Below are 89,679 nucleotides of genomic sequence, written 5' to 3'. Positions count from 1 at the left end.
TTTTTCGGCCCGTGAATCACGCAACCAAACGGAAATCAATGGGTCCTGAGCCTAGGGTCTGCTGTGCAGTTTAATTGCAGATAGGTAACTCCAATGGCGGCTGTTTGCGCAAGGATGCTCTCCAATTATTTATAATCGGTTGGAGGCTGCTTTTGGGCCAAAACTTCGGGGCGCCAATTGCTTGTAGGCAAACTGCGTTCCAATAAACTCCAGCTCGAGACAGTGACTTGCCTTTTTTTACCGCCTTAGCGACAGCGTTTATGTCTTTGGATTCTGGGTAGATGTAGAGCGTCGTCGGGTTCCCCTCAACAAGTGCCAAAATCTCTTTTGAGGCGGACTGAGACCAGGTTGTGCAACCATTGCTACGACCACCCGTATAGTTCACAAGTTTTCCGTAGGGGACATAGCCGTCGTTGTCAGCATGTGTGCTTCTAGGATTCTTGAATCTACATTGCCACTTAAGGAAGACAGCTGGATGGCCTCCGATGGCGCGCTCCCGAGCATTGCTCGTTTCTCCTTCCCCATCGAACAAAAGAAAAGTGCGGTAGAACGGCTGCGTTTTGCCGGAGTGACTGTAATAACCTTTGAACGACGTGCGGGTTTCAGCCGTCACATAGGCACCGCCGGCGGTAAGTTTAGATCCTTCTGCATTGCTGAAGTTCTTCGCGCATTGCCGACCATTCGAAAAATTGGCGTTCTTTAGTTTTCTGCCATTGCCATAGCCGGACGAAACCGCTCGGAAGGACTTTTGTGACTCGCAAATGACGTAAAACCGCTTGCCCGGATTGCCGTTTCTTGCAGTGCTGGGGCGGGTTGCATCCTTGGCAAGGTAGCAGGGGTTCTTTACTTCACCTCGTCGTACTTTCTCGATGTAAAGCGCACGCGCCCTGTTCAGAACAATTGGTGCGATTTGCCCATCACCTGTTCCCACGTGTTTTTGTAACCACGCTGGTATATCTTGCGAAAATGCTTCGACGCGGTCCGGCAAGAAGCCTACCGAGATGGCAATTGCCGCGGCAGAGAGTGTGAGACGGAGTGAATTCTGTAGCAACGGGAGATCTCCTGCTAGAATGTCCTCAAGGTCAGCCTACCACAGTTCTTACGCCCGAGAATGCCGGCCAAGTGTGTGACGAAGCTTTCTGTTGCCTGAAATCCCGGTGTTCGTTTTGGGAGGCATTTTGAGCATCTTCGACAAAAAAGCTTTGATGTTGCTTTAGTAACTGGACATTCGGATATTTGCTTCCAAATGACTGCCATGATCACACGTCGAAAGTTCCTGTTGGTAACGACAACCGCAATTTGTGCGCCGTATATTGGACGTGGACAAACGGTGGCGCTGAATGATGCAATCAGCGATCTTCAGCAGTTGCATTCACTTCAAATTCAACGCGGAGACGACGTCATTTTTGCTCAGGCTCGACAGGGTGCAGGCCTGGATAAACCAGCGAATATAAAGTCTTGTTCGAAAAGCATTGTGGCTTTGTTGCTTGGGACGGCGATCGACCGGCAGGAAATCCCGTCTGTGAATGCCACCTTGCAGGAGGTCGCTCCGCAACTCTTGCCCGCCAATGCCACACCCGGTTCTGAGAGCATTACAATGGAAGATCTGGTGACACTGCGGGCAGGGCTCGAAAGAACCTCTGGCAGCAACTACGGAGAATGGGTCAACTCTCCCAACTGGATAGCGGATGCTTTGACACGACCCATGGTTGCAGAGCCAGGACAACAGATGCTCTATTCTACCGGATCGACCCATCTGCTTGGCGCAGCATTGACTGTGGCGACCGGCCTAAGTCTTTTGAGATTGACGCGTGAGAGGCTGGGTGCACCGCTTGGTATCGAGATACCTGCTTGGACGAAGGATCCACAGGGTTACTACTTGGGTGGGAATGAGATGGCGATTACGCCGAGGTCGATGTTGAAGATCGCGGTGTTGCTTCGGGACCGCGGGGCTTTTGCCAACAGGCAGATCATTCCTGAGCGTTGGGTCTTGGAATCGACCAAGCCACACGGCCGTTCGCCTTTCTCTGGATTGGATTACGGCTATGGCTGGTTTCTGTCCCCTTCAGGATATGAGTTGGCGCGTGGGTATGGGGGCCAAATAATAGCGGCCCATCCTGATCGAAACCTTGCTGTCGCAATTACATCTGATCCTACGCATCCGGCGCGTTCTGGAGGGTATTTTGGAGAATTGGTCAGGTTGTTGGATGGTCCGATCCTGAACGCCAATTAGATAAAGCACTTTTTGAAAAACCTAGAGTGCGCTGTAACGGTCAATGTCCGAAGCGGGCGCGTAAAGCATTCAAGTCGTCGAAATACCTTGATCCAGACTCATCTGGTTGAGGACATTGACGCCGAATTTACTGGCCACGTCGACAACAAAGTCATTCCCAGTTTGGATAGGGCTCGCCGGACTGTCTCCTCCAACTCGGGCTTGCTATTAAAAATTCTTTCCAGAAAATCTATTACCGATTGGCCTTTGCGGCCAATTTTGACCAAGACTGTAAGAACTCAATGAATAGTCTGCTCAGCCCTGCAAAGTGGGCATCCGCCCCGATTATGCGAACGCCTGCATTGAACCCAATTCGGTCATTTTTCTACTCAGCACAACCGCAAGTGGCGGTTCAAAATGAAATTGAGCTTAATTGTTATTGTCAGGCAAGAGCAGCCTCGACTTAGAACCGTAGACCGAAGCCTATCGAAAAACCGGAAAATTCTTCGGCAACTATACCGTTTAACATTAAGCGTCCCGCTCGAACGGCCGGTAGGCCGGTCAAGCGAGTATCAATCTCAAGTCCGAAACCAGCCGTTGCTAGCCAATCGGTATCAAGAACGGTTGCGCTGTCACCGTGATACAGCACGACACCGGCATCCAGAACAAGTTGCGTTGGGAGTTCGAAAAGTCTGACGTTGTTCAGCGGATAGCGATGACGTGAGAACAAGGTTGTTTGATTGGAACTCGCACTTGCGTTCCCAGCCTGCGGCTCATTGATCGGGTTAAATTCCAAGAATGTTTGACGGAAACGGTATTCCACTTGCCACGGCCCAAATTGCGCCTCTCGGAAAATGCCAAGCGAAGCACCGATCCCGAATGCGTTTAAATTACCATCGATCAGTTCGTTGGAGTTAGATCTCGGGCCCAGCAGTGGAAAGTCGGCAAAAATGGCATCTGCAGTCACTTGGCCAAGTGAGAAATGTCCGACCGGCCGAATCTTCCACTCGTTTATCAAGGGAAACTCCCAGCCGACGCCAACCGTTGCTGCCACGCTTGACCAAGTTACATCCAACTCAGTGCCGGTAGCGATCCCCGGGAAGAAGATTACCGGGTTGTACTTTTGGTAGGCAACAAGACCCTCTAAATAAAGCCCGTTTTCAAATGGCTTGTACCCTCCTCGCAGCTGGGTCGAGCGTAGACTTTTGGTACCTCCGGAAGCATCAAGAAAAGAAAACGAGGATAAAGTCTCATTTGGGGTGGCGGCGATACTCAAGACAGACAAAGCCGCTTGTGCAGCGGCCTCGGAGGCATCAGGGTTTATACTTTGAGCAAAGGTTGGACTGGTCGTATTTGCAGCCGACAGTGCGGCGAAAGCAAGAATTCGTCTCAAGGTATCGGCTCATTTACCAGAAAAAAGAAGACCAAGCGATATCTCTTCATCTTAGCACTACAAGAACAAGAATACCGCGCCTTTTGCTGTAAATATTTTGTTGTTAGTCAATTTTGCCTGGTTTGTGACGCCTTAAGAAAACCCGCTCGAGTTCTTTCTGGGTTGATGGGTTGATCTCCCCGATTGATCGTTGCCGAAGCAAACGACAGCTTTGTCCGCAATTCAGTCGCAGCACATATTTTGTCGAACGACCGCAGATTCGTGTGAAACTGCAGTTGAAAATGCTTGTTTCTAGGTCTTGCCCCCAGAGTGCACTAAAATTGCTCCGTAAACGAACCGAGCCGCCACCGATCTAACCGCGAAGCTGCACGACCTTTGCCTCAGTCTGGGTCGCATAATCGGCCCACTACTGCATGAGGATGCGCCGCTTGGCTGTTCTCCGTTTCAAGCCGCTGACGCTAACGTTCCGAAATTGGATCTGCCCCCAGCGCTAGAACACCAGCCCAATACACACGTTGCTTTCTTGTGTCGGCCAAAGATACCTCTGGGATGTCTGACATCAGCACCTGTAGGCCTGATTGAAGGATTTGCATAACGGAAGGTTTCTGGCTCATCTGAACCGTTAAGGAGTGAAGATGAGACGGAAAGCTGGAACAGACAAACCGACGGCTGAACGGGTCGTCAAGGACATTCGCCGCAAGACGCGCAAGCATCATTCTGCGGAGGAGAAGATCCGCATTGTGCTGGAGGGTTTGCGTGGCGAGGAGAGCATCGCTGACGCTCTGCCAAAGGAACCGACGATGTTCTTCCTCAAGCCATTGCTGCCACCAGGGTACTCCGACCTACTGGATGCGCTTGCCCCAACAGAAGGCTTTTAGTCGCGAGGAAAAGTAGCCAGGTAGCCGTCATTTGTCTGTCTCAAACTTTTGTCGGGCTGGTTGGCGGCGTGTTTACTCGTTTCTATACAATCTGGAGTGGAAAAATGTTCAGATACGGTGGTTTACAAGTTTAATCAGTTCGTGAAAATATCAACGCAGTGCTTGCCACACATACCACGCAAATTTCATTTTTTATTGTTATAGTTCGATCGTTGCTCTGAAACCGATCATACCTGTCTGATCTAGACCGGATACCCAAGATCCTGGATTAACTTCCAAATGTCTCTGTTTGCCGCAGACAACTGATCAACAACCCCTTCGATCTCGCGCAGGGCTTTATCGTCTACTGTGTCTTCGCGGCCGAGTTTGATGTCGGTTTTGCGATCCGCGATGCGCATCAGGATGGTCTTTGGATTACCGCTTTCGGGGTCGAAGGAATAGATACAATGATTGTATTTGTTGCGGATGCCCGACAGCTTTGTCAGACGCTGCGTATGCGCAAGGATCGGGTCGCGGATTTGTGGCGGACGCCCCTCCATCTTGGCCAAGCGTTCGACCAAATCAATTCGGGCACGGGTGGTGTTCAGAGTTAGAAAGATGATGACGGAGACGTCTTTGGATGCCCCTGTTAGGCCAGCTATCAGATGGATCAACAGGCTTTCGGTGTTGGTCCACATATAGTTCAACCTACCAACCAATAAGATCAGGCGGTCGAACCGGGTTTCGAACGTGTCAGTCAAGGGCGGGCTGCTGCACCGCATGAGGTGCGACCTCGAAATAGAAATGAGCTGCTGCAGTTCGGTTATTGACGCCAATCTTGCCTACAACATTGTGCATGTGCAGCTTGACCGTATGTTCGGTGATGCCCAGCTTGGCTGCGATCAGCTTGTTGCTTTTGCCTTGCGAGACCAATTGCAGTACCTGTTTCTCGCGACGCGTCAGCTTGGCGTAACGTGAATTCAAATCGGTGCCATTTGGCGTGACTGAGGGCGAATGTGCAGCCGCCGGGGTCGGGTTCTGGGGGGGGACTTGTACGCAATCGGCCAGAAAGCTGGGCAAGTACAATTCTTCATGCATCAGCAGTCTGAGGATCGCGCGCCAGGCATCCGGTGCAACATTCATAGGTAGAAAACCGATCTCACCCAACCGGGCCCGATCCCACTGCTGAAACAGGCGACGCGCCAAACCTTCCTTACGATAGGCAAATGCAATACAGCCCGAGCCTGTACAATTGGTGTAGACGTCGGGACGCGACAGCAGATCTTCGATCATCATCTGGTCGACAACTATGATCTTGTTGCTGTTTTGCGCATTCGCGCTCATCGCTTCGAGGGATTCAAAGCGTTCGGCGCGGACGCCAAATTCGGTTTGAACGCTTCTGAGTGTTTGGTTGGAATAGAACAATTCTTTTCCGACAAAGACGATCGACAAATCTTCGGAATAATTGCCCTGAGTGGCAGTTTCATTCTGCAAAGACTTACTCATTATTGCCCCCTACAAAACAGGCGTAACTGGAATTTGATTCTTAAAAAATGGAACGAGTAAAAAACGTTAACTAATCAATAAATTATAGTCCTTTTATTATAACTCGAATCTTGAATGCCTACAACCTGATGGCGCAAGCCCACACTGGGATTCATAGAACTTTCGTTTAGGATTTTGCGGTCTCTTTTGTGTAACCGGCGGAAACAATTGTGTTTATTTTTTGTCAGTATCTCCGTCTAGAACTTTTGCCCCGGCTATGTGCTGGCTGAGATTGTTTTGTAAAAAATACAATAAAAACAATAAAATAAACTTGTCAGAACTTTTCACTAGCTAGGCGCGAATCGGGGTCGCTGCAAACATGGGCGGGCTTCAATTTCAGAAGTGACTATCCCTGACGTGATCGCCCTCAGCGTATTTTTGCTTTGATTTGGAGGGTCACGTTTTCGGCTTAGCCGGGAAAGGAGGTGGCCCAGAGTAAGAAAACGAATACCGCATTCAGCGTCTTTTTCGCTGTGTGTGCTTTTTTGTTTCAACCGCGCCTGATACCGCTTTGTAGATGAATGGCGGTCTGGCGTTCCAGAAATGGGAATTTGTCATGAGACGTAATGTAAATAATACAAACGTAACGACCGTCGATGAAATTAACGTCGAAAATCTGGATGCACCGGTCAATGTTGAGATCCCTGTAGAAGAAGCCTTTGTCGAGGCCGATCTGACAGCGCAACAACAGCAGCAAGACCAGAATGTCGACAACTCGAATGATCAAGGTCAGGGTCAAGACCAAGGTCAAGGCCAGGATCAAGGTCAGGGACAAGACCAAGGCCAGGATCAGGGTCAGGACCAAGGCCAAGGTCAGGATCAGGGTCAGGGACAAGACCAGTCTCAGTCGCTGGATGCCGGTGACGACAGCAACGACAACTCCAACAACAACGCCATCAATATCGATTTTGGTGGTGGCGAGTGGATTCCGCGCGACGATGATCAAGTTGATCTGGATCTTGGGGATTCCGCGACAGTTGGCGATGTGATCACCGCAGGCCGTAATCTGAACTATGATCCCGGCGATGACATGAATCTGGACATCTCAATGGATGGTGCGGGCACCGCGATGTCATCAGTCAACAACCAGGTTGCCAGCCTGAGCGATGACGACACGCTGGAGTCAGCGAGCGTTGCGAACAATTCAGGTTTCTACCAGAACGGCGACGCCAATGGCGGCACAGCCACGGCTGCAGAAGGTATCCGGGCGAATGCAGATGGCGGAACATCGGGTGACGGTGGAACCACAGTAGGCGGTTCGGCAAACTCGTCAACGCTTGGCAGCCACGCGTGGGCCGCAGGTGGAGACACCGGCAGCGCCGATGCGGATTCGGCAGGCGGTGACGGTGGGTCTTCGGGTGACGCGTCCAACGCAAGTATGGGTATGGGTACATCCGATGCCAGCTCGACCGGCGATAGCTCGGGTGGCAATGGCGGAGATGCTGACGGCTCGGCCTCGTCGGACAACGACGGCAGCACAAGCGTAGACGGTGATGGAACCGGTGGCGCTGGTGGTAGCGCGGATTCGTTTGGTCTGGGTCTGGGTCTGGGTCTGTCCGGTGCAAGCTCTTCAGGTAACGCCGACGGTGGAGACAGCGATTCCGATTCCACCGGCACCGGTACCGGTACAGCGGATAACGCAACGGATGCGTCCGGAGCTGATGGTGGTGACGGCAGTGCTGCGACAGAAGGTTCAGCTTCGAACAGCAGCGACAGCGACACTGAAGCCAATGACGCCTCGGCAGGCGACAACACGGCGGATGGCACTGCAGACAGTGGTGCGGACAGTTCTGCTGATGGTGACGGCGGTGATGGCACAGGCGGTGACGGAACCGGCGGTGATGGCACTGGTGGTGACGGAACCGGTGGTGACGGAACCGGCGGTGATGGCGAAGGTGGCTTTGCCGCGATGCTTGAAGCTGCGATCATGGAGTTGCAGGAACAGCTGGGCATGATTGATGCCGAACCTGGCGAAGGCGGTGACGGAACCGGCGGCGACGGAACCGGAGGAGACGGCTCTGGTGGTGACGGAACGGCTGGCGATGGCTCGGGCGGCGATGGTTCGGGTGGCACTGCAGATGCAGATTCCGACGCCCAGGGTGTTGGCGATCAATCGGCAAGTGGTCCGGATATTGATCAAAGTCCAGGCGATGTGAACGGTTCAGCCAGCAATTCGCAAGCAACGGATGGCAGCGGTGGTGACGGCGGTTCAAATGCGGCTGACGGCGCTGCAGATGCGATGGGTTCCGGAACATCAGCTGCAGATGGTGACGGCGGTGCAGGTGGCAGCACCACTCCGACGTCTACTTCCAGCGGCAACGGAGCTGGATCTGCCGATGCAGCCAATACTGCAGGCGGCGGCGGTGCAGCGGATGTCTTCGGAGACGCGGACACAAACGGTGCGGCGGACAGCTTGGCCGAAGCCATTGCCGGTTACGGTGGCGCGGGTAGTTCCGACAACGACTCGACCTCGACCGGATCCGGTGACGCAACGGGTTCGGCTGATTCAGGCAATGCTGGTGCCGGTGGCGCGTCTGCTGCAAACGGCGGAACCAGCGGAGCCTCGATGGGCAGCGCAACCTCGGGTGACACCATGGGTGGCACCATTACGGGCGGCAGCGCAGCCGGAGCCTATTCGGGTGACGGTGGCGCAGGCGGCTCGGGCGGCAACTGGGGCGCAAACAATGGTGGCGATGGCATCGTGACCGGCGAATCCTACGCCTCGGCTGCGGCGGTTGTCGACACCTCGGCCTTCAACCAGTCGATCGTCATGGGTGCCAATGTACTTGGCAACTCGGTTGATACGACCATGGTTGGCGGTTCGATGACGTCCTCGTACGCAAGCGACGACACCGACACCTAAGTCACAAAAGCGGGGCCCGCATTTCCGGGCCTTGTATGTCTTTTGAAACCTGCCGAGGCCGTTTATCGCGGCCTCGGCCCAACTGAACCCAAAACGGAAATTTTGGCCGGTGCGGGTGTAAAGGAAAACCGACATGGCCCTTGACAGTATTTCCGAGACGATAGCGCATTTTGTTGGAACATTTGAGCTTACGATCGAACAGTCCCGGTTGCGGGATCAGTACGAGGAATTCACAGCGCTGAGGCGCAAAGCCGAAGTCGAAGGGCTGGACGATCCGGCCTCGATCCATATCAAGGCAGACTTGGATATTCCGGCAGGCGAGTACAAAGCTCTGCCCTACAGTTTTCAACCCTCTGAACCCGAAATGCCGCTGCCGGCTGCACCTCTTGGGCCGGTGTCAGAGGCGGTGATTGTTTTGGACGGTCCCGGAGAGCCTGTGCGTTATGTGCCGGAAAACGAAATAAGCGATACAGGCCCGTCTTCCTTTGTCCAACTGATCATTCTGCAACCGGAAACCGTGCCGCTGGGATCGGCCGTGACCGTTACCGTGCAGACGGTTTACATGCGCGACAATGACGTTGTGGGCGACGGAGATTTTCGAGACCCCGAAGCGCTAATGGTGCAGGGCGAGCAGATGCTAGACATGGCTCTGTCGCTTCACGCCATTGCCGCGCCATCATTTTCACTCGCGGACTACCAATCGACCGAAATGCTCGCGGCACTCGCCGATCAGATGGCGAACCCGATGATCTCGGACATTGAAGGCGTAACAGTGCATCAATTCCACGGCGACGATGCGATGGGTGTGATCGTCAACGGCGAATACGTCACGGACGCTCCGGAATGGAAAGATCTGCTTCCCGAATATCATCAGCCCGATGACACGGAAAACACGGCTGAGCTGCCGTATCCTGAAGAATGGGATCAGTCAAAGGACCCAGAATTTGATGACGGGCACCTGGTTGTGACCGGTGGCAACGTTGCGATCAATGCAATGGCGGCCACTGTGGCTTGGGTGGATGCCCCAATTATCGCGGTCGGAGGGCAGGCGGTCAGCCTGACGGCCATTAGTCAGGTCGCAGTTGTTTCCGACTGGGATCAAGGTGAGCCGGGAACGGGCAGTGGCACAAACATCGTGCAGACCTCGCAAATCGAGGTCGAATCCAAAACGGCACCTTGGCTGGGTGCATCATCTGGCGCTGCGTCTGCGGCACCGATTGTTATCGTGGACCATGTTCAGGGTGATCTGGTCGTCGCGAATTTCATCAAGCAGGATATCGATGCCACGGATATCGACCAAATCGAGACCGAAATTTCTGCTTCGTCAACCATGTATGCGCTGGGCGACAACGAGATGTACAACGTCTCGGACCTTATTCAGCTGGGCAATTATTATGATGTGATCATCATCGACGGAAACATGATCTCTGTGGACGTTGTAAACCAGACACTCGTGTTGGTTGACGACGATGTCATTAGCGGCGGCATGGACCCGGCAATGGACGAAGACGAAGCGGGTGGCGACGAAAACCTCGTGATGAACGAAGCCTCTGTCAAAACGGTAGGGGATGACACCTATCAGGACATGTCCCAAGAAATGTCGGACACTATGGCGCTGGCTGATGACGACATAGCCGCGCTTGAGGATGCCTTGATGAATAATCCTGATTTCGCCGGGATGGAGCAAATACGCGTTCTCAAGATCGACGGCGATTTGGTGCAGGTCAATGTCGTGGAACAGACAACCGTGGTGCAGGATCAGGACGACATAGAGCTATCCGGCCCCGATGCATCCCAGACAGAAGTGGTTGCTGGCAGCAACGCCCTGTTGAACAGCGCAAGCGTGACCAAGATGGGTGTGGATTCGACAATCATGGCCGCAAACGGAGCGTACTCGGATCTGCTTCTGCATCAGGCCAGTCTGCTCGACATGCCCACCAATGAAGACATAACGGCAATGACCAATGAAGCCATCGCCGCAATCATGAGCGATATGAGTGTCGCACAGCCTGATGCAGCGTTGGCTTTGACCGCTCCAACAACTGATACCACGACCAACGACGATGGCCTGCAAACCGTGCTGGCTTGATTTTTTCGTTTTTTACCGAGTGACCAGAAAGTTAGTAGATGTCGATCGTATTTACGTCGCGCCGCCCGTACTTATCCAGCCCCTTGGACAGGCAGGGCGGAGGAAGGCCGCAAAGCCAAAATCTTGGTGAAAAGGTGAAACCCACGCCCGAAGGGCCCAAAATTGCGCCGCGTCTGCATCTGACAAAGCAGATGCGCGTGTCGGACCCGAAAGCAAAACAGTCAGTGAAACCTGAGAAACTGAAGCAATCCGAAGATCACGACCACTCACGCGAACAACTGCGCGCTGATCCTCCCCATCAGTGTGCAAAGCCGCAACCCGTGCAAGACAAAGACCCAACGGGTGGCGGCAATGGGGTGGCTGATGCTGATGGCCCCGGTCAGGTAACCGCCGAGGAAACGACTGCGCGCAAGACCCCCTCTGCGCGCGCGGCCGGCGAAAACCGCATGGGCACCACGATCGAGGCCAAGGCAAACCAACCTCTGCCGCAAAATCAGACTGGTGGCGGAGACGGCAAAGGGCCACCCCAAGCCTTTCACAAGCGCACCCCGCCCGAGGACTTTCAGCGCACCCTGCGGGTGTCGATCCGCGCGATCTGGCGCAACCTAGCTTTTGTGCTGGTTCTGACTTGCGCCACGAACATTTTGATCCTGGCGATCCCGATATACCTGTTTCAGATCAGTGACCGCGTTCTGACCAGCCGGTCTCTGGATACATTGATCATGCTGACCGCAATTGTTGCGGGCGCGGTGATCTTTCAGTCAGCCTTCGACGCGGTACGCCGTTTCATGCTGATGCGCACCGGGGTCGAAGTGGCAGCCCGTTTGGGCGCGCCGGTTCTCAGCGCGGCGGCCCATGCGTCGCTGCATGGCAACGGGCGCGAATACCAGACGTTAGGCGATTTGCAGCAACTACGTGGCTTTCTGGTTTCGGGCACTCTTATCTCGTTCCTGGACGTCCCCTTCGCGCCCTTGTTCATCCTGATGATTTTCCTGGTGCATCCGCAGTTGGGCATGATCGTTGTCGTAACCGCGCTGCTCTTGATGACGATTGCCCTGATCAACCAGAAAATGACGGCCAAACCCTTTGCCGAAGCCAACAAGGCGCAGTCGCTGGCGAACCAGCATCTGGATTCGATGTCACGCAACAGCCAGATCATCAACGCGCTGGCCATGATCCCCGAAGCTGTGCGGATCTGGGGCAGGGACACCGCTCAGTCTTTGACTTGGCAGGTGCGCGCTCAGGACCGCAACGTGATCTTCGCAGCGGTTTCACGCGCTGTCAGGCTGCTAACCCAAATCGGTATTCTGGGGTGGGGTGCCTATCTGGCGTTGCAAGGAGAGATCACCGGCGGGATGGTGATTGCCGCTTCGATCATTGCGGGGCGCGCCTTTGCGCCCATCGAAGGCTCGATCGAGGGTTGGAACAGCTATCTGCTGACACGCGGCGCATATGGGCGGATCAAGGCTTTGCTGTCGACCTCTGCCCTGCAATACGAAAAGCTGCGCCTGCCGCGTCCCGAAGGCCGCTTGGATGTTGAACGCTTGCTGTATGTGCCCGGTGGGACCAAACGGGTGGTTTTGAACGGGATCACATTCTCGCTGACACCCGGAGAAACGTTGGCCATTATCGGCAATTCCGGTGCGGGGAAGACGACGCTGGGGAAAACACTGGTCGGGTCTATCCTGCCCACTTCGGGCAGTGTGCGGCTGGACCTGATGGATATTCGCAACTGGGATCCGCGCCAGTTTGGGGAAAGCATCGGCTACCTTCCGCAGGATGTCCAACTGTTCCCCGGCACGATCAAGGACAACATTGGTCGGATGCGGGCAGATGCGACCGACGAACAGATCCACGATGCTGCCGTTTTAGCCGATGTTCACAACATGATCGCGACCCTGCCGCAAGGGTATGAGACGGTGGTGGCCGCAGATGGCGCGCCTTTGTCTGGTGGGCAAAAGCAACGTATAGCGCTGGCGCGGGCGTTCTTCGGCAACCCGAGAATGGTTGTGCTGGATGAGCCGAACTCGAACCTCGATGTTGCCGGTGACAAAGCGCTGGCCCGGGCGATTGAGCAGGCGCGCGAAAGCAAGATCACCGTAGTTGTCATCACGCAGAAACCGACGCTGTTGAACGTAGTCGACAAGATCATGTTGCTGACCGATGGGCGCGTGGCCTTGTTCGGTCAACGCGATCAGGTTCTGCAACAAATCAACGCGCCGCGCAAACAAACCCGAATTGAAGGCCAGCAGGGGGGCTGAGCATGAACGACCTCGTACCTGTGAAGAATTCTGCCGACGAACCTCAACTTTGGTATGCCGAGGTTCCGCGCTCGATCAACCGGCTGATTGCCATCGGACTGGTCATGCTGCTGGTGTGCTTTGGCGGTTTCGGGGTCTGGTCCTTCAGCGCCCCTCTGGCGGCTGCGGTGATTGCGCAGGGCAGTTTTGTTGCAACCGGTCGCAACAAGATCGTTCAACATCTCGAGGGCGGGATCATCGAAGAAATTAAAGTAGTCGAGGGGCAGTCGGTTCAGGCCGGGCAAGTGCTGATGACGTTGGACCAAACCTCGGCGCAGGCCAACGAGCGTGAACTGTTCATCCGCAAGATACGCCTGCAAGCCATGACCCAACGGTTGCTGGCGGAATATGGTGAACGCGAACGCCTTGTCTTTTCTACGGACCTTCTTGAAGCTTCCCAGGATGTCGAAGTCATGGCCATTCTGGACGGGCAAAGGCTCAGCTTTGATGTATCGCGCAAGACGCTTCTGAACGATGTCGCCTTGCTTGAGAGGAACATGGAGGCGCTGAAGATCCGGTCAAGTGGGTTTGAGGCTCAGCTGGACAGCATGGTGCGGCGCGCCGAGATTTTGCATGAGGAATATGAGGCCAAAAGCCAGCTTTACGAAAAAGGTCTTGTTCGCAAAGGAGAGCTCAACGCGATCCGACGCGTTCAGGCCGAAGCTGAAGGGCAACAAGCACGGTTGCAGGCTGAGGCAGCCGAGATCAACCAGATGCTACTGAAATACGAAGAACAGATCACGCGCACCCGGTCTGCTTATCGCGAGGCTGCGCTGGATGAACTGGGCGTGATCGAGGCCGATCTGGAAAGTGTGCGCGAAAAGTCTCGTCAAGCGCGCAACGTTCTAGAGCGAGCCGTAGTTCGGGCCCCTGTGACCGGTACGGTGGTGCGATTGCACTATCACACGCCGGGTGGTGTTATTGAAACCGGCGAACCCATTGCCGAAATTTTGCCCGCCGATGCGCCCCTGATCATCGAGGCACAGATTCCCCGCACGGAAATCGACAGCGTAATAACCGGGCAGACTGCCTCGGTCCGTCTGATTGCTTTGAACCAACGCACGACTCCAGTGTTATATGGCGAGGTTTTCTATATTTCTGCTGACGCTTTGCCCGAACAGACCTCGGGCAGTCCGCAGGAAGTGTATCTGGCGCGCATTTCTCTGACACCGGATGAGTTGCAACGGGTCAGTGGCTTTATTCCTACGCCTGGGATGCCGGCCGAAATTATGATCCAGACCGAAGAACGAACTTTTGCCGCTTATATCGCCAAGCCCGTGTCAGACAGTATGTCACGCGCGTTTCGCGAGCATTAGGGTAGGGCTTTCAGGTCACCTCTACACCTTCCAAATTCCGCATGTTACCCTTTGCCGGTGAGGTGAAGGAGAAGATACATGCCGGTGACGGTCAAAGACATGATGGAGGCCGCTAATGCGGTGGTCGCGCGGATCGATACCGCGCAGGCAAAGACTATTCTTGAGCAGGGCGGGCTGCTGCTGGACATTCGAGACGCGGCAGAGCTGCAAGCCACGGGTCGCGCCGCAGGCGCGCACCATATCTCACGGGGAATGCTGGAATTCCGGGCTGATGACACGTTGCAATCCCATGACCCGGAACTGCGTAAAGATCGCCCTATCGTTCTATATTGCGCCTCGGGGGGCCGAGCGGCGTTGGCTGGCAAGCTGCTGAAAGACATGGGATATCGACAGGTCTACAACCTTGGCGGCTTGGCGGACTGGGTAAACGGGGGCGGTGAACTTGTGGGGGCTTGATACAAAACCGTTCTGCATCTGACACAAATCAAGGCAAAACACATTCGAATTGCATGATATATGGCCGGAAGTTACCTAAAGGAAATCCGGACATGTTTCGTCTTGCCGCAATGCTGTATTCACTGATTGCAACTGCCCTGTCGGGTTCGGCTGTGATCGCAGTTTTGACTGCTGGGATGGTTTCGGTCAGCGCAATTGTTGGGGCAGCAGCAGGGGCCGTGATTGCCGCGCCCGCGTCTTGGATGGTAGCCAAGCGGCTGTATCAGGGCGCTTGATCAAGCATTCAGAAACGTTCTGACGGCCGCTTCGAACTCGCGCGGTTTCTCGGCGTGCAGCCAATGCCCAGCGCCTGGGATTTTGGCAAACCGTGCGCTGGGAAACAGCGCGCGGATTTTGTCGCGATGCTCTGGCAGGACGTAATCAGATGCACCACCGGACAGGAACAATGCAGGCCCGGTCCATGATGCAGTTAGCTCGGGAAAGCCCATGATATTGGGCATTTGGTCCGCCAATACATCCAGGTTCAGCAACCAACGTTTGCCATTGATGTCCAGGGATTGCGTAAAGAAGCTTTGCAACGCTTTTTCAACACCCTGTTCGGCCAGTTGTTGTTCTGCGTCCGAACGGCGTTCGATGCGTGAAAAATCAACCGCCCGCATGGCCTGGATGAACTGGATTTGACTGTGCGTGTATTTCACCGGCGCGATGTCGGCGACCACCAGTTTGTTCACCAAGGCCCCATGGTGCAGCGCTAGGGTCATCGCAGCTTTGCCGCCCATGGAATGCCCAAGCACATCGGCCTTACCGCCGACCTGTGTGATCACTTCGGCGATGTCCTGCGCCAGGTGAGGATAGTCGTGCTCGGGGTCCCACGCGCTGCGGGCGTGGTTGCGCATATCCACGGCTACAACTTGCCGTTCGTCCGATAGCCGTTTGGCTATCACACCCCAGTTGCGGGCAGAACCATACAGGCCATGTGCAATGATGAGTGGGGGAAGGGCGGTTGGTGCGCCATGTACAATCGTATTTAGCATAACCCGAGTGATACTCGCGCACATCGCGGACGACCACCCCCATTGTAGGTCTACGAACCAGTCGCTAGATTGCGCGGCAGGAGGCCACCCATGTCGCAAGACCCAGACATTCAGACCCGGATTGCCGATACCGTGGCCTTGTTGCGTGCCAAGCTGGGCGTGCGAGACAAAACCCTTGAGGCATCAATCCGAAAGGCCAAGCGGCGCTTACCGCGTCGTGTCTACAAACAGGCTATGGTGCTGGCCCGAGCCGAGGCGATGGCGGCACATCCGAAACTGAGGCAGGTTCTCGACACACCCAAGCTGATCCGGGCAGCAGATGTGGTGCAGGGGCATCTCAGCGCGATCAACCTGGCCGACCGCAGATGGGGGTGGTTTCTGGGGATGCTTGGTGGCTTGGCTTTTAACCTGCTGGCCCTGACGACACTGCTGCTGGTCTTTCTGTGGTGGCGCGGCTTGATCTGATCTTGGGTTTTAAGCTGCGTACTGTAGCCCAGCGGGAAGAAAAGACTTGAAAAGGCCCTCAAGTGAACCAGCGACGCGCACAGTAGTTCTGCGGATAATCACAAAAAAAACGGCGCCTCGGGGGCGCCGTTTTCTGATATGCTGAACTTCTTACAAGTTCGTATAGATCGGGAAGCGTGCGCAGAGTTCTGCGACTTCGGCTTTGACCTTTGCTTCGACGGCAGCGTTTCCGTCTTCGCCATTGGCAGCCAGGCCGTCGACCACTTCGATGATCCAGTCGGCGATCTGGCGGAACTCGGTCTCGCCAAAGCCGCGGGTGGTGCCGGCGGGTGAGCCCAGACGGATGCCCGATGTCACGGTCGGCTTTTCAGGGTCAAACGGCACGCCGTTCTTGTTACAGGTGATATGCGCCCGGCCCAGGGCTTTTTCGGTCGCGTTGCCCTTCACGCCTTTGGGACGCAGGTCGACCAGCACCACATGGGTGTCGGTGCCGTGGGTCACGGTGTCCAGACCGCCCTTGATCAGTTGATCCGACAGCGCCTGCGCGTTGGTGATGACCTGCTGGATATAGGTCTCGAACTCGGGGCGCAGCGCCTCACCAAAGGCCACGGCCTTGGCCGCGATCACATGCATCAGCGGGCCGCCCTGAATGCCGGGGAAGATGGCCGAGTTCACTTTCTTGGCGATCGCCTCGTCATTGGTCAGGATCATGCCGCCGCGCGGGCCGCGCAGGGTCTTGTGCGTGGTCGTTGTGGCCACATGCGCGTGCGGGAAGGGGCTGGGATGCTCGCCTGCCGCGATCAGACCGGCGATATGGGCCATGTCCACGTGCAGATAGGCGCCGACCATATCGGCGATCTCGCGCATGCGGGCAAAGTCGATGGTGCGCGGGATGGCCGAGCCGCCGGCGATGATCAGCTTAGGCTGGTGCTCTTTCGCCAGCGCCTCGATCTGGTCATAGTCGATCAGGTTGTCCTGCTTGCGCACGCCGTAATGCACCGCGTTGAACCACTTGCCCGATTGGTTCGGGGCCGCGCCGTGGGTCAGGTGGCCGCCCGCATCCAGGCTCATGCCTAAAATGGTGTCTCCGGGCTTGATCAGCGCCTGGAACACACCCTGGTTGGCCTGGCTGCCCGAGTTGGGCTGCACGTTGGCAAATTCACAGCCAAAGAGCTGCTTGGCGCGGTCGATGGCCAGGTTTTCGGCGATGTCGACGAACTGGCAACCGCCATAATAGCGCCGACCGGGATAGCCTTCGGCATATTTGTTGGTCATCACCGAACCCTGCGCTTCCATTACGGCGGCAGAGACGATGTTCTCGGAGGCAATCAACTCGATCTCGTCGCGCTGACGGCCCAGTTCCGACGTGATCGAGCCAAAAAGCTCAGGGTCGCGGTCAGACAGGGATTGGGTGAAAAATCCGGTGTCACGAAGATTGGCGTTCATGGGCGCTCCACATGGCTGGGTGAAATCTTGCGGATTTCCTATCGGAAACGTTGCTTCTCCAAAAGGCTTAAAGCGACGAATTTCTAAGCTGGCGCGTCAAGACTGGCCTATTGGGGAAAGGTATGTTTGTTTCGGAACCAAATGCGTAGGACCGGAAACCGTAAAATATGAAAAAGAGAATCGCCTTTCTTGCCAGTGAGGTCAAAGTGGCGCAGACGGCCCGGGATGCTCTGGTGGCTAAACACGGAAACGCTGCACCGCGCGACGCAGATGTTGTGGTTGCTCTCGGCGGGGATGGCTTCATGTTGCACACCCTGCACAACATGCAGCATCTCGACACACCGGTATACGGTATGAACCGGGGCACGATCGGCTTTTTGATGAACGAATACCACGAAGACGACCTGATCGCGCGTCTCGAGGATGCCGAAGAAGAGGTTATCAATCCGCTGGCGATGCGCGCAATGGATCAATCAGGCAAGTTGCACGAGGCGCTGGCCATCAACGAAGTGTCGCTGTTGCGGGCTGGCCCACAGGCTGCAAGGCTGAAGATCAGCGTTGACGGTCGCGTGCGGATGTCGGAACTGGTGTGCGATGGAGCCCTGCTGTCGACACCCGCCGGATCGACGGCCTACAACTATTCGGCACACGGGCCGATCCTGCCAATTGGTTCGGACGTTTTGGCGTTGACTGCGATTGCCGCGTTCCGTCCCCGCCGTTGGCGTGGCGCGCTGCTGCCCAAGATCGCAAAGGTTCGATTCGACGTTCTTGATGCCGAAAAGCGCCCGGTCATGGCGGATGCCGATTCCATTTCTTTCCCGGACATCGACTGGGTCGAGATCAGGTCGGAGCCGGCAATAGCCCACCGCATTCTATTTGATCCGGGCCACGGGCTCGAAGAACGCCTGATTTCTGAGCAATTCACATAAAAGCTGGCCGCCGTGCACTTTTTTTCGGTTTATGTGAACCAGTTCACATGGAATTGATTGCCGTTTTAGTAATCTCAACTTGCCTGGAGAACACGCCAAGGTGGGAGTGAGTGGCCACCTGAACGGCGTTTTCGAATGATTGTGCAAATTTTGCGCTGGCGAGGGTGGGTGGTGCTACGCTCGTCATCAGATTTCCGGGCTTATTTTAGCAGTTGGACCTCGGGCACAATGACCCGGGGTCTATTTCTTTTTGGAGCCAATTATTCGCTTTTCATTTGATCCCAAAGCGCGGTGCACATTTGACCCACGCGGGTTTCGATTGCCGCAGCGGCGTCTACCGCCAGATCTTCGCGCCATCGCTGCGCTGCAATTTGAACATTAATCGGTTGTGGTCCCTTCGGCAGATCGGCCAAGTGCGCGGGTACGCAGGCTGCCGGAAGCCCCAGGAAGTTCATCGCGTAAGAATACACCGCGCAGCCCAGAACCTCATGCACGCCTTCAGCCCCTTCCGTATCGCGGTCGGGCTTGAAGAAGGGCTGCGGCAAGAAGGGTGACAAAACCAGCGGATAATCTTGCATGAACAGCGACCATTCGCGCGCGTAGTGGCTGCGTTTGGCCAGCATTTTTACCAGCTCGGTTTCGACGATCGGCGGGAATTCCTGAAAGTAGACGTTGAAAATCTCTTGGATGGTTTGCGAACCGGCCGCTTCGATATCCGATTTCATCAGGGTCAGCACTTCGCCCATAAGTGCGCGATAACCGACCCGCCCACATTCGAAAACGTCCGGCGGATCGACCTCATCTACGGCATAGCCAGCATCAACCAACGCGTCGCGCGCCGTATCAAGGGCCTTTTCGACTTCGGGATGCAGAGCATAGCCAAAAGTGTTTTTCGTGAATGCCACCTTGATCGGACCAGCCGGGGATTCACCGCGCCAAGGCATTGGCACATGGAATGGGTCGCGCGCGTCTGCCGAGATCAGGCTGGGCATCGAAAGGTGCAAATCTGCTGCAGTCCGGGTAATCAGGCCCTGAACAGACATTGACTGGGCCAACAAGCCGCGCTCGACCTTTTGGCTTGGGTTCCAGGCGGGAACACGCCCCAGCCCTGGTTTCACTGTGACCGCCCCGTTGGCAGCTGCGGGAAAGCGCAGGCTGCCGCCGATATCATTGCCATGGGCCAGCGCCCCGATACCTGCCATCACGGCCGCGCCCGCTCCGCCCGATGATCCGCCGGGTGAGATATGGCTGCCCCATGGGTTATGTGTGCGCCCGTAAAGCGCGTTGTCCGTATCGGCCCGAAACGAGAACTCCGGCGTGTTGGTTCGCCCGATTACAATGGCCCCAGCCTTTTGCAGATTGCTGACAACCGGTGCGTCATCCGGCGCGATGACGTCTTTCAATGCCACGACGCCGTTGGTGGTAGCGTGACCTTTCTGATCCACATTCACTTTTATCGTGACCGGTACACCATGCAGTGCTCCGCTCGGTTGCCCGCTTGCACGCGCGTTATCCAAGAAATGTGCACGTTCCAACGCCTCTGCGCGCAGATCTTCGACCACGGCATTCAGGTCGGGGTTGACTGCATTCATCCGGTCAATCGAAGCCTGTACAACCTCAGTCGCACTTAGATCACCGCGTCGCGTCAGGGTGGTCAAGTCTGTGGCGCTGAGACGCCAGATGTCGGAATCTGTCATGGGCCCTCACTGTGTTACAGCGACAGTAGGGGGCTTTGTTCCGGTTGCAAGGGCAGACGTGAAAAGGGCGGCCTGCGCCGCCCCAAGATCACTTTGCGTAACCGATTGTTTGTAAGGCGTCCTTGATTTCATCAAGGATGGCAGGATCGTCGATGGTAGCAGGCATTTTATAGTCCTGACCGTCAGCAATCGAAACCATCGTGCCGCGCAGGATCTTGCCCGAACGGGTCTTGGGCAGCCTGTCGACGATCACTGCCAGTTTGAAGGCTGCAACGGGGCCGATCTTTTCGCGCACCATCTTGATGACCTCCTGAACCACATCACCGTGGTCCCGGTCGGCGCCGGCATTCAGGCATAGGAACCCGACAGGCATCTGACCCTTCAACTGATCCGATACACCGATCACAGCACATTCGGCCACGTCCGGGTGGGCGGCCAGAACCTCTTCCATCCCGCCGGTCGAAAGGCGATGACCCGCCACGTTGATGACATCATCAGTTCGCGCCATGATATAGAGGTATCCGTCCTCGTCGATCATGCCTGCATCGCCCGTTTCATAGTAACCGGGGAAGTGCTCCAGATAGGATTTCTTGAACCGTTCCTCTGCGTTCCAGAGGGTCGGCAGCGTGCCCGGAGGCAACGGCAGCTTGACCGCAATGGCGCCCAGTTCTCCCGCTTTCATCGGGTGGCCGCCTTCGTCCAGAATTTGCACGTCATAGCCCGGCATCGGTTTGGCGGGTGAGCCCAGCTTGATCGGCAGTTCTTCGATGCCCAGGGGATTGCCAGCGATGGCCCAACCGGTTTCGGTTTGCCACCAATGGTCGATCACAGGAACGTTCAGCGCATTTTGCGCCCAAATAATCGTATCGGGATCGGCACGTTCGCCTGCCAGATACAGGGCGCGCAAATGCGACAGGTCGTATTTGGCGATCAGTTCACCCTTTGGGTCTTCTCGTTTTACGGCGCGGATCGCCGTGGGTGCGGTGAAAAAGCTTTTGACCTTATGCTCTGATATCACGCGCCAGAAGGTGCCAGCGTCGGGGGTGCCAACCGGTTTTCCTTCGAAAACGATGGTTGTGTTCCCATGGATGAGCGGTGCGTAGCAGATATACGAATGTCCTACGACCCAGCCCACATCGGATGCCGCCCAGAACACATCGCCTGGATCGACGTTGTAGATGTTCTTCATCGACCAGTTCAGCGCCACCAGATGTCCGGCAGTGGGGCGCACAACACCCTTGGGCGCACCCGTGGTGCCAGAGGTGTAAAGGATATAGGCCGGATCGTTACCATCGACCGGTACGCATTCTGCAGGTTCAACGCCGTATTGAAAACCGTGCCAGTTGAAGTCGCGTCCTTCAATCAGTTGAGCAACCTCTTGTTCACGCTGGAATATTACGCAGAATTCTGGCTTGTGATCAGCCAGGTCGATCGCGCCGTCCAGCAGAGGTTTATAGTGCACCACGCGACCGGGCTCCATCCCGCACGACGCGGCGATGATCGCTTTGGGTTTGGCGTCATCAATACGAACGGCCAATTCGTTACTTGCAAACCCGCCGAACACAACCGAATGCACCGCGCCCAGTCGTGCACAGGCCAACATTGCCTCAAGCGCCTCGGGGATCATCGGCATATAGATGATGACGCGATCACCTTTCTCGACACCTTTGGCTCGCAGCGCACCGGCAAGGTTGGCCACACGGTTGCGTAGCTCAACATACGAAATCTCGCGCTTGGTATGAGTGATGGGGCTGTCATAGATGATGGCCGTTTGCTCTCCGCGACCGTTTTCCACGTGACGGTCTACCGCGTTCCAGCACGTATTTACCCGCGCGTCGCTGAACCATTCATACAGTGGGGCATTGTCGTCGAACAACGCTTTGCTGGGTTCTTTTACCCAGTCGATCCCTTTGGCGGCGTCCATCCAGAACGCTTCGGGGTCAGTTTTCCAGCTGTCATAAACGTCCTGATACGCCATCTCGTTCTCCTCACAACGACTTGAATATTGTGTTAGGACCCAGAAAACTTTCGGGCAAGCGTGTCAAATGGCGACGCGTCAGTTTATCGCAAAATATTTGCAGGAAACCGCTGAAGAGGCTGCAAAGTTTTGCAAACCTCTTTTCTGCCAGCGGGAAACAAAGATCTCAAGGTCGAGTTTGCAAATCTGCAAACCCTGCGCTGCAAAAACAGGAACGGGCTACGACTCAACAAAACTCGAAGTGTTAAGCGCGTTTGACTACTGCCGACAGAACAACCTTTAGACGGCCACAAGTTATCGGCCATTCGTAAATTGCTGGTAAACCGCACCCCATTCCAGAGTGCGGTCCGGGTTATCATTGCGATTGCTCAGCCGTAATGCGCAACCGGAGTGCCAGCGATGGCAGCCATATTCAGCAAGCCGCGCGCGGTGATCGACGGCGTTACAATATGAGCTTTGTTGCCCATGCCCATCAGAATGGGGCCAACTTCGATTCCATCAGCTTTCATCTTAAGGATATTGCGCACCCCGCTGGCAGCGTCCGCATGAGCGAAGATCAGCACATTTGCTGCGCCTTCAAGACGCGAAGCCGGGAAAATGCGCGCCCGAAGGTCTCCGTCCAAAGCGGCATCCAGGTTCATTTCACCCTCGTACACGAAATCACGCGGCTGTTGATCCAGAATGTTCAGCGCCGCACGCAGCCGTTTGCCGGACCCTTCGGCTTGATTGCCGAATTGGGATTGCGAACAGAATGCAATTTTGGGCTCGATCCCGAACCGGCGCACGTGCCGTGCCGCACCAATGGTGGTTTCGGCCAGCTCTTCAGGGGTGGGCAATTGACGAACATGGGTGTCGGCAATGAACAGGGGCCCGTCTTCCAAAATCATCAGGGACAACGCACCATGCGGACGCAGGTCGCCATCGTCCAAAACCTGTTCGACATAATTCAGGTGCCAGCGATACTCGCCGAATGTACCGCAGATCAGACTGTCCGCTTCACCGCGATGCACCATAATGGCGCCGATCGCGGTGGTGTTGGTGCGCATGATTGCCTTGGCCAGATCCGGTGTCACGCCGCGGCGCTGCATGATCTGATGGTACGAGTTCCAGTAATCGTAATAGCGCGGATCGTTTTCCGGGTTTACGATCTGGCAATCCGTTCCAGGGCGTATTGTCAGGCCCAGCTTTTCACAGCGCGCTTCGATCACTTCCGGGCGTCCGATCAGGATTGGTGTCTCTGTTGTCTCTTCCAGGATGGCTTGTGAGGCGCGCAGCACGCGTTCATCCTCGCCTTCGGCAAAAACGATCCGGCGGGATGCGACCGCAGCGGCCTCGAACACAGGGCGCATCAGTAGGGCGGATTTGAAAACGGTCTGGTTCAGCTTTTCTTTGTATGCCTCAAAATCTTCGATTGGTCGTTTGGCGACACCGCTTTCCATGGCGGCCTTGGCTACGGATGATGAAACGACCCCAACCAAACGAGGGTCGAAAGGTTTGGGGATCAGGTAATCCGGGCCAAAAGTCAGTTGTTCACCTTTATAAGCGGCCGCGGCTTCTGCGCTTGTTGTCGCGCGTGCCATTTCCGCGATGCCGTCAACGCAGGCGATCTGCATCTCATCATTGATCTCGGTCGCGCCCACATCCAGCGCGCCTCGGAAGATAAAGGGAAAACACAGTACATTGTTGACTTGATTTGGAAAATCGCTGCGACCCGTGGCTATGATCGCGTCTGGGGCAACGTCGCGCGCGGCCTGTGGCAGGATTTCCGGCGTCGGGTTGGCCAACGCAAAAATTATCGGACGGCTGGCCATTTTTGCAACCATCTCGGGTTTAAGGACATTCGGACCGCTGAGGCCGAGAAACAGGTCTGCTTCTCCGATGACCTCATCCAATGTCCGCAGATCCGAGTTCTGGGCGAACTGGGATTTCTGCGGGTTCATATCCTCGGCGCGGCCTTCATAGACAAGCCCATGAATGTCGCATAACCAGATGTTCTCGCGCTTGACACCCAGTTTCACCAGCATGTTCAGGCAGGCAATCCCCGCAGCTCCACCTCCGGTCGAGACAACCTTAATGGTGTCAAAGGACTTTCCGGCCACGTGCAGGGCGTTTTTGGCAGCGGCCCCAACGACAATGGCGGTCCCATGCTGGTCGTCATGGAACACAGGAATGTTCATGCGCTCACGGCAGAGCTTTTCGACGATGAAACAATCGGGGGCCTTGATGTCTTCCAGGTTGATTGCGCCAAATGTTGGTTCAAGCGCGCAGACGATATCCGCCAGTTTTTCAGGGTCTGGTTGGTCGACTTCGATATCAAAGCAATCGATGCCTGCGAATTTTTTGAACAGGACGGCCTTGCCCTCCATCACCGGCTTGGACGCAAGCGCCCCGATATTGCCCAGCCCCAGAACCGCTGTGCCATTGGACACCACCGCGACCAGATTGCCGCGCGCAGTGTACCGTTCTGCATTTGCTGCATCTGCCTTGATCTCAAGGCTGGCCTCGGCCACGCCGGGCGAGTAGGCGCGGGCCAGATCGCGCCCGTTGGCCATCGGCTTGGTCGCCTTGATCTCAAGCTTTCCGGGTTTGGGATGGGCATGATAATCAAGCGAAGCCTGTCGCAGGCTAGGGGTGTCGGACATCGGCGTTTCTTCTCCCTGAAAAATTTAATTTAACCTTAAACTATTTCTTTTGGCTTGGCTACGTTGCGTCACTTCGGCGAGTTGTCGCAACCGTGAAGTGTATAAAGCTTGATTTTTGTCACAAAACATTTACGTCTAGGCAACTTTGCAACCCATAACACCACTCAGGCAAGAACAAGCAGTTATGACAATCAAGTTTAATGAGCAGGTCGGTGGCCTGTCCTACGGCTTTATGTCGCGTGCCCAGTATGCTCGGCTGGCGCTGTGGGGTTCAGCGTTGTTGGCGGGTGCTCTGGTCAGCGTTATTCTTGTGTGGCCCGAGTTCGCGGCGAAGTTCAACCACGAAGGCGGCCCGATAGAAACAGTCTCGGCCGCAGGTTTGTTTGTCGCGGGTCTTGCGGCGCTGTGGGGGTACCGGGGCGTGACCCGTGCCTATATCGGCCTCACATGCCTTTTGCTTGCTGAGCGAGAGTTAGAGGCTGACATCTATTCCGAAGGAAGTCTGCCATTTGCGATCCTTCATGGGTTGGACGTGTTTCTGGATATCGTATGGGTCAGGGTTGCGCTGATCCTGTTGGTGCTGGGCGGTGCGATCTGGCACGGCATTCCAACAGGGTGGCGTGCGTTCAAGCAACGCAACCTGTCATTGATTGTGTTCGTTGCGGCGGGATGCGCGGCCGTGATTGCTCAGCTGTTGGAAGAATTTGTCGGGCTGTACAGCGGTGCCTTGTCTGACCTCATGCAAGTGCGGCTTTTTGTTCTGGAAGAAACGCTCGAGATGTTCTTTTCGATTGGCCTTTTGGCCTCTGTTCTGATCGGATGGCCGAAAACACAATCCAACGGAACGCCCCATGACCAAGACAGCCGAGCCATCGCAGACATACGCTGAATTTCGCCTGCCCACGCAAGAGCTGCGTGACGACATCCCCTTTTACACAAAGACGTTGGGGATGAAGATGGACATGATCTATCCCGCAGACGATCCGCGCATTGCGGTGTTCTCAGGGCATGGTTTGCGGTTGCGCATCGAAAAGGATGCACCTGAAAGCGCCGGAACGCTGCGTATTCTGACCGATGACCCAGAAGGTTTCGCCAACGGTGAACGGGTTCTTGTTGCGCCAAACGGGACCCGTGTCGAAATCGAAGAGCGTAACCCGCCGCTTGTGATGCCTGAAACGGTTCATTCCTTTGTGGTGCGCAGGCTAAAGGATCAGGCTCCTTGGATTATCGGGCGCGCCGGAATGCATTACCGCGATCTGGTGCCGGATCGGCTCGGCGGTTCAATCATCGCAAGCCATATTCGTATTCCAGACGGCGGCCCCGTGCCTGACATGGTGCATTTTCACAAGGTTGGGTTTCAACTGATCTTTTGCATCCACGGTTGGGTCGATGTGGTCTATGAAGACCAGGGCGAAAAGATGCGGCTGACGGCTGGCGATTGCTTTATCCAACCACCGGAAATTCGCCATCGCGTGCTGGAAGCATCCGACAATGTTCAGGTCATCGAGATCGGTGTGCCGGCAGAACATGTCACGGAAATCGACCATGACATGCAGCTCCCAACCCCGCATTTTCGTCCCGATCGGGAATGGCAGGGGCAACGCTTTGTCTACAATCAGGCGAAGGATGCCGAATGGGTGCCGTTCCGTTTGCCAGGTTACATCTGCCGCGACACAACGATTGCCGAAAACACTAAGGGGGTCGCCGGGGTTCAGGTCGTGCGCAAAGGGCAGGGTGAACCGGAATGGGCCAGCCATGACACCGATATCCATTTCACCTTCGTGATGGACGGCCAAGTTGCGCTGGAAGGCGAAGGTCGCGAACCCTACCGGCTGGAACAAGGGGATGCTTTTGTCATTCCACCGGGCATGCGTACGCGTTTGTCCGCACCATCGGATGATATGGAATTGCTGGAAGTCACCTTGCCCGGTACCTTCAACACAACACTGGGGTGACTGAAAAACAAGGTAAGGGGGCTTCTATTCCCCCGCCTTTTTCCGGTAGGGTCCAATTTTCTGACCAGATGATCAAAAATGAGGAATCGCCATGTCGCTGAAAGACGCTGCCTTGTCCGTCCGGGAAAACGCCTATGCGCCTTATTCGAACTTCAAGGTAGGCGCGGCGCTGCGGTCTTCCTCGGGTCAGATTTATTCTGGTTGCAATGTCGAGAACGTCGCATACCCTGAAGGCACCTGTGCCGAGGCCGGTGCGATTGCCGCGATGGTTGCCGCAGGCGAACAGCACCTCACTGAGGTCTATGTGGTCGCCTCGAGCCCGCAACCCGTGCCGCCTTGCGGTGGTTGCCGACAGAAACTGGCCGAGTTCGGCAAGCGTGATGTGAAAGTCACTTTGGCAACCGTGGATGGTGCCGAGTTCGAAACCACCATCGGAGAATTGCTGCCTGGCGCGTTTGATGCCTCTCATATGGAAGATGTCTGACGCATGGATGCCCGTTCGATCATTGCAAAGCTGCGCAGGCTTGAGGTGCCGGGGCGCGAAGAATTGATCTGGTTTGCACAGGGGCTGGCCGATGGCAGTGTCAGCGACGCGCAGGCCGGGGCCTTTGCCATGGCCGTCTGCATGGGCGGTTTGGGCCCGCAGGGGCGCGCGGATTTGACAGTCGCGATGCGCGACAGCGGTGATGTGCTTACTTGGGATGTCGACGGGCCGGTGATCGATAAACACTCGACCGGCGGAGTCGGGGATAGCGTTAGCCTTGTACTTGCTCCGGCGCTGGCGGAATGCGGGGCATATGTTCCAATGATCTCGGGCCGTGGGTTGGGACACACTGGAGGCACGCTGGACAAGCTTGAGGCGATACCAGGTGTCAGCACACAGATCGGGCGGGATCGCCTTGCGCAGATCTTGCGCGATACCGGTGCGGCCATTGTGGGTGCAACGGGGCAGATCGCACCGGCGGACAAGCGCCTATATGCGGTGCGTGATGTAACCGCGACTGTCGAAAGTTTGGACCTGATCACGGCTTCGATCCTTTCCAAAAAATTGGCGGCCAGCCCGGACGCACTGGTTCTTGACGTCAAGGTCGGCAGCGGTGCCTTCATGAAAACGATGGAAGATGCTCAAAAGCTTGCCACAGCATTGACCGAGACTGCAAACGCGGCGGGGTGCCGGACGTCGGCGGTGATTACGGATATGAACCAGCCACTGGCCCCCGCGTTGGGCAATGCCTTGGAAATTGCAGAAGTTATGAAGGTCCTGACCGGATCGCAATCTTCACCGTTGGCAGACATCTCTGCCGAGCTCGGAGGGGTATTGTTGACGGATGCCGGAATGTGCGGGTCGGTCGCGGAAGGACGCGAACAGATCGCCGCAGTCATCCGGGACGGGCGCGCCGCAGAACGGTTTGGTCGCATGATGGCTGCGGTCGGCGGCCCCGTACAGTTTGTCGAAACCTGGGCCCGGTTCCTGCCAGAGGCCAACGTCATCCAAGAGGTTCCCGCCCCCAGGGATGGTTACGTCTCGGCCATCGACGGAGAAGCGCTGGGTCTTGCCGTGGTGGCGCTGGGCGGTGGTCGTCAGGTCGAAAGCGACCAGATCGATCCAGCGGTTGGGATCTCTGGTATTCTCCGGCTGGGGGATCGTGTATCCAAAGGGGCACCCATCGCTGTAATCCATTCAGCACGGGAGGACGCCGCGCTTCGGGCTGCAAAAAGCGTTCTCAGCGCTATTACGATCAGCGATACACCTCCATCGGTTCCTGATCTGGTTCGCGAAAGGATCAGCGTATGACCCGCGCGTTCCTTGTTGTCATGGATTCCGTCGGTATAGGCGGGGCACCTGATGCCAGTCAGTTCTTCAATGGCAGTATTCCGGACACAGGGGCTAATACTCTGGCCCACATCGCACAGGCTTGTGCCGAGGGGCGGGCAGAAGGCGGGCGATCAGGCAATTTGACCTTGCCGCATCTTGACGCATTGGGTCTGGGTGCGGCTGTGCGCTTGGCGTCCGGGGACGAAATTCCGGGGTTGGGCGCAGAACCCACCGGCCTGTGGGGCTGCGCGCGCGAGCATTCGCCCGGCAAGGACACGCCCTCGGGCCATTGGGAACTGGCAGGCCTGCCAGTGCCGTGGGACTGGCATTATTTTCCAGACACGGTTCCAGCCTTTCCAGCGGACCTGAGCCGTGCCGCGGCTGAAGCGGCAGGGACCGAAGGCGTCCTTGGGGATTGTCACGCTTCGGGCACTGCGATCATCGCCGAGTTGGGTGCCGAGCACATGCGGACCGGTTGGCCGATCTGCTACACCTCTGCCGACAGCGTGTTTCAAATCGCTACCCACGAAGAAAGCTTCGGGCTAGACCGGCTGCTGGACATGTGCCGCACGCTCGCGCCGCGATTGCATGAGATGAAAGTGGGTCGTGTTATTGCGCGCCCCTTTATCGGCACGCCAGAGACTGGCTTTGAACGCACGACCAATCGCAGGGATTTCGCTATTTTGCCGCCCGCACCAGTGCTGACCAATTGGGCACAGGATGCGGGACGGAAGGTGCACGCCGTGGGCAAGATCGGCGACATCTTTTCGATGCAGGGCATCGACACGCTGCGCAAAGGATCTGATGCCGAATTGATGCAGCACCTGTCTGATCTCGTGGACGAGGCGGAAGACGGCAGTCTGACCTTCGCCAATTTCGTAGAATTCGACAGTTTGTATGGCCATCGCCGCGACATCAGCGGTTATGCCCGCGCGCTTGAATGGTTCGACCGGGAAATCGGGAAGATTCTGGCGAAACTCCGCCCTGGAGACCTGTTGCTGCTGACCGCCGATCATGGCAATGACCCCAGCTGGACCGGAACGGATCACACGCGTGAACAGGTGCCGGTTCTGATTGCAGGGCAGGGCGCGGGGAAGATCGGACAAGTGGATTTTGCCGATGTCGCCGCCAGCATTGCTCATCACCTGAACATTCCGGCGCAAGGGCCGGGTAGGAACTTTTTATGAACGTCGCCGACCTTCCAAAAATCGAACTGCACCTGCATCACGAAGGCGCAGCGCCTCCGGCATTCATCCGTCAACTCGCGCATGAAAAGCGCGTGGACCTGGGCGGTATCTTCAAGTCGGACGGATCTTATGATTTCCGCGACTTCGCGCATTTCCTGAGCGTGTACGAGGCCGCTTGCGAAGTTTTGAAAACGCCCGAAGATTTTCGACGGCTCACTTTGGCCATTCTGGAAGAAAGCGCCGAGAATGGTGTGGTTTATTCCGAGACTTTTCTCAGCCCGGATTTCTGCGGTGGCGGCGATCTGCACGCGTGGTGCGATTATCTGAACGCCATCCAGGATGCCGCAGACGAGGCCGAGCGCAAGTTTGACATTACGCTGAGGGGCGTGATCACCTGCGTGCGCCATTTCGGCCCCGAACAGGCCAAGCGCAGCGCCCAATGTGCAGCTGAGACCGCTGGCGACTGGATCACCGGGTTCGGTATGGGCGGGAACGAATCCATCGGTGCGCAAGGTGATTTCAAATGGGCCTTCGATTGTGCGCGCGAAGCCGGTCTGCGTCTGACCACACATGCGGGTGAGTTCGGTGGCCCTGACAGCGTGCGCGATGCCATCCGTGATCTGGGGGTCGAACGCATCGGTCACGGCGTTCGCGCCATCGAAGACCCCGACCTTGTTCGCGAATTGGTGGATCGGGACATCACTCTTGAAGTCTGCCCAGGGTCGAATGTGGTTCTGGGCCTTTTCCCGGATTTTGCAGCGCATCCGATCGCACGCTTACGCGACGCAGGCGTAAAGGTCACGGTGTCCACAGACGACCCTCCGTTCTTTCACACGACCATGCGGCGGGAGTATGAGATGTTGAACGCAGCTTTCGGCTGGGAGGCCAAGGATTTTGCGACACTGAATGAGATGGCCCTGAACGCGGCCTTCTGCGATGAAGATACCCGTACGCGGGTCAAGAAAAGACTGGAGACATCATGAGCGAACACCTGACCGTCGTCGATCACCCGTTGGTTCAACACAAACTGACGCTCATGCGAGACAAGGGCACCTCAACGGCTGAGTTTCGGCAGTTGCTGCGCGAAATTACGCTTTTGCTGGCTTACGAGGTCACGCGCGAAATCCCGTTGACCACGCGCCATATCGAAACGCCGATGGAAGAGATGGACGCCCCGATCCTAGCGGGCAAGAAGATGGCTTTGGTGTCAATCCTGCGCGCAGGAAATGGGATGTTGGATGGGGTTTTGGAACTTGTGCCCTCCGCGCGCGTTGGCTTTGTCGGGCTGTATCGCGACGAAGAAACCCTGAAGCCCGTACAGTACTATTTCAAGGCACCCGAAGGCCTGAAAGACCGTTTGGTCATTGCCGTGGATCCGATGTTGGCCACCGGCAACAGTTCGGCCGCTGCCATTGATCTGCTGAAAGAGGCGGGCGCAACGGATATCCGCTTCCTTTGCCTGCTGGCGGCACCCGAAGGTGTGGCGCGAATGAAAGAAGCGCACCCGGATGTGCATATTGTCACCGCTGCACTGGACCGCGAGTTGAACTCGAAAGGCTATATCATGCCGGGCCTGGGCGATGCGGGCGACCGCATGTTCGGCACCAAATAAGCCTGATTATTCGCCGCAAATGTTCTGAAGTCGGACCCAGTCGCGGTCCGGCAAAACTTGTTCAAGGGTGCGACCCGCCATCGGGTCCGCCTCGATCAGTCCCAAGACAGTTTCACCTGATATATCTCGGGCATATGCATAAGGCGTCGAGGGCAGGGCGGCTTGTGCAAAGACCGCCAAAAGCTGGTCATCCAAAAGCGAAGGCCGAGGGTCTGATACAACTTGTTCGGTGTAGTTGTCGATGATGGCAGGCGTCAGTCCGCCGGTTGTCAGCAAACGGAAGGCCGAAGATGCACCGGTTCGATCCAGAAGATCATCAAGCGGGTCCGTCTGTTCCATGCGGGCGCGTTCCGCGATGACATAACCCGCGGCGACGGCAGGGTCTTCATAGTCTTCCACCAACGATTTGTTCAACACAACCGTGCCGCCGGGAAGGCTCAGACTGTCCTGTACGCCTGCAGGCAGGATAATGATCTGGCGTACACCAGTCCGCTTGGCCAGCCGATCCAGCGTCCCCTGCGCATCCACCGAAGAACAGGCGCGCCCTGAGACACGTTCGATCCTGTGCAGTATGGTCTCACCGATTTCCTGCCGTTTTACCTGAGGAACGACGGAAACGACGTGGCTCTGCAATGCGCCGGGCAACCAAAACAGCAGCAGGGCCAATACAGCGACAACAACGCCCCCGACACTCAACCACCGCAGACGACCGGGGTGCGGGCGCGCGCGATCAATGGCGCGTTGCAAGCGGTCAATGGCGTCCAGCATAGTGGTTTCGGTTTCCGCCAGTTCCAGCGTTTCGTCCGGGTCGCCGTCGGGGTTGAAAACGGCCGGAAAAGACCCTGGGTTCTGTCGTTCCAGTGCAGCCAAAGACCAATGGGTCAAGGCCCTGTCATTGAAGTCGGAAATCGTCAGAGTGGCTTCACCGATCGATACCACAACCTCTCGCCGCTGTTCATCGGGCGAAGGGCGCCACAGACCGGTGGCTTCGATCCGCTGGTACTTTTTCAGGGCCGTCATCTTGATGGGGTCTGCTCAGAATTGTTTTGCTACAGCTTAGCATGGTGCATTCGTTAGGCGCAAACCTGTTGCGCAGCTAAAGCAAAATGTGCTGGATACCCGACAAGAAAAAGTCCCAGAACTTTGATCGCAATCGAGGCACTTACATGCAGGATCATTCAACAACTTCGCCGGTTTTGGCTTCGGGTTTGATGATTGGCTCCATGGCGATCATTGGCGTGATCGACAATGTGGTGGTGCTGTTGGCCGAAACGGTTGGCTTGTGGCAGTTCCACCTGACCCGTGCCTTGCTGATGTTTCCATTGATCGTCGGTCTTTCTGTTGTGGGTTTGGGTCGGCTGCGCCCACGCCGTTGGAGACCCGTCATTTTACGTAGTGTTTTGATGACGGTCGCCATGCTGTGCTATTTTGCATCTTTGGCGATGATGCCCATTGCGCAAGCGTTGGCAGGATTGTTCACGTCGCCGATCTTCGTGCTGTTGATTTCATCTCTGGCGCTCAGGCAGACGATTGGCCCCTGGCGCATTCTGGCCGTTCTGATGGGCTTCACCGGTATTTTGTTGGTGCTGCAGCCAAACCCGAGCGACTTTGATACGCGGACGCTGTTGCCGGTTGTGGCCGGTTTTTTCTATGCGTTGGGCTCGATCCTGACACGCACACATTGCTCGTCAGAAAGCACGGTGGCCATGTTGGCGGCCATGGTTATCACATTGGGCACAGCCGGAGCGATCGGCGCCATGGCTTTCACGCTTTCCCCTTTTGACACTCCTGACGGACCGGAAGGCTTTGTCACGCGGGGCTGGGTTTGGGCATTCGGACCTGCGATGCTTTGGATCGGTATCCAGGCCGTTGGTTCGACGGTCGCGGTCTTCATGTTGATCAAGGCGTATCAGGTGGGTGAGCCATCTTATGTGGCTGTCTTCGAGTATTCAGTCATGATCTTTGGCCCGCTTTTTGCTTTTGTAGCACTTGGGCAGTCCATCGGCGTCATGCAAGTTTCGGGCATTGCCTTGATCGCATTGGCGGGCGCATTGTTGGGATGGCGGGCTAAACGCTCTTCCTCCTTGCAAGAGATGGCCTAACGCTCACAAAGGGCCGAATGGCGAGGATTCGCCACAGCCCGCACGGGTCTTTCGTTTCAGAAATGGCAAAAAAGCTCGAATTTACGGAGTGAATGTTTACAAAAATACAAGGGGATGGGGCAAATATTGCTCAAATCAGGCGCAATTATGTCTGAAATAAGACAGCCTTCATTTTTTGGTGCTAGCTATTGGGCATAACCAATTTGTGCCAAAGGGGGTTCGGCACGTGTCTGAAGTTACGAGTATTTCTGTTTATCTAAATCAATCGCCCGAGTTTGAGCCAATCAATCCAAGTCACGCGATGAACGCGCGCCGTGGCGGATTTTTACAGGGCACGAAGATTGCCACCACCAGTGGCTGGAAGCCAGTCGAACGGATCGCTGTAGGTGATCTGGTTCGAACACTCGACCACGGTTTCAAAGAGGTGCGCCGCATCTCGACCAGTACCGTGGTCATTCCAGCAGATGAGCGGCGCGCTGAATATCTGCCGATCTTTGTACCGGCCCGTGCTGCCTTTAACGGGCGACCAGTTTGGTTGATGCCTGAACAAGGTATGGCACTTAGCTTGTCCAAGATTGATGAAGGGGCCGAAGGAATTTCGGTGGTGCCCGCACGTGTTCTGAATGGGGCTGGGCGCATGATGTCTCAAGCTCCGGGATCATCTTTTGAAGTCAGTTCGCTGTTCTTTGACGAGGATCAGGTGATCTTTGTCGAAGGGGGCTTGCAAGCGTTTTGCCCTTCGGGTCGCTTTTCGATGCGGGGGACAGCCCAAGTACAAGCATACAAGGTCGTGGACGAGACTGCCGCAGAAGACCTTGTCAATTCGATTGCTATCAAGGGCGACATGTCGGCCCTAGCAAACCCATTGGGTGCACTGCCTGCGCCCATTCCGCAGGACCCGATATTTCCGATCCGCCCGCCATCTGGGGTCAGGCGGCCTGGTCGACCGGGGCGCCCGAACGCGCCGGTTCTGTTCCTGCGGCCCGAATGGCAGATCTAACCAAACACTGACAAGAACGATGCAGGCGCGTGGTTTCACGCGCCTGCATCATTGTTTCAAGCGGCTTTTGCTTCGGGATTGAAGCGGCCATAGAAGCTCTGACCTTTTTCGGCCATTTCACGCAGCAGCGGCGGGCAGGTGAAGCGCTCGCCGTAGGTTGCGGCCAGTTGATCGCACCGCTCGGCCGCATAGGGTGTGCCGATGATGTCCAGCCAGCTGAGCGGGCCACCGGACCAAGGCGCAAAACCCCAGCCTAGAATAGCACCCACGTCACCTTCACGGATGTCTTCCAGAACGCCTTCTTCCAGCGCGCGCACCGCTTCTAGCACCTGCGCGAACATCAGGCGTTCCTGGACTTCGATCAGGTCAGGCTGCTCGGCGGCCAGCGGGTACTTGTCTTGCAGACCCTTCCAATATTCGACGCGCTTGCCCTTGTCGTCATAGTCGAAGAAACCCGCATTGGCCTTGCGACCCAGTCGGCCCTGTTCCTCCATCCAGAAGATCAGATCGTCCGAGGGGCTTTCGGGATAGGCATCGCCCATGGCCGTCTTGGTGGCGCGGGCAATCTTGGCGCCCAGATCAATCGAAGTTTCATCAGTCAGTTGGATCGGCCCAACTGGGAAGCCAAGCTGACGCGCGGCGTTGTCGATCAGAATCGGGCTGACGCCCTCGGTGATCATGCGCGCACCTTCGTTGATATAGGGGATGATGCAGCGGTTGGCATAGAAGAAGCGCGCATCGTTGACCACGATCGGCGTCTTGCGAATCTGGCGCACATAGTCCAGCGCCTTCGCTACCGCGCGATCACCGGTTTCCTTGCCCTTAATGATTTCGACCAGGAACATCTTCTCAACCGGCGAGAAGAAGTGGATGCCGATGAACTGTTCGGGCCGCACCGAGGCTTTCGCCAGATCTGTGATCGGCAGCGTCGAAGTGTTCGAGGCAAAGATGCAATCCTCGGGGATGATGGCCTCTACCTTCTTGGTCATCTCGGCTTTCACACCGGGGTCTTCGAACACGGCTTCGATAATCAGATCGCAGCCTTTCAGATGTTCCAGATCGGGGGTCGCGGTGATGCGGGCCAGCAGGGCTTCTTTCTTCTCAGCCGTGGCTTTGCCGCTCTTGATGCCCTTGTCCATATAGCTTTCGCTATACGCCTTGCCCTTGTCGGCGGCTGCCTGATCACGGTCGATCAATACGACCTCCATCCCGGCCTGAGCGGAAACCAGAGCGATACCGGCACCCATCATGCCCGCGCCCAGAACGCCGACCTTTTTAACGCGCTGATCTGGTACATCCTTGGGACGCACAGCGCCTTTCTCCAACGCTTCCTTGTTCAGGAACAGCGACCGGATCATGGCCGACGAAGACGGGTTCATCAGGACATTGGTGAACCACCGCGCCTCGATCTTCAGGGCGGTGTCGAAGTCAACCAATGCGCCTTCATAGATCGAGCTCAGCAGAGCTTTGGCCGCCGGGAACGCACCCTGCGTCTTGCCGTTCACCATCGCGCTTGCACCCACGAAGGTCATGAAGCCAGCAGGGTGGTAAGGTGCGCCGCCGGGCATCTTGTAGCCTTTCGCGTCCCAAGGCTTTACCAAATCGGCATCCTTGGCGTTCAGAACCCATTCCTTGGCTGCGGCAACCGGATCATCAGAAACTGCGTCGATCAGTTGCGCACCCTTGGCTTTCTTCGGGTCCATCATCTTGCCTTCCAGCAGCACCGGAGCGGCAGCCATCGCACCAACCATGCGGCTGTAGCGCATGGTTCCGCCGCCACCTGGGAAGATACCCAGCAGAATTTCGGGCAGACCGATCTTGGATTTCGGGTTGTCGGTCATAACGCGGTGATGGCAGGCAAGGGCGATCTCGGTCCCGATCCCGGCGCATGTGCCGTTGATTGCGCAGGCAATAGGCTTGCCGCCCTTCTTGGTCTTGGGGTCCATACCTGCCAGTTCCAGCTTGCGCAGAATGTGGTGGCCACCCATGACGAAATCGAACAGCGCTTGCGCCGGTTCTTCACCCGCCTCCTGGCGAATGGTGGCCAGCGTATTCAGGTCCATGCCGCCTGCAAACGAACCCTCTTTGCCCGAAGTGATGACGATCCCCTTGATCTCAACATCGTTCAGGGCCTGATCGATCAGTTGGCTGACCTCCTGAAACGCCTCGCGGGTCAGCACGTTCATGGATTTGCCCTGGGCGTCCCAGGTCACGAATGCGACGCCGTCCGCGTCTTTGCTCAGAGTGAAATCAGTCATTGTCATCTCCAATCTGGTCAGCCGTCAGCGGGCTGCCGTCTTTCCGGGTAAAGGTGTTCCCTTCATCCTTCACCATCATGTCTAAGTCGCTGTAAAAACAGGTCTCGGTCGGGGTCCGAGTGCCCACCACCAGAAAGGTCGCAGGCGCATCGGTTTTGTTCACAAGGTGATGGCCGTTGGCTTCACCAGCGGGCCAGGCGGCGCAATCACCGGGCTGCATCTCATGCTCTCCATCGTCGTCGATCAGCACGCATGTACCGCTGAGCATGATGGCAAACTCGTCCTGCTCCATGTGGTAATGACGCAGCGAGGACAGAGCTTGTGGCTCAAGCCGCACGACGTTGACCCCGAACTGGGTCAGCCCACCCGCATCTCCAACGCCCTTTTTGAAACGGCCTCCGACCGCCTCAGCCAGCTTGCCAGGATAGGACGAGCCACCCTTGAACGGGATCTGAGAGAGATCCAGCTTAGGCATCAGATCCGCTCGATAATCGTTGCTGCACCCATGCCGGACGCGATACAAAGCGTGGCCAGACCGGTTTCCTTGTCCTGACGCTCAAGCTCATCCAGCAGTGTGCCGATGATCATCGCGCCGGTTGCACCCAACGGGTGACCCATCGCGATCGAGCCGCCGTTCACGTTCACAAGGGCCGGATCGACGTCGAATGCCTGCTGGAACCGCAGCACGACCGAGGCAAATGCTTCGTTCACTTCGAACAGGTCCAGATCGCCGATCTTCATGCCATTGTCGGCCAGGATCTTTTCGGTCACCGGAACCGGGCCGGTCAGCATGATGGTCGGATCGGTGCCGATCTTGGCGGTTGCCTTGATACGGGCGCGCGGCTTGAGGCCGTATTTTTCACCGAACTCTTTGTTGCCGATCAGAACGGCCGCCGCGCCGTCCACGATGCCCGAACTGTTGCCCGCGTGGTGGATGTGGTTGATCCGTTCCAGATGCGGGTACTTGATCATCGCCACCTTGTCGAAGCCGGGCATCTGCTCGCCCATCATCTGGAAGGACGGGTTAAGCGCGCCGAGGCTCTGCATGTCAGTACCGGGGCGCATGTATTCGTCGCGATCGAGAATGGTCAGGCCGTTCTGGTCAGTCACCTTGATGACAGATTTCTCAAACCGGTTGTCTTCCCAGGCCTCTGCCGCGCGCCGTTGCGATTCAACGGCCAGCGCGTCTGCGTCGTCGCGGCTAAAGCCATACTCAGTAGCGATTATATCCGCTGAAATACCCTGCGGAACGAAATAGGTCTCCATCGCCAGCGAAGGATCAACTGCAATCGCCGCGCCGTCGCTGCCCATAGCCACACGGCCCATCATCTCAACACCGCCAGCGATATAAGCTTCGCCAGCGCCGCCTTTGACTTGGTTCGCCGCCAGGTTCACGGCTTCCATGCCTGAGGCGCAGAAGCGGTTGATCGCCAGTCCTGGGATCGACTGATCCAGGTCCGAGGCCAGAACCGCCGAGCGGGCCAAACAGCCGCCTTGTTCCATCACTTGCGTGACGTTGCCCCAGATCACGTCCTCGACGGCGTGGCCTTCAAGGTTATTGCGTTCTTTCATCGCGTTCAGGGTCAGGGCGGACAGGCGCACCGAGGTAACCTCGTGCAGGCTGCCATCCTTGCGGCCCTTGCCGCGCGGGGTGCGCAGGGCGTCATAAATGTAAGCTTCGGTCATGGGTCTTCTCCTTAAGCTCGATCCGACGGGTTGCCGGGCATCAGGTCATAGGGGTGTTTCCAGCCGGGCTGCTCGGATAACCGGGTCAGCCAGGCGTCGATATGGGGCCAGTCGGCGCGGTCAAAGCCGAATGGTTCGGGATAGTAAAGGTAGCCGCAGCAGCTGAGATCGGCGTTCGTAACGCCGTCACCGACGATCCAGTCGCGACCGTCCAAATGGGCGTTCAAAACTTGGTAAGCTGCCTTCAGGCGCCCCTGGTTAAAAGCAATTACGTCCGGGTTTCGGTGCTGTTCGGGCAGGAAATTGATCAGGAACCGCGTCAGCCCGGCCATTGAACTGAGCTTGTGGTTGTCCCACAAAACCCAGCGCAGGATGTCGTAGTTCTCATCCCGATCCTTGCCGCCGAATCTACCGGACTTCTCGGTCACGTAAGCCTGAATGGCACCGGACTGGCTGGTCCGAAAATCACCGTCGATCAGTACAGGCGCTTCGCCCATCTCATTCACTTCGGCGCGAAACTCCGGGGTGCGCGTCGCACCGTTGAAAAAGTCGACAAAGACCGGTTCCCAGTCCAACCCGGACATTTCAAGAGCGAGTGCGGCCTTGTAGCTATTTCCGCTTTCTCCGAAGCAATGCAGCTTTATGGTCATTCAATCGCCCCTCCCGTGGCGTTTGTGGATCGGTCGGTAGTTCCGTATTTGAAACGAGAAGAAGGGCAGGTTTACACTTTTCTCGTAACGGTTTCTTAAGGTTAATGCGGTTTCGTCCTCTTGCGGTACAGGCTGCCGAGCCGATGACCGTACGAGGAGAAGCCCCGCCGTCCCGGCTGAGTGCCACCTAGTGAGATCAGTTCCCGGATGGCGGGGTGGACGCGCATCCATATCTTCTTCTTGTTCCAAATACGGCCGCCGGAGGCGGAGTGATCGGTTGGCTTGTGTGTGCCATAGGCTTGGAGTTCCGACGTCACCGCTTTCGCGCTTCAAGTTCAGAGTTGAAAATCCGCAAGCGATGGGTCAGGTTTTCCTCATCAATCACGCTGTTGAAATTTTCGAACAGAAAAGACAGTGCTTCACCTTCGTCCAAACCGGCCTCACGCGCGAAGGCTTTGAGTTTGCGATATCCGTCTTCCGTCATGGCGACGGGAAAACGGCGGGTCAGGCGAAAGCGTTTTGGCATCTTTTCTCCTCCGGGTGCGGGCTCGGGCAGCTTTGCCCGAGCCAAGATTGAGATCAGAAATTCGCTGCGTCCAGTGCCATGACCGTGTCCGCGCCTGTCCGGATGCGCGCAAGGTGCATCGCCGTCGCAGGCAAGCGTCGAGCCATGTAGAAGCGGCCGGTGTTAATCTTGGTTTCGTAGAACTCTTTGTCCGACGCACCTCGGTCCAGCGCATCCTGTGCGGCTTTTGCCATTTGCGCCCACATCAGGCCCAGGCAGACATGACCGAACATGTGCATGAAGTCGTACGAACCTGACAGCGCGTTGTTCTGGTTCTTCATACCTTCCTGCATGAAGTACATGCCAGCGGCTTGCAGGTCCTTGGATGCAGCTTTCAGCGGTTCGATGAAGGCCTTGTCATATGCTTCGTCCTTGCCACCGTTTTCCTTGCAGAATGTTTTGACCATCTCAAAGAATGCCATGACGTGCTTGCCGCCATCCTGCGCTAGTTTGCGGCCGACAAGGTCAAGCGCCTGAACGCCATTCGCGCCTTCGTAGATCATCGCGATACGGGCGTCGCGGGTATATTGCGACATGCCCCATTCTTCAATGTAGCCATGGCCGCCATAGACCTGTTGAGCTTGTACGGTCATGTCATAGCCCTGATCCGTCAGGAAACCCTTGATGACCGGGGTCAGCAGCGAGATCAGACCATCCGCGTCCTTGTCACCCGCGCGGTGCGCTTTGTCGAGCATCGTCGCGCCCCACAGGATGAACGCCCGCGCCCCTTCGGTAAAGCTTTTCTGGTCCATCAGGTTACGGCGGATGTCAGGGTGTACGATCAACGGATCGGCAGGACCGTCCGGGTTCTTCACGCCGGTTACGTCGCGACCTTGCAGGCGGTCCTTGGCGTACTCCAGGGCATTCTGGTACGCGGCCTCGGCCTGTGCCAGACCTTGCATCCCCACACCAAGACGCGCTTCGTTCATCATGGTGAACATGGCGCGCATGCCTTTGTGTTCTTCGCCCAAAAGCCAACCGGTGGCCTCGTCATAGTTCATGACGCAGGTCGAGTTGCCGTGGATGCCCATTTTCTCTTCGATCTTGCCGACAGAGACGCCGTTACGCTCACCCGGTGTGCCGTCTTCGTTGACAATGAACTTTGGCACGATAAACAGCGACACGCCCTTGATGCCCTCGGGGCCGCCGGGAATCTTGGCCAGCACCAGATGGACGATGTTGTCGGCCATGTCATGGTCGCCGGACGAGATGAAAATCTTCTGCCCCGAGATCTTGTAGCTGCCATCGCCCTGTGGTTCGGCCTTGGTGCGCATCAGGCCCAGATCGGTGCCGCAATGCGGCTCGGTCAGGTTCATGGTGCCGGTCCATTCACAGCTGACCATGTTTGGCAGGTACTTGTTCTTCTGTTCGTCAGTCCCGTGCGCCAGTATGGCCGAGGCCGCGCCATGGGTCAGGCCCTGATACATGGTGAATGCCTGGTTGGAGCCTGAGAACATCTCGCCGACGGCGGTGCCAATTACATAAGGCATGTTCTGGCCGCCATATTCGTCCGGCATGTCGAGGCCAGTCCAGCCACCTTCCTTCATTTGCTCGAAGGCGTCTTTGAAACCGGTAGGAGTGTACACAATACCGTTTTCCAACCGGCACCCTTCTGTGTCACCCACGACATTCAGCGGATGCAGGACGTTGGTGGCAACCTTGCCAGCCTCTTCCAGAACCGCGCCGGTAAATTCGGCTTCCAATTCGTTATAGCCGGGCACATCCGACTGCGAGATTTTCAGAACGTCATGCAGGATGAACTGCGTGTCTTTGGTTGGCGCGTTGTAAACGGGCATGTGAAGCTCCCTTAATTCATATGTCCGGATGGCGGGTCGAGGTTATTCGGCCGCCTTCTTTTCCTGTTTCATCGAGGCGATAACCTTCTCGCCCCAGCGCAACTGCTCTTTCAGATCGTCGATGGCTTGCGTCAGTTCGCGGCGGCGTTCTTCCATGTCGGCCAGGCGTTCTAACGCGATTTCATAGGTGCGGGTCATCTGAGTGACCTGCTGGTCGCCCACATGGTACAGATCCAGAAGTTGGCGGATTTCTTCCAGGCTGAAGCCAAAGCGTTTGCCACGTAGAATCAGTTTCAGCCGCGCCCGGTCACGCTTGGTGAACAGACGTTTTTGGCCTTCGCGGATCGGGAACAAAAGTTCCTTGGCCTCGTAAAACCGCAATGTGCGTGGTGTGACATCATAGGTCTCGCACATCTCGCGGATTGTCATCACATCTTCGGTCATTCGTCATACTCTCGTCACTGGCGTCATGAAACATGAGTTGCGCAGTTGCTTTGCGCTTTACAACACGTGAGTGACGTTTACGTAATTCAGACGCTGCGTCATTTCAAAGTTGACGTAACATCCGAACGCGTAAACGCTGATTGATGAAATTTTCTTTCCCTAAGGTCACGCGAAAACCCAGCCTTTTGCGTGTGTGAAAGTTGTTATCACACGCATGAGGTGTGCTGAGCCGCGCTGACTTGGCGAAGCAGACTTAAGAATACGGGGGGTTATTCCAGAGACTTTGCCGTCTGATCGCGCAGACGCTTCAGCTCATCCATCGCTTCGTCCAGTTGCTGGCGCTGCTGTTCAAGCTCGCTCATCTGACGATCAGCCATTTCGACAAATGTGGCCATTTGCGCCGCGTTGCCCTGATCTTCATAGATCAACAGCCATTGGCGAATCTCTTCCAGTGGGAAGCCAAACTTACGGCCACGCATGATCAGCTTCATCCGGGCGCATTCCCGCGCACCGTAAAAGCGGGACCGACCTTCGCGGTCCGGCTGCAAAAGTTCGATGTATTCGTAATAGCGCAGGGTGCGCGGCGTTACGTCGAACTCGGCACACATCTCTTTGAATGACAAACGATTGTTGGACATTCCTGATCTCCTCGCCAGCAACCTAGGCGGTCCCGATCCCAAGCGCAACAGGTGGGCTTGCCCTTTGCCGATGCAGCGGCTCATAAAGGGGGCGCAGAGAACAGGACAGATAACGATGGTCGACAAGACAGTTTTAGCCCGCCAGTTTATCGAGGCGATCCCTCATGCGCGGGCTTTGAACCTGACGCTGACCCATATCGGCGAGGGTGAGGCAGAGATTACCCTGCCATACAACGAGGACCTGATCGGAGATCCGCGCACCGGCGTGATCCATGGTGGGGCGATCTCGACCATCTTGGATACATGCTGCGGCGCTGCTGTCATGAGCCACCCTTCCGCGCCCGGCGGGACAGCAACTATCGACCTCCGGATCGACTACATGCGTGCGGCAAAGCCAGGTCAGACCATTACCGCCAGCGCGACCTGCTATCACATCACGCGGAACGTTGCCTTTGTTCGGGCCACTGCAGTGGATAACGACAAGGACTTACCGGTGGCGACTGCGGCCGGCTCTTTCACGGTTGAGGGGAAGTAACATGGCAAGACCGCGTCCAGAACCCGTGCAGGTGGTCAAGCAAAGGCGTGATTCGGCATTGCGCGCGTTGGTTGATGGTGTTCCTTACATCCGTTTTCTCAACATCGGCTTCGACCGACGCGGTGATGAATTGACCGGTGTTCTGCACTTTGATGACAAGCTGATTGGCAATCCGTTTCTGCCTGCGATTCACGGCGGCGTGACAGCTGCGTTTCTCGAAGTGACAGCCGTCATCACGCTTAGCTGGGAACACATGTTCCCAAGCATAGAAAGCGGAGAGATAGACGCCGAAGCCATCGTGACGGACAAGAGCATTCGCTTTCCCAAGACAATCGACTTTACCGTTGACTACCTACGCTCAGGCTTGCCACGCGATGCCTATGCGCGGGCCTTTATCAGCCGATCCGGTCGGCGCTATGCCTCGGTCCGGGTTGAAGCCTGGCAGGACAACCATGCAAAACTTTTTGCGCAAGCGTCCGGGCATTTCCTGATGCCTCAACCTCCCAGAGATAAGGGCTGACCATGCAGGACGCATCGGCGCCCATCACGCATAGGCGGGTGCTGAAGATCGCAGTCCCGATTGTTCTGTCGAACGCAACCGTGCCCATTCTTGGCGCGGTCGATACGGGCGTTGTGGGGCAAATTGGGCAGGCCGCACCGATTGGTGCCGTTGGCGTGGGCGCGGTCATTCTGGCCTCGATCTATTGGATATTCGGTTTTCTACGCATGGGCACGACCGGTTTGGCTGCCCAAGCGCGCGGGGCAGGTGACGTGGTGGAAACCCGTGCTTTGCTGATCCGGGGCTTGATGTTGGGTGCAGCGGCCGGTGTGTTCTTTGTTCTTGCGCAAGCAGCGGTCTTTGCCGGGGCATTTGCCCTGTCACCTGCCAGCCCCGAGGTTGAGGCATTGACGCGCACCTATCTCGAGATTCGTATTTGGGGTGCTCCGGCCACCATTGCTTTGTATGCCGTGACCGGATGGCTGATCGCGGTTGAACGGACGCGTGGCGTTTTCATTCTGCAAATCTGGATGAACGGGCTGAATATCGTTCTGGACCTTTGGTTTGTTCTGGGGCTGGGATGGGGCGTGGAGGGCGTCGCTGTGGCCACCCTGATCGCCGAGTGGACTGGCTTGGCGCTGGGCTTGTGGCTGTGCCGGGACGGATTCGAAGGCAAAATCTGGCGTGACCGGGCCCGGATTTTCGATGCCGCGCGCCTGCGTCGAATGATGCAAGTCAACGGTGACATCATGATCCGTTCCGTCCTTTTAACAGGCTCGTTCACGACCTTTTTGTTTGTCGGCGCGGATCTGGGCGACGTGACGTTGGCCGCCAATCAGGTTCTTCTGCAATTCCTTGAGATCACAGCCTTCGCCCTGGACGGGTTCGCCTTTTCGGCCGAGGCTTTGGTCGGTGGCGCAGTCGGTGCGCGGGATCGGCACCAGCTGCGACGCGCCAGTATCATGGCATCGCAATGGGGGCTTGGTGGAGCCATGTTACTGGGGGCTGTGTTCTTCCTGGCTGGCCCGGCCCTGATTGATCTGATGTCAACCTCGCCCGAGGTGCGTTTGGCCAGCCGTGACTACTTGTTTTGGGCGGCGTTAGCGCCAGTTGTCGGTGTGGCCAGTTGGATGTTTGATGGCATCTACATTGGTGCCACTTGGACCCGCGCCATGCGCAACGCAATGATTCAATCCGTAGCGATCTATGTGGTCGCTCTGTTCGTTCTGGTACCGAGCTTTGGCAATCACGGCCTTTGGGCCGCACTGATGGTTCTGAACATCGCGCGGGGTGCGACGATGGGCTGGCGCTATCCCAAGCTTGAAGCGCAAGTGGCCTAAAGCAAAGCCAACAGGTTCTCCGGCGGACGCCCGATGGCAGCTTTGTCAGCGGCAATGGCCAGAGGCCGTTCGATCAGAATGGGGTTCTCGGCCATGGCGCGGATCAGCTCGTCATCCGATGCGGTTTTTGCCAGCCCCAATTCCTTGAACCGCTTCTCGCCGGTACGCACCATGTCAATTACAGGCAGTCCCAGTGCTTTCTGAGCGGCCCGCAACGCATCGGCCGAGGGCACATCTTCAAGGTATTTTCGCAATGTGATCTGCGCACCCTTTTCTTCCAAAAGCGCCAGTCCGGCGCGGGATTTGGAACAGCGGGGGTTATGCTAGTATTCGATCACAGCCAGTCCTCTCGTTTGCTGCCCACGGCCTCGGCAACGCTGTCATAGCCATCACGCGCCAGCAATTGATCTAGCCCATGCGCGATATCAGCAGCAAGTGAGATCCCACCGTAAACCATGGCGGTATAGAACTGTACAGCAGACGCCCCGGCGCAGATCTTGGCGTAAGCCTGTTCTGCGTTGCTGATGCCGCCGACGCCGATCAGCGGGATTTCTCCACCGGTCAACTGGCTCAGCTTTGCCAGCACGCGGGTGGATTTTTCGAACAAAGGCGCGCCAGACAATCCTCCGGCTTCACCTTTATGCGCGCTACGCAACCCGTCACGCGACAGGGTGGTGTTGGTGGCGATCACCGCATCCACGCGGGTTTCGCGAGCAACCTCAGCAATGTCCTGCAACTCAGGCTCGGTCAGATCAGGCGCAATTTTCAGAAAGATCGGAAGCGGGCGGGGCAGTGCATCGCGTATTTCGATCACACCATTCAACAGCGCGGTCAGCGCGGCCTTGCCCTGCAAATCGCGCAGTTTTTCCGTGTTCGGTGACGATACGTTTACGGTGGCGAAATCCAGATGTGCCGCGCAATGTGCCAGAACTTTCGCAAAATCACCTGCTCGGTCTTCGCTGTCTTTATTGGCCCCAAGGTTCAGGCCGATCACAGCGTCTTTGGGGCGCTCTGCCAGCCGTTTGGCCATCACCTCCATGCCTTCGTTGTTGAAACCAAAGCGGTTGATGGCTGCCTTGTCCTCGGTCAGACGAAACAGGCGTGGTTTGGGGTTTCCTAGCTGCGGACGGGGCGTGACTGCGCCCACCTCGATAAAGCCAAACCCGGCGCGCGACAGAGGTGCGAGGACCTCACCGTTCTTGTCGAAACCAGCGGCCAGGCCGACCGGATTTGGCAGATCCACACCCGCCAAGTTGGTTTTCAGGCGCGGTGTTGTCACAGGCCCCGGCGCGGGCGTTAGACCGGATTTCAACGCCTTGATCGACATGCCATGAGCAGCTTCGGGGTCCATGCGGTGCAGAGCGTTCAGCCCCAGTTTTTCAATCAGTTTCATCCGAAGGCCTTTCCGCTTTCCCCTGATCCGCACCGGATCAGGCGCGAGGTTTCGACCGCAGCCTGACGATGGATCACCGCCGCCCGGTACACCGGGTCTGTCACCATTTCAAGGAACGCGTGTGCTGTCGGATAGCGTGCGATAAAGACGGCATCCCATGTTTCATCCGACGGCCCAATGAGAGTTGTTTCAAACACCCCACGCCACAAAATGCTTGCCCCGATACGTGCAACAATCGGCGCAGTTTCAGCGCCGTATTTCTGATAGGCTTGTGCCCCGGTCAGCCCCGCGCCCGCCAATTCATGCGCAGCAGGATACTGCGCTGTGGCCCGGAATTTCACCAGATTGAGCATTTCAATTGGCTGGTTCCGGTCCAGAGCCTTAAATGCCTCGAACTGATCCCGTTCCGGGTCGATAAAGGACGTCATTCCATATCCTCGGGGAACTGGTGAACAGCACCGTCAAACGGCAGGGGGCGTGACCAGACAACGTCGCTAAGCCGGATCTGGCGATAGAGATGCGGGAACAGGGCACCGCCGCGCGATACTTCCCATTTCAGATCGTCGCCCATGGCGTCGGCATTACAGGCCAGTAACGTCAGATAATCCACACCTGCGAAGTGTTTCGCCGCCGTCTCAGCAGCTTGTTCAGCCGTTGAAAAATGGACAAAGCCATCGGTGACATCAATTGGCGCGCCATCTGTCGCGCCCTTGTCTTGCAAGGCGGCCCATTCATCGGCCCGGAAAATTTTGTAAATCAGCATATCGATCTGATGCCCCGCGCAGCGCTTGGAATCAAGCTGGATTTCCTCTTTGACTCTTGGGCGTCATAGGCGCACGATCTCTGAAAATATAAACAGGGAGATTCAGTATGTTGACCCGATTTCTGGCGTCTACAGCAATTCTTGGCCTGACTGCCGGCGTGGCAGCGGCCGAATACAAGCTAACCATTCTGCACACCAACGACATTCATAGCCGCATCGAGTCGATAAACAAATACGACTCGACCTGCGATGCTGAGGATGAAGCAGAAGGTAAGTGTTTTGGCGGGGTTGCGCGCCTCAAGACGATCGTTGATTCCCGCCGTGATGCGCTGGCGGATCAGAATGTTCTGCTGCTGGACGCCGGGGACCCGTTCCAGGGATCGCTGTTCTACACCACCTACAAAGGTTCAGCAGAAGCCGAATTTATGGAAGCGATCGGCTATGACGTCATGGCCGTGGGCAACCACGAATTTGACGACGGCCCGGAAGGGTTGGCGTCGTTTATTGAAACGGTCAGCTTTCCGGTGATTTCAGGCAATCTGGACCTGTCATCGTCGGCCGAGCTGAAGGGCAAGGTTGAAAACCATGTGGTGCTTGATGTCGGCGGACAGAAAGTGGGCATCATCTCGGCGTTGGCTACGGATACGGTCGAAACGTCAAGCCCCGGCAAAGATGTCGTGTTTCAGGACGAGATCGAAAGCCTGAAAGCGGATGTGGCCGCTTTGCAGGATGAAGGCGTCAATATCATCATCGCGTTGAACCATGTGGGACTGGCCAAGGATCTGGAAATTGCAGAACAGGTGCCGGGGCTTGACCTTGTGGTCGGTGGCCATTCGCACACGCTTTTGTCAAATACACAGGAAGGCGCCGCCGGGGCATACCCGACGATGGTCGGCGATGTGCCGGTTGTTCAGGCGTATGCCTATTCCAAATACCTGGGCGAAATCACACTGACCTTTGATGACGATGGCAATCTGATCGCCGCAGAAGGAGAGCCCATACTGCTGGACGCCTCAGTCACACCTGACGAAGGCATCGCGGCCCGCGTGGCCGAAATGGGCGCGCCAATTGAAGAGATGAAGCAACGCGTTGTTGCAAGCTCGGCCGCCGCGATTCAGGGCGACAGGTCGGTCTGTCGGGTACAGGAATGCGAAATGGGCAACCTTGTGGCCGACGCGATGCTGGCCCGTGTCGCCGATCAGGGTGCGCAGATTGCGATCGCCAATTCAGGTGGCCTGCGCGCTTCGATCGATGAGGGCGACGTGACCATGGGTGAAGTTCTGACGGTGCTGCCGTTCCAGAACACGTTGTCCACTTTTGAGATCACCGGTCAAACCGTCATTGATGCGCTGGAGAATGGTGTTAGCCAAGTTGAAGAAGTAAAAGGCCGCTTCCCGCAAGTCGCGGGCCTGAGCTACACTTGGGACCCAAGCATGGCCCCGAACGAAGGCCGCATCAGTGAGGTCATGGTGGCCGAAGGTGATGGGTTTGTTCCGATTGACCCGAACAAGACCTACCTCGTTGTGACCAATAACTATGTGCGCAACGGCGGCGACGGGTACTCGATGTTCGAAGGCGACGACAAGAATGCCTATGATTTCGGCCCCGATCTGGCCGATGTCACAGCTGAATATCTGGCGGAAAACGCGCCGTATCAGCCTTATCTGGATGGGCGTATCAAGCAGAAGTAAATCTACCGTCTGAAACAAAAAAGCCGCATCCAGGTGATGCGGCTTTTTTTGTTTCGCTGCGTGTCAGCTGAAATCGTATTCCGGCCAGAGTTTCGGGTCAAAGCCGTCCAGCATTGCCGTTATGTGATCGGCCACTTCGCGCCAGCCGCCAATTGACTTGGTCGAGATCTTGCTTCGCACTTGATCCACACTGGCCGTGCGAACCTGTTTTGTGTTTTTCTCGGGGTGTACCATCGACTCGTGCCAATCTACTCCGCAAAATTCAGCCACGCGCTGGCTGTGGGTTTTGGGATCTGCCACCAACTCTTCGTAGGGCAAAGTTAGGATCTTACCTTCGAACACCGTGTCCCAGTGCGCTATATAGCGGCGATAGAGATTGGCGGAATGTGCAATGGCGTCCAGACTTGAGGCGTAGTTCATGCCGCCTGCGGGAAAACGTCTGATCCATTTCGACAAACCGACGTCTCTGGGATCGCGCAGCATGTTGACAATCTTGGCGTTGGGGAAGGCGGCCAGAATAAACCCAACGCGCTGGTAATTGTGCGGCAGCTTATCGACAAACCCAATCGAGTTTTCCGGTATGTTCGGCATGTTTTCCCGATACGAGCGCGCGATGTCTTTTGCGGCTTCCGCGTCAAACACCTTGTCGGTTGCGTGGAAATTGTTTGTCAGTTCCGGGATCAACATCAACTCACCGCACCCGGCGATGTCGGGGGCCGAACTCAGCATCATTTCCATCAGGGTCGTGCCGGATCGCGGCTGTCCAATCACAAAAATCGGCAGCGGCGCTTCGGACTGGATACCTTCAAAGGATGATGTTCCTTCGGGGAACAGCTCGATGATTTTGTGCAGCTTTTCTTCTTCTGCTGCAAAGTCATAAGGCACCGCGTCGTGTTGTACGGCATTTGCTTTTGCAAACTGGGGCAAAGCCGCGGCGATACCGTCGGTTTTTTGGACAAGATGCGCCTTGGCAAATTCTAGCTCTTGCAGGGGTTCATCTTTTTCAGCCGCCGCAGCCTCGACCGCAGACATCAATTGCGGCACGTTCTCTTTTGACGCCATTGTGGCCGCTTGCAGCAGAGCATTTGCGTGATGGGGTTGAGTGTTCAGGATGTCGTTTAAGATACTGAACGCCATTTCCTTGTCGCCAGAATGATGCAGATTGAGCGACTTTTGGAAAGCGACCATGATGTTTTCCGGTGCCAAGTCATAAGCGCGTTCTATGTCACGCGTGCTTTCCTCGACAAAGCCCATCTGAAGATAAGCCCGCGCCCTTTTTGCAAGAAGTTCCGGGTTGTTAGGGTCCGAAGCAAGGCTATGCGTTGTGAACTCGACAATCGAACGCCAGTTTCGGCCTTCGCGCTGAATCTCGTCAATGACCCGGCGAAGTTCCTTGTTGTTGGGAAACTGTTCCACCTTTTGTTCGGCATATGTCAGTGCGCGCGTGATTTGTCCCGTTTGCATCAGGGCATTTGCCAGGTTTTCGGCAAATTGCGGATCATCGGGTTTCTTGCGCGAGGCTTCCAAAAAGTGGGGTATGGATTTCTTGTACTGCTTCAGCTCTGTCAGAACAAAACCGGCGATTGCATGAAAATCCGAGTCCTTGGGGAATTTCTTGACCCCAAACTGGGCTTTCTTCAAGGCCTGTTGCAGTTTGCCTGTTTCCAAAAGGGAAATTGCTTTGCTCTTGAGGGTTTGAGCGGTTTGGTTTTTCATGTGACCCGAAAGATCCTGCGCCTGTATCAAGAATATATCGATGGTTCATTACCTATGTGCGGACGGTTTGCAATAACTCTTCCCAATGACGCCATGGCGCAGCTGTTTTCTGCACGGCCTGCAAACTCATTACCTGCCGTTCCAAATTACAATGTTTGCCCGACAAATCAGGTACATGTGGTGCGCAGTGGCGAGACCGGTCGTCATTTAGATGCGCTGCGTTGGGGGTTTTTGCCACATTGGTACAAATCCGAAACAGCCGGACCATTGTTGATCAACGCCCGGTCAGAGACTTTGGCTGACAAACCAGCCTTTCGCGACGCTTGCCGATCGCGCCGTTGTTTGATCGTGGCTACGGGGTTCTATGAATGGACCAAGACCGAACAGGGAACCCGCTTGCCGTGGTACATCCATCGCAAGGATGGGGCACCGATTGCCTTTGCTGGGGTTTGGCAGGACTGGGGCCCTCAGGAAAGCCGACAGGGCACCTGTGCGATCGTGACGACAGGTGCAAATGAAGGCCTCAAGGGCATACACCATCGGATGCCCTTGATCCTTGAGCCTGAAGATTGGCCATTATGGCTGGGCGAGGCGGGAAAAGGGGCCGCGCGATTGATGCAGCCGGGGGCCGAGGATGTGCTGACCTTTCACCGCGTCGACCCGGCAGTGAATTCGAACCGGGCCAGCGGACCTGAACTGAATGAACCTTTTGGCGGGTGAGGGCGCGTGGCCTTTCCTTTCGAAACACAGCAAGCTAGACCTCTGGTATGGCTTTGAAATTCCCCGATCTGTCCCAACTTTACGCGCATGGTTTTGACACGGTTATCGACGTGCGCAGCCCGGCTGAGTATGCCGAGGATCATTTGCCGGGTGCGATCAACTTGCCGGTTCTGAATAATGAGGAACGGGCGCGCGTCGGGACCATCTATGTGCAGGAAAGCCCCTTTCTGGCACGGAAACTTGGGGCGGCGCTTGTGTTCCGCAATGCAGCCAATCACATCGAACAGCACCTGAGCCAACACGAGGGCAGTTGGCGCCCCTTGGTCTATTGCTGGCGCGGTGGCCAGCGTTCCGGATCGTTCACCTGGATGTTGCAGCAAATCGGTTGGCGCGCTGATGTGGTCGAAGGCGGCTATCGCACCTATCGCCGGTTGGTGAATGCGTATTTGTACGACGATCCTCTGCCGCATCGATTGATCGCCTTGGATGGCTATACCGGAACGGCCAAGACGGATCTGTTGGCTCTGTTGCAAAGGCGCGGCGTACAGGTTCTGGACCTTGAGGCATTGGCCAATCACAGGGGATCTTTGCTGGGGGAAAGGCCAGGTGGACAGCCTGCGCAAAAGGCGTTTGAATCGGCATTGTCCAGCGCGCTGTGCGCAATAGATCCAGCGCGTCCTGTTGTAGTCGAGGCGGAGTCTTCGAAAATCGGCAGTCTGATCCTGCCGCCCAGCCTTTGGACGGCGTTGTGTGCGGCCCCCAGGGTGCAAATCACAGCGCCGATTGAAGCGCGGACCGCTTATCTGGTGAGGGCCTATGACGATATCCTGTCCGACAGTGATCGTTTGCGGGATCGGTTGTCCCCGCTGCGTTTTCATCGCGGTCACGAGGTCGTCGACGGGTGGATGTGCCTGATCGATGCGGGTGAAAAACACGCGCTGACACAGGCGTTGATGGAACAGCACTACGACCCGGCCTACACCAAATCACGGCTATCCCGGTCGGTTGAGGTTCTGGCCAATCTCGACATTGCGTCCTTGGACGACGGCGGCCTTTCAGCGGCCGCGTCCCAAATCGAAAGCCTGCTGGATCAACTTTGAAGCCGCAGGCCCGGTGTTTCAGTCAATTCGCCTATGATCACAGCCGGATAACCCGCGGCCTTCAAATCCTTGATCAGGGCATCGGCCACTGACGGATCGACAGCGGCAAGCAAACCACCAGCCGTCTGAGGATCAAACAGCAAAGCGGCTTTGCCTTCGGCGGGCAGGTCCATGGCAATCACCCGGTTGTCGGCAAAGATGGTCGAGCGCACGCCCTGATCTGTCAAAGTCAACGCGCCGTCCATTACCTCGACCGCGTTCAGATCAAGTACTGCACCACAGTTTGACGCGTCGCAGATACCGTGCAGGTGCCCGGCTAAACCAAACCCGGTCACGTCGGTCATCGCATGGGCCTTGGCCAGTATTCTTGATGCTTTCCCTTGCGATTGGGTCATGTGCTGATAAGCGGCCGCGACCCAGGCTCCATCTGCCAGACCGGCCATTTCGGCAGCCATCAGAACGCCGCTGCCCAAGGGCTTGGTCAGGATCAAACGGTCTCCCGGTTGCCCGCCCGACAAAGTGATGGGCGGCGTTTCACACAGGCCGGTTATGGTAAAGCCGATGGTCATCTCATCGCCCATGGAACTGTGGCCACCCACGATCTCAGCCCCGGCCTCTCTCATCACGTCGCCTGCCACTGCCATGATTTCTGACATGGTGCGGCCCTGAAGACTGGCAGACATACGAGGAAGGATGATCGTCGCAGTTGCGGCCTGAGGTGCAGCCCCCATGGCCCAGATATCCCCCAAAGCGTGAACAGCAGCGATACGCGCCATCAGGACGGGATCATTGGTGAAAGCCCGCAGGTGATCTGATGTCATGACCTGCTGAACGCCACCTGTTTGTAGCAAGGCTGCATCGTCTCCGGGCAGGGGGATGATGTCTGAACGGTCAGGTGCGGGCTGGGATTTCAGTGCTGTCTGCAACGCATCGCGCCCGACCTTGGCGCCGCATCCTCCGCACATGGGTTTTTCCCCAAGCGCCTCATCCAGCCCGAAGGCCCGGTCGTGTGGCAATGCAGAAAGCTTCATTTGCGGCAGGTCTCGAAACCTGTTCATGAAAGTTTGGTCGATGTGGTTCTTCCATTTCCACATGATCGGGCCGCTCAAGGATGTACCTAAACGCTCACCCAGCGCGGATTTGCCGCCCAACGAGATCAGTTTGAGGTAATCCTTCTGCGGGACATATCTGCGCATCCGTCCCGCACTTAGTGCAGCACGCAGATTGTCGAAAAGAACGGGTGCTTCGCGCACCGCGTAAACGCCTGCCTTGGGGCGCGGATTTTCTGACAGATGAGCGCAATCCCCGGCGGCAAAGACAGCAGGATCGCTGGATTGAAGATAGCTGTTCACCCGGATGTACCCGTCTTGCAGATCCAGCCCTGTACGTGCGATCCAGTCATAAGGGCGCGCGCCGGCGGCTCCGGTGACGAAATGGGCGGGGATAGCGCGGCCGTCCTGCAGTTGGACGTGATCAGCGGCGATCCGGGTAATCACTGCGTTTTCGATGACTTCCACACCCAGATCCTGCATGGCGCGACGGATCGTGGCCTCCGCCTTGGGTTTGGTAGCCGCCAGGATTGAGGCATTGTCGATCAGCGTGATCCGCGCCGCGCGCCCCTTTGCTTTGAGAGCGTGGGCCATGGCCATGACCAATTCGGCCCCGGCAACGCCCCCGCCGATCACCGCGACAGACGCAGGGCCATCATGATTCAGATAGTCAGCCCATCGCGCGGCAAATCGGCCCAGAGGTTTGGCTGGAATGGCATGTTCGGCAAAGCCCGGCAGAGCGGGCATGTCCGAGGTGATCCCAACATTGACCGAAGCCACATCGAACCCGACTGGCGGGTGCCCGGAAACATGCACCTGATGGCTATCAGTATCGATCCCTTCGACGGCACCCAGTATGACCCGCGCATCTGCAAAGCGCGCCAGTTTTACCAGATCGATGTCCAATTCCCATCGGTCGTAGTGCCCGGCGACATATCCCGGCAACATACCGGAATAAGGAGCAGTAGGGCCTGGATTTATTACAGTGACCCGCGCACCAGCAAGAGGAGTCATCCCCCATTTTCGCAAAAGCAGCGCGTGGGTGTGACCTCCGCCAACAAGAACCAAATCGCGGGTCAGGGGCAGCGGAGGTGAATGCATAGGAATTAGTTCGCGCTATGGTCCGGGACGTCTTCGACCTGCTCGACCGCGTGGGTGGCCCAAAGCTCATCCTCACCGGCATCCGGCAGACCTTCGGGCATTTCATGACGGTGAATGTGCCATTTGGCAATGAACAGGGCCGTGATCGGAGCGGTCAGGAACAGAAACAGCGTGATCAGCAGCTCGTGCATGGACAGTTTGCCCTCCAGCAGCACCGAATGCGCTATTGAAGCCAGCAAGACGCCGCCCACTCCCAACGTTGTCGCCTTGGTCGGCGCGTGCAGGCGCGACATTGGATCTTTCAGTTTGATCATCCCAAACGAGCCGACAAACCCGAAGATACCCGACATGATCAGGAATACGGCGATCAGCAATTCGACGAGAAATGTCATGTCGCCCTCACTCGATGATGTTGCCGCGCAGCATGAAGCGCGCATAGGCCACGGTTGAAACAAAACCCAGCATGGCAATGATCATGGCGGCCTCGAAAAAGATCTCGGTACCTTGATCCAGACCATAAAGGATCATCAGGGCAATGGTGTTGATCACCATCGTATCCAGCGCCAGAACGCGCGTGCCGACGCCGTCAGCGGTGATGATCCGCCACAGGCACATCATGATTGCGGCGCCAAAACAGGCGAAGGCGAAGTAGATGGCGTATTCGATCATTCGAAAATCTCCTTCAGGCGGCGTTCATAGCGTTGTTTGATCTGATCGCGAACCGCCTCGGGGTCGGGGGCGTCAAGGCAATGGACCAGCAGGTTATGCCCTTGTGCCGACAGATCGCAGCTGACCGTGCCGGGGGTCATGGTGATTGTTCCGGCCAACACGGTAATCGCCTCGGGGGTGCGCAGTTCCAGCGGGACGCAGATCCAGTTGGGTTGGCGGTCGGCATCCCGCTTGAACAGGATGATCCGGGCAACGGTCACGTTTGCAACCACAATGTCCCAAAGCACGACCAGCATATACTCTGCCACCATCCGCCAATTACGCAGTTTGGGGCGATCCGGCCAATAGGGCTGCGTTATGAAGGGGATGATGATCCCCAGGATCAGGCCAAAAACCAACGAATTCAACGATCCATTATTGGCCAGCAAAACCCACACGAATGTCAGCAAGAAAGTCAGATGAGGGTGCGGAAAAATCCGGCGCAGCAGTTTCATCACTCTTCCCCTCCCAATACGGCAGAGATGTAGTTTTCAGGCGCAAACAACTGGCCTGCCGTTTTGCTTGTGTATTCCAATGCAGGGCCCGCAAACAGGGTCAGAAGGATCAGACCTGCCACCAACCCAAACACGGCTGTGATAGCAAGGCCCGGTTGCGGTTCCGGGGCAACCGGTGCGGGTACCTCTTCACCATCGACAGGGTCTTCTACTGTAAACACCTGCGTGTCGTGGCTTTTCCAGAAGATCAATGTGCCCGCGCGCGCCAGCCCAACGATGGTGACAAAAGATCCGATCAGAATAACAGCCCAGACCGCAGTTGCGTCCGATGCATCGCGAGACGCGTCCAGCACCAGCAGTTTACCGATGAATCCCGAAAGCGGCGGCATACCTGCCATCGCGATGGCCCCGACAAAGAACAGGGCCGAGATCAGGCCGCTTTGCGGCATGGGCGCTGTTGGTGCAATTGCCCCGCCGCGACGCTCCATCACCAGATCAGCAACAAGCAACAACAGCGCAGTCGCCAAGGTCGAGTGGAACACATAATAGAGTGCTGCAGCCGTCGCATCTGGCGTGAATTGTGAGATCGCGATCAGCAAGGTCCCCATCGAGGCGATGGCGCAATACGCAACCATGCGAGCTATGTGTTGCGATCCCAAAATTCCGATGGCCCCAACGGCCAAAGTCACAAGCGCTGCGGGTTGCAGCCAATCGCCCACCAAACCTTGCGTCGCTTCGACCTCGGGTCCGAAGGCCAGCGTATACATGCGAATGATCGAGTAAGCACCAACTTTGGTCATGATGGCAAATAGGGCAGCCACGGGTAATGGCGCATTGGCGTAGCTGGCTGGAAGCCAGAAATGCAGCGGCAAAACGGCGGCCTTGATACAGAACACCAAAAGCAGGAGCACTGCGCCAACCCGCAAAAGGGCGGTGTCCTCGGCGGGGATTTCGGCAACGCGCACAGCGATGTCTGCCATGTTCAGCGTACCGGTGACGCCATAGATTGTCCCCAATGCAAACAGGAACAGGGTCGAACCCAAGAGATTGTACGCAACATATTGCACGCCGGATTTCAACCGGACCGAACCGCCTCCATGGGTCATCAAACCGTAAGAGGCGATTAGAAGGACCTCGAAGAAAACGAACAGGTTGAACGCATCGCCTGTCAGGAAAGCTCCGCAGACGCCCATAAGCTGGAAATGGAACAGCGCGTGGAAATGTTTGCCGCGCTCATCCCAGCCCGACGCGATGGCATAAAGCACAATCGGCAGGGCCAGTAGTGCCGTTAGCAGAACCATCATGGCCGACAGCCTGTCCAGCACCATGACGATGCCGAATGGCGCTGGCCAGTTGCCAAGCTCGTAGACCAGAATTTCACCGCCCGAAGCCTGCGCGGTAATGGTCAGCGCTATGCCAAGCAGGGCAATAACGCCCGAGACCGAGAAGATACGCTGCAGGTCCAGATGATAGCGCAGGACCATGATGATAAACGGGGCCAGGATCGCGGGAAGGACGATCGGCGCAACGATCCAGTGGTTCATGCGTCTTCTCCCGGCGCGTCTACGCTGTCCTGTGGGCTCATGTCGATATGGTCATCCTTCGAGGACAAATAAGCCGAGAGCGCGATCATCACGATTACGGCTGTCATTCCAAAAGAAATCACGATGGCCGTCAGCACCAGCGCCTGTGGCAGCGGGTCGGTATAGGGCACGTCTTCGTATTTGTTCAGAACGGCAGGCGCATTCAGCGCGAGTCGCCCGGTGGCAAACAAGAACACGTTCACAGCATAGGTGATGAGTGACAGGCCCAGAATGACCGGGAATGTCCGACGACGCAGGATCAGGAAAATCCCGGCGGCGGTCATAATGCCTACGGCAGAGGCTACGAGCGCTTCCATCAGGCCTGCTCCTTCTCTTTGTCTTCATCTTCAGAGGAATCCCGCAGCGGGTTGATATCCATTGGGAATTCCTGCGCCATGCCCGGCCGCCAGGCAAAGCGTGACAGGCTGTCCAGCGCGAGCATCACCGCCCCAAGTACGGCGAGGAAGACGCCCACGTCAAACAGCATGGCCGTGGCCCACTCGAACTCTTCCAGCGGCGGCCAGTTGATGTAGCCAAAATCGCTGGTCAGGAAGGGGCGTTCGTTGAACCAGGCCCCCAATCCGGTCGCCGCAGCTATCAGCACGCCCCAGCCGATGGTTCCGTGATAGTAGAACCTTTGCCGTTCGATGGCCCAGGTGTAACCGCTGGCCATGTACTGCATCAGGAACGCAATCGCGACAATCAGGCCCGCGATGAAGCCACCCCCGGGTTGGTTATGTCCGCGGAAGAAGATGTAGGCGCCCACCATCAATGCGATTGGCATCATGACGCGAGTGACCACAACCATCATCAGCGGATGTGAGTCCCCAGATTGAGGCCAGTGCGGTTTGCGGTTCAGCAAATAGCCGCGCACATTTGTACCCAGAACCGCTTCGGTCAGGGCAAAGATGATCAGCGCCGCGATGCCCAGTACGATGATCTCGCCAAAGGTATCAAAGCCCCGGAAGTCGACCAGAATGACGTTCACGACGTTCGTGCCGCCACCACCTTTGTAGGAGTTCGCCAAATGGAAGTCCGAGATCGTTGGGAACGCGAAATCCCGCAGCATGATCGCGTAGATCAGTGCGCCGGTCCCGATGCCCGCGACGACAGAAATCGCAGCGTCTCGCCACCGCCGTGCGGCTGAACTGTCCCACGGCGTTTCCGTGGGCAGAAAGTTCAGCGACAGCAGAAGCAGGATCATGGTTACAACTTCAACCGAGATTTGCGTCAGCGCCAAGTCCGGCGCGGATAGATAGTTGAAGGCGACTGACACGATCAGGCCCACAACGCCAATCAGAACAAGCGAGAGCAGGCGGTTGCGGTGGAACCACATGATGCCCAGCGTCGCGCCGACCAGACAGAGCCAGCCGACGATCGGGATGATTTGCGCAGGCAGTGGAACGCGGGTTTCAACCCCAATGGTACCGGTCGAATAGGCGTAGTAGCCCAGCCCGACCGTAAAGGCGATGAAGATGATCGCATAACGGCTGAGGACACCGTTGTGCAGCTCATCCGTAACCCATTGGCTGAGGCGCGTGAAGGCGTGGATGATGGTTTCGAATATCACCTTGGCTTCAGGGCGTGGCAGGGCATTCCAAAGCTGCTCTCCGCGTTTGTGCATCGACAGCAGGAACAGACCGCCCAGCGTTGCTACGATCGACATGTACAGCGCGGGCACAAAGCCGTGCCACAGTTTAAGCGAATAGTATGGCAGCTTTTCCCCACCGATCACAGCGCTTGAAACCACCGCAACCAACGGACCGACGATGGCGGCTGAATAGAGACCGATCAGAACGACCAGCACGACAAGGAAAGCGGGGGCAATCCAAAGCCCAACCGGCGGATCATGCGGATGTGCAGGGTAATCGTCGCGCTGCGGGCCAAGGAACACGTGGCTCACGAAACGGAAGGAATAAGCTGCGGAAAACAGAGATGCGAGCAAGGCCAGGCCCGGCACCAGATAGGCTGAGTTCAGCCATGTGGTGTGCACGGTTTCTTCCAGCATCATCTCTTTCGACAAGAAGCCGTTCAGGGGTGGCAAACCAGCCATTGAAAGCGCGGCGATGGTGCCGATTGTGAAGGTGATCGGCATCAAATGACGCAAACCGCCCAACCGCTTGACGTCGCGTGTTCCGGTCTCATGATCGACAATCCCAGCTGTCATAAACAGCGCTGCCTTGAAGGTCGCGTGGTTGATGATGTGGAACACCGCTGCCACGGCTGCGAATTTCGTGCCGAAACCCAGCAACATGGTGATCAGGCCCAGATGCGACACAGTCGAAAACGCCAGCAGCGCTTTCAGGTCATCCTTGAACAGCGCAATCACCGCGCCCAGCAACATCGTCACCAGACCGGTAGTGGCCACGATATAGAACCACGCATCCGTCCCGGCCAAAACCGGCCACATCCGCGCCATTAGGAACAGACCGGCCTTCACCATGGTGGCCGAGTGCAGATAAGCAGATACGGGTGTCGGTGCCGCCATCGCGTGCGGTAGCCAGAAATGGAAAGGGAACTGCGCCGATTTGGTGAAAGCGCCCAGCAGGATCAGGATCAGTGCGGGAAGGTAGTAGGGCGAAGCTTGGATCAGCTCTTTGTTCTGTAGAATGACACTCAGGTCATATGAGCCCACGATGTTTCCCAGGATCAGCATCCCGGCGATCATTGCCAACCCGCCGCCTCCGGTGACGGCCAGCGCCATCCGCGCACCTTGACGGCCTTCGGGCAGGTGCTTCCAATAACCGATCAGCAGGAACGAGCTGAGCGATGTAAGTTCCCAGAAAATAAGCAAAAGCAGGATGTTGTCTGACAGAACAATCCCGACCATAGCACCCTGAAACAACAGCAGATAAGTGTAGAACTGCCCCATCGGATCTTCGCGCGACAGGTAGAACCGCGCGTAAAGGATGATCAGCAGACCGATACCCAATATCAGTAGGGCGAACAGAAAGCCCAACCCGTCCAACATGAAGTTGGCATTCAGGCCAAGACCGGGAATCCAATCGAAGCGGGCGGTCACGACGTCTCCGCGCATGACCGATGGGATGTGGATCAGCAAACCCATTAGGGCAAGAAACGTGGTTAACGCCGCAGCGGATGCTGCCGCGTTTCTGCCTGCTCGGATCAGCAGAGCAGGGAATACAGCACCAAGGAAAGGAAGGGCCGCGATAAGGAATAGGGACAAGTGCGATACTCCGGTCTGAGCGGTCAGGATGAAGCCTATTTTGTAAAGATATTTCCTAGGCTGTCCAGATTTTGTAACTTCTTCACTGATAACTAGCGAAACATTTAACTGTACGGTAGCCCTGTGAAAAAATGACGCAATCTTGATCCTGTGCATAGGTTTTAAGGCATCCGTTTCCACCCAAATGTGCTAGATGAATGGGCATCGAACAGGAGGCTATCGGTGATCGAAAAAGTGAACCGAACCCGAAGGTGGGTGTTGATCGGCGGTGGTGTCTCGATCGCCGCGGGCTTTGCGATCCGGGAATATCGTTTGATCCCCGAAGATCACAGGGGCGGGCGGATCAGCGTTGAAATGGCGCATGAACAAGCCCGCGAAGGAAAAATACTGTTGGTCGACATACGAACTCCGCGGGAATGGCGCGCATCGGGCATTGGCGAAGGTGCATCGCCGCTTGATATGCGGCGCGAAGACTTCGTTGAGACCTTGCAGCAGATGACCGGTGGGAGGCTGGATACGCCAGTGGCGCTCATATGTGCGCGGGGGGTGCGCTCAGCGCGTTTGAGCAACCAACTTATTGCAGCGGGTTTTACCCAGATCATTGACGTGCCCGAGGGTATGCTGGGCTCGGCCGCAGGCCCGGGTTGGGTCAGGGCCGGGCTGCCGGTTCGAAAGTTTAACGAGGATGCAGGATGATCCGAACACTTAGTCTGGCGGCACTCATTGCGGCCGCCGGGCAGGCCGCTTGGGCCGGATGCGCCGGTCAAGACATGGTTTGCGAAACACCGATGGGCGCGTATCATCTTGAGCTGCCCGAGGGGGACAACCCTCCGATGGTGGTGTTCCTGCACGGCTATGGTGGCAGCGGATCGGGCACGATGCGCAATCGCTCGATGGTCGAACCTCTGCTGAAGCGTGGCTATGCGGTTATGGCGCCTGAGGGTTTGGAGCGACCGGACCGTGGCGGCACCAAAAGCTGGAACTTTTATCCGGGTTTTGGTGATCGGGACGAAACCGCCTTTCTGACCGAAGTCATGCAAGATGCCGCAGACCGGTTTGGCGTCGATCCTGATCGGGTTCTGCTGGGTGGATTTTCGGCAGGCGGCTTTATGGTCAACTACCTGGCCTGTGACGCACCGGATACATTCTCCGCTTACGTACCGGTGTCCGGAGGGTTCTGGCGTCCGCATCCTGAGACGTGTGAAGGCCCGATCCGCATGTTCCACACCCACGGTTGGACAGACAATGTCGTACCGCTTGAAGGGCGATTGCTGGGCGGTGGGCGCTTTCAACAAGGCGACATCTTTGCCGGGCTTGAAATCTGGCGTGAAGCCAATGGCTGCGTCGATCACAAACCAAGCAGTTTCACTGTGACGGACGACTTCATGCGTCGCCGCTGGACCGGTTGCGCCGAAGGCAGCGCGTTAGAATTCGCGCTGTTTCCCGGGGGGCACAATGTTCCTGCCGGTTGGGCAGACATGATCGTCGATTGGTACGAGGGGTTACCCGGCAGCTGATTATTCTGCCGGGGTCATGTTGCCTTTGCCTTCGACCAACCGCTTCAACTCATCCCGATAACGGCGGGCTGATCGAGTGATGGCGGGTTCGCTGAAGTCTTCGCGCATTCCGACCATTCTCCGGGCCGCGCTTGCCGAAACACCGCTGAGGGCCGAAAGCGGTATGGCCATCGCGAGGCTAATGGCAATCGGGGCCAACCAGATCGAAACCAGACCGGACAGGATACCCACGCTCAGCGCGATGCCACTGATCGTTTCCAATGCGTGGCACAGCACCAACGTACCGAGCCCATAGCTGCCGCCATCGCGGGCTTGCGGAGACCAGCCGCGTTGGATGCCAAAGGCCGTGCGGAAGACCGCAATCATCTGCTGCACCATCAGAATAGGCGCGTACAGAATAGAAAGTAGAACCTCGGCCAGGAACGACGTCAGAAACTTGCGCGCACCACCAAAGTCGGAATAGCGCACACCGCTGAGTGGCAGAGCCAAAACACCCAGCACTTTGGGGGCCAGCAGCATGGCGTACATGACCAGAATAATCAGCACATGACGGGTTTCCGACATCTCGGGCCATTGGGGGAACAGCGGATTGTCAGGGCTGAAATAGTGTAGGACGGATGCGTCCTGACCTTGACCAATCAGCGCCCACATCAAGAGCAGTGCGAACCACAAGGGTGACATCAGATATCCGATGGCGCCATGGAACATGTGAAAGCGCGACACAGCGCGGAACCCGGTTGACCCCAGCAGTTTCAGGTGTTGCAGGTTGCCCTGACACCAGCGGCGGTCCCGCATGGCATGATCGATGAGGGTGGGTGGTGTTTCTTCGTATGATCCGCGAATACGCGGCAGAAAGCGCACGGCCCAACCCGCGCGGCGCAGCAATCCCGCCTCGACAAAATCGTGGCTCATGATCAGCTTGTCCTGACCGCTGAATGAACGCAGCTTGGGCAGGCCAGCGCTTGTGGCAAAAGCCTTGGTGCGGATGATGGCGTTGTGGCCCCAATAGTTGCCTTCTTGCCCGCACCAGCGCGCCAGACCTTCGGCAAAGGCGATACCATAGACACCGTTGGCGAATTGCTGCATCCGGGCAAAAACTGACTGCGCGCCAATGAGCTGCGGGTAGCTTTGAATCAATCCCGCACCGGGATCACGCGCCAACGCATCGGTCAGACGATAGATCGCGCGTCCGGTCATCAGGCTGTCGGCATCCAACACCAGCATCGCATCCCAGTCCGCACCCCAGCGGCTCACCCAATCGGCGATGTTGCCTACCTTTCGGTCAGTATTCTGTTCACGGCGGCGATAGTACAACTCCAGCCCCGGTGCCAAAGTGGTGCGCAACGCCTCGACACTGGCCTGTTCCTGCGCTGCTATCTCGGGGTCCCGCGTATCGGAAAGGATGAACATGGCATAGTGGTGCCGCCCACCACGGGTTTGTAAATCTTCAAGCATGGTGCGGGCGTTGCCCAGTACGTTCCACGGCACCTCGTTGTAAACCGGGGTCAGCAAGGCCACACGCAGCGGCTGCGCGCGATGGCTTTTTTGGGGACGGTCCTGCCTAGACAGGGACACCATACCCAAAAGCACCGTGCAAACCGTGAAAGTGATCCAGAAAAAGTTGAACGAGATCAGCGCCAGCAGTATCGCTTCGACCAGATTGATCCCCTCGGCGCTGAACCAGTCACTCATCACCCAGAGCAGACCCAGTGTTGCCGCCATTGCCGGGGAAAACGCCAAAGCACGCCAGAACCCAGCCGACGAGCCGCGCTTGCCGGAAGGCGCATTCGCATCCCGGAACCGCGCGCTGAAGTTCTGCGCGGGCATCGCCAGAGGGGCTTCTGGCGGCATGATATGCAGATCGCGGCTCATGTGGTCCAACGGTAAAGCCAGACCTCAGAGGCAGGCTGTTTGTCTTTCAGAAGCTGAGCGCGCAGTTCGACATGATTGCGATCTTCAGGCTGGAAAGAAAAGGCCAGACGCAGGCCACCGGTATCGGGATTGCGTTGCAGAACACCTTCAGAAGTTTCGGCATGAGGTGAGTCAACAAAGATCGAGATCGCGTCGATGTCCTCGAACAGTTCACTGTCTTCAAAGTCGATGACTGCCAGACGACCCTCACCAAAGGTATTTTCGCCCATCGCGCTGTTGATGACACGCGGCATTGGAGTGCGTTGGGGTTCTTCCCCCCAGATCAGGCGATAGGACAGATCAACTTGACTGCCCGCCGCATAGGGCTCTGATGGGCGCCAATAGGCGACGATGTTGTCATAGATTTCCTGATCTGCCGGGATTTCAACCAGCGTCACGGTGCCTTTGCCCCAATCCTGGTTGGGTTCGACCCACAGGCCAGGACGTTTGTGATAGTTGGCCTCAAGGTCTGCGTAATCCGAAAACTCGCGCTTGCGTTGCATCAGACCGAAACCACGTGGGTTCGTGTCCACAAAAGACGAAATTTGCAGACGGGTCGGATTGGCTAGCGGCCGCCACAGAACTTCGCCTGCGCCATTGCGGATCAGCAGCCCGTCGCTGTCATGAACCGCCGGGCGGAAATCGTCGAACCGGCTGTGGTTGGTCTGATCGAACAGGAACATCGACGTTCCCGGTGCGATACCGACATGAGACAGATCTTCGCGTGGGAACAGCGTAGCTTCGACATCCATGATGCAGTCTGCACCTGCGGTAACGTTGAACCGATAGGCACCGGTCACGCTGGGGCTGTCCATCAGCGCGTGGACGACCATATTACGCTGGCCGGGTGCGGGACGTTCCAGCCAGAAGCGGATGAATTCGGGGAACTCCTCACCATCCGGATCGCCGGTTTTCAGCGCCAGACCACGCGCGGACAGGCCATAAACTTCGTGCAGGCCGATGGCGCGGAAATAGCTGGCTCCCTGCCAGACGCAGAATTCATCTGTCTTGCCGGGGCGGTGCATCTCGGTCCGAAGGCGCAAGCCCGAAAAGCCAAGCGTGTCGTCGATCGGCAGTTGCGGCACATCTTCGGACTTGTCGAACATGTCCAGATCGAAGGCGACCGGTTTGGTCATTCCATTCTCAACCGTTTCAACTTTGACAGTGCGCGGGAAATAGAGACCTGGCGTGAAGAAATCGACGTTGAACGGCGTTTCGGTTTCGTACCATAGAGCACGATCCAGCCTGAACCGGATCGAGCGGTACTGCTGATAGGTCAGATCCTGCCATTCCTGCGGCACCATCTCGCGTTCTGCATAGGGGCGGCTGGCCAGGTCGCGGGCCATTTTGATCACATAGTCGCGGCCAAACGGAACCTCACCGCCCGTTGCATAGGCAGACGGGGCAAAGGCCAAGGCGGTCGTCGAGACGAGGAATGCGCGACGGGTAAAGTTCATTTCTTTGTCTTCCAGGGTCGTGACTTGAACCACGCGGCCAGATAGGCCACGCCGATGATCATCGCAAAGCCAATCATGTTGGCGATAAAGACACTGGCAACATCCCGCCCAGATTGGTCTAGCGCCACGCCGATCAAGCGGGCTGCGGCCATGGAAAACACAAAGACGGCAAGGGATTGCTGACCGACCTTTGTGATAACTGCCAGCAGGAATTGCCAGACACGCGCGCCCATGCTGTGGCCGGTTGCGATCAGGCGATGGCCATGTTCGCCGGCTGCAACCCAGCCCAGATAGGCCAGTGACAGGAAGTGGACATAGCGCAGAAGGCCAAATTCGGTTTTGCCGCGCAGCTCTTCAGTCAGGGGCCAGCCCTTGCGGATCACAGCGCCAAGCTCGGGCGCGGCAGTGTTGATCCAGGTAAAGACCTTCCACGACCCGAACGGAGCCGACAAGACAACAAAGGCGATTGCCGCCCAGATCAGTGCCTTTGATACCGGCGGGGCTGGAATCCAACCGCGCATAAAAGCGAACCCCGTGAAGAAAAGCAGCTGCCAACCAAATGGATTGAAGAACCACTGACGGTCTGACCACGGTTCGGCCGGCAATGCCAGCGCACCGGTCTGAGCGATAAACCAGATCGCCATGCAAACCGCTGCCATCAGCCAGAAACTGACACGGTAGAGCGCCATGTACAGCGGCATCAGCGCCAGGACCACCAGATACATCGGCAGAATGTCAAAGTAGTTTGGCACATAAGTCAGCGTAAAAATTCCAACCATCTGCGGGGCCGGATCGTTGAAGAAATGCTGCAGGTTGAGGGATGAGATATAGGTCTTTTCAAACCACCCTGTCTGATCTAGCGCGGCCATGGTCATGGCTACAAAGAAGAACAGGCAGATATGCGCCCAGTAGACCTGCCAGATACGGAAGGCGACACGCGCTGTTCCCATCCACCAACCTTTGCGCAGAAATGCGCCGCCAAAAGCAATGGCCGAGGCCATGCCCGAACAGAACACAAAGATCTCGGTCGCGTCTGAATAACCGAACCGCGCGGGTATCCACCTGGCCCAGGGATCGTTGGGAATATGGGCAATCAGAATGATGAACATCGCGATGCCACGATAGAAATCCAATCGCGGATCACGCGTGCGGGCAGGAGCTGCGGCCGGGGCCGATGCAGATGCAAAATCAGAAGCGGGCGATATGGTCGCCATACGTTTTCTGTCCTTCTTGGTCGTCTTGTTATTCTGCGGGAACGCTTTGAACGTCGCCGCTGTCTCGGGCCGCGTCGATCAGGGCACGGCGCGCGACGGCATAATTGTCTTCGCCTCCGGCACGCTTGGCGCGGCGGTCGTCCAGAATGCGCTCGACCGCGTCCAGACGTCCGGCGCGCAGGCCAGAATCGATGGTAATGCGTTCAAATACATCACGTTGCGCGTGGCTGCCACCGGCCAGTTGCATCGATCCACGCGCCGTCAGCAGGTGATCGAAGGCGGTGCCATAATGGCCGTCTCCGAAGGCTTCCAATCCCATGGCTGCTGAAACACCCGGATCAGCCATACGACGGGTGGCGTCATCATTGGCTTGGGCGGCATCACGGTTCATCCGGCTCAGCATCTTGGCGGTGGAATCGGCGCGGTTATCGCCCGTCAAGGCCAGCAGGTAATGCAGGTCCGCAAAGATCAGGCAGCCATCTTCGGTGCGCGCAGCACTCAGATCAGCCAGTTCTTCCCAGCGGTTTCCAACATTTACGCCCTCAAGCTCAAGCCGAGACAACAGCGAGGTTGCATTCGAAATGTCGCGGTAGTCGTCGGTTTTATCCTTGCGGATATGGGCGTCATACAGCTCCATCACCTGATCGACCTGGCCCAGATCAAGATGCATCAGGGCTTTGTGCCACCAGACGTGATAGCGGAAATTGTTACAGTGCGCCCAGGCGTCTTCGCGTCCGGCCAACCAATCCAGACCCAGCTGTGCGTTGCCGGTCATCTCATGAACATGGGCCACCGCGTGCAGACCCCATGCATCATCCGAAACCATCCACAACGCCTGACGGCCAGCGATCTCGGCTTTTTCGTAGGCACCAGTTTCCTCCAGCGCAAAGGAGTGGCAGCCCAACAGATAACCCCGACCGGGATGGTCGGGATCATAGGATGGCATCACGCGTTCAATCGACCGACGCATCCCATCGGCATCACCCAGTACGAATCGTGTCGCATGGCTCAGTTTCATCGCCAATGTGTCCTGCGGGTGTTCGCGCAGAATGGCTTCGAATTTCTGAACCGCCTGCGTCTGTTGGCCTGTCAGAAACAGCGCCAACGAGTCTACGTACAGCTGCTCTCGGGCCGAAATCGGTTGCCGCTCGGACGCGGCATTGGCCGCAGCCAGAGCCTCTACCGCGACCGCCATCATCTCGCGCCGACCCAGCAGAGCCATGAACAGACCTTTGACCGCATGACCCAGCGCAAAGTCGGGCTCAAGCTCAAGCACCTTGCCCAGATGTTGGGGCGTGACTGCCGCATGCGCCATGAACCCAAGCAGAACACCATTCCATGCATCCACAGCCGCTGGCTGCGTCAGGGTGTTCATCTGTCCAAAAACGTCTTGTTTCATACTTTGGTCCAATCTGATTGCGGTACTTCACACTGTTCGATGTAACAGAGTGTGAGGGAGGGGCGTAACAGTATCGACCCTGCTCTCGAATTGGTGAAATGCCGTGTGCGAAAAAGGCGAAAAAAACCGCCGATTCAAGAGCATGTTTCAGCGAGTTGCTGCCTAAATGTGCAAGTATTTCAATCTTCGAAAGGGTTTTCGGCGCTCAGAACCGCCTGAGTATCCGCCCCGCAGACCGGTGGCGCGCTGCGATATGTTACAGGCGTACGAGACAAGTTGAGTGGATTCCCGATCAGGTTGACCTGACCAGGTTGGGCTTGCATTGCGATCTGCATCTGCCGCGCGGCCACCTGTTCAGTATCAAAGACCTGATCAAGCGTCTGAACCGGACCAACAGGAACTTTGACGGCTTCAAGTCCAGAAATAACGGCCTGTGTGCTCAACGTTTTAACCGCAGGACGAAGAACCGCGTTCAGCGCATCTCGATTTTCCAAACGGGCTGGATTGGTTGCAAATCTGGGGTCGTCTGCCAGTTCTGCTCTTTCGATAAAGCTGCAGAGTTTTCTGAACTGACCGTCATTTCCAACCGCGAGAATGACGTGCCCGTCAGCGGTTTCATAGACGTCGTAGGGTACGATATTCGGGTGCCCGTTGCCGCGCCGCTGCGGGACATCGCCTGAAGTCAGATAATTTACGCCTTCATTGATCAGCCACGCGATCTGAGCATCCACCAAAGCCAGATCAATCTGCTGCCCTTCGCCAGTCAGGTCGCGGTGACGTAGTGCGGCAAGGATGCCGACGGTTGCGTACATACCACACATCACATCTGCGATTCCGACGCCAACTTTCATGGGCGCACCTTCCGGATCGCCGGTCAGTGACATGATCCCACCATAGCCCTGTGCCATCAGATCGTAGCCGGGCTTGCTGGAATTGGGGCCTGTCTGTCCGTAGCCCGATATTGAGCAGTAGACCAAATCGGGAAACTCTTGCGACAGGGTGGCGTAGTCGAGACCGTATTTCGCCAGCCCGCCGGGCTTGAAATTTTCGATAAGGATATCCGCATGTGACGCCAGCCGCCGAATTTCCGCCTGGCCTTCGGCTGTGGCGATATCCAGAGCGACGGATTTCTTGTTGCGGTTGGCTGACATGAAATACGCACTTAGGTCCGAGCGGTTGCCCTGGGCATCTGTCACATAGGGCGGACCCCATTGCCTTGTGTCGTCGCCGCCTGTGGCGGGGTTTTCAATCTTGATGACGGTTGCGCCCAGATCGCCAAGCAACTGCGTGCATGTGGGCCCTGCCAGAATCCGGCTAAGATCCAGAACCTTGACGCCGTTCAGGGGGCCTTCAGATGCGGCCATCATAACCTCCGCGCTCAATTTCAGCAGCAATGACGGTAAATGTCTCGGCCTTTACAGCAGCTTCCAACGCTGCGCGCAACTCTGCCCTGTTGCGAACGGTTTGGCCATTCCCACCAAAGGCTCGGCCCATGGCAGCGAAATCATGGTAGCCAAAGTCCACGCCCTTGTTGCCCATTTGTCTTTGACGCTGTTTCAGTTCGATCAGAGCAAGGCTTGCATCCACAAAGACCAAAAAGATCGGGTTGCCTCCCATTTCGGCGGCGGTCGACAATTCACCAGCCACCATCAGAAAACCGGCATCGCCTGAGAAGCTGATGACCGGGCGTTGAGGTTCGGCCAGTTTCAGGCCGATGGCCATCGGAACCGCGCAGCCCATAGTACACAGCGCCGAAGACTGGATCAGCCCGCGCTCTTCACTGCACCCCCACATCTGACTCAGCAAAATACGATGTGCGCCGCTATCTGCGGTTGCCAGAGTTTCAGGGGGCAAAACCGCCCGGGTTTCAGCAATGACTGCCGCCGGTCCCCAGGATTCGTCATTTGGGAAAGCCTCTGCCAAAGCAGTTTTGACCTGTGAGGGCTCGCCATTTGGCCAAGTTGTACGGGCGGGGTTGCCTTTGGCGATGGCTTCCAGCGTTTCGCCTGTATCGGCAACAAGGTTTAGACCCGCCTGATGCATGTAATGATCGTTCACCACGGCAGAGATGTCGATGACGCGCTTGGTTTCGGGATCCCAAATCTCGCGCCAACCGGGCCGCATTTCGATCGGGTCATAGCCCAGGCACAGCACCAAATCGGATTGTTCGACCAGCGGCACCAGATGTTTGTCCGCCAAAGGAGACAGGCCCGCACCGCCCAGACACAGGGGGTGATCCTCTGGCACCACGCCTTTGGCTTTGTAGGTCGTCACGAAGGGAATGCCAAAATGTTCCAAAAACGCCTGCACCACACTGCGCGAGTCATCATAGAGGACATCCAGACCGATGATGGCAATTGGGCGCTCGGCCTCGGCCACCCATCGGCGGGCCTTTTCCAGACACTCCCCCCCCGGGCTTACTGGCGCGACCTTGGCAAGACGGCGGCGTTTCACACCGATCACTGGCGTGTCAGCAACCGAGATAGGTACATCAACATGAACCGGGCCGGGGCGCGGCTGCATGGCCAGAGATACCGCCTTGTCGGCCACCACGTCCGCGCCGTTGGCGGTCAGCGTGAAGGTACCCTTGGTGATCGAGCGGTATACTTGGGCGTGGTCCATGACCTGATGCGTGTAGGTCAGGGCCTCATCTGCGTCGACACATCCGGTCAGAACGATCATGGGCACGCGGTCCTGTAGCGCATTTGCAACGACGTTGATACCGTTCATCGCTCCCGGACCAAGTGTGGCCACCAATATCGCAGGTGCGCCATCGCGGTGATGCACCGCCTCTGCCATAAACCCGGCAGAATTTTCATGCTTGGTCAGATGGAAGGTGATGCCTGCCTTCTCTAGTGCGTCCACCAGCGTAAGAACCTCACCCCCTGGCATCCCAAATGCGTGGCGGCACCCCGCTTCGTACAGTCGTTGGGCCAGAAGATCCGCAGCGCGGGGCGAAGAGTCCTGCATCAGTCATGCTCCGAAATAACCGTTTCAAAGCAGATTGCGGAGGACGCCCACAGACGCAAGCCGGTTCACGCCAGTGTGACTATTTGACTGCGTCTTCGGCGACAGATTGAAACTTTGTGTCAAGTTCTGCGGAAATGTCCAGCAAGGCTTGCCCACCTTCCGATGCGTATGGGGCAAAAACAAAGCTGGGAGTTTTGTAGGACAGAGTGGCAGAGCCGTCCTCGTTTTCGGTGACATAAAAGCGGATGGGCGCTTCGATCATCGCATGGGTCGAGGTTTCAAGCACCCGCACTGCATAGTCATTGTTAAAGGCCCCGATCACCCGGTTGCCCGGAATGGTGATCCCGCGCGCAGCCGCCGCCTTGGTGGGGCCAGCCTGAGTTACGACGATCAACCCGTTTTCCTTGATGGCGGCTTTGGTGGCATCGACCAGTTCGGCATAGGGCTTGTCTGATGGGTGTACGACCCAACCCTTGGGTATGTCTTGTGCCCAGACGGGCAAAGCGATCAGGCAGAACAGGGGTATGAGCGCTTTCATCATCACGTCTCCGAAAACTTGCTGAATCATGTGTGCCAGACTTGGCCGTGTAGCGCAGTCACAAACCCGTGTTCGGCTCGCGCTTTTATGCGGCGCGCTTCTTTAACAGGTAGATATCCATGATCCAGCCGTGATCGGCGCGGGCTTTGGCTCGGGTGTCCAGAATCCGCTGCGCGACCTGATCCAGCGGACCGCTGATCAGCAGCTCTTCTTTCATACCCACATACGCGCCCCACCAGATGTCGAATTCCGCCATCTCAAGGGATTGGAACGAGCATTCTCCATCTAACATAACCGCTACTTTTGAGCCGGTTGCGGGCCACCCTTCATCCCGAATGCGGCGGCCTGTTGTGACGACATAAGGCGCACCCAGATCATTGATCGGGATCGCGTGGGCCGCAGTCAGCGCTTGCAAGGCAGTAATGCCGGGGATCACTTTCGTGTTGGGTTTGGGGTCCAGCCGCGACGCGATGCGCAGCGAACTGTCATAAAGCGACGGATCTCCCCAAATCAGCAAGGCCACATGTTGTGCCGTTGGGTGGGTATCCATAGCCTCTTGCCAGCGCAGGGCAATGGCATCGTGCCATTCGTCAACTCCGCGCAAATAGCCATCGTCAGCGCGGCGTTTGGGGATATCGAAGTAAGCGATCTGGGGCGCGGTATCGGTTACTTCGGCAATGATTTCCTCGCGCAGCCCGGCCAGATCGGCTTTGTTCTCCCCTTTTCGCGGAATCAGAATCAAGTCCGCCGCCCGGATCGCCTTCGCCCCTTGAAAGGTCACATGATCGGGGTTTCCCGTGCCGATGCCGATCAGGCTTAGGTCAATCATCTACGAACTCCGCCAGTGGGCCATACAGGATCAGCGCCGGAGCTTTGCCAATCTCGGACTTCAACTGATCCGCCAACGCGCCGATGGTAGCGCGCCGGAGCTTTTGATCCGGGGTCGACACGGATTCAGCCATCAACGCCGGAGTGTCCAGTGGCAGGCCATGAGCATTCAACGCTTGAACCAGCAGCGGGAAGGTGCGCTTGCCCATGAACACAACGGTGGTGGCCTGAGGGTCAGCCAAAGCAGTCAGGTTCAGATCGTCCGGCAGTTCGCCGCTGACGTCATGACCGGTGACAAACTGTACCCGCCGTGCGGTCAGACGGCGTGTCAGCGGAATACCGGCTGCAGCCGCCGCCGCAATGGCTGAGGGGATGCCAGGAATGATCTCATAGGCAATACCTGCTTCACGCAGGGCCACAAGCTCTTCTTCCAGACGCCCGAACATCCCGCCATCGCCGGACTTCAGCCGCACAACGTGCTGGCCGGTCTGGGCATAATCCACCAACAACCGGCTGACATGGTCCTGTTTGGGCGAGGGGCGTCCAGCCCGTTTGCCGACCCCCACAAGATCCGCATCCTCGCGCGCGTGGCTCAGAATGGGCCCGCTGCTCAGGTCATCAAACAGCACGGCATCCGCTTTCTGCATCCGGTCCACGGCCTTCAGTGTCAGCAGTTCAGGGTCTCCGGGGCCCGAACCGATGAAAGAGACAAAGCCGCTCATGCCGAGGCCTCTGCGATCAGGTGAAAGAACGTGCCGGTGACATTGCCGCGCACCGAGCCTGTCTGCGGGCCTTCTGCGCCTTCTGCATCAAACACACGCGCAAGCGGGGCATCAGGTTGCTCCACAATCGAAGAATAGTGGAATTCGTGCCCGCGCAGTGCAGCGCCTTCAGCAAAACCGGGCATGGGCGCAAGAAGCTCGGCCTTGCGGTAGCCCAGGTTGAACTTACGCTTTTGATAAGATGTCACCAGTCCCAGCAAACCTGCCATTTCATGCCGCGCTCCATCCTTGTCCATCAGCGCTGTCCCAAGCGCCATATACCCCCCGCATTCCCCATGAACGGGCTTCGACACAGCATGCTTGCGCAGACCCGTCAGAAACGTGTTCGCAGCGGCCAATGTTCCAGCGTGCAGTTCCGGGTATCCACCCGGCAGCCAAACCAGATCGGCATCCGCCGCCGGGGCTTCATCGGCCAGTGGCGAGAAAGGCAGGATTTCGGCCCCGGCCGCGTGCCAACCTTCCAACAGGTGCGGATAGGTGAACGAAAAGGCCGCATCCCGAGCCAGCGCAATCCGCTGAGCAGGAGGGCGCGGCAGCGCGGCTGACGATGGCCCGCCGGGGCCTGAGGAAGCCGCCCGTTTGATCGCCTCAAGATCAACATGTTCGCGCAGAAACGCCGCATAGCCGACGATTGCGCTTTCCAGATCCGGATGCTCAACCGCCTGAATCAGACCCAAATGCCGTTCGGGTAGGGTCAGGTCGCCTCGGCGCGGCAACACGCCCAGCACCGGTAATCCTGCGCGTTCCATGCCCAGTCGTGTCAAACGCTCGTGCCGGGGGCTGGCGCAGCGGTTCAGGATCACTCCGGCAAAGGGCAGATCGGGGTTGTACATCTTGAACCCCAACGCCGTCGCTGCCGCCGATTGCGCCTGACCGCCGACGTCCAGAACCAGCACCACCGGCCATCCCATCCGCGCAGCAGTTTCCGCACTTGACCCGTGGCCCAGCTCTCCGGGTTTGGCGACACCGTCGAACAGCCCCATCGAACCTTCGGCCACAACGATATCCGCGCCCTCGGCCTGCGCCGAAATCGCGCTCAGAAGGGGCTCGCCCATCGCCCAGCTGTCTAGGTTGAACGAGGCTCGTCCCGCTGCCGCCCGATGGAACGCAGGATCAATGTAATCCGGCCCGCTTTTGAACGGTTGAACGGTCAGACCATCCTCGGCCAAAGCCCGCAACAAGCCCAACATCACCGTTGTCTTGCCGGTGCCCGACGACGGGGCCGAGATCAGAACGCCGGGGGGGTTAGTCATCGCCATGGCTCCAGCTGGACCAGGGGCTTTCTGCGCTTTGCGGGCGATAGCGGCGGTCGTAATCTTTTGAATACAGGCAGCTTTCGTCAAAGCCTTCGCCCGCCAGCGCCGGACCGACCATAATCAATGCAGTGCGTGAGATTTTCTCGTCCAGCGAGTCTTTGAGTGTTTCCAACGTGGCTCGAATGATCTGCTCATCCGGCCAGCTGGCGCGGTAAACTACGGCTACCGGGCAATCTGCCCCATAGGCCGGTGTCAGATCGGCGATGACCTTGTCCAGATTGCCGATCGACAGGTGAATAGCCAGCGTCGCCCCTGTGCGCGCGAAGTTTTCCAAGGTTTCGCCTTCGGGCATCGAGGATGCTCGTCCCGGTGTTCGGGTCAGCACCACGGATTGCGCCAGACCCGGCAACGTCAGTTCCGTACCCAGCGCAGCAGCGGCAGCGGCAAACGAAGGCACGCCCGGTGTGACGCTGACCGGGATGCCCATCTCTTTCAAGCGGCGGATTTGCTCACCCATAGCCGACCAGACCGACAGATCACCGGAATGAAGGCGCGCCACATCCTGACCCGCTTTATGGGCCGCGTCGATCTCGGCCATGATCTGATCCAGATCCATCGGCGCTGTGTTGATGATCTTTGCGCCCTCGGGGCAGTGGCTCAGGATCTCTTCCGGCACCAGAGACCCAGCGTAAAGGCACACAGGACAGGATGCGATGATATCGCGCCCGCGCAGTGTCAACAGGTCGGCGGCGCCCGGTCCGGCGCCGATGAAATGAACGGTCATGTTTGTCCTCCGATGGCTATGGCGCAGGTCGCCAGCCGGTCGTCTGAAATCTGTCTGGGTGAGAGCAACCGCGCGCCCGAGCCAACAAGCTTTCCGGCGGCAGCCAATGCGGATGCTTCGGCCACGCTTCCGGTGCCATAGGTGGCCCGGCTACGGGTCGAGCAAGTGAGCGTGCGTTGCCCGGCCAGATCAGCTGCGGCAACGAAATGCACGGGCAGAGACACCTCTTCTGCAAAGGATGTCAGTGCTGAATGGCCTTCCTTGTCGGCGACAGTCGCTAAGGCTGCCACATCATGGTTCGCAGTCGCCGCGTCAAACGCTTCACGCAAGCTGTCGGCTGTCGCAGAAGAGGAGAAACCGAGGCCAGCAACGATCATAGCGTCACGCTCCACTGCACCACCGGATAGGCGGATTTCCAGCCGCGCCTTGGTCCCAGCGGGGCTGATTGTGCAAGTTCTATCCGAAGCAGGTCACCGCCCAAGTCTTCGTGCCAACGTGCCAGCAGGGCCTCGCTTTCCAATGTGACCGCATTGGCGACAAGACGTGTGTCTTTGGGAAGCGCATCGCGCAGCCACGCCAGCAGATTGGCGCTCAACCCTCCGCCGATGAAAACGGCATCCGGCAGGTCGACACCGGACAGCGCTTCTGGTGCGGTTCCGTGTACTACATTCAATCGATCCTGCCCCAACGTATCTGCATTTCGGCGGATACGCTCGGCCCGGTCAGCACGGGGCTCGAAACACGTTGCGGAAAGGGTCGGATCACACATCAGCCATTCGATGCTTATTGAACCCGTGCCGCCGCCGATATCCCACAGATGTTCGCCCCGTTGCGGGGCAAGCGCTGAAAGGGTCAGCGCTCGGATGGGGCGTTTGGTGATTTGACCGTCGGTTTCAAAGATGTCATCGGGTTTGCCAGACGCTTTGGACAGGGCCGGACCTGAGCCAGTGACGTCCAGGCCAACGCAGACGGGATGGTCGAACGTGCCAAGAAGGGCCTCGGTCAGAGTGACGGTTTTGGAGCTTTCGCGCGGACCGCCCAAAGCCTGCATAACGTGCAGAGAAGAATCTGCAAAACCGGTTTCAGTCAAATATGTTGCTAGTTCCGCCACAGCCTTTCCGTCGCGCAGCAACAGAATCGCGCGCAGACCAGGGGCCAGATGGGGCCGCAAACGGGTCAGCGGCGCGGCGTGCAGGCCAAAGGTCAAAGTACTTTCCAAGGGCCAGCCGAGCCGTGCAGCGGCCAGCGAAAAGGTGGATTGGCCGGGCAGGGCGGTCCATTCACCGGCATCGAAATTGCGAGCAATGACCGAGCCCGCGCCAAACCAGAACGGATCGCCCGAAGCCAGAACAACGGTCTGTTTCCCGCGCAAACCTTGCAGGATCGGCAAGCCATCCGAAAACGGCACCGGCCATTCAATGCGTTCCGCCCAGGTTTCGGGCACCAGCGACAGGTGGCGCGGTGGCCCCATGATCACTTCGGCCCGGTCCAGCACTTGACGGCTTGTTGGCGACAGGCCATCAAGCCCATCTTCGCCCAATCCCAGAACGGTCAGCCACGGAGCATCAGACATGACTAATCTCCTGATCCCCAATGTGTTGCTTCTGGGCGGTACGACCGAGGCCAATGCCTTGGCTAAAACCTTTGTGGAACAACGAATTACGGCTGTCTATTCCTACGCAGGACGGGTGGAAACGCCACGCCCGCAGCCTTTGCCAGTCCGTGTTGGCGGTTACGGCGGCTCGGAAGGTTTGGCGGATTTCATCCGCGACAACGCCATCACTCATGTCGTGGACGCAACCCATCCGTTTGCGGCCCAGATGAGCCGGAACGCGATCGAGGCGTGTTGGGCAACGCAGATGCCCCTGGCCGCGCTGACCCGCGCGGCGTGGACGCCGCAGACCGGCGATAACTGGCATCACGTCCCTGATATCGCGGCGGCTGTCGATGCACTGTCCGGGGACGCACAGCGGGTTTTCCTGGCCGTTGGCCGCATGCATCTTGAGGATTTTGCCGCCCAGCCCCAGCACAATTATCTGCTGCGTCTGGTGGATGACCCCGACAGCTTGCCCCTGCCGAATGCCGAAGTTGTCGTTGCCAGAGGGCCCTTTACCGAAGCCGACGATCGCGCGCTGATGCAGCGCCATGGGACGCAGCTTGTCGTCTCCAAGAACGCGGGAGGCACCGGCGCGCGGGCCAAGCTGGATGCGGCGCGCGCGCTGGGCTTGCCCGTGTTGATGATCGACCGCCCGGTTCTGCCGCAACGGACCGAGCTTACGACTGTCGCACAGGTTCTGGACTGGCTGTCTCATCCCTGATCCTTATCAGGGGTAAAACGTGGGGTGTAGACGATTGGTGTGCCTTTGCGCTCGATCACGCGGGTGCGGGACGAACCCACAATGACCACTGTCTGCATATCCGCCATCTCGGGCGTGGCTTCGGCAAGCGTCGAAATTCGGATCGCCTCGTCTGACCGCGAAACCGCGCGAGCGAACATAATCAGGCGCTCGGGCTCGCATTCGTCACGCAGGATTTCCAATGTCTTTACAAAGCCTTCCGGACGAGACTTTGAGCGTGGATTGTAGAAGGCCATCGAGAAATCGGCCTGTGCCGCCAGACGCAGACGCTTTTCGATTAATGACCACGGTTTCAGATTGTCGCTGAGGTTTATGGCACAGAAATCATGTCCCATGGGCGCACCCGCCCGCGCAGATGCGGCCAACATTGCGGTGATGCCCGGCAGTACATCGATCTGAAGTTCGCGCCATTCAGACGGGCCGCTCTCCAGCGCCTCAAAGACGGCTGCGGCCATGGCAAACACACCGGGGTCGCCTGAGGATACGACGACAACTTTTTTGCCCTCGGCAGCCATTTGCAATGCGTGTTGCGAGCGGTCGATTTCGACCCGGTTGTCGCTTGCGTGCAAGGTCAGGCCAGGGCGTTCGGTCACACGCGCGACGTACGGGATGTAACCTACCACATCGGTGGCCTCAGCCAGCGCCGCAGTGACTTCTGGTGTCACCAATGCCTCGTCGCCCGGCCCCAGCCCTGCAATCTTGACCCAACCGCTCATGGCCGCCGTCCCTGACCATGCACCACGATGATCGAGAAATACGGGGTGATCTTTTCGCATGCCTCCGACAGTTTTGTCACCGTTTGGTTCGGCATCTGTGCGTATTCGACGATCCACGCCCGGTCATAGAGGCCTGAGGTTTTCAAAGCCCGCTTCACCTTCTCGATGTTCCGCCCGATCTTCATCACAACGAGCGCATCAGTTTGCGCCATACGCTCGGCCAAAGTGTCTTCCGGCAAGGTGCCAACCAGCACGGTCAACACGTCATCACCCCATGTGATCGGGTCACCTGTCGCGGTCCACGCACCGGACATGCCGGTGATTGCAGGCACAACCTCAACCGGAGCTTCATTGCGCAACCGGTTGTAAAGATGCATGAAAGAGCCATAGAAGAACGGATCGCCCTCGCACAGAACCACAACGTCTTCGCCCTGTTCGGACAGTGTTTTCAGATGGGCAGTGCAATCCTCGTAGAATGCGGCCAGCAACTCATTGTAACGCGGGTCCGTGACGGGGATCTCGGTGGTTACGGGGTATTCCATCGGAAATTCCACCGCACCTTCAGGGATCATGCCGTTGACGATCTTGCGGGCCTGACCGCTGCGGCCCGGCTTGCGGAAAAAGGCCACATGCTTGGCATTGCGCAACAGACGATCTGCCCGGACGCTCATCAGATCCGGGTCGCCGGGGCCAAGACCCACGCCGTATATGGTGCCCATGCTCATTCTGCCCGGCTTGCGATGGCGTTGACGGCGGCCACGGTGATGGCACTGCCGCCCAGACGACCTTTGACAATGCAGGACGGCACCGGTTGTGCCTCCCACAGCGCATCCTTGGATTCCATTGCGCCGACAAAGCCCACGGGGCAGCCAATGATCGCGGCAGGGCGCGGGCAGTCGGGGTCTTCCAACATGTTCAGAAGGTGGAACAGGGCCGTCGGCGCGTTGCCGATGGCGACCAATGCACCGTCCAGATGCGGACGCCACAGTTCCAGCGCGGCAGCAGAGCGGGTGTTGCTCATCTCGGCGGCCAAAGGGCGCACGCGTTCGTCATGCAGGGTGCAAATCACTTCGTTATCGGCGGGCAGGCGGAAACGGGTCACACCTTCGCTGACCATACGCGCATCACACAGGATCGGTGCGCCATTTTCCAACGCCGTGCGGGCATCCGTCACAAAACCAGGCGAGAAATGAATGAACTCTTCCAGCCCGACCATACCCGCAGCGTGGATCATCCGGACGGCGACTTGCTCTTCATCGGCATCAAAACGGGCCAGATCAGCCTCGGACCGGATGGTGGCAAAGCTTTCCTTGTAGATCGCCGCGCCATCGGTTTCGTATGTGTAGGGCATCAGGTGAAGTCCATAGTCATGAGTGTTTCGGGGTCGAGCCCGCGCTGGCAGGGCTCATCCCCTGCGCGGCCTTGTTTTACAAGATCAAATCGTCCGTTTGCGCCCACCAATGTGATGTCGGCAGGTCCCATCCGGGCACAACCCTTGGCGCAGCCTGAGACATGCAGGCGCCCGGGTACGCGCGCAGCCAGGGCGCGGGCGATGTCGCGGGTTTCCACCTGCGCCTGTGGGCAGAACGGTGCGCCGGGGCAGGCGTCGGTGGTCATCAGCGGGTCAGAGGCATCCGTGACAAACTTTGTTGCGGGTATCGCCGCCCCGCCTTCCAGAAGGATCAGCCGCCACGGCGTGACGCGCAGGGCAGATGCGCCGCTGTCGTCAATCAGATCATAAAGCTTGCGCGCGGGCAGCGATCCAAAAGCCGCGCCATACAGCGCGCCCAGATCACACGGGCCAGGTTGCAGTTTTGAGCCAACGGGACCAGGCGCATGTCCTTGCCATTCCCGCGGCAACGCGTCGACGACCCGCGCCATGCGGCGAGTTTCGGACGTGTATGTCTTTGAAAACCAACTGGCCAACGCGATGACATGATCGATGGCATCGACCTCGGTCACAGGTCGCCCCGTTTCGCAGCCATCGGCGCGCAGGATCAGGCCGTCAACGCTTGTTTCCAGACGAATATCTGCTGAATCCGCGTTCAAAAGCCGCGCGGGTCCGGTGTCGATGGCAAAGCCGAACTTGGCGGGAAGGGCAGGCAGCTCCGCCAACCGGTCGATCAATTCCTGCGTTAGGCGCGCAGTCAAATCATCGGCCTGATACAGCGGAGTGACCAGAATATTGCGTCGCACCTCGATGCCGGGTTCTGCATCTAGAAGGTTCAGCGCTGCAAGCTCCTTGAGCAGCGGCTGATGGTCATAGTCCTCCACGCCGCGCAGTTGCAGATTGGCGCGGTTGGTCAAATCGATCGACCCGTTGCCAAACCGATCTGCAAGGTCGCACAGACCCAGCGCCTGATCAGCCGTCAGGCGTGCCAGCCGGGGCCGGACCCGCACGACCAATCCGTCGCCGGACATCATCGGGCGGTGGGCGCCGGGGCACCAACCCTGAACGATAGGAGCGCTCATGTCAGGCCCTCCAGATCCGCCCGGATCGAGTTTCGGCGAGTGTTCCAAAGCCCGGCCTCCAGCAAAGCGCGGAACCGGTCCTGCATCGCTTGATGGGCCAGGGGATTGGCCTCTTGCAGGAAAGTGTCCACCTCTTCGTTGCCCAATGTGGCATCGTGGTAAAGGTCGAACAGGTGCGGCGCGACTGTCCCGGACAGATGCGCGAAGGACGCCATGTGATCCAGCGTCGCCGCGATTTCAGCCGCGCCCCGGAACCCATGCCGCTGCATCCCTGCGATCCAGCCGGGATTTGCGGCGCGAGCGTGAACGACGCGGCTGATCTCTTCCGGCAGGGTTCGGGCGCGCGGGTTTTCGGGGTTGGTGTTGTCCAGATGGTAAAGCTGCGCGCTGCCGCCGGTGACCTTCTTGGCTGCCGCAAATCCGGCCTCATGCGTAGCGTAGTCGTTGGCCAGCAGCAGATCGGTCTCGGTCAGATCCTGCAGGTGAACAAAGCTGTCAGCATTGGCCACGCGCTGGGTGATACCGTCTTTGTCCTGTGCGATGTGTTCGCCTTCCAGCGCGAAAGAACTGGCTTCCAGCCAAGCCTCGCCCGCCTGGACGCGCGCTTCGTCGGTGTAGACTTCGGACAATTGGGTCATGTTGACGCCATAACTGCCGGGCGCCGGGCCGTAGACGCGGGCCGTAGGGGCCAGGCCTGCATAGGGGTTCCAGTCCGGCGCTTCGTCGCGCGCAGACAGCGCACGAACGGCCTGACCGTACAGCGCCGAAAGGGTCGGGAACACATCACGGAACAGGCCCGACACGCGCAACGTCACGTCCAGTCGCGGGCGACTGAGATCCGTGATCGGAAGCACCTCGATGCCAGATACACGCTCTGAACCTTTGTCCCAAACAGGCTTTACACCCAGAAGATGCAGCGCCATGGCGAATTCTTCGCCCGCAGTACGCATGGTGGCTGAGCCCCACAGGTCAACAATCAGCCCTTTGGGGTAATCGCCTTCTTCTTGCAGATGACGGCGCACAAGCTCTTCAGCCAGTTTGACGCCCTGCGCATATGCTGCGCGGGTTGGGACCGAGCGTGGGTCGGTTGTATAAAGGTTCCGCCCTGTCGGCAGCACGTCCGACCGCCCACGATACGGAGAGCCGGATGGGCCAGCCTCGATCCGTTTGCCCGCGAGCGCGTCGATCAGAGCACTTCGTTCGGCATGGGCCGAAGCCGTTGGGTCGAAATTGCCTGTCACTTCGGGCACGCGACCAAAGATATGTAGCCCGTCGCCGAATTGGCTTTCCTTGATGTCACAGACAAAGCGGTCGATCCGGGTGATCGCCTCGGATGTGCAGGTGGCTTGATCGAGGCCAAGATCGTTTTCCAGCCCGATGGCCTGCGCTTCGTCACGGATATCTTCTTGCAAACGGTCGCGGCGCTTGGGGTCTAACCCGTCTGCGTTAGAGAACTCATCCAGCAGCGACTCCAACCGCACCATCCGGTCCGGCGTCCCGCTTTCCTTCATTGGTGGTGGGATATGGCCCAGCGTGACGGCTCCGATCCGACGCTTGGCCTGCGCGGCTTCGCCGGGGTCGTTGACGATAAAGGGGTAGATCACTGGCAGGTCGCGGATCAGCGCTTCGGGCCAGCAATCGGCAGACAGGGCCACAGACTTACCCGGCAACCACTCCAGAGTGCCATGCGCACCGATATGGATCAGCGCGTCAGCACCAAGACCTTTGCGCAACCACAGATAAAAGGCGACATAGCTGTGACGTGGCGTGCGCGACAGGTCGTGATAATCGTCATCGCGCAGTTCCGGTGTACCGCGTTCGGGTTGCAACGCGACCAGAGCTTGACCACGGCGCAGTGCTGTGAAGTGTAACGCGCTATCTGCAAAGGCCGGATCGTCTTCGCATTTGCCCCAAACCGTTTGAAGGTCGGCTTGCAATTGCTCGGGCAGATCGGTCAGCGCGTGCAAATATTCTTCCAGCGGCCAAGAAATGCGGGCGTCCAACAGTGTTTCAGCAATCGGCTCTTCTGGCGTGGTGTCATAGCCTTCGTTGTGGAGATCGGACAGCATCGCCTCGGCAGATGCCAGCGCGTCCAAGCCCACCGCATGGGCCATCTGCCAGTCTTTGCCGGGATAGGTCGACAGCACCAACGCTGGGATCTGATCCGCCTTCGGTTTGTCGTTCAGGCGCAGCCAGCCTGATACCCGGTCGATAATGGCTTCGATCCGTTCGGCCTCGGCCCGGTGGGCAAAGCGGGAGTATTCCAGATGAGGATCGCGTTTGCCCGGTTCCTTGAATGAAGCGATGCCCGCCGAAATCCGCCCGTCTACCTCGGGCAAGACAACATGCATGGCAAGGTCGGCAGGGGAGAGCCCGCGTTCCGCCTCAGCCCAGGCTTTGCGGCGCGAGGTGGCCAGAGCGACCTGAAACACCGGCACATTGGCGGCATCCAGCGGAGACGTGCCCGACGCGCCTTTGCCCGAAAAGGACGTTGCGTTGATGATGGCAGCGGGGGTCAACGCCCCAAGCGTCTCGCGCAACCAATCGGCAGCAGTTGGCGCTTTGAGCGAAGGTGCGAACAGGCCCACTGCCGCAAATCCGCGCGCACGCAAACTGCGGATCAGAGCTGCGACTGGGGCAGTGTCGGCCGACGTCAGATATGCGCGGTAAAACGTGACGACGATACGTTTTGCGTCGCCTTCGAACGCGGTATCCGTTGGGATTACACCACGATCCGGGCACCATGCGCCGCATTCAGGCAGGGTCTTTGCGCCCATCACCGGCCCGGCATAAAGCCCTGCTGCCAAGGCCATCTGGGCCAATGCGGCTTGCGCTGCGACCTCACCACCGGTGTCACACAGATGGGCCAAACGGCGCAGCGTTGAAACGGGCAGAGTGGAATAGTCATCCAGCCGCGTATCCTCTCGCCCGTCCGCGGGCAGAACGGCAAGCGCGATGCCCTTAGCATGCGCCAGCGCCAGAACCTGTTGCAAGCCGTAGGACCAGTAAGGCACGCCGCCAATCAGGCGGATCAGAATGCCCTTGGCGCCGTCCAACGTTTGTTCGACATAGGTGTCGACGGACAGAGGGTGTTTGAGGGCGGTCAAATTGGCCAATCGAAGTGTTGGCATTCGTCCCTCGGCCCCGCCGCCACGATGCCAACCCGCCGCGAAAGCGCCTAGGTCGCTGTCCGAGAAGGACAAGACAACCAAATCCGCCGGGCTTTGGCCCAGATCGGTTGGGGTCTCGGTTTCCTCGAGCCCGTTGCTTTCGCGGAAGACGACGTGCATGGTTTACTCGGCAGCCTCGGTGACGCCTGCAAGGATTCCGCGGATTTCGGCCTCTTTGATGTCGTCATGCTCGGCGATAACGACCAGACGCGAACGGCGCTCTTCCTCCGGTCCCCATGGGCGGTCATATTGGTGACGGACACGTGCGCCCACAGCCTGAACCAGCAGGCGCATGGGTTTGCCCTGAACGGCGGCATAACCTTTGACACGCAGGATGTTCAGCTCTGACGCCAGACGTTCGATCTTGGCGACCAGATCGGCTGGGTCGGTTTGTTCCGGCAACTCGACGATGATGCTTTCGAAATCGTCATGTTCATGATCGTGGTGACCGTCGTGGTGCGACGGGCGCGCATCCATGTCGTCCTCGGCTGCGGCTTCCAGACCCAGTACAACGCGGACATCCACGACGCCCTCGGCGACTTCGACAACAGGCAGGGGGCGTGGGGCTTCGGCGGCGATCACCTCTTTGGCCTTGGCCACACCTTCGGGTCCTGCAAGATCAGGCTTGGTCAACAGGATGATGTCGGCGCACGAGATCTGATCCTCGAACACTTCGGACAGGGGCGTTTCGTGATCGATCGAGTCATCAGCGAGGCGCTGGGCATCCACAGCTTCGACATTCGGGGCAAAGCGACCGGCGGCGACGGCCTCGGCATCGGCCAGAGCGATCACGCCATCGACAGTGATCTTTGAGCGGATATCCGGCCAGTCGAACGCCTTCAACAACGGTTTTGGCAGGGCGAGGCCAGAGGTTTCGATCAGGATATGCTCGGGGCGCGGTTCCAGCGCCATCAGCGCCTCGATGGTCGGGATGAAGTCATCCGCGACGGTGCAGCAGATGCAACCGTTTGCCAACTCCATGATGTTTTCCGCAGGGCAATCCGGGATGGCGCAGGATTTCAGGATATCGCCATCCACGCCCACATCGCCAAACTCGTTGACGACGACGGCCAGACGTTTGCCCTGAGGGTTCTGCATCAGGTGTTTGACCAGCGTTGTTTTTCCCGAGCCCAGAAAGCCGGTGATCACGGTGACGGGAAGTTTTTCGAGATTCGACATGTCAGGCTCCAATCGGGGGAATGCGCGAGGCGCAGTTTTTGCGGAAATGTTCAGGGCGTTCGCGCCATTTCACCAGGCCATCTTCGGTAGCCAGATACTTGGTCGCGCCGTCGATGATCACATCGACATGGTCCACTTCGTTCAGGTTCTCGTAAACGAAGGTCCAGCGATCGGGACCGCCGCGCAGCACGATAGAACAGCCCTGATCGCAGTTCGAAAGGCATTCAACAGGTTTCAGGGTGATGCCGTCGGGCAATTCGGCTTGTTCCAAGGCCTGGTGCAGCAATGTGCCGGGGCGTTGCGCATCGTTTTCGACGGGCAGCCCGCGGCGGCAGGTCGTGCAGACCAGAAGCTCGACCGGTGTGGTCTCAGTCGTGTCTCTCATCCCCCCAAATCCTCTTCGCGGGGGACGGGGTTTCAAGCGGGCCACGTGTCGCAACATGGACCCGACACCGGAACACCCCGCCCGGTTTCAACTTCGGGTGCTGGCAGGTCTCCCGGCTTGCGGATGTCAGAGACCTGGTACGTCAGGGTCCTCTGTCGGATGTCCCGCCTTCCCGGCCTTGGCCAGTGGCATTGGGCACCCTCTCCGGTCACGGTCGCGGGGGCGGCTGCGTTTGGCGGAAGATCCGTTGACGCATTCCCTTTTCATCGGCTCTTGCCGACACCAACGAATGGGTCATGCGGCACCGCTGGCCCGCTTGTCAAGCGCGTTGCGCGTAACATCAGGGTGTGGGTGTGAAAAGCGACCTGTGGTTGTCGTTGGGCGGCATGAATGGTCAGATAAATCCGTGATCGCATGACGGGTACAAGCCAGCAGGGAGAGGCGACATATGAAAGTAGGATTCATCGGGTTGGGAAACGTTGGCGGCAAGCTTTCGGGTTCCTTGCTGCGAAACGGGATTGATCTAATAGTGCATGATCTGAACGCGGATCTGGTGGGCGAGTTCGTCGCCCTTGGCGCAAAGGCAGCCGAAGGTCCGGCACAGTTGATGCGCGATTGCGATGCCGTCATCACCTGCTTGCCATCGCCTGCGGCATCAGATGCGGTCATGCAAGAGATGCTGCCCGAAGTGGGCCCCGGCAAAATCTGGATGGAGATGTCGACAACCGATGAGGCCGAGGTCAAGCGTTTGGGGGCCGAGGTGATCGAACGCGGAGGCGCGGCAGTGGACTGCCCGGTTTCGGGCGGGTGCCACCGGGCGGCCACCGGCAATATCTCGATCTTCGCGGGATGTGATCGTGCGACTTTTGAGCGAATTCTGCCGTTTCTGACCACCATGGGGCGGCGTGTTTTGCACACTGGTGAATTGGGCTCTGCCTCGGTTCTGAAGGTGATGACCAACTATCTGGCCACGGCCAACCTGATCACCTGCGCCGAAGCGCTGGTCACGGCAAAGGCTGCCGGGATGGATCTGAACACAACATACGAGGCGATAAAAATCTCGTCCGGTACGTCCTTTGTGCATGAAACGGAAAGTCAGGTCATCCTGAACGGATCGCGCGATATTTCTTTCACTATGGACTTGGTGAAAAAGGACATTGGTCTGTTTCAAGAGGTCGCTGACCGCGCCGGGGTGCCTCTGGAAATGAACCCGGTCATGATCAAGATTTTTGAAGATGGCATTGCCCGGTATGGGGATCGCGAGCTGTCGCCGAATATCATCAAACGACTGGAAGAGGCGACAGGCCTGGACATCACAGCCCCCGGTTTCCCGCCGGAGATGGAAGATGATGAACCGGAAGAGCCAGGGTACGAGGTTGTTCCGCAAGGGCGAGGTCCGGCGTAAAGGTCCAGCCTGGGCTTTCCAGTGAGGTGTCATTGGCAGTCGGGGTTGGTCAGCCCATAAATCCGGCCCCGATTGCTACGCTAGTACAGGACGTTGATCATCACCAACGAAACGATCAGGAACAAAGCAGTCATAATGCCGCCCGAGCGTACGAAATCCATGACCTTGTACCCGGCCGGACCCATGATCAGTGCGTTGACCTGATGGGTCGGGATGATGAAGCTGTTCGAGGTTGATATGGCGACTGTGAGTGCAAAGACTGCTGGGTTGCCTCCTGCAGCCACGGCAATTGATACGGCCAGTGGTACGAGCAGAACGGTGGCGCCAACGTTCGACATGACCAATGAAAACGCTGTTGCCAGAACGGCAATGCCTGCTTGAAGCGACCAAAGTGGCCAGCCGTCAAGAATGACCATGATTTGCTGTGCGATCCATGCGGCTGTGCCGGTGTTCTGCACGGCCTGTCCCAAAGGTATGAGGCAGGCGAGCAGGAAGACGGTGTTCCATCCAACGGCACGATAGGCCTCATCCACGCTAAGCACGCGGGTCAACATCATTCCGGCTGCCCCGGTCAGAAGACACAGCGAAAGGCGCACGTCCGTGAACAGGATTAGGGACAATGAAATGGCAAAAAAGGCAAGGGCCCACCCGACCTTCTGCGGCCTCAGTTCATCCTGTGGAAAATCGGTTGTCACCACAACGAAATCGGGATCGCGCGTGATCCGCATAAGGTTGTCCCAACGGGTATGCGCAACAAGCATGTCCCCGGCATGGAACTTTTCAAGCCCTATCTGAGTGGATTCGTGATCTTCAGTCTCAACGTGGCTGAGCGTTTCTTCCCCTCGGTGAATGGCAAGCAGCGACATGCCATAAGTCTTGCGGAACAAAAGCTCACGCGGGCATTTCCCGATCAGTTTGCTGTCCGGGGTGATAACCACTTCGGCCACGCCGGCATTGGTGGGGGCGAACTCTTCAACAAAAATGTCCAGATCAGGAAGAACGGTCAAACCGTATTTCGTGGCAAATTCCTGAACCTCAGAACGTCGTCCGACAATAGCCAGCCGACAAGGGGCCGCGATTTCTGCGGTCAGAACCTGAACCATCGAGGTTTTACCGCGATAGAAAGTTGAAATGATGTACAGGTGGCTCTCGTGGTTGATATCGGCAAGAATTTTTCCCACCAGCGGGCTTTCCGCGGGCACAACAACTTCGAATACATCTGCCTTTAGCCCGTAGACCCTCTGCAAATACTCCTGTGTGCCCTGACCGGTGCCAGTGTTGTCTTCCCCTTCCGCTTCGGGAAGAACCCAGCGCCCCAGCAACAGAAAATACCCGATGCCGGTCAGGATCAATACCGCACCGATCGGCGTTACCGAGAACAATCCGAACGGTTGCATTTTCTGAGAGTCCGGCAATCCGTCATTTGCTGTCTGGATCAGATCATTAAGCAAGATCAGCGGTGAAGACCCCACCATCGTCATCGTGCCGCCCAGAATCGCACAGAACCCCATCGGCATAAGCAGGCGCGACAGAGGTATTCCAGATCGCGAGGATATCCGGCTGACAACCGGCAGAAACAATGCGGCCGCGCCCACGTTCTGCATGAAAGACGAAATGACGCCAACGGTTCCGGATATGATCGGCAGAACCCGGTTTTCCGACTTGCCGCCATATTTCAAAATAGCAGCCGCAACCTTGTTCATGATGCCAGTTTTGTCCAGTCCAGCGCCAACAATCATGACCGCAATGATCGAGATAACTGCGTTTGACGCGAATCCATCAAACAGACGCGGCACATCCGCCAGATTCTCAAGGCCGGGCGCGTAGCTTAGCAAGCCGACAAGAACCAAAACCAATATTGCGGAAAGATCAATTCTGACGATCTCGGACACAAACAGGAAAACAGTGAAAGCGAGAAGGGCGCAAACGACCCCCATCTCGAAGGTAAATGCTATGTATTCCACAATTCGTCCAGATATTTTGGCTTCTCTTGCATTAGTCCTTAGTCCATTCCGTTCGCGTTGTCATGAAATTTCGTTTTAGACCGAATGAGGGACATAATATTTCGCACTGGGTTGGGTGTGTTTGGTGGCGATGACTGTCTTCTTCGAATGCGCGGCAACACGCTACCAGACCCGATATCTCAGCTTCTGACATGTGCTGTAGGGTCGAACGGCTTCAGGCTGGATGGCCCGGAATGCTCTCTATAAAGCCCGATCATAAACGCCACCCGAAGGTGCTATATGTGCCAGTTGACTTCAAAGTGACGTTGGTGTCAGGCTTTCACAACACGAACTCGGGCAAAGACTTGATAGTTAAGGTAGTTTGACATCTCACGGCACTGTTATCTGCATATTGGCGCGCCTAAGACTGGAACGACGTCAATTCAAACACTTCTTCTGGACAATAGAGATTGGTTTAATCACCACGGGCTGTTCGTTCCGAGTGCAGGGCAGAACACGAATGGCGCACACCACCAGCTTGTGCGTGCGATATCTGGATTGCCAGCGCGGACAGATTTGTCCGGGTTAATTCAAAGCCTAACCGCAGAGATAACGGGCGCAGGCT

The 89,679-nt window shown here is 57.5% G+C and carries 77 protein-coding genes, 3 pseudogenes and 1 riboswitch; of the genes and pseudogenes, 29 read left to right on the top strand and 51 right to left on the bottom strand.

The features are described 5' to 3' along the window. Window positions 1-70: 70 nt before the first annotated feature. Window positions 71-1,051, bottom strand: coding sequence for a hypothetical protein (locus GS632_RS16035; protein ID WP_171238214.1), 981 nt, complete (start codon window positions 1,049-1,051; stop codon window positions 71-73). A gap of 204 nt (window positions 1,052-1,255) precedes the next feature. Here GS632_RS16035 and GS632_RS16030 point away from each other — a divergent pair, with 204 nt between their 5' ends. Further along, on the top strand, window positions 1,256-2,233 hold the full coding sequence (locus GS632_RS16030) for a serine hydrolase (protein WP_171177624.1): 978 nt from the start codon (window positions 1,256-1,258) through the stop codon (window positions 2,231-2,233). Between the two features lie 442 nt (window positions 2,234-2,675). On the opposite strand, the gene GS632_RS16025 is transcribed toward GS632_RS16030, so the two are convergent. After that, window positions 2,676-3,605, bottom strand: a complete 930-nt coding sequence (locus GS632_RS16025) for an autotransporter domain-containing protein (protein ID WP_171238215.1) — start codon at window positions 3,603-3,605, stop codon at window positions 2,676-2,678. Between the two features lie 635 nt (window positions 3,606-4,240). Here GS632_RS16025 and GS632_RS16020 point away from each other — a divergent pair. Then, a pseudogene (locus tag GS632_RS16020) lies at window positions 4,241-4,399 on the top strand (IS3 family transposase); the annotation flags it as partial. A 326-nt stretch (window positions 4,400-4,725) separates the two neighbouring features. On the opposite strand, the gene GS632_RS16015 reads toward GS632_RS16020, so the two are convergent. Then, window positions 4,726-5,223 (bottom strand): hypothetical protein, encoded by a 498-nt coding sequence (locus tag GS632_RS16015; RefSeq protein ID WP_209509581.1) that lies wholly within the window; start codon window positions 5,221-5,223, stop codon window positions 4,726-4,728. Continuing rightward, window positions 5,216-5,968 carry a response regulator transcription factor gene (locus GS632_RS16010; RefSeq protein ID WP_171238216.1) on the bottom strand — a complete coding sequence of 251 codons (753 nt, stop codon included), beginning with the start codon at window positions 5,966-5,968 and terminating at the stop codon, window positions 5,216-5,218. Before GS632_RS16010 ends, GS632_RS16015 begins: the two co-directional genes overlap by 8 nt. 595 nt (window positions 5,969-6,563) lie before the next feature. Between GS632_RS16010 and GS632_RS16005 the strand changes: the two genes are divergently transcribed. From GS632_RS16005 to GS632_RS15980, 6 genes are all read left to right on the top strand, one after another. Continuing rightward, complete coding sequence (locus GS632_RS16005; protein WP_171722189.1) at window positions 6,564-8,870, top strand: hypothetical protein; 2,307 nt, start codon at window positions 6,564-6,566, stop codon at window positions 8,868-8,870. Window positions 8,871-9,003: 133 nt separating this feature from the next. Then, a complete protein-coding gene (locus GS632_RS16000; RefSeq protein ID WP_171722188.1) occupies window positions 9,004-10,959 on the top strand; it encodes a type I secretion protein in 1,956 nt (651 codons plus the stop codon). Window positions 10,960-10,997: 38 nt separating this feature from the next. After that, window positions 10,998-13,220 (top strand): type I secretion system permease/ATPase, encoded by a 2,223-nt coding sequence (locus tag GS632_RS15995; protein ID WP_171238219.1) that lies wholly within the window; start codon window positions 10,998-11,000, stop codon window positions 13,218-13,220. Between the two features lie 2 nt (window positions 13,221-13,222). Beyond that, window positions 13,223-14,575, top strand: coding sequence for an HlyD family type I secretion periplasmic adaptor subunit (locus GS632_RS15990; protein WP_171238220.1), 1,353 nt, complete (start codon window positions 13,223-13,225; stop codon window positions 14,573-14,575). A gap of 78 nt (window positions 14,576-14,653) precedes the next feature. After that, entirely contained in the window at window positions 14,654-15,031 is a 378-nt protein-coding gene (locus tag GS632_RS15985; protein WP_171177600.1) for a rhodanese-like domain-containing protein, read from the top strand. Between the two features lie 92 nt (window positions 15,032-15,123). Then, window positions 15,124-15,306: a hypothetical protein gene (locus tag GS632_RS15980; protein ID WP_171238221.1), complete on the top strand. Its 183-nt coding sequence runs from the start codon at window positions 15,124-15,126 to the stop codon at window positions 15,304-15,306. Here GS632_RS15980 and GS632_RS15975 read toward each other — a convergent pair whose 3' ends face one another. Then, window positions 15,307-16,065, bottom strand: coding sequence for an alpha/beta fold hydrolase (locus GS632_RS15975; RefSeq protein ID WP_171722187.1), 759 nt, complete (start codon window positions 16,063-16,065; stop codon window positions 15,307-15,309). A gap of 90 nt (window positions 16,066-16,155) precedes the next feature. Here GS632_RS15975 and GS632_RS15970 point away from each other — a divergent pair, with 90 nt between their 5' ends. Further along, window positions 16,156-16,530, top strand: a complete 375-nt coding sequence (locus tag GS632_RS15970; RefSeq protein ID WP_171177594.1) for a hypothetical protein — start codon at window positions 16,156-16,158, stop codon at window positions 16,528-16,530. 150 nt (window positions 16,531-16,680) lie between these two features. Here the strand turns inward: GS632_RS15970 and glyA are convergent, their stop codons facing one another. Continuing rightward, window positions 16,681-17,976 (bottom strand): serine hydroxymethyltransferase, encoded by a 1,296-nt coding sequence (gene glyA / locus GS632_RS15965; RefSeq protein WP_171238223.1) that lies wholly within the window; start codon window positions 17,974-17,976, stop codon window positions 16,681-16,683. 167 nt (window positions 17,977-18,143) lie between these two features. Between glyA and GS632_RS15960 the strand changes: the two genes are divergently transcribed. Beyond that, the gene (locus GS632_RS15960) at window positions 18,144-18,905 is read left to right on the top strand and encodes an NAD kinase (RefSeq protein ID WP_171236476.1); all 762 of its coding nucleotides are present in this window, start codon (window positions 18,144-18,146) and stop codon (window positions 18,903-18,905) included. 260 nt (window positions 18,906-19,165) lie between these two features. Here GS632_RS15960 and GS632_RS15955 read toward each other — a convergent pair whose 3' ends face one another. The 3 genes from GS632_RS15955 to GS632_RS15945 all read right to left on the bottom strand — a co-directional run bounded on the left by GS632_RS15955 (window position 19,166) and on the right by GS632_RS15945 (window position 25,222). Continuing rightward, on the bottom strand, window positions 19,166-20,602 hold the full coding sequence (locus tag GS632_RS15955) for an amidase family protein (RefSeq protein ID WP_171238224.1): 1,437 nt from the start codon (window positions 20,600-20,602) through the stop codon (window positions 19,166-19,168). An 88-nt stretch (window positions 20,603-20,690) separates the two neighbouring features. Further along, on the bottom strand, window positions 20,691-22,580 hold the full coding sequence (gene prpE / locus GS632_RS15950) for a propionate-CoA ligase PrpE (RefSeq protein WP_171177585.1): 1,890 nt from the start codon (window positions 22,578-22,580) through the stop codon (window positions 20,691-20,693). A 368-nt stretch (window positions 22,581-22,948) separates the two neighbouring features. Further along, window positions 22,949-25,222, bottom strand: a complete 2,274-nt coding sequence (locus tag GS632_RS15945; RefSeq protein ID WP_171177583.1) for an NADP-dependent malic enzyme — start codon at window positions 25,220-25,222, stop codon at window positions 22,949-22,951. Between the two features lie 184 nt (window positions 25,223-25,406). Between GS632_RS15945 and GS632_RS15940 the strand changes: the two genes are divergently transcribed. From GS632_RS15940 to upp, 7 genes are all read left to right on the top strand, one after another. Then, complete coding sequence (locus GS632_RS15940) at window positions 25,407-26,111, top strand: hypothetical protein (RefSeq protein ID WP_171722186.1); 705 nt, start codon at window positions 25,407-25,409, stop codon at window positions 26,109-26,111. After that, entirely contained in the window at window positions 26,074-27,177 is a 1,104-nt protein-coding gene (locus GS632_RS15935) for a cupin domain-containing protein (protein ID WP_171238226.1), read from the top strand. Before GS632_RS15940 ends, GS632_RS15935 begins: the two co-directional genes overlap by 38 nt. Before the next feature lie 91 nt (window positions 27,178-27,268). Further along, entirely contained in the window at window positions 27,269-27,661 is a 393-nt protein-coding gene (locus tag GS632_RS15930; RefSeq protein ID WP_171238227.1) for a cytidine deaminase, read from the top strand. A 3-nt stretch (window positions 27,662-27,664) separates the two neighbouring features. Next, entirely contained in the window at window positions 27,665-28,972 is a 1,308-nt protein-coding gene (locus tag GS632_RS15925) for a thymidine phosphorylase (protein ID WP_171238228.1), read from the top strand. Beyond that, window positions 28,969-30,180, top strand: coding sequence for a phosphopentomutase (locus tag GS632_RS15920; RefSeq protein ID WP_171238229.1), 1,212 nt, complete (start codon window positions 28,969-28,971; stop codon window positions 30,178-30,180). Before GS632_RS15925 ends, GS632_RS15920 begins: the two co-directional genes overlap by 4 nt. Further along, window positions 30,177-31,163, top strand: coding sequence for an adenosine deaminase (locus GS632_RS15915; protein ID WP_171722185.1), 987 nt, complete (start codon window positions 30,177-30,179; stop codon window positions 31,161-31,163). Before GS632_RS15920 ends, GS632_RS15915 begins: the two co-directional genes overlap by 4 nt. Further along, on the top strand, window positions 31,160-31,792 hold the full coding sequence (gene upp, locus GS632_RS15910) for a uracil phosphoribosyltransferase (RefSeq protein ID WP_171177569.1): 633 nt from the start codon (window positions 31,160-31,162) through the stop codon (window positions 31,790-31,792). Before GS632_RS15915 ends, upp begins: the two co-directional genes overlap by 4 nt. A 6-nt stretch (window positions 31,793-31,798) precedes the next feature. On the opposite strand, the gene GS632_RS15905 is transcribed toward upp, so the two are convergent. Beyond that, complete coding sequence (locus GS632_RS15905; protein WP_171722184.1) at window positions 31,799-32,812, bottom strand: hypothetical protein; 1,014 nt, start codon at window positions 32,810-32,812, stop codon at window positions 31,799-31,801. 146 nt (window positions 32,813-32,958) lie between these two features. On the opposite strand from GS632_RS15905, the gene GS632_RS15900 reads away from it, so the two are divergent. After that, on the top strand, window positions 32,959-33,894 hold the full coding sequence (locus GS632_RS15900) for a DMT family transporter (protein ID WP_171238231.1): 936 nt from the start codon (window positions 32,959-32,961) through the stop codon (window positions 33,892-33,894). A gap of 226 nt (window positions 33,895-34,120) precedes the next feature. After that, window positions 34,121-34,894 carry a Hint domain-containing protein gene (locus GS632_RS15895; RefSeq protein WP_348540071.1) on the top strand — a complete coding sequence of 258 codons (774 nt, stop codon included), beginning with the start codon at window positions 34,121-34,123 and terminating at the stop codon, window positions 34,892-34,894. A 56-nt stretch (window positions 34,895-34,950) separates the two neighbouring features. On the opposite strand, the gene GS632_RS15890 is transcribed toward GS632_RS15895, so the two are convergent. The 8 genes from GS632_RS15890 to GS632_RS15855 form a co-directional block, all read right to left on the bottom strand. After that, entirely contained in the window at window positions 34,951-37,152 is a 2,202-nt protein-coding gene (locus tag GS632_RS15890; RefSeq protein WP_171238232.1) for a 3-hydroxyacyl-CoA dehydrogenase NAD-binding domain-containing protein, read from the bottom strand. Next, window positions 37,145-37,627, bottom strand: coding sequence for a cupin domain-containing protein (locus tag GS632_RS15885; RefSeq protein ID WP_171722183.1), 483 nt, complete (start codon window positions 37,625-37,627; stop codon window positions 37,145-37,147). Before GS632_RS15885 ends, GS632_RS15890 begins: the two co-directional genes overlap by 8 nt. After that, window positions 37,627-38,838, bottom strand: coding sequence for an acetyl-CoA C-acetyltransferase (locus GS632_RS15880; protein WP_171722182.1), 1,212 nt, complete (start codon window positions 38,836-38,838; stop codon window positions 37,627-37,629). The genes GS632_RS15885 and GS632_RS15880 overlap by 1 nt, the downstream gene beginning before the upstream one ends. Before the next feature lie 11 nt (window positions 38,839-38,849). Then, a complete protein-coding gene (locus GS632_RS15875) occupies window positions 38,850-39,488 on the bottom strand; it encodes a glutathione S-transferase family protein (RefSeq protein ID WP_171238235.1) in 639 nt (212 codons plus the stop codon). Window positions 39,489-39,801: 313 nt separating this feature from the next. Beyond that, entirely contained in the window at window positions 39,802-40,014 is a 213-nt protein-coding gene (locus tag GS632_RS15870) for a hypothetical protein (protein WP_171091078.1), read from the bottom strand. A 53-nt stretch (window positions 40,015-40,067) separates the two neighbouring features. Then, window positions 40,068-41,849 (bottom strand): acyl-CoA dehydrogenase C-terminal domain-containing protein, encoded by a 1,782-nt coding sequence (locus tag GS632_RS15865; RefSeq protein ID WP_171238236.1) that lies wholly within the window; start codon window positions 41,847-41,849, stop codon window positions 40,068-40,070. Window positions 41,850-41,891: 42 nt separating this feature from the next. After that, window positions 41,892-42,293, bottom strand: a complete 402-nt coding sequence (locus tag GS632_RS15860; protein ID WP_171091075.1) for a MerR family DNA-binding transcriptional regulator — start codon at window positions 42,291-42,293, stop codon at window positions 41,892-41,894. Window positions 42,294-42,562: 269 nt separating this feature from the next. Next, the gene (locus tag GS632_RS15855) at window positions 42,563-42,931 is read right to left on the bottom strand and encodes a MerR family DNA-binding transcriptional regulator (protein WP_171177553.1); all 369 of its coding nucleotides are present in this window, start codon (window positions 42,929-42,931) and stop codon (window positions 42,563-42,565) included. A 115-nt stretch (window positions 42,932-43,046) separates the two neighbouring features. Between GS632_RS15855 and GS632_RS15850 the strand changes: the two genes are divergently transcribed. From GS632_RS15850 to GS632_RS15840, 3 genes are read left to right on the top strand one after another with little or no spacing between them, the layout of a single operon-like run. Then, entirely contained in the window at window positions 43,047-43,466 is a 420-nt protein-coding gene (locus GS632_RS15850) for a PaaI family thioesterase (RefSeq protein WP_171177551.1), read from the top strand. Between the two features lies 1 nt (window position 43,467). Further along, window positions 43,468-43,986 carry a PaaI family thioesterase gene (locus GS632_RS15845; RefSeq protein WP_171722181.1) on the top strand — a complete coding sequence of 173 codons (519 nt, stop codon included), beginning with the start codon at window positions 43,468-43,470 and terminating at the stop codon, window positions 43,984-43,986. A 2-nt stretch (window positions 43,987-43,988) separates the two neighbouring features. Further along, a complete protein-coding gene (locus GS632_RS15840) occupies window positions 43,989-45,305 on the top strand; it encodes an MATE family efflux transporter (RefSeq protein WP_171722180.1) in 1,317 nt (438 codons plus the stop codon). Here GS632_RS15840 and arsC read toward each other — a convergent pair. The 4 genes and pseudogenes from arsC to GS632_RS15820 all read right to left on the bottom strand — a co-directional run. Next, window positions 45,302-45,628: pseudogene (gene arsC / locus GS632_RS15835) on the bottom strand (arsenate reductase (glutaredoxin)); the annotation flags it as partial. The gene GS632_RS15840 and the pseudogene arsC sit on opposite strands and share 4 nt — an antisense overlap. A gap of 11 nt (window positions 45,629-45,639) precedes the next feature. Next, on the bottom strand, window positions 45,640-46,698 hold the full coding sequence (locus GS632_RS15830; protein WP_171619751.1) for a quinone-dependent dihydroorotate dehydrogenase: 1,059 nt from the start codon (window positions 46,696-46,698) through the stop codon (window positions 45,640-45,642). Then, on the bottom strand, window positions 46,695-47,126 hold the full coding sequence (locus GS632_RS15825; RefSeq protein WP_171238239.1) for a DUF1330 domain-containing protein: 432 nt from the start codon (window positions 47,124-47,126) through the stop codon (window positions 46,695-46,697). The genes GS632_RS15830 and GS632_RS15825 overlap by 4 nt, the downstream gene beginning before the upstream one ends. Further along, window positions 47,123-47,461, bottom strand: a complete 339-nt coding sequence (locus GS632_RS15820) for a DUF952 domain-containing protein (RefSeq protein WP_171238240.1) — start codon at window positions 47,459-47,461, stop codon at window positions 47,123-47,125. The genes GS632_RS15825 and GS632_RS15820 overlap by 4 nt, the downstream gene beginning before the upstream one ends. A 107-nt stretch (window positions 47,462-47,568) precedes the next feature. Here GS632_RS15820 and GS632_RS15815 point away from each other — a divergent pair, with 107 nt between their 5' ends. After that, window positions 47,569-49,152 (top strand): bifunctional UDP-sugar hydrolase/5'-nucleotidase, encoded by a 1,584-nt coding sequence (locus tag GS632_RS15815; protein WP_171238241.1) that lies wholly within the window; start codon window positions 47,569-47,571, stop codon window positions 49,150-49,152. A 63-nt stretch (window positions 49,153-49,215) separates the two neighbouring features. Here GS632_RS15815 and GS632_RS15810 read toward each other — a convergent pair whose 3' ends face one another. After that, window positions 49,216-50,868, bottom strand: a complete 1,653-nt coding sequence (locus GS632_RS15810) for a tetratricopeptide repeat-containing sulfotransferase family protein (protein WP_171238242.1) — start codon at window positions 50,866-50,868, stop codon at window positions 49,216-49,218. Between the two features lie 54 nt (window positions 50,869-50,922). On the opposite strand from GS632_RS15810, the gene GS632_RS15805 reads away from it, so the two are divergent. After that, window positions 50,923-51,588, top strand: a complete 666-nt coding sequence (locus GS632_RS15805) for an SOS response-associated peptidase (protein ID WP_171238273.1) — start codon at window positions 50,923-50,925, stop codon at window positions 51,586-51,588. A 47-nt stretch (window positions 51,589-51,635) separates the two neighbouring features. After that, a complete protein-coding gene (mnmH, locus tag GS632_RS15800; protein ID WP_171238243.1) occupies window positions 51,636-52,688 on the top strand; it encodes a tRNA 2-selenouridine(34) synthase MnmH in 1,053 nt (350 codons plus the stop codon). Here the strand turns inward: mnmH and selD are convergent. Genes selD through GS632_RS15765 form a run of 7 tightly spaced genes read right to left on the bottom strand, consistent with a single transcriptional unit; the run spans window position 52,679 to window position 60,771 of the window. Then, entirely contained in the window at window positions 52,679-54,838 is a 2,160-nt protein-coding gene (gene selD / locus GS632_RS15795) for a selenide, water dikinase SelD (RefSeq protein WP_171722179.1), read from the bottom strand. The two genes, mnmH and selD, sit on opposite strands and share 10 nt — an antisense overlap. Window positions 54,839-54,843: 5 nt before the next feature. Continuing rightward, on the bottom strand, window positions 54,844-55,230 hold the full coding sequence (locus GS632_RS15790; protein ID WP_171238245.1) for a Na+/H+ antiporter subunit G: 387 nt from the start codon (window positions 55,228-55,230) through the stop codon (window positions 54,844-54,846). Between the two features lie 7 nt (window positions 55,231-55,237). Then, the gene (locus tag GS632_RS15785; protein ID WP_170459173.1) at window positions 55,238-55,507 is read right to left on the bottom strand and encodes a K+/H+ antiporter subunit F; all 270 of its coding nucleotides are present in this window, start codon (window positions 55,505-55,507) and stop codon (window positions 55,238-55,240) included. Next, entirely contained in the window at window positions 55,504-56,001 is a 498-nt protein-coding gene (locus GS632_RS15780) for a Na+/H+ antiporter subunit E (RefSeq protein ID WP_171238246.1), read from the bottom strand. The genes GS632_RS15785 and GS632_RS15780 overlap by 4 nt, the downstream gene beginning before the upstream one ends. Next, a complete protein-coding gene (locus GS632_RS15775; protein ID WP_171722178.1) occupies window positions 56,001-57,545 on the bottom strand; it encodes a monovalent cation/H+ antiporter subunit D in 1,545 nt (514 codons plus the stop codon). Before GS632_RS15775 ends, GS632_RS15780 begins: the two co-directional genes overlap by 1 nt. Continuing rightward, window positions 57,542-57,901, bottom strand: a complete 360-nt coding sequence (locus GS632_RS15770) for a Na+/H+ antiporter subunit C (protein ID WP_170751150.1) — start codon at window positions 57,899-57,901, stop codon at window positions 57,542-57,544. The genes GS632_RS15775 and GS632_RS15770 overlap by 4 nt, the downstream gene beginning before the upstream one ends. Then, window positions 57,901-60,771, bottom strand: a complete 2,871-nt coding sequence (locus GS632_RS15765; protein WP_171177522.1) for a monovalent cation/H+ antiporter subunit A — start codon at window positions 60,769-60,771, stop codon at window positions 57,901-57,903. The genes GS632_RS15770 and GS632_RS15765 overlap by 1 nt, the downstream gene beginning before the upstream one ends. A gap of 222 nt (window positions 60,772-60,993) precedes the next feature. Here GS632_RS15765 and GS632_RS15760 point away from each other — a divergent pair, with 222 nt between their 5' ends. Both GS632_RS15760 and GS632_RS15755 read left to right on the top strand, forming a co-directional pair. Continuing rightward, window positions 60,994-61,467 carry a rhodanese-like domain-containing protein gene (locus GS632_RS15760; protein WP_171238248.1) on the top strand — a complete coding sequence of 158 codons (474 nt, stop codon included), beginning with the start codon at window positions 60,994-60,996 and terminating at the stop codon, window positions 61,465-61,467. Next, the gene (locus GS632_RS15755; protein ID WP_171177519.1) at window positions 61,464-62,288 is read left to right on the top strand and encodes a PHB depolymerase family esterase; all 825 of its coding nucleotides are present in this window, start codon (window positions 61,464-61,466) and stop codon (window positions 62,286-62,288) included. The genes GS632_RS15760 and GS632_RS15755 overlap by 4 nt, the downstream gene beginning before the upstream one ends. Here GS632_RS15755 and mdoH read toward each other — a convergent pair whose 3' ends face one another. The 13 genes from mdoH to cbiE all read right to left on the bottom strand — a co-directional run bounded on the left by mdoH (window position 62,289) and on the right by cbiE (window position 77,000). Beyond that, window positions 62,289-64,160 carry a glucans biosynthesis glucosyltransferase MdoH gene (mdoH, locus tag GS632_RS15750; protein ID WP_171722177.1) on the bottom strand — a complete coding sequence of 624 codons (1,872 nt, stop codon included), beginning with the start codon at window positions 64,158-64,160 and terminating at the stop codon, window positions 62,289-62,291. Then, window positions 64,157-65,656 (bottom strand): glucan biosynthesis protein, encoded by a 1,500-nt coding sequence (locus GS632_RS15745; protein ID WP_171238250.1) that lies wholly within the window; start codon window positions 65,654-65,656, stop codon window positions 64,157-64,159. The genes mdoH and GS632_RS15745 overlap by 4 nt, the downstream gene beginning before the upstream one ends. Further along, window positions 65,653-66,870 carry an OpgC family protein gene (locus GS632_RS15740; RefSeq protein ID WP_171238251.1) on the bottom strand — a complete coding sequence of 406 codons (1,218 nt, stop codon included), beginning with the start codon at window positions 66,868-66,870 and terminating at the stop codon, window positions 65,653-65,655. The genes GS632_RS15745 and GS632_RS15740 overlap by 4 nt, the downstream gene beginning before the upstream one ends. 28 nt (window positions 66,871-66,898) lie before the next feature. Next, entirely contained in the window at window positions 66,899-68,269 is a 1,371-nt protein-coding gene (locus GS632_RS15735) for a tetratricopeptide repeat protein (protein WP_171177511.1), read from the bottom strand. A gap of 179 nt (window positions 68,270-68,448) precedes the next feature. Then, window positions 68,449-69,633 carry a CaiB/BaiF CoA-transferase family protein gene (locus GS632_RS15730; RefSeq protein WP_171712030.1) on the bottom strand — a complete coding sequence of 395 codons (1,185 nt, stop codon included), beginning with the start codon at window positions 69,631-69,633 and terminating at the stop codon, window positions 68,449-68,451. Then, window positions 69,620-71,239, bottom strand: a complete 1,620-nt coding sequence (locus GS632_RS15725; protein WP_171722176.1) for a thiamine pyrophosphate-binding protein — start codon at window positions 71,237-71,239, stop codon at window positions 69,620-69,622. The genes GS632_RS15730 and GS632_RS15725 overlap by 14 nt, the downstream gene beginning before the upstream one ends. A 79-nt stretch (window positions 71,240-71,318) precedes the next feature. Further along, window positions 71,319-71,777: a DUF302 domain-containing protein gene (locus tag GS632_RS15720; RefSeq protein WP_171178077.1), complete on the bottom strand. Its 459-nt coding sequence runs from the start codon at window positions 71,775-71,777 to the stop codon at window positions 71,319-71,321. Between the two features lie 85 nt (window positions 71,778-71,862). Further along, the gene (gene cobF, locus GS632_RS15715; RefSeq protein ID WP_171238254.1) at window positions 71,863-72,606 is read right to left on the bottom strand and encodes a precorrin-6A synthase (deacetylating); all 744 of its coding nucleotides are present in this window, start codon (window positions 72,604-72,606) and stop codon (window positions 71,863-71,865) included. Beyond that, window positions 72,599-73,327 (bottom strand): uroporphyrinogen-III C-methyltransferase, encoded by a 729-nt coding sequence (gene cobA, locus GS632_RS15710; RefSeq protein WP_171177503.1) that lies wholly within the window; start codon window positions 73,325-73,327, stop codon window positions 72,599-72,601. Before cobA ends, cobF begins: the two co-directional genes overlap by 8 nt. After that, the gene (locus tag GS632_RS15705; RefSeq protein ID WP_371810088.1) at window positions 73,324-74,646 is read right to left on the bottom strand and encodes a cobyrinate a,c-diamide synthase; all 1,323 of its coding nucleotides are present in this window, start codon (window positions 74,644-74,646) and stop codon (window positions 73,324-73,326) included. The genes cobA and GS632_RS15705 overlap by 4 nt, the downstream gene beginning before the upstream one ends. After that, a complete protein-coding gene (gene cobM, locus GS632_RS15700) occupies window positions 74,633-75,427 on the bottom strand; it encodes a precorrin-4 C(11)-methyltransferase (RefSeq protein WP_171238256.1) in 795 nt (264 codons plus the stop codon). Before cobM ends, GS632_RS15705 begins: the two co-directional genes overlap by 14 nt. Beyond that, on the bottom strand, window positions 75,424-75,804 hold the full coding sequence (locus tag GS632_RS15695) for a cobalamin biosynthesis protein (protein ID WP_171177497.1): 381 nt from the start codon (window positions 75,802-75,804) through the stop codon (window positions 75,424-75,426). Before GS632_RS15695 ends, cobM begins: the two co-directional genes overlap by 4 nt. Next, window positions 75,801-77,000, bottom strand: a complete 1,200-nt coding sequence (gene cbiE, locus GS632_RS15690) for a precorrin-6y C5,15-methyltransferase (decarboxylating) subunit CbiE (RefSeq protein WP_171177495.1) — start codon at window positions 76,998-77,000, stop codon at window positions 75,801-75,803. The genes GS632_RS15695 and cbiE overlap by 4 nt, the downstream gene beginning before the upstream one ends. Between cbiE and GS632_RS15685 the strand changes: the two genes are divergently transcribed. Beyond that, entirely contained in the window at window positions 76,999-77,745 is a 747-nt protein-coding gene (locus GS632_RS15685) for a cobalt-precorrin-6A reductase (protein WP_171177492.1), read from the top strand. The genes cbiE and GS632_RS15685 overlap by 2 nt on opposite strands. Here GS632_RS15685 and cobJ read toward each other — a convergent pair. Genes cobJ through GS632_RS15650 form a run of 7 tightly spaced genes read right to left on the bottom strand, consistent with a single transcriptional unit; the run spans window position 77,736 to window position 85,706 of the window. Next, entirely contained in the window at window positions 77,736-78,500 is a 765-nt protein-coding gene (gene cobJ / locus GS632_RS15680) for a precorrin-3B C(17)-methyltransferase (protein ID WP_171177490.1), read from the bottom strand. The two genes, GS632_RS15685 and cobJ, sit on opposite strands and share 10 nt — an antisense overlap. Next, entirely contained in the window at window positions 78,497-79,225 is a 729-nt protein-coding gene (locus GS632_RS15675; protein ID WP_171238258.1) for a precorrin-2 C(20)-methyltransferase, read from the bottom strand. Before GS632_RS15675 ends, cobJ begins: the two co-directional genes overlap by 4 nt. Then, the gene (locus tag GS632_RS15670) at window positions 79,222-79,851 is read right to left on the bottom strand and encodes a precorrin-8X methylmutase (RefSeq protein ID WP_171177486.1); all 630 of its coding nucleotides are present in this window, start codon (window positions 79,849-79,851) and stop codon (window positions 79,222-79,224) included. Before GS632_RS15670 ends, GS632_RS15675 begins: the two co-directional genes overlap by 4 nt. After that, window positions 79,851-80,972, bottom strand: coding sequence for a cobalamin biosynthesis protein CobG (locus GS632_RS15665; protein WP_171238259.1), 1,122 nt, complete (start codon window positions 80,970-80,972; stop codon window positions 79,851-79,853). Before GS632_RS15665 ends, GS632_RS15670 begins: the two co-directional genes overlap by 1 nt. Beyond that, a complete protein-coding gene (gene cobN / locus GS632_RS15660; protein WP_171722174.1) occupies window positions 80,969-84,262 on the bottom strand; it encodes a cobaltochelatase subunit CobN in 3,294 nt (1,097 codons plus the stop codon). The genes GS632_RS15665 and cobN overlap by 4 nt, the downstream gene beginning before the upstream one ends. Before the next feature lie 3 nt (window positions 84,263-84,265). Further along, a complete protein-coding gene (cobW, locus tag GS632_RS15655) occupies window positions 84,266-85,321 on the bottom strand; it encodes a cobalamin biosynthesis protein CobW (RefSeq protein WP_171238261.1) in 1,056 nt (351 codons plus the stop codon). Between the two features lies 1 nt (window position 85,322). Next, entirely contained in the window at window positions 85,323-85,706 is a 384-nt protein-coding gene (locus tag GS632_RS15650) for a DUF1636 domain-containing protein (RefSeq protein WP_171238262.1), read from the bottom strand. Window positions 85,707-85,790: 84 nt separating this feature from the next. Next, window positions 85,791-86,008, bottom strand: a riboswitch (cobalamin riboswitch). A gap of 125 nt (window positions 86,009-86,133) precedes the next feature. Between GS632_RS15650 and GS632_RS15645 the strand changes: the two are divergent. Continuing rightward, window positions 86,134-87,111, top strand: a pseudogene (locus GS632_RS15645) (NAD(P)-dependent oxidoreductase); the annotation flags it as partial. An 80-nt stretch (window positions 87,112-87,191) separates the two neighbouring features. Here GS632_RS15645 and GS632_RS15640 read toward each other — a convergent pair. Beyond that, window positions 87,192-89,048 carry an SLC13 family permease gene (locus tag GS632_RS15640; protein ID WP_171178075.1) on the bottom strand — a complete coding sequence of 619 codons (1,857 nt, stop codon included), beginning with the start codon at window positions 89,046-89,048 and terminating at the stop codon, window positions 87,192-87,194. Window positions 89,049-89,679 lie beyond the last annotated feature (631 nt).

It is taken from the genome of Ruegeria sp. HKCCD7296 (assembly GCF_013110775.1).
Classification (GTDB): Bacteria; Pseudomonadota; Alphaproteobacteria; order Rhodobacterales; family Rhodobacteraceae; genus Ruegeria.
Note: the sequence above shows the minus strand (reverse complement) of the source record. Positions and strands in the feature narration are given on the sequence as shown.

Coding starts and splice junctions, on each gene's coding strand:
- GS632_RS16030 (WP_171177624.1), top strand. CDS start 1,256: ATGATCACACGTCGAAAGTTCCTGTTGGTAACGACAACCGCAATTTGT.
- GS632_RS16010 (WP_171238216.1), bottom strand. CDS start 5,968: ATGAGTAAGTCTTTGCAGAATGAAACTGCCACTCAGGGCAATTATTCC.
- GS632_RS16005 (WP_171722189.1), top strand. CDS start 6,564: ATGAGACGTAATGTAAATAATACAAACGTAACGACCGTCGATGAAATT.
- GS632_RS16000 (WP_171722188.1), top strand. CDS start 9,004: ATGGCCCTTGACAGTATTTCCGAGACGATAGCGCATTTTGTTGGAACA.
- GS632_RS15995 (WP_171238219.1), top strand. CDS start 10,998: ATGTCGATCGTATTTACGTCGCGCCGCCCGTACTTATCCAGCCCCTTG.
- GS632_RS15990 (WP_171238220.1), top strand. CDS start 13,223: ATGAACGACCTCGTACCTGTGAAGAATTCTGCCGACGAACCTCAACTT.
- GS632_RS15985 (WP_171177600.1), top strand. CDS start 14,654: ATGCCGGTGACGGTCAAAGACATGATGGAGGCCGCTAATGCGGTGGTC.
- GS632_RS15980 (WP_171238221.1), top strand. CDS start 15,124: ATGTTTCGTCTTGCCGCAATGCTGTATTCACTGATTGCAACTGCCCTG.
- GS632_RS15975 (WP_171722187.1), bottom strand. CDS start 16,065: ATGCTAAATACGATTGTACATGGCGCACCAACCGCCCTTCCCCCACTC.
- GS632_RS15970 (WP_171177594.1), top strand. CDS start 16,156: ATGTCGCAAGACCCAGACATTCAGACCCGGATTGCCGATACCGTGGCC.
- glyA (WP_171238223.1), bottom strand. CDS start 17,976: ATGAACGCCAATCTTCGTGACACCGGATTTTTCACCCAATCCCTGTCT.
- GS632_RS15960 (WP_171236476.1), top strand. CDS start 18,144: ATGAAAAAGAGAATCGCCTTTCTTGCCAGTGAGGTCAAAGTGGCGCAG.
- GS632_RS15955 (WP_171238224.1), bottom strand. CDS start 20,602: ATGACAGATTCCGACATCTGGCGTCTCAGCGCCACAGACTTGACCACC.
- prpE (WP_171177585.1), bottom strand. CDS start 22,580: ATGGCGTATCAGGACGTTTATGACAGCTGGAAAACTGACCCCGAAGCG.
- GS632_RS15945 (WP_171177583.1), bottom strand. CDS start 25,222: ATGTCCGACACCCCTAGCCTGCGACAGGCTTCGCTTGATTATCATGCC.
- GS632_RS15940 (WP_171722186.1), top strand. CDS start 25,407: ATGACAATCAAGTTTAATGAGCAGGTCGGTGGCCTGTCCTACGGCTTT.
- GS632_RS15935 (WP_171238226.1), top strand. CDS start 26,074: ATGACCAAGACAGCCGAGCCATCGCAGACATACGCTGAATTTCGCCTG.
- GS632_RS15930 (WP_171238227.1), top strand. CDS start 27,269: ATGTCGCTGAAAGACGCTGCCTTGTCCGTCCGGGAAAACGCCTATGCG.
- GS632_RS15925 (WP_171238228.1), top strand. CDS start 27,665: ATGGATGCCCGTTCGATCATTGCAAAGCTGCGCAGGCTTGAGGTGCCG.
- GS632_RS15920 (WP_171238229.1), top strand. CDS start 28,969: ATGACCCGCGCGTTCCTTGTTGTCATGGATTCCGTCGGTATAGGCGGG.
- GS632_RS15915 (WP_171722185.1), top strand. CDS start 30,177: ATGAACGTCGCCGACCTTCCAAAAATCGAACTGCACCTGCATCACGAA.
- upp (WP_171177569.1), top strand. CDS start 31,160: ATGAGCGAACACCTGACCGTCGTCGATCACCCGTTGGTTCAACACAAA.
- GS632_RS15905 (WP_171722184.1), bottom strand. CDS start 32,812: ATGACGGCCCTGAAAAAGTACCAGCGGATCGAAGCCACCGGTCTGTGG.
- GS632_RS15900 (WP_171238231.1), top strand. CDS start 32,959: ATGCAGGATCATTCAACAACTTCGCCGGTTTTGGCTTCGGGTTTGATG.
- GS632_RS15890 (WP_171238232.1), bottom strand. CDS start 37,152: ATGACTGATTTCACTCTGAGCAAAGACGCGGACGGCGTCGCATTCGTG.
- GS632_RS15885 (WP_171722183.1), bottom strand. CDS start 37,627: ATGCCTAAGCTGGATCTCTCTCAGATCCCGTTCAAGGGTGGCTCGTCC.
- GS632_RS15880 (WP_171722182.1), bottom strand. CDS start 38,838: ATGACCGAAGCTTACATTTATGACGCCCTGCGCACCCCGCGCGGCAAG.
- GS632_RS15875 (WP_171238235.1), bottom strand. CDS start 39,488: ATGACCATAAAGCTGCATTGCTTCGGAGAAAGCGGAAATAGCTACAAG.
- GS632_RS15870 (WP_171091078.1), bottom strand. CDS start 40,014: ATGCCAAAACGCTTTCGCCTGACCCGCCGTTTTCCCGTCGCCATGACG.
- GS632_RS15865 (WP_171238236.1), bottom strand. CDS start 41,849: ATGCCCGTTTACAACGCGCCAACCAAAGACACGCAGTTCATCCTGCAT.
- GS632_RS15860 (WP_171091075.1), bottom strand. CDS start 42,293: ATGACCGAAGATGTGATGACAATCCGCGAGATGTGCGAGACCTATGAT.
- GS632_RS15855 (WP_171177553.1), bottom strand. CDS start 42,931: ATGTCCAACAATCGTTTGTCATTCAAAGAGATGTGTGCCGAGTTCGAC.
- GS632_RS15850 (WP_171177551.1), top strand. CDS start 43,047: ATGGTCGACAAGACAGTTTTAGCCCGCCAGTTTATCGAGGCGATCCCT.
- GS632_RS15845 (WP_171722181.1), top strand. CDS start 43,468: ATGGCAAGACCGCGTCCAGAACCCGTGCAGGTGGTCAAGCAAAGGCGT.
- GS632_RS15840 (WP_171722180.1), top strand. CDS start 43,989: ATGCAGGACGCATCGGCGCCCATCACGCATAGGCGGGTGCTGAAGATC.
- GS632_RS15830 (WP_171619751.1), bottom strand. CDS start 46,698: ATGAAACTGATTGAAAAACTGGGGCTGAACGCTCTGCACCGCATGGAC.
- GS632_RS15825 (WP_171238239.1), bottom strand. CDS start 47,126: ATGACGTCCTTTATCGACCCGGAACGGGATCAGTTCGAGGCATTTAAG.
- GS632_RS15820 (WP_171238240.1), bottom strand. CDS start 47,461: ATGCTGATTTACAAAATTTTCCGGGCCGATGAATGGGCCGCCTTGCAA.
- GS632_RS15815 (WP_171238241.1), top strand. CDS start 47,569: ATGTTGACCCGATTTCTGGCGTCTACAGCAATTCTTGGCCTGACTGCC.
- GS632_RS15810 (WP_171238242.1), bottom strand. CDS start 50,868: ATGAAAAACCAAACCGCTCAAACCCTCAAGAGCAAAGCAATTTCCCTT.
- GS632_RS15805 (WP_171238273.1), top strand. CDS start 50,923: ATGTGCGGACGGTTTGCAATAACTCTTCCCAATGACGCCATGGCGCAG.
- mnmH (WP_171238243.1), top strand. CDS start 51,636: ATGGCTTTGAAATTCCCCGATCTGTCCCAACTTTACGCGCATGGTTTT.
- selD (WP_171722179.1), bottom strand. CDS start 54,838: ATGCATTCACCTCCGCTGCCCCTGACCCGCGATTTGGTTCTTGTTGGC.
- GS632_RS15790 (WP_171238245.1), bottom strand. CDS start 55,230: ATGACATTTCTCGTCGAATTGCTGATCGCCGTATTCCTGATCATGTCG.
- GS632_RS15785 (WP_170459173.1), bottom strand. CDS start 55,507: ATGATCGAATACGCCATCTACTTCGCCTTCGCCTGTTTTGGCGCCGCA.
- GS632_RS15780 (WP_171238246.1), bottom strand. CDS start 56,001: ATGAAACTGCTGCGCCGGATTTTTCCGCACCCTCATCTGACTTTCTTG.
- GS632_RS15775 (WP_171722178.1), bottom strand. CDS start 57,545: ATGAACCACTGGATCGTTGCGCCGATCGTCCTTCCCGCGATCCTGGCC.
- GS632_RS15770 (WP_170751150.1), bottom strand. CDS start 57,901: ATGGAAGCGCTCGTAGCCTCTGCCGTAGGCATTATGACCGCCGCCGGG.
- GS632_RS15755 (WP_171177519.1), top strand. CDS start 61,464: ATGATCCGAACACTTAGTCTGGCGGCACTCATTGCGGCCGCCGGGCAG.
- mdoH (WP_171722177.1), bottom strand. CDS start 64,160: ATGAGCCGCGATCTGCATATCATGCCGCCAGAAGCCCCTCTGGCGATG.
- GS632_RS15745 (WP_171238250.1), bottom strand. CDS start 65,656: ATGAACTTTACCCGTCGCGCATTCCTCGTCTCGACGACCGCCTTGGCC.
- GS632_RS15740 (WP_171238251.1), bottom strand. CDS start 66,870: ATGGCGACCATATCGCCCGCTTCTGATTTTGCATCTGCATCGGCCCCG.
- GS632_RS15735 (WP_171177511.1), bottom strand. CDS start 68,269: ATGAAACAAGACGTTTTTGGACAGATGAACACCCTGACGCAGCCAGCG.
- GS632_RS15730 (WP_171712030.1), bottom strand. CDS start 69,633: ATGGCCGCATCTGAAGGCCCCCTGAACGGCGTCAAGGTTCTGGATCTT.
- GS632_RS15725 (WP_171722176.1), bottom strand. CDS start 71,239: ATGCAGGACTCTTCGCCCCGCGCTGCGGATCTTCTGGCCCAACGACTG.
- GS632_RS15720 (WP_171178077.1), bottom strand. CDS start 71,777: ATGAAAGCGCTCATACCCCTGTTCTGCCTGATCGCTTTGCCCGTCTGG.
- cobF (WP_171238254.1), bottom strand. CDS start 72,606: ATGATTGACCTAAGCCTGATCGGCATCGGCACGGGAAACCCCGATCAT.
- cobA (WP_171177503.1), bottom strand. CDS start 73,327: ATGAGCGGCTTTGTCTCTTTCATCGGTTCGGGCCCCGGAGACCCTGAA.
- GS632_RS15705 (WP_371810088.1), bottom strand. CDS start 74,646: ATGGCGATGACTAACCCCCCCGGCGTTCTGATCTCGGCCCCGTCGTCG.
- cobM (WP_171238256.1), bottom strand. CDS start 75,427: ATGACCGTTCATTTCATCGGCGCCGGACCGGGCGCCGCCGACCTGTTG.
- GS632_RS15695 (WP_171177497.1), bottom strand. CDS start 75,804: ATGATCGTTGCTGGCCTCGGTTTCTCCTCTTCTGCGACAGCCGACAGC.
- GS632_RS15685 (WP_171177492.1), top strand. CDS start 76,999: ATGACTAATCTCCTGATCCCCAATGTGTTGCTTCTGGGCGGTACGACC.
- cbiE (WP_171177495.1), bottom strand. CDS start 77,000: ATGTCTGATGCTCCGTGGCTGACCGTTCTGGGATTGGGCGAAGATGGG.
- cobJ (WP_171177490.1), bottom strand. CDS start 78,500: ATGAGCGGTTGGGTCAAGATTGCAGGGCTGGGGCCGGGCGACGAGGCA.
- GS632_RS15675 (WP_171238258.1), bottom strand. CDS start 79,225: ATGAGCATGGGCACCATATACGGCGTGGGTCTTGGCCCCGGCGACCCG.
- GS632_RS15670 (WP_171177486.1), bottom strand. CDS start 79,851: ATGCCCTACACATACGAAACCGATGGCGCGGCGATCTACAAGGAAAGC.
- GS632_RS15665 (WP_171238259.1), bottom strand. CDS start 80,972: ATGAGCGCTCCTATCGTTCAGGGTTGGTGCCCCGGCGCCCACCGCCCG.
- cobN (WP_171722174.1), bottom strand. CDS start 84,262: ATGCACGTCGTCTTCCGCGAAAGCAACGGGCTCGAGGAAACCGAGACC.
- cobW (WP_171238261.1), bottom strand. CDS start 85,321: ATGTCGAATCTCGAAAAACTTCCCGTCACCGTGATCACCGGCTTTCTG.
- GS632_RS15650 (WP_171238262.1), bottom strand. CDS start 85,706: ATGAGAGACACGACTGAGACCACACCGGTCGAGCTTCTGGTCTGCACG.
- GS632_RS15640 (WP_171178075.1), bottom strand. CDS start 89,048: ATGGGGGTCGTTTGCGCCCTTCTCGCTTTCACTGTTTTCCTGTTTGTG.